At 67.2% G+C, this 111785-nt stretch carries 103 protein-coding genes, 3 pseudogenes and 1 riboswitch (1 of these 107 running past the window's edge); of the genes and pseudogenes, 47 read left to right on the top strand and 59 right to left on the bottom strand.

Going from position 1 to position 111785, the window contains the following annotated elements; genetic code table 11:
* Positions 1-1467: the final stretch of a multidrug efflux RND transporter permease subunit gene (locus ACFZCE_RS20460; RefSeq protein ID WP_390942349.1), read on the top strand. 1647 nt of this gene lie to the left of the window's left edge; only the last 1467 of its 3114 coding nucleotides appear in the window; its start codon lies off the left edge, out of view; its stop codon occupies positions 1465-1467.
* A gap of 80 nt (positions 1468-1547) precedes the next feature.
* Entirely contained in the window at positions 1548-1979 is a 432-nt protein-coding gene (locus tag ACFZCE_RS20455) for a hypothetical protein (RefSeq protein WP_390942348.1), read from the top strand.
* 246 nt (positions 1980-2225) lie between these two features.
* Here the strand turns inward: ACFZCE_RS20455 and ACFZCE_RS20450 are convergent, their stop codons facing one another.
* The 3 genes from ACFZCE_RS20450 to ACFZCE_RS20440 are packed head-to-tail and all read right to left on the bottom strand — an operon-like array spanning position 2226 to position 4992.
* Positions 2226-2987, bottom strand: a complete 762-nt coding sequence (locus ACFZCE_RS20450; protein WP_390942347.1) for an ATP-binding cassette domain-containing protein — start codon at positions 2985-2987, stop codon at positions 2226-2228.
* The gene (locus tag ACFZCE_RS20445; RefSeq protein ID WP_390942346.1) at positions 2984-3997 is read right to left on the bottom strand and encodes an iron chelate uptake ABC transporter family permease subunit; all 1014 of its coding nucleotides are present in this window, start codon (positions 3995-3997) and stop codon (positions 2984-2986) included. The genes ACFZCE_RS20450 and ACFZCE_RS20445 overlap by 4 nt, the downstream gene beginning before the upstream one ends.
* The gene (locus ACFZCE_RS20440) at positions 3994-4992 is read right to left on the bottom strand and encodes an ABC transporter substrate-binding protein (protein ID WP_390942345.1); all 999 of its coding nucleotides are present in this window, start codon (positions 4990-4992) and stop codon (positions 3994-3996) included. The genes ACFZCE_RS20445 and ACFZCE_RS20440 overlap by 4 nt, the downstream gene beginning before the upstream one ends.
* Positions 4993-5044: 52 nt before the next feature.
* Positions 5045-5117, bottom strand: a riboswitch (cobalamin riboswitch).
* A 180-nt stretch (positions 5118-5297) separates the two neighbouring features.
* On the opposite strand from ACFZCE_RS20440, the gene ACFZCE_RS20435 reads away from it, so the two are divergent.
* Both ACFZCE_RS20435 and ACFZCE_RS20430 read left to right on the top strand, forming a co-directional pair.
* Positions 5298-6458, top strand: coding sequence for an MFS transporter (locus ACFZCE_RS20435; protein ID WP_390942344.1), 1161 nt, complete (start codon positions 5298-5300; stop codon positions 6456-6458).
* A 184-nt stretch (positions 6459-6642) separates the two neighbouring features.
* Positions 6643-7125, top strand: a complete 483-nt coding sequence (locus ACFZCE_RS20430; protein WP_390942343.1) for a GFA family protein — start codon at positions 6643-6645, stop codon at positions 7123-7125.
* A gap of 60 nt (positions 7126-7185) precedes the next feature.
* Here the strand turns inward: ACFZCE_RS20430 and ACFZCE_RS20425 are convergent, their stop codons facing one another.
* Both ACFZCE_RS20425 and ACFZCE_RS20420 read right to left on the bottom strand, forming a co-directional pair.
* Positions 7186-8568 carry an MFS transporter gene (locus ACFZCE_RS20425; RefSeq protein ID WP_390942342.1) on the bottom strand — a complete coding sequence of 461 codons (1383 nt, stop codon included), beginning with the start codon at positions 8566-8568 and terminating at the stop codon, positions 7186-7188.
* Positions 8569-8718: 150 nt separating this feature from the next.
* Positions 8719-9051, bottom strand: a complete 333-nt coding sequence (locus ACFZCE_RS20420) for a Rho termination factor N-terminal domain-containing protein (protein ID WP_390942341.1) — start codon at positions 9049-9051, stop codon at positions 8719-8721.
* Between the two features lie 153 nt (positions 9052-9204).
* On the opposite strand from ACFZCE_RS20420, the gene ACFZCE_RS20415 reads away from it, so the two are divergent.
* Positions 9205-9480 (top strand): hypothetical protein, encoded by a 276-nt coding sequence (locus ACFZCE_RS20415; RefSeq protein WP_390942340.1) that lies wholly within the window; start codon positions 9205-9207, stop codon positions 9478-9480.
* Here ACFZCE_RS20415 and ACFZCE_RS20410 read toward each other — a convergent pair.
* Positions 9474-10892, bottom strand: a complete 1419-nt coding sequence (locus tag ACFZCE_RS20410; protein WP_390942339.1) for a sugar porter family MFS transporter — start codon at positions 10890-10892, stop codon at positions 9474-9476. The genes ACFZCE_RS20415 and ACFZCE_RS20410 overlap by 7 nt on opposite strands.
* Positions 10893-11021: 129 nt before the next feature.
* On the opposite strand from ACFZCE_RS20410, the gene ACFZCE_RS20405 reads away from it, so the two are divergent.
* Together ACFZCE_RS20405 and ACFZCE_RS20400 are read left to right on the top strand one after the other, a co-directional pair.
* A complete protein-coding gene (locus ACFZCE_RS20405; protein ID WP_390942338.1) occupies positions 11022-11669 on the top strand; it encodes a nucleoside/nucleotide kinase family protein in 648 nt (215 codons plus the stop codon).
* A gap of 128 nt (positions 11670-11797) precedes the next feature.
* Positions 11798-12028 carry a hypothetical protein gene (locus ACFZCE_RS20400; RefSeq protein WP_390942337.1) on the top strand — a complete coding sequence of 77 codons (231 nt, stop codon included), beginning with the start codon at positions 11798-11800 and terminating at the stop codon, positions 12026-12028.
* 211 nt (positions 12029-12239) lie between these two features.
* On the opposite strand, the gene ACFZCE_RS20395 is transcribed toward ACFZCE_RS20400, so the two are convergent.
* Entirely contained in the window at positions 12240-13097 is an 858-nt protein-coding gene (locus ACFZCE_RS20395) for a LysR substrate-binding domain-containing protein (protein ID WP_390942336.1), read from the bottom strand.
* 156 nt (positions 13098-13253) lie between these two features.
* Between ACFZCE_RS20395 and ACFZCE_RS20390 the strand changes: the two genes are divergently transcribed.
* Together ACFZCE_RS20390 and ACFZCE_RS20385 are read left to right on the top strand one after the other, a co-directional pair.
* Complete coding sequence (locus ACFZCE_RS20390; RefSeq protein WP_390942335.1) at positions 13254-18131, top strand: dermonecrotic toxin domain-containing protein; 4878 nt, start codon at positions 13254-13256, stop codon at positions 18129-18131.
* A gap of 80 nt (positions 18132-18211) precedes the next feature.
* A complete protein-coding gene (locus ACFZCE_RS20385) occupies positions 18212-23035 on the top strand; it encodes a dermonecrotic toxin domain-containing protein (protein WP_390942334.1) in 4824 nt (1607 codons plus the stop codon).
* Positions 23036-23086: 51 nt separating this feature from the next.
* On the opposite strand, the gene ACFZCE_RS20380 is transcribed toward ACFZCE_RS20385, so the two are convergent.
* The 4 genes from ACFZCE_RS20380 to ACFZCE_RS20365 form a co-directional block, all read right to left on the bottom strand.
* Positions 23087-23389 (bottom strand): hypothetical protein, encoded by a 303-nt coding sequence (locus ACFZCE_RS20380; RefSeq protein ID WP_390942333.1) that lies wholly within the window; start codon positions 23387-23389, stop codon positions 23087-23089.
* Positions 23390-23465: 76 nt separating this feature from the next.
* Positions 23466-24866, bottom strand: a complete 1401-nt coding sequence (locus ACFZCE_RS20375; RefSeq protein WP_390942331.1) for an efflux transporter outer membrane subunit — start codon at positions 24864-24866, stop codon at positions 23466-23468.
* A gap of 1 nt (position 24867) precedes the next feature.
* Entirely contained in the window at positions 24868-25896 is a 1029-nt protein-coding gene (locus tag ACFZCE_RS20370) for an efflux RND transporter periplasmic adaptor subunit (protein WP_390942329.1), read from the bottom strand.
* A complete protein-coding gene (locus ACFZCE_RS20365; protein WP_390942327.1) occupies positions 25893-27407 on the bottom strand; it encodes an MFS transporter in 1515 nt (504 codons plus the stop codon). Before ACFZCE_RS20365 ends, ACFZCE_RS20370 begins: the two co-directional genes overlap by 4 nt.
* 79 nt (positions 27408-27486) lie before the next feature.
* Between ACFZCE_RS20365 and ACFZCE_RS20360 the strand changes: the two genes are divergently transcribed.
* Positions 27487-28242, top strand: coding sequence for an IclR family transcriptional regulator C-terminal domain-containing protein (locus tag ACFZCE_RS20360; protein WP_390942325.1), 756 nt, complete (start codon positions 27487-27489; stop codon positions 28240-28242).
* Here the strand turns inward: ACFZCE_RS20360 and ACFZCE_RS20355 are convergent.
* The 4 genes from ACFZCE_RS20355 to ACFZCE_RS20340 all read right to left on the bottom strand — a co-directional run bounded on the left by ACFZCE_RS20355 (position 28224) and on the right by ACFZCE_RS20340 (position 32060).
* Positions 28224-29033 (bottom strand): TIM barrel protein, encoded by an 810-nt coding sequence (locus tag ACFZCE_RS20355; protein WP_390942323.1) that lies wholly within the window; start codon positions 29031-29033, stop codon positions 28224-28226. The two genes, ACFZCE_RS20360 and ACFZCE_RS20355, sit on opposite strands and share 19 nt — an antisense overlap.
* Positions 29034-29092: 59 nt before the next feature.
* On the bottom strand, positions 29093-29317 hold the full coding sequence (locus ACFZCE_RS20350) for a DUF6555 family protein (RefSeq protein ID WP_390942321.1): 225 nt from the start codon (positions 29315-29317) through the stop codon (positions 29093-29095).
* 61 nt (positions 29318-29378) lie between these two features.
* Complete coding sequence (egtB, locus tag ACFZCE_RS20345; protein WP_390942319.1) at positions 29379-31574, bottom strand: ergothioneine biosynthesis protein EgtB; 2196 nt, start codon at positions 31572-31574, stop codon at positions 29379-29381.
* Between the two features lie 60 nt (positions 31575-31634).
* A complete protein-coding gene (locus ACFZCE_RS20340) occupies positions 31635-32060 on the bottom strand; it encodes a DUF1810 family protein (RefSeq protein ID WP_390942317.1) in 426 nt (141 codons plus the stop codon).
* 202 nt (positions 32061-32262) lie between these two features.
* Here ACFZCE_RS20340 and ACFZCE_RS20335 point away from each other — a divergent pair, with 202 nt between their 5' ends.
* Positions 32263-32832, top strand: coding sequence for a cytochrome b/b6 domain-containing protein (locus ACFZCE_RS20335; protein WP_390942315.1), 570 nt, complete (start codon positions 32263-32265; stop codon positions 32830-32832).
* On the opposite strand, the gene ACFZCE_RS20330 is transcribed toward ACFZCE_RS20335, so the two are convergent.
* A complete protein-coding gene (locus ACFZCE_RS20330) occupies positions 32829-33191 on the bottom strand; it encodes a cupin domain-containing protein (protein WP_390942313.1) in 363 nt (120 codons plus the stop codon). The two genes, ACFZCE_RS20335 and ACFZCE_RS20330, sit on opposite strands and share 4 nt — an antisense overlap.
* Positions 33192-33269: 78 nt before the next feature.
* Positions 33270-34070 carry an AraC family ligand binding domain-containing protein gene (locus ACFZCE_RS20325; RefSeq protein ID WP_390942311.1) on the bottom strand — a complete coding sequence of 267 codons (801 nt, stop codon included), beginning with the start codon at positions 34068-34070 and terminating at the stop codon, positions 33270-33272.
* A gap of 217 nt (positions 34071-34287) precedes the next feature.
* On the opposite strand from ACFZCE_RS20325, the gene ACFZCE_RS20320 reads away from it, so the two are divergent.
* From ACFZCE_RS20320 to ACFZCE_RS20290, 7 genes are all read left to right on the top strand, one after another.
* Positions 34288-35529, top strand: a complete 1242-nt coding sequence (locus tag ACFZCE_RS20320; protein ID WP_390942309.1) for a DUF1835 domain-containing protein — start codon at positions 34288-34290, stop codon at positions 35527-35529.
* A 109-nt stretch (positions 35530-35638) separates the two neighbouring features.
* Entirely contained in the window at positions 35639-36658 is a 1020-nt protein-coding gene (locus ACFZCE_RS20315) for a substrate-binding domain-containing protein (protein ID WP_390942307.1), read from the top strand.
* Positions 36655-37674, top strand: coding sequence for an extracellular solute-binding protein (locus tag ACFZCE_RS20310; protein WP_390942305.1), 1020 nt, complete (start codon positions 36655-36657; stop codon positions 37672-37674). The genes ACFZCE_RS20315 and ACFZCE_RS20310 overlap by 4 nt, the downstream gene beginning before the upstream one ends.
* On the top strand, positions 37674-38516 hold the full coding sequence (locus ACFZCE_RS20305; RefSeq protein ID WP_390942303.1) for an ABC transporter permease subunit: 843 nt from the start codon (positions 37674-37676) through the stop codon (positions 38514-38516). The genes ACFZCE_RS20310 and ACFZCE_RS20305 overlap by 1 nt, the downstream gene beginning before the upstream one ends.
* Entirely contained in the window at positions 38513-39325 is an 813-nt protein-coding gene (locus ACFZCE_RS20300) for an ABC transporter permease subunit (RefSeq protein ID WP_390942301.1), read from the top strand. Before ACFZCE_RS20305 ends, ACFZCE_RS20300 begins: the two co-directional genes overlap by 4 nt.
* Positions 39322-40311, top strand: coding sequence for an ATP-binding cassette domain-containing protein (locus ACFZCE_RS20295; protein WP_390942299.1), 990 nt, complete (start codon positions 39322-39324; stop codon positions 40309-40311). Before ACFZCE_RS20300 ends, ACFZCE_RS20295 begins: the two co-directional genes overlap by 4 nt.
* Before the next feature lie 23 nt (positions 40312-40334).
* Positions 40335-41153 (top strand): metallophosphoesterase, encoded by an 819-nt coding sequence (locus tag ACFZCE_RS20290; RefSeq protein ID WP_390942381.1) that lies wholly within the window; start codon positions 40335-40337, stop codon positions 41151-41153.
* Here the strand turns inward: ACFZCE_RS20290 and ACFZCE_RS20285 are convergent.
* Positions 41150-42040, bottom strand: coding sequence for an NAD-dependent epimerase/dehydratase family protein (locus tag ACFZCE_RS20285; protein WP_390942297.1), 891 nt, complete (start codon positions 42038-42040; stop codon positions 41150-41152). The genes ACFZCE_RS20290 and ACFZCE_RS20285 overlap by 4 nt on opposite strands.
* Before the next feature lie 93 nt (positions 42041-42133).
* Here ACFZCE_RS20285 and ACFZCE_RS20280 point away from each other — a divergent pair, with 93 nt between their 5' ends.
* The 3 genes and pseudogenes from ACFZCE_RS20280 to ACFZCE_RS20270 all read left to right on the top strand — a co-directional run bounded on the left by ACFZCE_RS20280 (position 42134) and on the right by ACFZCE_RS20270 (position 44753).
* On the top strand, positions 42134-42958 hold the full coding sequence (locus tag ACFZCE_RS20280) for a helix-turn-helix domain-containing protein (RefSeq protein ID WP_390942296.1): 825 nt from the start codon (positions 42134-42136) through the stop codon (positions 42956-42958).
* A gap of 52 nt (positions 42959-43010) precedes the next feature.
* Positions 43011-43785 (top strand): annotated as a pseudogene (locus ACFZCE_RS20275) (LysR substrate-binding domain-containing protein).
* A 128-nt stretch (positions 43786-43913) separates the two neighbouring features.
* Entirely contained in the window at positions 43914-44753 is an 840-nt protein-coding gene (locus ACFZCE_RS20270) for a transglycosylase SLT domain-containing protein (protein ID WP_390942294.1), read from the top strand.
* Between the two features lie 162 nt (positions 44754-44915).
* On the opposite strand, the gene ACFZCE_RS20265 is transcribed toward ACFZCE_RS20270, so the two are convergent.
* Positions 44916-45827: a LysR substrate-binding domain-containing protein gene (locus ACFZCE_RS20265; protein WP_390942292.1), complete on the bottom strand. Its 912-nt coding sequence runs from the start codon at positions 45825-45827 to the stop codon at positions 44916-44918.
* 91 nt (positions 45828-45918) lie between these two features.
* Here ACFZCE_RS20265 and ACFZCE_RS20260 point away from each other — a divergent pair, with 91 nt between their 5' ends.
* On the top strand, positions 45919-46359 hold the full coding sequence (locus tag ACFZCE_RS20260; RefSeq protein ID WP_390942290.1) for an ester cyclase: 441 nt from the start codon (positions 45919-45921) through the stop codon (positions 46357-46359).
* 94 nt (positions 46360-46453) lie between these two features.
* On the opposite strand, the gene ACFZCE_RS20255 is transcribed toward ACFZCE_RS20260, so the two are convergent.
* The 3 genes from ACFZCE_RS20255 to ACFZCE_RS20245 form a co-directional block, all read right to left on the bottom strand.
* The gene (locus ACFZCE_RS20255) at positions 46454-46792 is read right to left on the bottom strand and encodes a hypothetical protein (protein ID WP_390942288.1); all 339 of its coding nucleotides are present in this window, start codon (positions 46790-46792) and stop codon (positions 46454-46456) included.
* Positions 46793-46824: 32 nt separating this feature from the next.
* A complete protein-coding gene (locus ACFZCE_RS20250; RefSeq protein WP_390942286.1) occupies positions 46825-47892 on the bottom strand; it encodes a hypothetical protein in 1068 nt (355 codons plus the stop codon).
* A gap of 227 nt (positions 47893-48119) precedes the next feature.
* Positions 48120-49235 (bottom strand): metallophosphoesterase, encoded by a 1116-nt coding sequence (locus tag ACFZCE_RS20245; protein ID WP_390942284.1) that lies wholly within the window; start codon positions 49233-49235, stop codon positions 48120-48122.
* A gap of 287 nt (positions 49236-49522) precedes the next feature.
* Between ACFZCE_RS20245 and ACFZCE_RS20240 the strand changes: the two genes are divergently transcribed.
* A complete protein-coding gene (locus tag ACFZCE_RS20240) occupies positions 49523-50575 on the top strand; it encodes an alpha/beta fold hydrolase (RefSeq protein WP_390942282.1) in 1053 nt (350 codons plus the stop codon).
* 95 nt (positions 50576-50670) lie between these two features.
* On the opposite strand, the gene ACFZCE_RS20235 is transcribed toward ACFZCE_RS20240, so the two are convergent.
* The 3 genes from ACFZCE_RS20235 to ACFZCE_RS20225 form a co-directional block, all read right to left on the bottom strand.
* Complete coding sequence (locus ACFZCE_RS20235) at positions 50671-51246, bottom strand: hypothetical protein (RefSeq protein WP_390942280.1); 576 nt, start codon at positions 51244-51246, stop codon at positions 50671-50673.
* A 68-nt stretch (positions 51247-51314) separates the two neighbouring features.
* Positions 51315-52028, bottom strand: a complete 714-nt coding sequence (locus tag ACFZCE_RS20230; protein ID WP_390942278.1) for a hypothetical protein — start codon at positions 52026-52028, stop codon at positions 51315-51317.
* 42 nt (positions 52029-52070) lie between these two features.
* Positions 52071-52844, bottom strand: coding sequence for an NAD-dependent protein deacylase (locus tag ACFZCE_RS20225; RefSeq protein WP_390942380.1), 774 nt, complete (start codon positions 52842-52844; stop codon positions 52071-52073).
* A gap of 304 nt (positions 52845-53148) precedes the next feature.
* Between ACFZCE_RS20225 and ACFZCE_RS20220 the strand changes: the two genes are divergently transcribed.
* Positions 53149-53793, top strand: coding sequence for a hypothetical protein (locus ACFZCE_RS20220; RefSeq protein WP_390942276.1), 645 nt, complete (start codon positions 53149-53151; stop codon positions 53791-53793).
* A 127-nt stretch (positions 53794-53920) separates the two neighbouring features.
* Here the strand turns inward: ACFZCE_RS20220 and ACFZCE_RS20215 are convergent, their stop codons facing one another.
* A complete protein-coding gene (locus ACFZCE_RS20215; RefSeq protein ID WP_390942275.1) occupies positions 53921-54931 on the bottom strand; it encodes a zinc-binding alcohol dehydrogenase family protein in 1011 nt (336 codons plus the stop codon).
* Between the two features lie 110 nt (positions 54932-55041).
* On the opposite strand from ACFZCE_RS20215, the gene ACFZCE_RS20210 reads away from it, so the two are divergent.
* The 3 genes from ACFZCE_RS20210 to ACFZCE_RS20200 all read left to right on the top strand — a co-directional run bounded on the left by ACFZCE_RS20210 (position 55042) and on the right by ACFZCE_RS20200 (position 57522).
* The gene (locus ACFZCE_RS20210) at positions 55042-55989 is read left to right on the top strand and encodes a LysR substrate-binding domain-containing protein (RefSeq protein ID WP_390942273.1); all 948 of its coding nucleotides are present in this window, start codon (positions 55042-55044) and stop codon (positions 55987-55989) included.
* A 29-nt stretch (positions 55990-56018) separates the two neighbouring features.
* A complete protein-coding gene (locus ACFZCE_RS20205; protein ID WP_390942272.1) occupies positions 56019-56561 on the top strand; it encodes a hypothetical protein in 543 nt (180 codons plus the stop codon).
* Between the two features lie 148 nt (positions 56562-56709).
* Positions 56710-57522, top strand: a complete 813-nt coding sequence (locus ACFZCE_RS20200) for an alpha/beta fold hydrolase (RefSeq protein WP_390942270.1) — start codon at positions 56710-56712, stop codon at positions 57520-57522.
* 26 nt (positions 57523-57548) lie between these two features.
* Here the strand turns inward: ACFZCE_RS20200 and msrA are convergent, their stop codons facing one another.
* Both msrA and ACFZCE_RS20190 read right to left on the bottom strand, forming a co-directional pair.
* Positions 57549-58055, bottom strand: a complete 507-nt coding sequence (gene msrA, locus ACFZCE_RS20195) for a peptide-methionine (S)-S-oxide reductase MsrA (RefSeq protein ID WP_390942268.1) — start codon at positions 58053-58055, stop codon at positions 57549-57551.
* Between the two features lie 172 nt (positions 58056-58227).
* Positions 58228-58413, bottom strand: a pseudogene (locus ACFZCE_RS20190) (TetR/AcrR family transcriptional regulator); the annotation flags it as partial.
* A gap of 450 nt (positions 58414-58863) precedes the next feature.
* Here ACFZCE_RS20190 and ACFZCE_RS20185 point away from each other — a divergent pair.
* The 6 genes and pseudogenes from ACFZCE_RS20185 (at position 58864) to ACFZCE_RS20160 (ending at position 64801) form a co-directional block, all read left to right on the top strand.
* A complete protein-coding gene (locus tag ACFZCE_RS20185) occupies positions 58864-59904 on the top strand; it encodes a putative 2-aminoethylphosphonate ABC transporter ATP-binding protein (RefSeq protein WP_390942267.1) in 1041 nt (346 codons plus the stop codon).
* Positions 59901-60932 (top strand): annotated as a pseudogene (locus ACFZCE_RS20180) (ABC transporter permease subunit); the annotation flags it as partial. The gene ACFZCE_RS20185 and the pseudogene ACFZCE_RS20180, both read left to right, overlap by 4 nt.
* Before the next feature lie 22 nt (positions 60933-60954).
* Positions 60955-61758 carry a phosphonoacetaldehyde hydrolase gene (phnX, locus tag ACFZCE_RS20175; RefSeq protein ID WP_390942379.1) on the top strand — a complete coding sequence of 268 codons (804 nt, stop codon included), beginning with the start codon at positions 60955-60957 and terminating at the stop codon, positions 61756-61758.
* A gap of 28 nt (positions 61759-61786) precedes the next feature.
* The gene (locus tag ACFZCE_RS20170) at positions 61787-62806 is read left to right on the top strand and encodes a putative 2-aminoethylphosphonate ABC transporter substrate-binding protein (protein WP_390942265.1); all 1020 of its coding nucleotides are present in this window, start codon (positions 61787-61789) and stop codon (positions 62804-62806) included.
* Positions 62807-62834: 28 nt separating this feature from the next.
* Positions 62835-63956: a TIGR03364 family FAD-dependent oxidoreductase gene (locus ACFZCE_RS20165; protein WP_390942263.1), complete on the top strand. Its 1122-nt coding sequence runs from the start codon at positions 62835-62837 to the stop codon at positions 63954-63956.
* 308 nt (positions 63957-64264) lie between these two features.
* The gene (locus tag ACFZCE_RS20160) at positions 64265-64801 is read left to right on the top strand and encodes a GNAT family N-acetyltransferase (RefSeq protein ID WP_390942261.1); all 537 of its coding nucleotides are present in this window, start codon (positions 64265-64267) and stop codon (positions 64799-64801) included.
* Positions 64802-64814: 13 nt separating this feature from the next.
* Here ACFZCE_RS20160 and ACFZCE_RS20155 read toward each other — a convergent pair whose 3' ends face one another.
* The gene (locus ACFZCE_RS20155) at positions 64815-65687 is read right to left on the bottom strand and encodes a LysR family transcriptional regulator (protein WP_390942259.1); all 873 of its coding nucleotides are present in this window, start codon (positions 65685-65687) and stop codon (positions 64815-64817) included.
* A 145-nt stretch (positions 65688-65832) separates the two neighbouring features.
* Between ACFZCE_RS20155 and ACFZCE_RS20150 the strand changes: the two genes are divergently transcribed.
* On the top strand, positions 65833-67002 hold the full coding sequence (locus ACFZCE_RS20150) for an enolase C-terminal domain-like protein (protein WP_390942257.1): 1170 nt from the start codon (positions 65833-65835) through the stop codon (positions 67000-67002).
* An 85-nt stretch (positions 67003-67087) separates the two neighbouring features.
* A complete protein-coding gene (gene dctA, locus ACFZCE_RS20145) occupies positions 67088-68413 on the top strand; it encodes a C4-dicarboxylate transporter DctA (RefSeq protein WP_390942255.1) in 1326 nt (441 codons plus the stop codon).
* Here the strand turns inward: dctA and ACFZCE_RS20140 are convergent.
* Both ACFZCE_RS20140 and ACFZCE_RS20135 read right to left on the bottom strand, forming a co-directional pair.
* The gene (locus ACFZCE_RS20140) at positions 68410-69786 is read right to left on the bottom strand and encodes an NtaA/DmoA family FMN-dependent monooxygenase (RefSeq protein ID WP_390942253.1); all 1377 of its coding nucleotides are present in this window, start codon (positions 69784-69786) and stop codon (positions 68410-68412) included. The two genes, dctA and ACFZCE_RS20140, sit on opposite strands and share 4 nt — an antisense overlap.
* 216 nt (positions 69787-70002) lie before the next feature.
* Entirely contained in the window at positions 70003-70887 is an 885-nt protein-coding gene (locus ACFZCE_RS20135) for a LysR substrate-binding domain-containing protein (RefSeq protein WP_390942251.1), read from the bottom strand.
* A gap of 77 nt (positions 70888-70964) precedes the next feature.
* On the opposite strand from ACFZCE_RS20135, the gene ACFZCE_RS20130 reads away from it, so the two are divergent.
* Together ACFZCE_RS20130 and ACFZCE_RS20125 are read left to right on the top strand one after the other, a co-directional pair.
* Entirely contained in the window at positions 70965-72266 is a 1302-nt protein-coding gene (locus tag ACFZCE_RS20130) for an aminotransferase class III-fold pyridoxal phosphate-dependent enzyme (protein WP_390942249.1), read from the top strand.
* Between the two features lie 117 nt (positions 72267-72383).
* Positions 72384-73223: a class II aldolase/adducin family protein gene (locus ACFZCE_RS20125; protein ID WP_390942247.1), complete on the top strand. Its 840-nt coding sequence runs from the start codon at positions 72384-72386 to the stop codon at positions 73221-73223.
* Positions 73224-73403: 180 nt separating this feature from the next.
* Here the strand turns inward: ACFZCE_RS20125 and ACFZCE_RS20120 are convergent, their stop codons facing one another.
* The gene (locus ACFZCE_RS20120; protein ID WP_390942245.1) at positions 73404-74297 is read right to left on the bottom strand and encodes a LysR substrate-binding domain-containing protein; all 894 of its coding nucleotides are present in this window, start codon (positions 74295-74297) and stop codon (positions 73404-73406) included.
* Positions 74298-74425: 128 nt separating this feature from the next.
* On the opposite strand from ACFZCE_RS20120, the gene ACFZCE_RS20115 reads away from it, so the two are divergent.
* Together ACFZCE_RS20115 and ACFZCE_RS20110 are read left to right on the top strand one after the other, a co-directional pair.
* Positions 74426-75265 (top strand): class II aldolase/adducin family protein, encoded by an 840-nt coding sequence (locus ACFZCE_RS20115; protein WP_390942243.1) that lies wholly within the window; start codon positions 74426-74428, stop codon positions 75263-75265.
* A 75-nt stretch (positions 75266-75340) separates the two neighbouring features.
* Positions 75341-76648, top strand: a complete 1308-nt coding sequence (locus ACFZCE_RS20110; RefSeq protein ID WP_390942241.1) for an MFS transporter — start codon at positions 75341-75343, stop codon at positions 76646-76648.
* 22 nt (positions 76649-76670) lie between these two features.
* On the opposite strand, the gene ACFZCE_RS20105 is transcribed toward ACFZCE_RS20110, so the two are convergent.
* Positions 76671-77381, bottom strand: a complete 711-nt coding sequence (locus ACFZCE_RS20105) for an FCD domain-containing protein (RefSeq protein ID WP_390942239.1) — start codon at positions 77379-77381, stop codon at positions 76671-76673.
* Positions 77382-77585: 204 nt separating this feature from the next.
* Here ACFZCE_RS20105 and ACFZCE_RS20100 point away from each other — a divergent pair, with 204 nt between their 5' ends.
* The 3 genes from ACFZCE_RS20100 to ACFZCE_RS20090 all read left to right on the top strand — a co-directional run bounded on the left by ACFZCE_RS20100 (position 77586) and on the right by ACFZCE_RS20090 (position 81289).
* Positions 77586-79133: a Rieske 2Fe-2S domain-containing protein gene (locus tag ACFZCE_RS20100; protein WP_390942237.1), complete on the top strand. Its 1548-nt coding sequence runs from the start codon at positions 77586-77588 to the stop codon at positions 79131-79133.
* Positions 79134-79184: 51 nt separating this feature from the next.
* Positions 79185-80165 (top strand): 2Fe-2S iron-sulfur cluster-binding protein, encoded by a 981-nt coding sequence (locus tag ACFZCE_RS20095; protein ID WP_390942235.1) that lies wholly within the window; start codon positions 79185-79187, stop codon positions 80163-80165.
* Between the two features lie 218 nt (positions 80166-80383).
* The gene (locus ACFZCE_RS20090; protein ID WP_390942233.1) at positions 80384-81289 is read left to right on the top strand and encodes a LysR substrate-binding domain-containing protein; all 906 of its coding nucleotides are present in this window, start codon (positions 80384-80386) and stop codon (positions 81287-81289) included.
* 24 nt (positions 81290-81313) lie between these two features.
* On the opposite strand, the gene ACFZCE_RS20085 is transcribed toward ACFZCE_RS20090, so the two are convergent.
* From ACFZCE_RS20085 to ACFZCE_RS19975, 23 genes are all read right to left on the bottom strand, one after another.
* Positions 81314-81556 (bottom strand): DUF1272 domain-containing protein, encoded by a 243-nt coding sequence (locus ACFZCE_RS20085; protein WP_390942231.1) that lies wholly within the window; start codon positions 81554-81556, stop codon positions 81314-81316.
* A gap of 421 nt (positions 81557-81977) precedes the next feature.
* On the bottom strand, positions 81978-82259 hold the full coding sequence (locus ACFZCE_RS20080) for a bacteriocin immunity protein (protein WP_390942229.1): 282 nt from the start codon (positions 82257-82259) through the stop codon (positions 81978-81980).
* Between the two features lie 255 nt (positions 82260-82514).
* Complete coding sequence (locus tag ACFZCE_RS20075) at positions 82515-82769, bottom strand: bacteriocin immunity protein (protein WP_390942227.1); 255 nt, start codon at positions 82767-82769, stop codon at positions 82515-82517.
* A 216-nt stretch (positions 82770-82985) separates the two neighbouring features.
* Positions 82986-84008, bottom strand: a complete 1023-nt coding sequence (locus tag ACFZCE_RS20070) for an alpha/beta fold hydrolase (RefSeq protein ID WP_390942225.1) — start codon at positions 84006-84008, stop codon at positions 82986-82988.
* A gap of 2 nt (positions 84009-84010) precedes the next feature.
* Positions 84011-85474, bottom strand: coding sequence for an amidase family protein (locus ACFZCE_RS20065; RefSeq protein WP_390942223.1), 1464 nt, complete (start codon positions 85472-85474; stop codon positions 84011-84013).
* The gene (locus tag ACFZCE_RS20060) at positions 85474-85677 is read right to left on the bottom strand and encodes a hypothetical protein (protein ID WP_390942221.1); all 204 of its coding nucleotides are present in this window, start codon (positions 85675-85677) and stop codon (positions 85474-85476) included. The genes ACFZCE_RS20065 and ACFZCE_RS20060 overlap by 1 nt, the downstream gene beginning before the upstream one ends.
* Positions 85670-87304 (bottom strand): GMC family oxidoreductase N-terminal domain-containing protein, encoded by a 1635-nt coding sequence (locus tag ACFZCE_RS20055; protein WP_390942220.1) that lies wholly within the window; start codon positions 87302-87304, stop codon positions 85670-85672. The genes ACFZCE_RS20060 and ACFZCE_RS20055 overlap by 8 nt, the downstream gene beginning before the upstream one ends.
* Before the next feature lie 45 nt (positions 87305-87349).
* Complete coding sequence (locus ACFZCE_RS20050; protein ID WP_390942218.1) at positions 87350-88996, bottom strand: dipeptide ABC transporter ATP-binding protein; 1647 nt, start codon at positions 88994-88996, stop codon at positions 87350-87352.
* Between the two features lie 2 nt (positions 88997-88998).
* Positions 88999-89838, bottom strand: a complete 840-nt coding sequence (locus ACFZCE_RS20045) for an ABC transporter permease subunit (RefSeq protein WP_390942216.1) — start codon at positions 89836-89838, stop codon at positions 88999-89001.
* The gene (locus tag ACFZCE_RS20040; protein WP_390942214.1) at positions 89835-90833 is read right to left on the bottom strand and encodes an ABC transporter permease subunit; all 999 of its coding nucleotides are present in this window, start codon (positions 90831-90833) and stop codon (positions 89835-89837) included. Before ACFZCE_RS20040 ends, ACFZCE_RS20045 begins: the two co-directional genes overlap by 4 nt.
* Before the next feature lie 58 nt (positions 90834-90891).
* Positions 90892-92460 carry an ABC transporter substrate-binding protein gene (locus ACFZCE_RS20035; RefSeq protein WP_390942213.1) on the bottom strand — a complete coding sequence of 523 codons (1569 nt, stop codon included), beginning with the start codon at positions 92458-92460 and terminating at the stop codon, positions 90892-90894.
* 162 nt (positions 92461-92622) lie between these two features.
* Positions 92623-93369, bottom strand: a complete 747-nt coding sequence (locus ACFZCE_RS20030; RefSeq protein WP_390942211.1) for a GntR family transcriptional regulator — start codon at positions 93367-93369, stop codon at positions 92623-92625.
* Positions 93370-93679: 310 nt separating this feature from the next.
* Entirely contained in the window at positions 93680-94951 is a 1272-nt protein-coding gene (locus tag ACFZCE_RS20025; RefSeq protein ID WP_390942209.1) for an FAD-dependent oxidoreductase, read from the bottom strand.
* Positions 94952-94977: 26 nt separating this feature from the next.
* Positions 94978-95649 carry an FCD domain-containing protein gene (locus ACFZCE_RS20020; protein ID WP_390942207.1) on the bottom strand — a complete coding sequence of 224 codons (672 nt, stop codon included), beginning with the start codon at positions 95647-95649 and terminating at the stop codon, positions 94978-94980.
* Between the two features lie 71 nt (positions 95650-95720).
* A complete protein-coding gene (locus tag ACFZCE_RS20015) occupies positions 95721-96665 on the bottom strand; it encodes a dihydrodipicolinate synthase family protein (RefSeq protein ID WP_390942206.1) in 945 nt (314 codons plus the stop codon).
* 32 nt (positions 96666-96697) lie between these two features.
* A complete protein-coding gene (locus ACFZCE_RS20010; protein ID WP_390942204.1) occupies positions 96698-97633 on the bottom strand; it encodes a 4-hydroxyproline epimerase in 936 nt (311 codons plus the stop codon).
* Between the two features lie 168 nt (positions 97634-97801).
* Positions 97802-98494, bottom strand: coding sequence for an RraA family protein (locus ACFZCE_RS20005; RefSeq protein WP_390942202.1), 693 nt, complete (start codon positions 98492-98494; stop codon positions 97802-97804).
* Positions 98491-99558 carry an amidohydrolase family protein gene (locus tag ACFZCE_RS20000; protein WP_390942200.1) on the bottom strand — a complete coding sequence of 356 codons (1068 nt, stop codon included), beginning with the start codon at positions 99556-99558 and terminating at the stop codon, positions 98491-98493. The genes ACFZCE_RS20005 and ACFZCE_RS20000 overlap by 4 nt, the downstream gene beginning before the upstream one ends.
* Complete coding sequence (locus ACFZCE_RS19995; RefSeq protein WP_390942198.1) at positions 99558-100286, bottom strand: ATP-binding cassette domain-containing protein; 729 nt, start codon at positions 100284-100286, stop codon at positions 99558-99560. Before ACFZCE_RS19995 ends, ACFZCE_RS20000 begins: the two co-directional genes overlap by 1 nt.
* Positions 100283-101029: an ABC transporter permease subunit gene (locus ACFZCE_RS19990; RefSeq protein ID WP_390942196.1), complete on the bottom strand. Its 747-nt coding sequence runs from the start codon at positions 101027-101029 to the stop codon at positions 100283-100285. The genes ACFZCE_RS19995 and ACFZCE_RS19990 overlap by 4 nt, the downstream gene beginning before the upstream one ends.
* Before the next feature lie 3 nt (positions 101030-101032).
* A complete protein-coding gene (locus tag ACFZCE_RS19985) occupies positions 101033-101734 on the bottom strand; it encodes an ABC transporter permease subunit (protein WP_390942194.1) in 702 nt (233 codons plus the stop codon).
* 43 nt (positions 101735-101777) lie between these two features.
* On the bottom strand, positions 101778-102578 hold the full coding sequence (locus ACFZCE_RS19980) for a transporter substrate-binding domain-containing protein (RefSeq protein ID WP_390942192.1): 801 nt from the start codon (positions 102576-102578) through the stop codon (positions 101778-101780).
* Between the two features lie 72 nt (positions 102579-102650).
* A complete protein-coding gene (locus tag ACFZCE_RS19975; RefSeq protein ID WP_390942190.1) occupies positions 102651-103856 on the bottom strand; it encodes an aminotransferase class I/II-fold pyridoxal phosphate-dependent enzyme in 1206 nt (401 codons plus the stop codon).
* 112 nt (positions 103857-103968) lie between these two features.
* Between ACFZCE_RS19975 and ACFZCE_RS19970 the strand changes: the two genes are divergently transcribed.
* Positions 103969-104868: a LysR substrate-binding domain-containing protein gene (locus ACFZCE_RS19970; RefSeq protein ID WP_390942188.1), complete on the top strand. Its 900-nt coding sequence runs from the start codon at positions 103969-103971 to the stop codon at positions 104866-104868.
* Positions 104869-104978: 110 nt separating this feature from the next.
* On the top strand, positions 104979-105743 hold the full coding sequence (locus ACFZCE_RS19965) for a phosphatase PAP2 family protein (RefSeq protein ID WP_390942186.1): 765 nt from the start codon (positions 104979-104981) through the stop codon (positions 105741-105743).
* Between the two features lie 52 nt (positions 105744-105795).
* On the opposite strand, the gene ACFZCE_RS19960 is transcribed toward ACFZCE_RS19965, so the two are convergent.
* From ACFZCE_RS19960 to ACFZCE_RS19950, 3 genes are all read right to left on the bottom strand, one after another.
* A complete protein-coding gene (locus ACFZCE_RS19960; protein WP_390942184.1) occupies positions 105796-106569 on the bottom strand; it encodes an SDR family NAD(P)-dependent oxidoreductase in 774 nt (257 codons plus the stop codon).
* A gap of 160 nt (positions 106570-106729) precedes the next feature.
* Positions 106730-108124 carry an MFS transporter gene (locus ACFZCE_RS19955; RefSeq protein ID WP_390942182.1) on the bottom strand — a complete coding sequence of 465 codons (1395 nt, stop codon included), beginning with the start codon at positions 108122-108124 and terminating at the stop codon, positions 106730-106732.
* A gap of 142 nt (positions 108125-108266) precedes the next feature.
* Positions 108267-108521: a hypothetical protein gene (locus ACFZCE_RS19950; protein WP_390942180.1), complete on the bottom strand. Its 255-nt coding sequence runs from the start codon at positions 108519-108521 to the stop codon at positions 108267-108269.
* Positions 108522-108695: 174 nt separating this feature from the next.
* On the opposite strand from ACFZCE_RS19950, the gene ACFZCE_RS19945 reads away from it, so the two are divergent.
* From ACFZCE_RS19945 to ACFZCE_RS19935, 3 genes are read left to right on the top strand one after another with little or no spacing between them, the layout of a single operon-like run.
* A complete protein-coding gene (locus ACFZCE_RS19945) occupies positions 108696-109427 on the top strand; it encodes a UTRA domain-containing protein (protein WP_390942178.1) in 732 nt (243 codons plus the stop codon).
* 41 nt (positions 109428-109468) lie between these two features.
* Positions 109469-110755, top strand: a complete 1287-nt coding sequence (locus ACFZCE_RS19940) for an MFS transporter (protein ID WP_390942177.1) — start codon at positions 109469-109471, stop codon at positions 110753-110755.
* Positions 110756-110786: 31 nt separating this feature from the next.
* The gene (locus ACFZCE_RS19935) at positions 110787-111614 is read left to right on the top strand and encodes an amidohydrolase family protein (protein WP_390942175.1); all 828 of its coding nucleotides are present in this window, start codon (positions 110787-110789) and stop codon (positions 111612-111614) included.
* The last annotated feature ends 171 nt before the right edge of the window (positions 111615-111785 follow it).

Genomic DNA, 111785 nt, shown 5'->3' with positions numbered 1-111785 from the left:
CTGGTGGTGCTGCTGGGCTGGGGCTACCTGCGCCTGCCTGAATCCTTCGTGCCGGTCGAAGACCAAGGCTACCTGATCGTCGACGTGCAACTGCCGGCCAACGCCACCCAGGCGCGCACTTCGGCCACTGGCGAAGCCCTGGAGCAGTACCTGGGGCAGAACCCGGCGGTGCGGGCGACGTTCTTCATCCTGGGCTTCAGTTTTTCCGGCATGGGCGAGAACGCCGCGCTGGCCTTTCCCACCTTGACCGACTGGGGCCAGCGCGATGCCAACAGCTCGGCGCAAGCGATCAGCGCCCAGGTGAACGCCCGCTTTGCCCAGTCGATGGACGGCAACCTGCTGGCGGTCACCCCGCCGCCGATCGACGGCCTGGGCAACTCCGGCGGCTTCGCCTTGCGCCTGCAAGACCGCGCCGGCCTGGGCCGCGAGGCATTGCTGGCGGCCCGTGACCAACTGCTCGGCGCGGCCGCGAAAAGCCCGACCTTCCTCTACGCGATGATGGAAGGCCTGGCCGACGCACCGCAACTGCGGTTGAGCATCGACCGGGAAAAGGCCCAAGCCCTGGGGGTGGCCTTCGACACCCTGAGCGCGGCGCTGTCCAGCGCCTTCGGCTCGGCGGTGGTCAACGACTTCACCAATGCCGGGCGCCAGCAGCGGGTGGTGATCCAGGCCGAAACCCGCACCCGCATGGCCCCCGACCAGGTGCTGCAGTTGCAGGTGCCGGGGGCGAGCGGGGCGCTGGTGCCGCTGCGCGCGTTCATCACCGCCAGTTGGGAAAACGGCCCGGTACAGATCGCCCGCTATAACGGCTACCCGAGCATCCGCATCAGCGGTGACGTGGCTCCCGGGGTGAGCACCGGCCAGGCGATGGCCGAGCTGCAGGGCATGCTCGCCGCGCTGCCCAAGGGCATCGGCTACGAATGGACGGGGTTGTCTTACCAGCAGCGGATCGCCAGCGGCCAGGCCGGGCAATTGTTTGCCCTGGCCATTGTGGTGGTGTTCCTGCTGTTGGTGGCGCTGTACGAAAGCTGGGCGGTGCCGCTGGCGGTGATGCTGATTGTACCGGTCGGCGCCCTCGGCGCGGTGGCGGCGGTGAGCGCCGCCGGCATGCCCAACGATGTGTACTTCAAGGTGGGGCTGGTGACCATCATCGGCCTGGCGGCGAAGAACGCGATCCTGATCGTCGAGTTCGCCCGCGCCCTGCAGCAGGGCGGCGCCAGCCTGCGCGACGCGGCCATGACCGCCGCGCGGCTGCGGCTGCGGCCGATCGTGATGACCTCGCTGGCGTTCATGCTCGGGGTGCTGCCGCTGGTGGTGGCCCATGGCGCGGGTGCCGCCAGCCAGCGGGCGATCGGTACCGGGGTGCTGGGCGGGATGCTCAGTGCCACGCTGCTGGGGGTGCTGCTGGTGCCGGTGTTCTTCGTTTGGGTGCTCGGCGGGCGGGGCAAGCGCGGCGGCGACGCCTGACCATTGGTAAAACGAGTTCGCGGCCGCGCGGCAGGGCTTCTAGGCTTAGGCGTTAACCCTAAGCGTAGTGAGAACCGCAGATGAACGATGACCCTCCGCTGACCCTGGCACTCCCGCGCACCCGGACCCTCGACGGGCTGTTGCAGCAATTGGACGAGGCCCTGCAGGCTGACCACCACCCCCTGGGGGGGCCGCGCATGAGCCAACTGGTGCGCGAGGTGGTCGCGGCCGACGGGCCGGACTCGTTCTCCCCGCACCTGGGCTTTGCCCTCGATCACCCCGGCGAGCCGGTGCACCCGTTCCGCATGCTGGCCCTGTATGAAGACTTCCTCCCTCGAGTGGGCCGCGAGATGGGCCTGGTCACCGGCCACGGCCTGCCGCCGGAGCGCTGGCTGCCCAGCGACATGCCCCGCACCCGGCAGATCGCCGCCGGCTGGCAGCGTTATGCCCACGTGGTACTGGGCGAGCTCGACCGCGCCATGCGCGTGCGCAGCACGCATTTTTCCCATTGACCGCGGCGCACAGGGGCTATGGCGAAAGGCTTACATCACGGCGCAGCGAACGCCTATTTCCACGCACCCAGCCAGGCCCTAATCTACACACATCCAAACGGTGCCACGGAACAGGCACCGGTGATCAAGGACGATCGACCATAGGCCTCGGAGGCCGCCGGCAGGACGCTGGATGGTCTGGAACGAAGAACCCGCCTCGGCGGGTTTTTTATTGGGCGTTGGCAAAGTGCCAGGCCAGCAAGCCCGTCAGCCCAGGCACTCTACCCGCAACCGGCCAGTCAACGCCGAGCGTTCCACCTGGGCCTGCACCCCGAACGCCTGGGCAATCAGGCTCGGCGTGAGCACCCCTTCGGGCGTGCCTTCAGCCAGTACCCTGCCTTGATGCAACAACACCAGCCGGTCGCAAAAACGCGCGGCCAGGTTCAGGTCGTGCAGGGCCACCACGCAGGTCACCGGTAGCTGCTGCAGCAGGGCAAGCAGCTCGAGCTGGTGCTGGATGTCAAGGTGGTTGGTCGGCTCGTCGAGCAGCAGTTCGCGCGGTTGCTGGGCCAGCGCGCGGGCGATCTGCACGCGCTGGCGTTCGCCGCCGGAGAGGCTGTGCCAGGCGCGCCGGTGCTGCTGGCCAAGGCCCACCTGGCGCAGCGCTGCGCTAACGGCGGCATCGCACTCGGCGCCGGCGCCGCCGAGCAGCCCCAGGTGCGGCGTGCGGCCCAGGCGCACCACCTCCTGCACGGTAACGTCGGCCTCGGTGTGGGCGTGTTGCTCCACCACTGCCAGGCGCCGTGCCAGCGCGCGGCGGCGCCACTGCGCCAGCGGCGTGCCGGCCAGCAGCACTTCGCCGTGGTCTGGCCAGGCCAGCCCGGCAAGCAGTTTGAGCAGGGAGGATTTGCCCGAGCCGTTCGGCCCGATCAGCCCCAGCACGCCGCCGTCGGGCACCCGCAGGCTGACCCCGGCCAGCAGCGGGTGGCCGCGCAGGCGCCAGCTCAGGTCACGGCCGTGCAGGCTCACCGGCGTTGCCCGCTGCGGTAGAGGATCCAGGCGAACGCTGGCGCGCCGACCAGCGCGGTGACCACGCCGATTGGCAGCACCTGCTGCGGCACCAGCAGGCGCGAGGCGATGTCGGCCAGTACCACGAAGTGCGCGCCGATCAGCGCCGCCGCCGGCAACAGCCGGGCGTGCCCGGGGCCGACGATAAAGCGCGCGGCGTGGGGGATCACCAACCCGACGAAGCCCACCGCGCCGACGATGCTCACCAGCGTGGCGGTGAGCAGGGCGGTCAGCCCCAGCAGCGCCAGGCGCAGCGCCGGTACCGGCACGCCAAGGCTGGCCGCGGCGTTGTCGCCAAAGGTGAAGGCGTCGAGCAAGCGCGCGCACAGGGCACTGGCCAACAGCCCGGGCAACACCACCGCGGCGGCCAGCCCGGCGTCGCCCCAGCGCACCCCGGCCAGGCTGCCGAGCAGCCAGAACATCACGCTGCGGGCCTGTTCGGCGTTGGCCGAGGTGGAAACGATGTAGGCGGTCAAGGCATTGAACAACTGCGAGCCGGCCACCCCGGCCAGCAGCATGCGCGTGGGGCCGCCGTCGAGGCGGGCGGCCAGTGCCAGCACCAGCACGAAGGCCAGGCTGGCGCCGAGGAAGGCCCCCAGCGGCAGCCCCAAGGCCGCGCCGCCAACCCCCAGCAACATCACCAGCACCGCGCCGGTCGAGGCGCCGGCGCTGATGCCCAGTACGTAGGGTTCGGCCAGGGCATTGCGCAGCAACGCTTGCAACAACGTGCCGCACACCGCCAGGCCGGCGCCGCAGCAGGCCGCCACCACCGCGCGGCTGGCGCGGTAGTCCCAGACGATGCCTTGCTGGATCGGCGCCACCGGCCACTGGCCCAGGCCCAGGCCGTTGAGCACCGCGTGCAGGGTGGTCAGCCAGGGCAGGCGCACTTCGCCGATCGACGCCGCCAGCAACATCGACACCGGCAGCGCCAACAGCCCGAGCAGCAACAGGCTGCCACGGCGGCGCCTCATGGGTGTGCGGGCCCCAGGCCGGCGGCGACGTCTTCAAGAGCGTCGATCACCCGCAACGATGGGTTCAGCGCTTGCGCCTGGACCACGATCACCCGGTTATTGCGCACCGCGCTCAGTTGCGAGGCGACCGGGTCGCTGCGCAGGAATGCGAGTTTTTTGTCGACGTCGTCGGCCGGGTAGCGGCGCCGGTCCATGCGGGTGATCACCAGGTAATCCGGGTCTTGCTTGGCGATCTGTTCCCAGCTCACATTGGGCCACTCATCGTGGCTGTCGATCACGTTGCGCAGGCCCAGGGTGCGCGCCACCCAGGCCGGCACGCCGGTGTTCCCGGCGACCCAGGCGTCGCCCTCGAGGCGGGCGCTGGAAAACCAGAACACGACCGACGCCGGCTGGCGTTGCGCCTGCGCCTTGGCCACTGCCCGTGCAAGCCGCGCGTGCTGTTCGGCGATCAACGCCTGGCTGCGCGCCGGCACATCGAACACCTGGCCCAGCTCGGTGATTTCGCGGTCGATCAGCGCCAGGCTGAACGGCACCTCGCGGGCGCCATCGCCATTGCTGGTGGCGGTCAGCGCCTTGCCCTCGCAATCGCTGGGCGACACATAGGCCGGGATGCCCAAGCCTTGGAACTGCTCGAAGGTGCCGACATCGCCCTGGGGGCCGATGTCGTAGGTGTACTGGGCGGTGACCAGTTGCGGCAGTTGGCCGGCCACGGCTTCCAGGCTAGGGGCGTTGTCGGCCAGCCGGGGAATGCCCGCGGCCGCGGCCTGCAGCGGTGCCGGCAGCGGCCCGAACCACAGCGCGGTGCCCTTTATCTTCTCGGCCAGGCCCAGGCTCAGGAGGATTTCGGTACTGGCCTGGCCGATGCTCACCACCCGTTCGGGGGCGGCGCTGAAGGTCAGGCGGTGGCCGCAGTTGTTCAGGCTGACCGGGTAATTCGCCGCCAGGGCGGGCAGGGCCAGGCCGAACAAGGCCGTGGCGCAGATAACGCTACGCATGCAACACACTCCGGAGGATCACGCGCCTCCAAGGGGGGATGGGCCTGGCGGGGGTCTGGCTTACAGGGGTTGAGACAACGCCTGCATACAGTGGCGCGACCGCGCCGGTTTCTCACCGGCTTCCCGCGCCAGGCGGTGGAGCGCGGAGGGTAGGGGAGTTGCGCCAGCGCGTCAAACGCTGGCCAGCTCAGCGTGCTGGCCTTGCGGCTCGGCACTGGAACCGAACGCCTTCGCGCCGGTCGGCTTGATTTTTCCCCTGGCAAGGCCGAGGGTATGCGCTTTCTGCCTGATGGACCCGGCCTGCCATGACCGCCCCCGAACCCTTCCAGCACCCGCCCGTGGGCGCCGCCGAGCGTTTTTCCACCCGTGTTGCCTTCTTTATTGCCGGCTTGTGCATGGCCGCCTGGGCGCCGCTGGTGCCGCTGGCGAAAAGCCGCGCGGCCCTGGACGACGGCACCCTCGGGCTGTTGCTGCTGGGCCTGGGCGCCGGTTCGATCGCCAGCATGCCGCTGGCCGGGCACCTGGCCAGTGTGCGCGGCTGCCGCTGGGTGATGGTGCTGGGCGCGCTGGGCATTTGCCTGACCTTGCCGTTGCTGGCCACGCTCTCCAGCCTCGCCGCGCTGGTGCCGGCGATCCTGCTGTTCGGCGCCGCCATGGGCCTGCTCGATTGCGCAATGAACATCCAGTCGGTGTTGGTCGAAAAAGCCAGTGACCGGCCGCTGATGTCGGGCTTTCACGGCTTGTTCAGCGTCGGCGGCATTGCCGGCGCGGCGGGCATGACCGGGCTGCTCAGCCTGGGGCTGGAGGCGTTGCCGGCCACCCTCTGCGTGGTCGCGCTGACGGTGGCCTTGCTGCTGTGGGCGGGGCGGCACTTCCTGCCCTATGGCAGCGAGCGCGATGGCCCGGCCTTCGCGGTGCCCCACGGGGTGGTGCTGTTTCTCGGCGCGCTGTGCTTCATCGTGTTCATGACCGAAGGCGCCATGCTCGACTGGAGCGCGGTGTTCCTGGTGGGCGAGCGGGCGATGCCGCCGAGCTGGGCAGGGCTGGGCTATGCCGCCTTCGCGGCGATGATGACCGCCGGGCGCTTGACCGGCGATGGTATCGTCAGCCGCCTGGGTGGGCCCAAGGTGGTGCTGTTCGGCGGCCTGCTGGCGGCGCTGGGGCTGGGAATTTCGTTGCTGCCACTGGGCTGGCCGGTGGCGCTGCTGGGCTACGGGCTGGTGGGCGCGGGCTGCGCCAATATCGTGCCAGTGCTGTTCACCGCAGTCGGCCGGCAAACCCGCATGCCACAGCGGGTGGCGATCCCGGCGGTGATTTCCATGGGGTATGCGGGCATCCTGCTGGGCCCGGCGCTGATCGGGTTTCTTGCCCACCTGAGCAACCTGCTGTGGGCCCTGGGCGTGCTGATCGTGCTGTTGGCCGCGGTGGCGGCCAGCGGGCGATATTTAGGCTGTGTACGAAATTGATTGAAACGCGGGTTAGGCAAGGCGAAAACCGGCGAGGAAGCGGAGTTGACTGGTTGTCAATGAGCATTCCGAGCTGGTTTTCAACGCCGCATAACCAAGTTTCAAGCGATTTCGTACATAGCCTAAGAAACTGAATGGGCGCCGGGCGGGTCTCCCCTTGACCACCACGCCAAGGAGAACCGCCATGCACCTCGAAGGCTCCTGCCATTGCCGCGCCGTTACCTTCAGCCTGAACAGCGCCCACCCGTACCCTTACCAACGCTGCTATTGCTCGATCTGCCGTAAAACCCAGGGCGGTGGCGGCTACGCCATCAACCTCGGCGGCGATGCCAGCAGCCTGACGGTCAAGGGCAAGCAGCACATCAGCGTGTACCACGCGAAAATGCGCGGCGGCGGCGAAGAAACCACCAGCAGCGCCGAGCGACACTTTTGCAACCAGTGCGGCAGCGGCTTGTGGCTGTTCAGCCCAGAGTGGCCGGAGCTGATCCACCCCTTTGCCAGCGCCATAGATACCGACCTGCCGGTGCCGCCGGAGCATACCCACTTGCTGATCGATTCGAAGGCAACCTGGGTCGAGGTGCAGGGTGGGGCGGATGACAAGCGCTTCGACGGGTACCCGCAGGAGTCGATCGCAGATTGGCACCAGCGCCTGGGGCTGGAACGCTAGCGATACCGCAAAAAAAGAACCCCCGCACACAGGCGGGGGTTCTTCATCACCTTCAACCGATCAGTGGCGAACCTCGGCCGCCTGCATGCGCTGGGCGTCGTAGTCCTGCTTTTGCATCGGCTGGGCGTCGCGCAGGCCCAGTTCATTCATCGGGATGCGGTAGGTTTCGCGGGCCTTGTAGGCCGCCGCGGCGCAGATCACGGTGATGGCGAAGGCCAGGCTGCCCACGGTCATCGGGATGTTGTCCGAGCCGGGCGGGGCCACGGCGGCGAACAGGGCCGGCAGCAGCGCGGTGAACATGGTGCCGACGTTCTGCGAGATGGCCATGGCGGTCACCCGGTAGCGGGCCTGGAACAGCTCAGGGTAGAAGCTTGGGAACACCGCGTTGTAGCCCTGGTAGACCACGCCCCACATCAGCAGCGACATGGCGAAGGCCAGCGGTACGTTGTGGATGCTGATCGCATAGAGGTAACCGAACGACAGCAGCCCCGAACCCAGCGCGCCACCGATGATCATCGGCCGGCGGCCGACTTTGTCGGACCAGTTGCCTACGAACGGGATCACCAGCACGGCGACGATGTTGCCCACCACCGGGATCCACAGGTACACGCTTTTCGAGAAGCCGATGCCGTAGGCCGGTTGCACCGCGTAGGCGGCGCCGAAGATGGTCGCGACCACCGGGATCACGTTCATCAGCGCCATGCACATCACCAGGCCCATGTTCCGCCAGTTGTAGCGGAAGGCTTCGGCGATCGGCGATTTCGGGGTTTTCGCGGCCGCGGTTTCCTCGGTGAACACCGGGGTTTCGTGCACTTCCTTGCGGATGATCAAACCGGCGATCAGCACGATGGCGCTGAGCAGGAACGGGATCCGCCAGCCCCAGCTGTTGAAGGCGTCGTCAGGCATGAAGTAAGCCAGCGGCAGGAAGATCGCCGCGGCGAAGATTTGCCCGGCCTGAACGCCCTGCAGGGTGTAGCTGGCGTAATAGCCTCGCCGGCCGAAGGGCGCGTGCTCGAGGATCATCGAGCTGGCCCCGGAGATTTCCCCGGCCACCGCAAAGCCCTGGATCAGGCGCAGCACCACCAGCAGCACCGGCGCCAACACGCCGACCTGGTTGTAGGTGGGCAGCAGGCCGACGGCCATGGTGGCCAGGCCCATGAGGAACATGCACATCAGCAGGACGTTCTTGCGGCCGCGGGTATCACCCAGGTGGCCCAGCACGAAGGCACCGATTGGGCGGGCAACGTAACCCACGCCGTAAGTGGCCAACGAGGCCACGATCGCGATTTTCGGATCGGTCGAAGGGAAGAAGATTTGCGGGAAAATCAGTGCCGCCGCCTGGGCGTAGATGAAGAAGTCGTAGTATTCGAGCGCCGAGCCGACCCATCCGCTGGCGGTCGCTTTTTTCGTTTGGTTGGAACCGTGGGTGTCATGGCTAGCCATGGCGATCTCCGTTGTTTTTATTATCGAGCTTTTTATGTTGGCCGTTGGTATTGCGCCGGGAGGGGCAAAAACTAACTGGGTGGTACATAGATACCTCCCGGCTTGACGAGTGTCAATATTACCGCAAGCTGGCGATCCGATAGCGTTCGATCAGCGAACAGTCGCGGTATTTTTTTCCAGCGCCTCGATCAATTCCACCTTGTTCATTCGCGAACGGCCACGAATGCGCAGCGCGCTGGCCTTCTCCAGCAACGCCGGTTTGCTCAGCTTGCTCAGGCGCTCTTGCTCGGCCCATTCGCGCAGGCCGTTGTCGGCGCGTTTCGGCCCCTCATAGCCGCCGCCTTCGCGCTGGTAGTCCTGGGTGGCCAGTTGCGCCTTGCGCGCGCTCCATTGCCCCGGGCGGCCGCCCTTGTCGCTGTCGGTTACGCGCTGCTTGATCCGGTCCCAGAGCTTGGGTTTGGTCTTTTTCGCGGTGCTGCTCATGTTCGCTTCCTCGCGCACGGGCCTTTGCCAATGGACGCCTTCCCGGGGCAACGGTTCGCCGCGGCAGACTCGCGGCGCCGCTTGCTACATGAAAAGAAACAAATCAACCTGAGCCCCGGTCGACATCAATAGGCATACGGGAGGCCCAGCCACATGGACAAACAACAATTGCTGGCCAAGTTCGACGAACTGGTGGCAGACCTGGAGTACAGCGACGACCAACCGGCGCTGATGCTCAGCACCGGCATCGCCCTGGGCTGGATCAACGCGCTGTACTACCAAGGGTTGCTCGACGGCTTCGCCGAATGGGAGCGCCTGCACGGGCTGATCACCGAAGCCGCTGAACGCTGGGCGCCACCGCCGGCCCATGGGCCGGCGCGGGAATGGTCGCGCATCGACGTGCGCGCGCTGATGAAAGGCCGCTACTGAGCGCCGGCCTTGGCCTGGGTAGCCTTCTCTTTATAGGGGTAGAAGTGATCAGCGCGCAGCGCGTGCTCGATCGACTCCAGGCTGCGCCCGCGGGTTTCCGGCACACAGCGGTAGATGAACACCAGCGACACCAGCGAGATCGCCGTGTACAGCCACAGGGTGTGGGCAATGCCCAGCCAGGTGACCAGGCTGAGGGTGGTCAGGGTCACCAGCAGGTCGAAGAACCAATGGCTGAAGGCCCCCACGCTGGCGCCCTTGCCGCGCACGAACAACGGGTACACCTCGGCGTTGATCAGCCAGATGCACACGCCGAAGCCGCCGCAGTTGAGCATCAGGTAGGCCGCCAGGCAGGCCACGGTGAGGTAGCGCTCGGTGTCGGTGGTCGGCCCGGCGCCCTGGAACAGGTAGCCCATCAGCGCCAGCGCGACGATCGAGCCCGGGATCATCCACAGCAGGTAGCGGCGCCGCCCGTAGCGGTCGACCAACACGCTGCCGATCACCGTCATGATCACCACCAGCAGGGTGCTGGCGCCGGTGGCGAGCACGGCCATTTCATCGGAGAACCCGGCCTGGGTGAGGATGGTCGGCGCGTAGTAGATCAGCGCGTTGTTGCCGGTGATCTGCGAGAACATCGAGATGCTCGCGCCGACCACCAGCGCCGGGCGCACCCAGGGGGCGAAGAGGTCTTTCCAGGTGCCTTCGGCTTGCTTCAGCGCCACGGTCTTGATTTCTTCGATCTCCGCCTGCGCCGCGTTGCGGTCGCCGCGGACCTTCTCCAGCACCGCCTGGGCATCCGCCTCGCGCTGCTTGATCAACAGCCAGCGTGGGCTTTCCGGCAGCACCGCCATGCCGGCCAGGAGGATCACCGCCGGCACCACGCCGAGGGCGAACATCCAGCGCCAGTGCTCGCCCAGGGCGAAGCCGGTGAAGTAGGCCACGGTAATGCCGAACACCACCATGAACTGGAACAGCACCACCAGCTTGCCGCGGTGCTCTGGCGGCGCCACCTCGGCGATGTACACCGGGATGATCTGTGTCGAGCTACCCGCCGACAGGCCGAGCAGAAACCGCGACGCCACCAGCATCGTCACGTTGCTGGAGCCGGCCGAGAGCAGCGAGCCGAGGGCAAACACCACCCCCACCAGGATGATCGAGCGGCGCCGCCCGAAATGGTCGGACAACGGCCCGGTACCCAGGCAGCCAAACAGCGCGCCGAAGATAATGCCGCCGGTGACCAGTTGCTTGAGGGTGTCGTTCAGGGCAAATTCCCGGCCAAGGCCGAGCAGGGCGACGCCGATGATGCCGGTGTCGTAGCCAAACAGCAGGCCGCCGAGGGCGGCGATCACCGCGATCAGGATCACCAGCCCGGGCTGGCGCCGGGCCGCGGCGAGAGGGGTGTGTGTCGCGTGCATGTGGGTCTCCATCCCGCTGCCCAGCCGCTGGGCAGATGAACCAAGAGACGTGCGCGATAACGATTAGTGCAATTATTTGTAATTTTTTGTGTCCTTTTGAAACGATTCAGCCACCGGAGCCACGCCCCCATGCAGTTACCCGCCGCCCTCGTTCAACGCGCCCAGGCGCTGATCGCGCAACGCCCGCGCAGCCTGCTGGGCATCGCCGGCGCCCCTGGCGCGGGCAAGTCCACCGTGGCCCGGCTACTGGCTGAAGCCTTGGGCGAGCAGGCGGTGGTGGTGCCGATGGACGGCTTCCACCTGGCCAACCAGGAGCTGGCCCGGCTTGGCCGCGCTGGGCGCAAGGGCGCCGCCGACACCTTCGACGCCGCCGGCTACCGCGCGCTGTTGCAGCGCCTGCGCGAGCAGCCCGGCGATGAACTGGTGTATGCCCCGTACTTCGACCGCGCGCTGGAGGAGGGCATCGCCGGCGCCATCGCGGTACCGGCCGATGCCCGCTTGGTGATCAGCGAGGGCAACTACCTGCTGTTGCCCGAAGGCCCCTGGGCGCCGCTGGCGGGGTTGTTCCACGAGTGCTGGTACGTTGACGTGCCGGCTGACGAACGCCGCGCGCGGCTGGTGGCGCGGCACATGCGCTACGGGCGCAGCCGCGAGCAGGCCGAGCACTGGGTGCGGGTGACCGATGAGCCTAACGCGCGGGCCATCGAGGCCCACCGTGGCCGCGCCGCCGTGCAGGTGCCCTGGAGCGACCAGGCCGATGCCGCGCAGGCATTGTGATTGGCGTCACACACCGCTCGCCGCCTCGGGCTAGGTAAAAAGAGTGTCATCCTGTACCCTCGCGCAGGTGTGGCCACCGCCCCACCCAAGATTTAAGACGCTGCAGTTCGCGAGGAGGGCGCGGTCAGTTGATCAACGACGATAACCGGGCGCGCCGCCTGAAGATGGGCGAGCAGATGGCCGAGTGGGGGCGCCAGTGGGCGCTGGAAGCCGACATGGTCCGTTGCCCGTTCTGCCACAGCGTGCAAACCGCGCTGCACGCTGACCGCTCCTTTGTGCATGACCCAGGCTGCCGCGGCACCGCCCTCGGCGAGCAGTACCCGTGGCGGGCGCTGGCGTGGATCCTGCGCGACCTTTGACGGCCCCGGCTGTGCCGTAATGCTGTTCACTTAAGCTATTTCAGGGCTTCATGGAGGGATCAATCTGTGAGCTCTGCGGATTTTGTGCATGAGCTTCAGGGCCCTTCGCCCGGCACAGCCGGCCTCCCACCAGATTTGTGTAAGCCATTGATTTACAACGAAACATACAACCAGTGGGAGGCCGGCTGTGTCGGGCGAAGGGCCCTGAACCTCAGGCCGGCTGCCCAGCCTTGAGATAATCCAGCAACACCGCCACCGCCGGCTGCGCCCCCTCACGCGCCACCAGGCTCAAGCGCTGGGCCAGCGCCGGCGCCAGGCCAAACAGCGCCACCCCCTCGCGCCGCGCGGGCAAGCAGCTAGCCGGCAGCAAGCTGACCCCATAGCCTTCGCGCACACAACTCACCGCCGCGGCCCAGTCAGCGGGCTGGCGGCTGACGTTCTCCAGCGCCAGCCCGGCGCGGGCAAACAGCGGTTGCACCTGCTCGGGGTGGGCCAGCACAAAGGGCAAGCTGGCCAACTCACCCAAGCGCAAGCGGCTGCCACGGTCGCGGCGCGCCAGCGGGTGCGCTGCGGGTACCGCTACCCACCAATCGTCCTTGCCCAGTGCCAAGCCCTGGCCGCTGTCCAGCGTCAGCGCCAGGTCCACGCTGCCGCGGGCCAGCCAAGCCGGCATGTCGGCCGGCTGGCCGTGCACGGTCTGGATCTGCACCTGCGGGTGCAGCGCGCGAAATTCCGCCAGCGGCCCGGCCAGGGCGTCGAACAGTGGGTGCTCGAAGGCGCCCAGGTGAATGCAGCCGTGGTGCAGGCCCAAGCGCTTGGCCACGCGCTGGCGCAGGCTGTGGTAGAGCGCGAGCATCTGCCGGGCGTCGCCGATCACTTCTTCACCCAAGGCGGTAAGCCGCGCTTGGCGCCCTTCGCGTAGCACCAGCGGCGCGCCCAGTTGCTGTTCCAACTCGCTCAAGGCCTGGCTGGCGGCCGCGCTGCTGAGGGCGCACTGCTCGGCCGCCTGGGCCAGGCTGCCGGTGTCGGCCACGGCGACCAGTACGCGCCAGTGCAACAGGTTCATCATCGGCTGGGTTCTCTCGGCGGGGAGGCGCCTGTGCGCCACTAAACGTTGGACCGCCGCCACTGCCAAGGGTGCCCTGGCGAAGGTGCGGTAAGCCACTATTGCGGTACCGCGTGGCAGGCCCGCTAGGGTGGCGCTCCCTTGAAACAGGAGCATCCCATGCCTACACATCCCGTAACCCCCGCGCTGGCTCACATCGACCGCACCCTGCCAGGCTGGCTGCGCCAGGCCAGCGAAGAAGACCGCAAGGCGTTGTTGCGCCTACTGATCGCCAACGACACGGCCTACCGGGCGGTGCGCAGCGTGCTCGGCCTGCTGCAACCGCTGGATGAATTCGCCCAGCCGTTGCTGCAAGCCCAGCTCAGCCGTTGGTACCCCGATCAGCCGTATTACCCCGACGTCAACGCGGCTGAGCTGACCTTCACCCGTGCCGGGACCTCGCAACGCACCACCTGGCTGGAAGCCGCGCTGCAGAACTTCAACGCCGACGAGGTTGACTCGGTCACGCTCTACAGCGATCAAGAGGGTGCCGCCTTCCTACCCGGCGAGGGCGGAACGTTCGCCCGTGGCTGCCGCAACCTCGACCTGGGCCAGTTGTACCGCGACCACCTGGGCGATGCCATCGACACCGACGCCTACCGCGCGCGCCTGCGCGCCCACGACATCGCGACGCTGGCGGTTGCGGTGAAAACCGCCAAGATCAAGCGGCAGTTCCTTCAGTTCCGCAGCGAGCAGGTGCTCGACGCTGTGCTGGCGGGCACGGCCACGGTGGAGGGCGGCGCCGAGGTCGAGTGCGCCTACCTCACGCTGTTCGAGGTCCCGCTGAGCGGCTTGCTGGTGATGCGTGAAGCCCCCCAGCCTGGCCAGCTTGCGCCCTGCGTGCTGTACACCCCCGGGGGCGGTGAGGCTGAATTGGTCGAGTACGCCTCGGCCGAGGCGCTGACCGCCGGGCTGCGGCAAAAGCTCTATGACCCAGGCTATCGGGCCTTCTTCAGCCGGTTCGTCGGCCAGGCCGACCAGGCGCGCTTCTTTACCCAATTGCGAGAGGCGTTGTACCTGCAGCCGGCGGCGCCGATCCCCGACGGGCCGCTGCCAGGCTTCGGCGATGAAGGCGGTGACTGGCTGGCGCGGTTGTTTTACGGCCAACCCAGCGAGCCGAGCGAGGAGGTGATCAACCCGCAAGGGCGCGTGCTCCTTGAGGCCACCCCATGGCGCGGCGAATGCTTCGCCCGGCGCGCCGAGGTGCAGGTGGAGCGCCAGTTGCAGAGTGCCGCCGCCATTGCTGTGCCCACCGCGCAACTGGATGCCGCCGCGCAGCAGGCGCGCCTCCAGTGGTGGCTGGGCGCGGGGCTGAACGTGCTCAACGTGGCCGGGCTGTTCGTGCCCGGCCTGGGTGAAGTGATGCTGGGTGTGTGGGGCGCGCAGGTGGTCGGCGAAATCGTCGAGGCCGTGCATGCCGCCAACGAAGGTGAAACCGAGCAGGCGCTGGTGCACCTGTTCAACCTGATCGACACGGCGATCCAGGCCGCCGCGCTGGGTGGGCTGGGCGAGGCCGAAGCGCCCGCGGGCGCCCTGGATCAATGGCACCCCGTGCAAACGCCCCAGGGCGAGCGCCTGTGGCATGGCCACCTGGGCACCTTCGCCAAACCGGTGGCCTGGCCGGAGGGCACCCACGCCGCCGCCGACGGTTTTTACACCTGGGAGGGGCGGCGCTGGTGGCAAACCGACGGCAAGGCCTACGCCGTGGCCCGGGACGGCGAAGGCCATTGGCGCCTGGCCGGTGGCGAGGGTTACCGGCCGCGGTTGCTCGGCAATGGTCGCGGCGGCTGGCAATTGGCCCACGAGCAGCCGCTGGCCTGGGAAGGTACCGCCCTCCATCGGCGGCTGGGCCCGGCGGCCCAAGGGCTGAGCGATGAAGACCTGGCACGGGCGCTGAAAGCCTGTGGTTATGACGACGCCGCCGTACGCGCCTTGCTCACCGACCGCCAGCCACTGCCGCCGCGGGTACTGGATTCGCTGGAGCGCTTCGCCCCCCTGGGGCAGGCCGAGCCAGCCGCCAGTGCCGACACCGCTTGGCTCAAACGTGACTTCCCTGGCCTGAGCGAGCGCGCCGCCGAACAGATTGTTGCGCAGGCCAGCGAAGCCGAGCGGGTAGCCATGCGCAGCAGCGGCAAGGTGCCCCTGCCAATGGCTGAGCAGGCCCGTGGGTACCTGCGCGAAGGGCGCATCGACCGAGCGCTGGCCAGCTTCTACCGCGAGGGTGAACAGCTCGCCGACCGCGACCTGGTGCTGTTCGCTGAACTCGACCGGCTGCCTGGGTGGAGCAACACGGTCGCGGTCGAGTTACGTGCCGAGCACCGGGGCGGCACACTGCTGGCGAGCACCGCGGTGGCTGAAGGGGTGCCGGTGAAAGTGGTGGTGCGCATCGGTAACCGCTACGAAGCCTTCGATGAGCAAGGGCTGGACCTCGCAACGGCTGGCAATGTTTATGAAGCCGTGCTCAACGCGCTGCCCGACGCCGAACGCGACGCCCTCGGCCTGGCCATCCACGACGGCGACCGCCTGCGTGACCTGCTGTTCGAGCAGGCCCGCCAGCGCCGTGACGGCGCCAGCCTGGCGCTGGGCATGGTGCCGCGGCGGCCGTTCTATCGCTTGCCCAAGCGCCTGCCCGATGGCCGCCTGGGCTATCCGCTCAGTGGGCGGGGCCAAGGGCCGTTCAGCGACGAAGCGTTGCTCGACATGCTTTATCTGCCGCGCACGCCCAGCGTGCGCGAGCGCCTGCTGGCCGAACTGCGCGAGCAAGCTGGCGACGCCCCAGGAGCATTGCACAACGTGCTCACGCGTTTGGGGCGCGAGTACCAGCAACTGGACCAAAGCTTGGTGAGCTGGGTTAACCTCGAAACCGACTTGGGCCGCTCGCTGCACCGCTCCAACCTGGCCCAGTTGCTACGCATGGCCTGGCGGCGCCAGGCATTCGGTGACGCGGTCGATCAGATCGACCAGTTGCACCTCGACCTGGATCGCTGGCCTGGCGACAGTTTCCCCCGGCTGGAGGGAGCATTCGATCATGTTACCAGCATCGACTTGAGCAGCTCCGGCATCAGTGACTCGGCAGCGCTGGGCGAATTTCTCATGGTTTTCCCTAACCTCACCCACCTGGCTCTGAATTTCAACAGCCTGCGCAGCCTACCCGCGAGCCTGGCCGAGCTGCCCTTGCAGCAACTGGATCTATCGGAGAACGACCTTGAGCTGGCCCCCGCCGACAACATCCAGATACTGGTCAGGCTGCGTGCGCTGCGCAACCTGACCCTCAATGCCGCTGCCGACGGCATTCCAGTACCGATGTTGGAGGCCCTGGCCGGGCTTGACCACCTGCACACCTTCGAAGCCACTGGCCTGGGCACGTTCACCTGGACCGCCGAGCACTTTCAGGCGCTGGCGCAGTGGCCCAGCCTGCGCGAACTGCACTTGGGCATCGGTGGCGCGCCGCTGGCCGCCGAAACAGTGCAGGCACTCAGTGGCCTCAATCGCTTGCAGCGTTTGGCCATCACCGACCTCCAACTGGCCGCGGCGCCCGATGTGACTGGCTGGGACTCGCTGGAATCGCTGGTGCTGAGCAACACCGGCCTGGAAGCCTGGCCCACCGGCATCGAGGCGTTGCTGCAACGCCGGCCGATCGTGCTGCGGCAACTATTGCTCGACCGCAACCGCTTGCAGGATGCCCCGGACCTAGCCGGGAGCGAGCTGCTGGGCATCATGCAACAGCAGCGGGTCGGCGGCTGGCACGGTGAAGTGTTGGACCTGGACAATAACGAATTCACCGCCGAGGTGCGCCAGCGGCTGACCGAACAGGGCGTGTTGGGCCATCGCGAAGCGGGCTCGCTGAGCAGTGGCGATGAGATGGAACTGGGCGAAGAAGCCGACGGCTGGGCCCGCCACGCTGATGCACCGGCCTGGCTGGCCGAGGCGCTGGCCCAGGCCCGCGGCGACAACAGCCCGTGGCAACCGTTGCTTGAGCTGTATGGCCGCTTGCAGGACACCGTCGAGTACGAAGCCAGCCCGCTGGGCATGCGCGAGCGCATGTACCACGTGCTTGAAGACCTCGGTTTTGCGGGCCACCCCGAAGGCCCTGAGCAGGGCGCCAACGAAGTGTTCGGCACGATCACGGAACAGTTGCAGGCGCAGCAGGCCTCCTGCGATGACCAAGCGCTCTACCTGTTCCAGCAGATCGAGCAGGAAGTGCTGGTGTGGCGAGAGGCATTGGGCGCCGAAGCGGCCGGCCTGGAAGACGGCGAGGTGGCGACCTTGACCGCGCTCGGGCGCCTGCGCCAGCTTGAACTGGACGATGTCGTCAAGCGCATCGCCGTGGCCCGCCAGGCGCGCCGCGCCGCGCTGGCCGCGGGTACCGAGCCGGCGCCAGCGCTGCACCCGCTCGACGAAATCACCGATGCCGAGCTCACCGACCCGAACCGCTTGGTCAGCGACGACGTGGAACTGATGCTCTATGCCCGCCTGCACCTGCGCCGCCGCTTGGGCTTGCCTCGCCAGCCAGCGGGCATGCGCTACACCGATACTGGGTGGATGCCAGAAACGATGCTCACCCACCTGGGCAACCACGTTGCCAGCGAGATCACTGCCGAGCGCCTGCTTGGCTGGTCACTGGAGCAACCCTTCTGGGAACGCTGGATACGCCGGCTGAACCCTGCGCCGTTTGCCGAAGTGGTAGAGCGTTGGGAGGGCGCCAGTGAGTACCTGACCACCCTGCTCGATGAAGCGGTGGCCCGCGGCACGGCCTACAACGGCCCGGCGGTGCCGCCGCGCTTCGTGACTGACCTGGAAGCCGCGTTCCCCAACCTGCGCTGGCGCGAAGGTGAACAGTTGGAGGTGCCGGAAATCGACAGCGGTTCGGCGTACGGCGCGTCCAATTTGATGGTGCGTGGCCGCGACGCCGAGGCCCAGGCGGTGCTGGCGCGCCTCAGCCGCCAGTTGATCTTCGACTACGCCCGCGTCCCCGGGGCGGTGGACATCATCGAGTAGCGCCACGGCGGTAGCCGGTTAGGCCCCGCGCCCGGCGCGCCTTCCTAGAGTAGCGGCTCTTTTACCCAAGGAGCCGCACCATGACCACCTTGCACGCTTCCCACCTGGCGCTGATCCAGCGCCAGGCACCCGCCTGGCTACTGCAAGCCAGCACCGCCGAGCGCGCCGTGCTTGCCGAACGCCTGCGCCACAGCCACCGGGCCCAGCGCGAACTGGCCAAGGCCCTCGGCGCCATCCAGCCGGTGCACAGTTACTGCCAGCCATTGCTCGAAACCGCCCTGGCCGATTGGTTCAGCGGCGAAGCCCTGCCGCCAGTGGCGCAAGCCCAGGTGGTGGTGCATTCGCCGCGGCAGTACCTGAGCTGGCTGGAGGCAGCGCTGCAGAACGTCGACGCCGGCGCGGCGCTGACCCTCTATGCCTCGGAAAGGGCCAGCGCGCCGCTGAGCTTGGATGCTGCCCGCTTCGCCAGTGGCCTGCGCAACCTCGACCTTGGCCAGCGTTACCAAGACCACCTGGCTGACCACCTTGATACCGACCACTTCCACAGCGTGCTCAGCGCCAGCGACCGCGCCAGCTTCGCCGCCGAACTGAGCCTGGCGCGCCTCAGTGGGCGCATCGACGCCGCCGCCGAGGCCCTCGGCGAGGCCGCGCTACTGGGCGCGAGCGAGGTGCCGACCCTGGGCGGCGAGCCGCAGGCGCTGCAGTGCCAGTTCCTCAGCCTGTTTGGCATCGCCCTGGATGGCCCGCTGCTGTTACGCCTGGCGCCGCGCGGGGCCACCGAGCCCTGCCTGTTGTACGTCCCCGGCGACCCGCACGGCGCGATGAGCGCTTTCGAGTCGCTGCAGGCGGCCGGCGCCGAGCTTACCCGGCGCTTGTGGCAGGAGCCGTACCGGGTGTTTTTCTGCCGGTTCGTTGGCCATACCGAGCAGGCGGCCTTTGCCGCGCGCTTGCGCAGCACCTTGTACCCGCGTTACCCCTACGCGGCACTGCACCGGGTGCCGCCGGTGCTGCGCAAAGGCGACCGCTTCAGTTGGATCAAACGGGCCTTCCCCAGCCCGCGGGACCTCTGGCAAGAAACCCTCGACCAAAACGCCCGGCTGCTCTGGGAGGCTACCCCGTGGCCGGGTGACTGTTTTGCCGCCCGCGCCCGCGCCGGGGTGGCCCGGCGCCGGGTAGACGCCGCGGCCATCGCCGTGCCGGTGGCGCAGCGCGATGCCGCCGCGCAACGGCAGCGGCTAGAGGGCTGGCTGGGGCTGGGCCTGTCGGTGCTGAACGTGGCCGGGTTGTTCGTGCCGGCGCTGGGCGAGGTGATGTTGGTGATTGGCGGCGCGCAGTTGGTGGGTGAATTTCTCGAGGGCGTGCACGCCGCCAACGAAGGCGACGCCGACGCCGCCATCGCCCACCTGTTCGAGGTGCTGGAAAACCTCGCCCAGGTGGCCGTGCTCGGCGCCGCGCATGCCGCTGCCGCGCCGCTAGGTGTGCTGGACGCCTGGGCGGCGGTGCCCGCCAGCGCCGGCGAGCGGCTGTGGCATGGCCGCCTGGCGCCGTTCAGCCGCCCGCTACCGTGGCCGGAGGGCACCGTGGCCGGCGCTGATGGTTTGCTCGATTGGCAGGGCGAGCGCTGGTTGGCCCAAGGTAGCGAAGCCTACCCCTTGGAACGTGCCGGGCCGGGCCGTTGGCAGGCGCGCGCGGCCAGCGGCCATGGCCACCGGCCGACGCTGCAGGGCAACGGCAGTGGCGCCTGGTGGTTTGGCCACGAACGGCCCATGAGCTGGGGTATGCCCGAACTGCTGCAGCGCCTTGGCCCGGCCAGTGCCGGGCTGAGCGAGGCGGCCTTGCAGCAGGCCTTGGCCTGCAGCAGCTATGACGCCGCCGCCCTGCGCCGGCTGCTGGCCAACCAGGAGGCTACCCCGGCGCTGTTGCTCGACACCCTGGAGGCCTTTACCGGCACCGCGCCCGCCGCGCCCGCAGTGCTGCCCCAGGCCACGGCGCTGGCGCGGGACTTCCCTAGGCTCAGCCCCCGTGCGGTGAACGAAATCGCCAGCCGTGCCGCCGCCGCGGACCAGCATGCGCTGTGGGCCCGCGGCCGGGTGCCGCTGCGCATGGCCGAGAGCGCCCGCCTGTACCTGCGTGAAGGGCGTATCAACCGCGCCTTGGCGCGCTTCTACCAAACCGCCGGGGCCAGCCAGGACCGCGACGCCCTGGCCATCGGCTGGCTAGGCCGGCTGCCGGGGGCCAGCGGCGAGGTCCGGGTGGTACTACGCGAAGGCAGCCTGAGCGGTGACGTGCTCGCCAGCAGCGGGCCCGAGGCCGCCGCCGGCAAGGCCGTGGTGCGCACTGAAGAGGGCTACGTGCCCTACGATGAGAGCGGCCAGGCCCTGGCCAGCCCGCTCGACCTCTACCAGGCCGTGCTCAACGCCCTGCCCGACAGCGAGCGGGTCGCCCTGGGGCTGGAGATTCACGCCCCCGATGGCCTACGCGATGCGCTGTTCAGCCTGGCCAGCGGTGACCGTGAAGCCAGCGCGGTGCTGCTTGGCATGGCCCCGCTGCGGCCGTTGTACCGCCTGCCCACGCGGGTGCTCGGCGAACGCCGCTGGGGGTACCGACTCAGCGGCCGTGGGCGCGGCTGGTTGAGCGAAGACGAACTGTTCGACGAGCTGTTCCCCAGCAGTGAAGGCCGGCCGCGCCAAGCCTTGCGCCAGCGCTTGCGGGCCCAGGCCGGGCAGGAGCCGGCGGCGTTTGGCCGGTTGCTTGAAGGGCTGCGCCAGGAGTACCGCCAGCTCAATGAAGCGCTGGACCGTTGGGCCGCGGACAGCCACCGGGTCCCGGCCGGCGACCTCGAATCGGTGCGCCTGGCGCGCCGCCACGCGGCGGTGCAACTGCGCATGGCCTGGCGCCGCGAGAGCCTGGGCGAGCCGAACGGCACCGACGATTTTGTCGTGCTGCGGCTCGACGCCAGCCACCTCGGCGCGTTGCCCACGCTGCCGGTGCCCTTGCCCCATGTGCGGCAGTTGATACTCAGCGGCTCGCGGGCCGGCGAAGCCAGCAACCTGGGTGGTTTTCTAAGCCGCTTCCCCGGCGTGCGCCAGTTGGATATCAGCAACAACCTGTTGCGCTGGCTCCCCGAAGAAGTCGCCAGCATGGCCGAATTGCACAGCCTGGACCTGGCCGATAATTACCTGCCGCTGGACCACGAACGCAACCTCGCGGTGTTGGCGCGCCTGCCCGGGCTGCAACGGCTGAACCTCAGCGGCGCCGTGGAAAACCTGCCGGTGGCGGCCCTGCAGCGGCTGGGCGGCTTGCCGCAACTGCGCACCCTCAGCCTCGACCTTAACGGCCTGGAGCTGAGCGCCGAGCACTTCGAGGCGCTGCGGCAGTGGCCGGCGCTGCTGGAACTGAGCGCCAGCGGTAACGGCATCACCCTGACCGAGGCCTCACGCACCGCGCTGGCCGGGCTGAACCGCCTGGAAGTGCTGCTGCTGGAAGAAAACTCCCTTGAGCTCGCCCCCGACGTGACCGGCTGGTTGGGCTTGCGGGTGCTCGACCTCGGCCAAGCTGAAATCAGCGAATGGCCAGCCGGGCTGCTTGAGCTGCTGCAGCAACGGCCCTTGCGCCTGCAAGCCCTGGACCTCAGCGGCAACAGCCTGAGCAGCGCGCCAGCACTGCGTGATACAGCGTTCGCCGAGGGCGTATTGGCAGGGGAGGCCAGCTACGACTTTGACGGCAACCTCTTCGACGAGGCGAGCCTGCGCCAACTGGCCGCCGCTGGCCTGCCGGCCATCCCCCGGGAATACGACGTAGCGCCCTGGTACGCCGACCTGCCAGAGGCTGTGCAATTGCACCGCGCCGCCACCCTCGATGACCCCGCCTGGCAGCCGATCTATGCGTTGTTCGAGCGCATGGTCGACACGCCGGACTACCTGCAGCACACGCGCGCTGTGCAAGCGCGCATGGCGCACATCCTCGAAACGCTGAGCGCCGCTGAAACCGACGCGGTGCCTGGCTGGGGGCGCGCGCAGTTGCATGAAGGCATTATTGAAGAGCTCAACGACGCCGCCCAGGGCTGCGTGGACCAAGCCGCCTTGCTGTTCCAGCGTATCGACACCGAAGTGCTGGTGTGGCGCAGCGTCGCCGAGGCCGCGCCGGGCGCCAGCAGCGACCAGGTGGCGGTCGACGTGGCCACCGCCTTGCTGCGCCAAGGCCGCCTGGACGAGCGCGTGGGCCAGTTGTACAACGCCCGCGTGGCGCGCCGCCGCGCCCTGGCCGCGGCCGAAGACGACGCTGCCCGCGAAGCCGCCCCGCCGCTGCACGGCGACGACGACATGAACGACACGCAACTGACCGAGCCAGACTACCTGATCGACGAGATCGAAATGGCCCTGGCCGCCCGCCAGCAGTTGCGCCAAGCGTTGCACCTGCCGGCCCAGCCGGAGCAGATCCTCTTCGGCGACCTGGCGCGCCTGAGCGATGCCACGTTGCATCGGCTGGGCGAGGCGGTACTGGCCGAAGTCAATGCGCACAGCGTGGCGATCTGGGCCGTGGACCAACGCTTCTGGCGGGCCTGGATGCGCCGTTTGCGGCCGCAGGCGTTCAGCGACCTGGCGCTGGAGTGGGAGGGCGCTTCGGCGTACTTCACCGACCTCAGCGAGGCCGCAGAAGCCGGGCCCTATGCAGGCGCGGCGGTGCCGCTGGGGTATGTGCAAGCGTTGGAAGGGGAGTTGGCGCAAGTGGCCTGGCGTATCGACGGGGTGTTGCAAAGAGTCGACCTAGTCTCAGGCCGCTATGAAGGCGAAAGCGCCCTGTACGAGCGGGCGGCCCAGTTACTGCTTAGCAGCCGCGAAGATGCCGAAAACGTGCTGTTGCGCGATTTGACGATTGCGTTGGCACAGGCGCACTGGCGTTAGCCCCAGCGTTGCCCGCGGTGCGGCCCGCCAGCCGCACCGTATGCCGCACCGTTATTGCTGCTTATCGGTCCCTTTGCTCTGGCTATTGCCCCCCACCGCGCCACTGCCGCTGGTGCTGTGGGTCTTACCGTGCTCGGCCTTGCTTTTACCGGCCGGGGTTTGCTGCGGGTCGGGGATCGACGAACCGCCCTGGCCACCGGTGCTGGCCGAACTCGGGTTGGCCTGGGTGCTTGGGTTGCCGGTGTTGTGCTCCGGGGTGTTCGACGCGCCAGCTTGCGGCTGGGCGGCCATCGCGCCCAGCGACAGCGCGGCCAATACGCCGGTGAAGGTCAGGCTGATCAGTTGCTTTTTCATGGTGTACCTCTGCGTTTGCGGGGTGTATTGCTTGGGCCCCAGCGCGCTGCCGCAGTGCCACCATGGCGACGAACGGTCAGCTCGCCGCCGGCCAACCGCCAGCCAATGCCTTGTACAAACGCACCCTCGCCAGCGCCGCCTGGGTGGCGCTGGCCACCTGCGCGCTCTGGGTGTCGAGCAGCGCCCGCTGCACGTTCAGCACGTTGAGAAAATCAATCGCGCCTTCGCGGTAACGCTGCCCGGCGGCGTCCAGTGCCTGCTGGTTTTGCCCCACCGCTTCGGCCAAGGCCTGGGCGTGGCGCTGCTCGGCGGCGTAGTCGCTCAAGGCATCGGCCACTTCGTGCCAGGCCGCCAGCACGGTGCGGCGGTAGTCGATCGCCGCCGCCTGCTGTTGCTGTTCGCGCAGTGCCAGGGTGCCGGTTAGGCGCCCGCCCTGGAACACCGGCAGGTACAGGCTCGGCCCGTAGGCCCAGTCGCGCGCGCCCCAATCACCGAGGTTCGAGCCTTCCAAGGCCTGGTAGCCGAAGCTGGCGCCGAGGGTCAGGCGCGGGTAGAAGTCCGCCTCGGCCATGCCCACCGCGGCGGTGGCGCGGCGCAGCGCCGCCTCGCTACGGAGGATGTCCGGGCGCCGGTGGGCGAGCTCCGAGGGCACCCCCAGGGGCACCTCGGCGCGCGGCTGTGGTACGGGCTTGGGCGTGTTCAGTTCGCCGGCGAGGCTGCCGGGCGCCTGGCCGAGCATAAAGCTCAGGGCGTTGCCCAGCCGTGCCTGCTGGGCCTGCAGCGGTGCCAGGCGGGCCTCGACCGTGGCCACCTGGGCGGCGGCGTTGGCCACGTCGAGGTGGGTGGTCACGCCGTTGTCGAAGCGGCTGCGGGTCAGCGCCAGGCTTTGCCGGGCGATCGCCAGGTTTTGTTCGGTCACTGCCTGCTGGGCTTGCACGCCGCGCAGTTGCACGTAGTCGCTGGCGGTCTCGGCGGCCACTGCCAGCAGCACGCCGTCACGCTCGGCCTGGGTCAACGCCAGTTGCGCCTGGGCCGCGTCCAGCGAGTGGCGCACGCGGCCCCAGAGGTCGACTTCCCAACTGGTGTCGAGGCTGGCGCTCCACAGCTCGAAGGGCGCCCGGCCCTGGTAACCGGAGGGGTCGTTGAGGCCTTCGGCGCTGTTGCGTTGGCGCTGGTAGGCGCCGTGGGCGGCCACCCCGGGCAGTTGCTCGGCGCCGGCCACCCGCAGCAGCGCGCGGCTTTGCGCCAGGCGGTTGGCGGCGCTGGCGGCGTCGAGGTTGGCGCTGGCGGCGCGTTCCACCAGGCTCGCCAACTGGGCGTCGCCCAACTCGCGCCACCAGGCAGGGTTCAGCGCCTGGCCGCTGGGCGCGGCGGCAGCCCACTGGGCCGGCAGTTCGGCGCTGGGGGCGCTGTAGCGCGGGCCAACGCTGCAGGCGGCAAGGCTGATGGCGGCGGCGAGCAGGGCAAGGGTGCGCATCTCAGGGTTGCTCCGCCAGGTTCACGTCGACCACCACCGACATGCCCATGCGCAGCGCTTGCAGGCGCTCCGGGGCTTCGTCGAAGCGCACCTTCACCGGGATGCGCTGCACCACCTTGGTGAAGTTACCGGTGGCGTTGTCCGGGGTGATCACTGAATAGCTCAGGCCGGTGCCGGGGGCGAGGCTGTCGAGGTGGCCCTTGAACACCTCGTCGGGGTGGCTGTCGACCCGCAGTTGCACCGCTTGCCCGGCGCGCATATGCGCCAGTTGGGTTTCGCGGAAGTTGGCGACCACGTACAGCGCCTGCACCGGCACCACCGCCATCAGCGTGGCGCCGGGCTGCACGTAGGCGCCCACCCGTGCCGAGCGCTGGCCGATCATGCCGTCGAACGGCGCTTCGATGCGGGTGTAGCGCAGGTTCAGCTCGGCCTGGCGCTGGGCGGCTTCGGCGCGCGCCACGGTGGCCTGGGCGACGTCGTGTTGGGCCTTGAGCACGTCGAGCGCGCGGCTGGCGGCCACCTGGGCGGCGGCGTCGCGTTCGCGCGCGGCTTGCGCGCCGAGCAACTCGGCCTCCGAGCGCTGGCGGTCTTGCTGGGTGCCGGCGCCGCTGCTGGAGAGGTTGCGGTAGCGCTGCGCGTTGGCCTGGGCGAAGGTCAGGTTGGCCTCGGTGGCCTTGAGCGTGGCGCCGGCCTGGTTGATCAACGCCCCCTGGCGGGCGATGCTCGCCTCGAGGTTTTTCAGCTCTGCCTGGGCGCCGGCCACATTGGCCTGGGCCGCGGCCAGGGCGACTTCGAAATCGGCACCGTCCAGGCGCGCCAGCAGCTCACCGCGTTTCACCCGCTGGTTGTCTTCTACGGCCACCTCGGCCACTTGCCCGGCGATGCGTGGCGCCACCTGTACCGCGTCGGCGCGGATGTAGGCGTCGTCGGTGCGCTCATGGCCATCGCTGGCCAGCAGGTGCCAGGCGGCGTAGCCGGCGCCGGCGAGCACGGCCAGGCTGAACAGGGAAACGGCGGTTCTGTGTTTCATGCGGGTACCGGCGGTTGAGGTGGGTAGGGGCGTTTGGGCAGGGTGATCAGCACCAACAGCATCAGCGCGAGCACCCCCAGCAGCGCCAGGAAGCCATCGGCGTAGGTGAGCACGAAGGCCTGTTCGCGCACCCGCGCGGCCAGGCCCGCGGTGGCGGCCGGCGGCAGGTAGGCGCTGTTCTGCAGGGCTTGGTCGAGCAGTACGTTGGCGTGAAAGTGCTGGCGCGCGGTGACGAAGTTTTCCAGCGCCACCCCGGCCAGGGTGGCGGCCAGGCCGCGCAGGCTGTTGACCATCGCCGAGGCGAACGGCCCCTCCATGGGCGCGATCACCCCGGTGGCGGTCATCAGCAGCGGCACCACCACCATCGGCTGGCCGAGCATCTGCAGCACCTGGTAGAGGTAGAAGTCATCGCGGATCCACGCGCCGGTGAGCTGGGCGTTGCCCAGGCAGGCCAGTGCCACCAGCGCCAGCCCGGCGGCGATCACGTAGCGCGAGTCGACCCAGTTGCGGTTGATCACCCAGGCCACCAGCGGCGCCAGCAACAGTTGCGGCAGGGCGATGGTCAGCGCCAGCGGCATGCTTTGCAGCGGCCGGTAGCCTTGCACGTGGCCCAGGTAGCCCGCCGGCAGGGCGCTGCCGGCCAACGCGATGAACACGAACAGCATCAGCGTGAGGATGCCGTAGCTGAAGTTGCGCCGGGCCAACAGCTGCACTTTGAACAGCGGCAACGGGTGGTACCACTCGTTGACCACGAACAACGGCAGGCACACCGCGGCGCCGAGCAGGCAACCCACCACTACCGGCGAGGCCAGCCAATCGAGGCGCTCGCCCTGGGTCAGGCCGACCACCAGCAGCGACAGCCCAGCCACGCCCAGCAGCGCGCCGCGCCAGTCGAGCTGCTTGAAGCGCTCCAGGCGCAGTGGGTCTTGCGGCAGGCCGTAGGCAATCAGCGCGGCGCCGAGCAAGCAGGCCGGCACGATCTGCCAGAACAACAACCGCCAGTCGGCACCTTCGCCCCACAGCGCCGCCAACGGCAGCGCCAGGTTCGGCCCGAAGGTGGCGGTCATGGCATAGGCCGACAGGCCATACAGCTTGATGTGCCAAGGCAGGAAGCGCAGCGCCACGGTCATCAGCAGCGGCGGCAAAAAGCCCCCGGCCAGGCCTTGCAGCACCCGTAACAGCAGCAATGTGGCAACATTCGGCGCCAGCGGGCAGAGCACCCCGAACAGCGCGAAGGCAAAGGTGGCGACGATGGCGAAGCGGCGCAGCGACAAGGTCACCGCCAGCCACGGCGCGATCAGCATCGCCGACACTTCGGCGGCGGCGTAGGCCGAGCTGATCCAGCTGCCTTCGTCATGGCCCAGGCCGAAGTTGCCGAGCAGGTCGGCCAGGGCGATGTCGGTCACCCGGTCATTGATGCCCGACACCAGCGCGGCGATCAGCACGCCCACCAGGCCCAGTGCCAGGCGGCCGGTGAAGGGGGTAGGGGCGGGGGGCGGTGGAGGGCTCACGGGGTGGCTCGGCTAAAAGGTAGGCAGTGGTGGGCGTATTTCGGTACAGTGTATTGACCTGCGGTACAGAGAGCAAGCGATGAGCGAACAGGAACGGGGCGGTATACAGGTGATTTCCCGGGCGGCGGCGATTTTGCGCTGCCTGCAAGATGAGCCCGACGGCTTGAGCCTTGGCGCGATCGCCAAGCGCATCGAATTGCCACGCTCGACCGTGCAGCGGCTGGTCGATGCGTTGGCGCTGGAGCAGTTGCTCGAAGTGCAGGGCGCCGCTGGGGTGCGCCTGGGCCCGGCGCTGATGCGCCTGGCCAGCCACAGCCACATGGACGTGCTCAGCGTGGCGCGGCCGCAGCTGCAGCTGTTGGCGCGGCTGACCGGCGAAACCGTGGTGCTGGCCCAGCCGGCCGGGTTGGATATTCTGATCCTGCAATCAGAGGTGTCGACGCAAACCCTGCGGGTGGCCCCAGGCGACGGCAGCTACCTGGCCAGCTACGCCACCTCCGCCGGCAAGGTGTTGCTGTCGCGGATGAGCAACGAGGCGGTAGTGGCCCTGCTCGACGGCAAGATGCGCGCGCTCACCGCCAACACCCGCAGCCTGGCGCAGCTGTTGGCGGAGTTGGAGACCATTCGCGCGGAGAATTTTTCCTGTGACCTCGAAGAGCAACTGGCCGGCGTGGGCGCCATGGCCGTGGGCCTCGACACCCGCCAGGGCCATTACGCGCTGAGCGTGGTCGGCCCGGCTTGGCGTATCGACGCCCAGCGCGCCAGCCTGCGCCAGGCGCTGGAGGCCAGCGCCGCGAACATTCGCGCCCAGTGCGCTCAGGCCGGCCCGGCGTAGCCCTGCCAGCGCTCGGCGCTGCGGCGGATTTCTTCATCCAGCCAGGCACGCTCGCCATCGCTGCCGGGGGCGCTGCTCGGGGCCAGGTGCGGCAGCACCGCTTCGATCGCCACCGCGCCCTCGTAGCCGGCCTGGCGCAGCGCCCGGTACTGGGCCACGAAGTCGATGTGGCCGCTGCCGATGCCGCCGCGCCCGGAGTCGGCAATGTGGTACACCGCCAGCAGCGCGGCGTGCTCGCGCAGGGTGGCGACCGGGTCGGCTTCGTTGATGTTCATGTGGTAGGCGTCGAGCACCATGCCCATGTTGCCGGCGCCAACGTGGCCGATCAGCTCATGGCACTGGGCGGCGGTGTTGATCAGCGGCAACTCGTAGTGGTTGCACACCTCATACAGGGTGCGCACGCCACTGGCCTTGGCGTGCTCGTTGACCGCCGCGCAGCAACTGAGCAGGCGTTCGTAGGCGCTGAGTTTATCGGCGCAATCGGTGGTCCAGCGCGCCAGCCCGTGCAGGGTGACCGGCACTTGCCCGGCCTCGGCGGCGAAATCCACCACGGCGCGGTAATAGTCGATCGCGCCCTGGGCGCTGGGGCGGCCCTCGGGGCCGCAGTCGAACGGGTCGATGGCGATCAGGCCGATGCCGCTGCCAGCGGCGTGCTCACGCAGTTCGCGGGCCTTGTAGTGGCGCTGGTCACTGGCAAACTGCAGCGCGCCCAGGCCCAACTGGCCGACCTTTTCGAACAGCGCGCCCAGCTCACGCTGGGGCAGGGTCCAACTGACGATACCCAAGGCCATGGGGTGAGCTCCTTTTCATGTAAAACGCTCAAGCTTAGGCGTTGTGTGGCGGCGAGGGTTCAAGCCGGGCGCCAGGCCACCGCTTCGATGCCGTATTGCTCGGCCACCGGGCGGGTGGTTTTTTGCACGCGCTCGCGGCCGAAGCGGGCGATGCGGCCCACCCCAGCATCGCAGCTCGCCCAATGCCAGGCCTCGGCGTTATTCATGGTGTCGGCGCGGATGATGAAAGACTTCTCATCGCCATGCAGCCGGTAGTCGATTACGTAGAGCTTATTGCTGATCACCGCGGGCGGCCTCCTGTTCCGGTTACCCAATAACAGAAAGCCGCTGCGCTGAATAATTCCGCTAGCGCAGGCAGAACATCCCCACCTGCGGGGTTTCGCTCAGCCATTGCCCGGCAACCTTCCAGCCGGCCTGCGCCGCCAACGCGGTGACCCGCGCCACGCTGAACTTGTGCGAGTTCTCGCTGTGCAGGCTTTCGCCGGCGGCAAAGCTGAAGCGTTGGCCGTCTAGGGTCACGGTTTGCGCGCTGCGCGCCACCAGGTGCATTTCCACCCGCTCGTGCTCGGGGTTCCAGCGCGCCTGGTGGTCGAAGGCGTCAAGGTCGAAGTCCGCGCCCAGTTCGCGGTTGATCCGCGCCAGCAGGTTTTTGTTGAACGCCGCGGTCACCCCGGCGGCGTCGTTGTAGGCGGCCAACAGCGGCGGGATCGGCTTGAGCATGTCTACGCCAAGGATGAAACACGCCTGGCGGCCGAGAGACTGGCGCGCGCTGCGCAAGAACGCCACGGCCTCATCGTGGTTGAAGTTGCCCAGGGTCGAGCCGGGGAAGAACCCCACCCGTGGGCGTTGGGCCAGGGCCGCGGGCAGTTGCAGCGGGCGGGTGAAGTCTTCGACCAGGGCCAGCAGTTCCAGCCGCGGGTAGCGCTCACGCAGGGCCTGGCAGGCGCCTTGCACGGCGCTGGCGCTGATGTCGATCGGCACATAGGCGCCCACCTGGGGCGCGGCATCGAGCAGCAGCTGGGTTTTTTCGCTGGCGCCGCTGCCGAATTCCACCAGCGCCGCGCCGTCGGGGATCAACCCCGCCAGTTCCGGGGCGATGCGCTGCAGCAGGGCGGTCTCGGCGCGGGTCGGGTAGTACTCCGGCAGCCGGCAGATCGCCTCGAACAGCTTCGAGCCGTTGGCATCGTAGAAGTACTTCGGCGAAAGGGTTCTCGGCGTGGCGGCCAAGCCCGCCAGCACGTCGCGGCGGAAGTGGTCGGCTGGCGCGCGGGTGGTTTTCTCGCCTACCGGGTGCAGGCTGGCTGGGCGCAGGTCGCGGGCCAGGCGCAGGCCGCTGCGGGCCCAGCGCGCCGATGCCGGGAAGAAATTGCGGTAGCTGGGCCGGGCGTGCTCGGCCGGGGTGAACTGGCAGCCGCCGCGCAGCACGTATTGGTTGCACATGAACTTGCCGTTGTACTCGCCCACCGCGCTGGGCAAGGCCTTGAAGCCGGGGTAGGCGGCGAACGCGCTTTGCGTCCATTGCCAGGCCACCTCGGCCTGTTGCTCCAGGGCCCCGGCGCTGGCGGCCACCTCCCATTCCGCCTCGGTGGGCAGGCGTGCGCCGGCCCATTGGGCGAAGGCGTTGGCTTCGAAGTAACTCAGGTGGGTCACCGGTGCTTCCAGCACCAGCGGCTGGGCGCCGCGCAGGGTCATCTCCTGCCAGCCCTCGGCGCGCTCGGCGGGGTGCTCGGGCAGCCGCTGCCAGTACAGCGGTGCCTGCCACTGCTGGGCCTGCACCGTCGCCCAGCCTTCGGACAACCACAGCCCGGCCTCGGCGTAGCCGCCCGCGGCGATGAATTCGAGCCACTGGCCGTTGGTCACCAGGCGGTCGCTGATCTCGAACGGCGCCACGTAGGTTTTGTGCCGCGGGCTTTCGTGGTCGAAGGCAAAGCCCTCGCCGGCGTGGTGGCCGATCTCCACCAAGCCGCCGGCCTGCTGGCGCCAGCGGCCGCGGCGGCCGGGGGCGTCGTGGGGCCAGCTGGGGTCGAAGGCCGGCTTGAGCGCCGACAGGCTGAACAGGTGGAGGATGTCCATCAGGATCAGCTCCTGGTGCTGTTGCTCGTGCTGCAGGCCCAGCTCGATCAGCTCCAGGGTGGGCTCGTCCAGGCCTTGGTCGAACAGCGCGGCCATGTGCAGGTCAACGTATTGCCGGTAGGCCATCACCCGGTCCAGCCCGGGGCGGGTCATCAGCCCGCGTTGGGGCCGTGGCTGGCGTGGGCCCACCGCCTCGTAGTAGGAATTGAACAGGTAGCCGAAGGCCTCGTCGAACGGCGCGTAGTTCGCCAGCTTCGGCACCAGCAGAAAGGTTTCGAAAAACCAGCTGGTGTGGCCCAGGTGCCATTTGGTCGGGCTGGCGTCGGCCATCGACTGGGCACACATGTCTTCGGCGCTCAGCCGTTCGGCCAGGCGCTCACTGTGCTGGCGGATGCGGCGAAAGCGCGGGGCCGGGTCAGGGCGCGGGGTGGGGGTGAGCCTGAGGGCCTGGTGCGAAGGGCTGATCATCGGCAAGCTCCAGCAACGCCGCCGTCCGGCGGCCGTGGTTGGGAAAATAAAAGCAGCGGCTCATGCGCGCAGCGCGAACAGCGTGCGCGGGTCTTCCGCGCCGGCGTAGAACGCCACCAGCACCTGGTCGAAGGGCGAGCCAGGTGCGGCGCAGCGGGCGAACAGGGTCATCGACGAATGCAGTTTCAGCGCGTCGACGTCGCCCAGTATCTGTTTCGGGTGGTGCTCCCGGTGGGCCAGCAAGGCCTCGGCACAGGCCCGCAGGCGCGGGCCGAGCACAGGGTGTTCGAGGTACGCCTCGGCCTCGGCCGCGCCACTGATGGCGTAGCGCTCGGCCATTTCACTGCGGCCCAGGCCATGCAGTTGCGGGAACACGAACCACATCCAGTGGCTGCGCTTGTGGCCCGCGTGCAGTTCGGCCAGGGCCGTATCGTAGGCGCCCTGTTGGGCCTCGACGAAGCGCTGCAGGTTGAACGGGTCCGCCATGGAGGGCACCTTGCTGCCGGTTATGAGCTTATAAGCATCGGTCAGCAGGCCGCGCGGCAAGTTCCAAACGGTTTGAACCGTACGGCTGAGTGGTCACGAAGGGGAAGGCCAGTGGCCGGTTAATACAGCGTTAACCCATCTACGGCAGGCCTCGGGTAAGCTTGGGCGCATAACGATCCCAAACCTACCCGTGAGCCTGACCATGACCACCATTCCCCTCAGCGCTGCGGCGCCGGCCCGGCGTTACGCCACGTTGTCGATCACCTTGCACTGGTTAACGGTGCTGTTGTTCATCGCCCTCTACGCCTGTATCGAGCTCAAGGGCTACGTGCCCCGGGGTACGCCGCTGCGCGCGGCGCTGGTGGGCGGCCACGGTATTTTCGGGGTGAGCATTTTCCTGCTGGTATGGCTGCGTTTGCTGGCGCGCAAGCTATACGCCGCGCCGCCCATCGAGCCGCGCCCGCCACGCTGGCAAACCGGCCTCGCCCATGCCACCCACAGCCTGCTGTACCTGCTGATGATCGTGCCGCCGGTGCTCGCCTGGCTGATGCTCGCCCTTGCCGGCAAACCGTTCCCGTGGCTGGGCTTCGAACTCCCCTCGCCAATGGCGCAAGACCCAGACCTGGCGAAAACCCTCAAGGCCGTGCACGAGTGGATCGGCAACGCCGGCTATTGGCTGATCGGCCTGCACGCGCTGGCGGGGTTGTTTCACCACTACGTGGTGCGCGACAACACCCTCAAGCGCATGCTGCCCGGCCGCCGCGAAGGCTAAACCCACACATCGTTCGGCGCGCTGCGCTCACCGCCTTGCTCGCCGGTGTTGAGCACCCCGCGCGGTTCGATCAGCAGCAGTTGCACCTCGCCCAACGCGCAGGGCCGGTGCTCCACCCCACGTGGCACCACGTACAGCTCGCCCGGGCCCAGCAGCACCGGGCCTTCGGGCAGGTCGATGCGCAGGCTGCCGCTGATCACGATAAACGCCTCGTCGGTGCTGGCATGCTGGTGCCAGATGAACTCACCGTCGAGGCGCGCCAGCTTGAACTGGTAGTCGTTCATCTCGGCGATCACCCGCGGCTGCCAGCACTCGGGGATGTGGCTGAATTTTTCGGCAAAATTGATGGCGTTCGGCATGTTGCGCTCCTGGTAGGAAGGGAGCGCCCAGCATGCAGGAGGGCGGCGGTGGCGGTATTGAAGGATCGTGCCACGCGCTTACGTTTGCATCGCCAGCCAACGCCCCGGCGTTTGCCCCCAGTTGGCCGCGAACTGGCGGGTCATGTGGCTTTGGTCGGCGAAGCCGGCGCTGGCCGCGGCATCGGCCAGGCTCAGGCCCAGGCGCAGCAACCGCCGGCAACAGGCCAGCCGGCGCAGGGTGACGTAGCGATAGGGGCTGGTGCCGTAGAGCAGGCGAAAATCGCGGGTCAGCCGCCAGCGGTCAAGGCCGCTGGCCAGCGCCAGGTCATCCAGGCTAATGGCCTGGGCAAAGCAGTCGTTGATGTAGGCCCGGGCGCGTTCGGCGGCGGGGTAGTTGGCCACGCGCCGGCCGCGGTGTGGCGCGGCCACCGCCTGCAGCGCGTGGGCGAGGTCGAACAGCGCGTCGTCTTCCTCCAGGGGCTCGAAGCCCTGTTCCATCGCCCGCACGAACGGCGACGTGGCGGCGAACAGGCGCGGGTCATCGCTCAGGCCGCCGGCAATGAAGGGCAGCGGTTGGCCGCCGAGCACCTGCTGGATCAACGCCGGCTCGACGTAGATCATCCGGTAGCGAAAGCCCTCATCGGTGCCGGCGTGGCCGTCGTGCAGTTCATCGGGGTGCAGCACCAGGGTGCCGCCGGGCACGCTGTGGCGCAGTGCCTGGCGGTAGCGAAAGCTTTGCACGCCGCTGAGGGTGCGGCCGATGGCGTAGGTGTCGTGGCGGTGCGGGTCGAAGCCGTGGCCGCAGAAGTACGCCTCGATGCGTTCAACCTGGGTGGGGTGTTGGCTGCGCAACAGCCAGTCGCGAGCGGGCGCGGGCATTCAACTCACCAAAAAGCGTAAACAGGGCGCCAGCATAGCCCGCCGGCCGGTGGCGCAACAGCCCGGCATTTGCCTGGCACCCTCAGGGGCGCTATGCTCGCAGCCCGGCGCTTGCCACGCCCGCGGTCCGCGCGAAGGGGTTGCCCATGGCCTGTGTACACCCCATTCAATCACCAGCTCCCGGCTTGTGGCGGACCTAGCCCTCAAAGGAGTTGGCATGCCCGCCATTACCCCCTCGCGCCAGCACGGGCGCGTTGATCTACCCGCCCTGCGCAAACGCGCCAAGCACCTGCTCAAGGCCCTGCGCCTGGGGCAGGCCGAGCCTGAACGCGCGCAACTGCTCAGCCTCGGCCGCCCCGGCCCGGCCTACCAACTGGCCGACAGCCAATGGCTGGTGGCCCGCGAGGCCGGCTTCAGCAGTTGGCCCAAGCTCAAGGCCCACGCCGACGCCCTCGACTTCGCCGCCCGCCACCCAGGCTTTGCCCATGCCGACGAGGCCCAGGTGCAGCACTGGCGCTGCGGCAACGACATCGAGCACAGCCTGCGCACCGCCGGCCTGCGCGGCGCCTTTCATATGCTGGTAGACCCGCTGGCCATGGGCCCGGTGCCTGCCCTCGAAGCCCCGGCCTACCACCGCGTGCGCTGTGCCTACATCCAGCAGGCCTTTGGCCTTGGCGAAGCCGCCGTGCAGCAGCGCCAGGCCCAGGAGTACGCCGCCCTGGCGCGCATCGACGGCGACAGCGAGGTGGTGCTGTGGTGCGAGGCCGACGCCTACGACCAACTGTTCCTGGTGCGCCTGCTGGCCGGCCTGCCCGCGTTGCCCAAGCGCCTGGAACTGATCGAAACCGCCCGGGTGCCCGGGGTTGAACGTTTTATCGGCATCGGCCAGTTGGCCCCGGACGTGCTCGCCTGGCTGTGGCCGCAGCGCCGGCCACTGGGGGAGGGCGCGCTGGCTTTGGCCCGCGAGGTGTGGGCGGCCTACACCGCCGCCGACCCCGGGCGCTGGGCGCAACTGGCCCGGGTGCAGCACCTGCCACTGCCCCTGCTGGGCCCGGCATTGGCCCGGCAACTGCAAGAGTTGCCGGGCGTGCAAGACGGCCTTGGGCTGACCGAGCGCCTTACCCTGAGGGTGCTCGCCCAGCGCGGCGAATGCCCGGCCGGCAAGGTGTTTGGCCAACTGATGCTGCGCGATGACCCGCTGCCTTACCTCGGTGACCTGATGTTCCACGCCTTGATTCGGCCGTTGATCGACGGCCCGCAGCCGCTGCTCATCGAAGGCCAGGCCGAATACTGGGGGCAACGCCCATTGCAACTCACCCGCCTGGGCGAGCAGGTGCTGGCCGGGCAAGCCTATTGGCTCGACCACCAGGCCCCGCTGCGCTGGGTGGGCGGGGTACGCCTGGCCAGCGGCGAGGGGCATTGGGCGGTGGAGGCCGATGGCACGCTGCACTGGCGCTAGCCGGGGCGGCTGTAATCATTTTGCCATCTTTGTGCGATGTCGCTGTCACAGTGTGCCGCTACCTTGAGCGCCGATGAGATCGATCTCAAACGCGTTCAACGGGGCAAGCATGGCCGATTTAATCAGTGTGGCAAAGGTGGCGGGGGTGTCTCGCGCCACGGCCGCGCGGGCGTTTTCCGACCCGCACCTGCTCCGCGCAGACACCCTGCGCAAGGTGCTCACGGCGGCCGAGCAGTTGGGTTTTCGGCCCAACCACATTGCCCGCCAGCTGCGCACGCAGAGTTCGACCACGGTCGGCGTGCTGCTGCCATCGCTGCTCAACCCGGTGTTCGCGCGCCAGTTACAGGCCATGGAGCAGCAGGCGCGCTTGGCCGGGTATGGCTTGCTGGTCGCCACCAGTGACTACAAGCCCGAGCGTGAGGCGGCGATCGTCGAGCACATGCTCAACCAGCGCGTGGCGGGGTTGGTACTGACGGTGGCCGACGCCGATAACAGCGCGATCCTGCAGACCCTGCACCAGGCTGGCATGCCTTTCGTGCTGGCGCACAACGTACCGCAAACGGCGCAGTGGCCGGCGATCTGCGTCGACAACCGCCGGGCGATGCAGCAGGCCACCGAACACTTGCTCGGCCTCGGCCACCGGCAGATCGGCATGATCGCCGGGCCGATGCTGCAATCGGACCGCGCGCGCCTGCGCTACCAAGGCTATTGCGACGCCATGCAGGCGGCCGGGCTGTGCGCGCGGCCCGTGCTTGAAATGGCCAGCCATACCCACGCCGACTTCGCCCTGTTGCAGCCCCACCTGCGCGGCGGCAGCGCCCTCAGCGCGGTGATCTGCAGCAACGACCTGCTCGCCATCAGCCTGATCGGCGGCGCCGCCCGCGCCGGCGTGCGCGTACCGCGGCAGCTGTCGGTGATGGGCTTCGATGGCATCGACATCGGCGAGCAGATGGCCCCTTCGCTGGCCAGCGTGGTGCAGCCGGCCGCCAGCCTCGGCGCGGCGGCCATTGACCTGTTGCTCGACCACGCCCCACGCGGCACCCGCGTGCTGGCCCACCAGTTGCGTGGCGGCGAAAGCATTGCCGCGCGGGCGTTTTCTTCCATTGCCAACATCGGGGAACCCTCATGAAGCTAAGTCACGCCAAAGTGGTTGCCGGGGCGCTCGCGCTGGCCGCCGGTTCGCTGTTCAGCACGCTGGCGCAGGCCGCCGACACGGCGATCTGCTACAACTGCCCGCCCGAATGGGCCGATTGGGGCACCCAGCTCAACGCCATCGCCGCCGACACGGGCATCCAGGTGCCGCAAGACAACAAGAACTCCGGCCAGGCCCTGGCGCAGATGGTCGCCGAGCAGGGCAACCCGGTGGCCGACGTGGTGTACTACGGCGTCAGCTTTGGCATCCAGGCCGACAGCGCCGGGGTGATCACCGGCTACAAGCCCGCCCACTGGGACGACGTGCCCGCCGGCATGAAAGACCCCAACGGCAAGTGGGTAGCGCTGCACTCCGGGACCATGGGCTTTATGGTCAACGTCGATGCCCTGGGTGGCGCGCCGGTCCCGCAAACCTGGGACGACCTGCTCAAGCCCGAATACAAAGGCATGGTCGGCTACCTCGACCCGGCCAGTGCATTTGTTGGCTATGTCGCCGCGGTGGCGGTGAACCAGGCCAAGGGCGGCACCCTGCAGAATTTCGCGCCGGGCCTCGAGTGGTTCAAGAAGCTCCAGGCGAACCAGCCGATCGTGCCGAAGCAAACCGCTTACGCGCGGTTGTTGTCTGGGGAGATCCCGATCCTGCTCGACTACGACTTCAACGCTTACCGCGCCAAGTACAAAGACCACGCCAACGTGGCGTTCGTGATCCCGCAAGAGGGTACGGTCACGGTGCCCTATGTGATCAGCCTGGTGAAGAACGCCCCGCATGAGGCCAACGGCAAGAAGGTCATCGACTATGTGCTGTCGGATAAAGGCCAGGCGATCTGGGCCAATGCCTACCTGCGCCCGGTCCGCACCGCGGCGATGAGCGCCCAGGCCAAGCAGTTCTTCCTGCCGGACAGCGACTATGCCCGCGCGCGCACCGTGGACTACCAGCAGATGGCCGATGCGCAGAAAGCCTTCTCGGCGAAGTACCTGAGCGAGGTTCACTGATGCCGCTGCCCGCCACTCCGGCAGCCTTGCGCCGGCCGGGCGGCCTCTGGCTCTGGCTGGCGCTGCCGGCGCTGCTGTTCTTCTGCGCCTTTTGGCTGCTGCCGTTCGTGCGCTTGCTGAACATGGGCCTGCAGAATGATCGCAACACCCAGCACAGCGGTTACTGGACGGTGCTCAGCGCGCCGCATTACCTGGTGAGCGTGGCCAATACCGTGCTGCTGTCGTTGGCGGTCACCCTGGTGACCCTGGCCATCGCCGCCACGGTGGGCTGCTTTCTGGCGCGCCAGCGTTTTGCCGGGCGCGGCACTTTGCTGGCCTTGCTGACCTTCCCGCTGGCGTTCCCGGGCGTGGTGGTGGGCTTTCTGGTGGTGATGCTGGCCGGGCGCCAGGGCTTGCTCGCGCAAGTCAGCATGGGCCTGCTGCAGCAGCGCTGGACCTTAGCCTATTCGCTGGCCGGGTTGTTCATCGGCTACCTGTATTTCTCGCTGCCGCGGGCCATCGTCACGCTGGTGGCGGCCAGTGAAAAACTCGACCGCTCGCTGGAGGAAGCCGCGCGCTCGCTGGGCGCCAGCCAATGGCGGATCACCTGGGATGTGATCGTGCCCGGCTTGCAACCGGCGCTGTTGTCGACCGGCGCGCTGTGCTTCGCCACCAGCATGGGCGCCTTTGGTACCGCCTTTACCCTGGGCACCGACCTGGCGGTGCTGCCGCTGACCATCTACGGCGAATTCACCAACTACGCCAACTTCGCCACCGCCGCGGCGCTGTCGGTGGTGATGGGCGGCGTCGCCTGGTTGGCCCTGATGCTGGCGCGCCGCCTGGCGCAACGGGAGGCCCGATGAAGCGCCGTGGCGTGTTTTACCTGCAACTGTTGATCACCACCCTGACCGCGCTGTTCATGATCGTGCCGGTGGTGCTGTCGATGCTGGCGGGGGTGACCAACAATTATTTCATCGGCCTGCGCAGCGGCCTGACGCTGAAGTGGCTGGCGCAGGTGTGGGCGATGTACGCCGGTACCTTCTGGTTGTCGCTGCTGATCGCCCTGGCGTGCCTGCTGCTGACCTTGCTGCTGGGCGTGCCCGCCGCCTGGGGCTTGCTCAAGGCGCCGGGGCGTTGGGCCGCGCGCATCGAAGAATGCCTGATGCTGCCGGTGGCGCTGCCCGGCCTGGCCACCGCGCTGGGCCTGATCCTGCTGTACGGGCAGTTCTCCGGGCTGCGCGACAGCTGGCTGTTCATCCTCATCGGCCATGTGCTGTTCACCTTGCCGTTCATGATGCGCCCGGTGCTGGCGGTGATGCAGGCGGTGGACATGCCGCGCCAGGAAGAAGCCGCGGCCAGCCTCGGCGCCAGCCTGTGGCAGCGCTTCTTCAGCGTGGTGGTGCCGAACTGCCGCAACGGCATTCTCGCCGGTGCCTTCATGGTGATCACGCTGTCGGTGGGTGAATTCAACATCACCTGGATGCTGCACACGCCGTTGACCAAAACCCTGCCGGTGGGCCTGGCCGACAGCTACGCCTCGATGCGCCTGGAAGTGGGCTCGGCCTACACGTTGATTTTCATCCTGATGATCCTGCCGCTGTTGCTGATGCTCAACGCGGCCAATCACTGGCTTAACCGCGCGGTCTCGCGCCAGAACGAGGAGGCGGCATGAACCCTTCAGCCGTGACCGTGACGTTGCGCGGCTGCGCGCGGCGCTTCAACCACCATCAGGCCCTGCACCCGCTCGACCTGACCGTCCAGCCCGGCGAAACCCTGGTGCTGCTCGGCCCCTCCGGCTGCGGCAAAACCACCACCTTGCGCATCATCAGCGGGCTGGAGCGCTGTGACCCGGGCGGGGAGGTGTGGTTTGGCGAGCGGAACGTCACCGCGTTGCCGATCGAAAAACGCAATGTCGGCATGGTGTTCCAGAACTACGCGCTGTTCCCCAACCTCAACGTGGCCGGCAACGTTGCCTATGGCCTGAAAGTGCAGGGCGTGGCCCGGGCCGAGCGTGAAGCGCGGGTGCGCGAGATGCTCGAACTGGTCGACCTCGGCGCGCTGGCCCAGCGCGGCATCGACAAACTCTCCGGCGGGCAAAAGCAGCGCGTGGCGCTGGCCCGCGCCCTGGCCGCGCGGCCCAAGGTGCTGCTGTTCGATGAGCCGCTGGCGGCGCTGGACGCGCGCCTGCGCGACCGTTTGCGCCATGAGATCGGCGCCTTGCTGAAGAAGCTCGCCATCACCGCTGTGTACGTCACCCACGACCAGCAGGAGGCCATGGCGCTGGGCGACCGCATCGCGGTGATGGAGCAGGGCCGCTTGGTGCAGGTCGATACGCCGCAGCGCATCTATCAGCACCCGGCCTCGAAGTTCGTGGCCGATTTTGTCGGCGCGATCAACTGCGTGGCGGTGGATGCCCAGGGCACCCCGCAGCGCTTCTGCCGCCCGGAAGACGTATTGCTGGCGGACGACCATCGTTATAACGGCCAGGGCCGGGTGGTGGCCAGCACCTTCCTGGGCGCCTCGCAGCGGCTGCTGATCGACATCGGCCTGGCCGCGCCGATCCAGGTTGACCGCCACGCCCGTGAAGCCTGGCATGCCGGGCAACCGGTCAGTTGGGCGCTGGCCGACGCCGACGCACTGCAATTTTCCGCCGTTTGAGGAGCCCTGTTGTGTCTGATGCCATGACGCTGATCGCGCAGATCAGCGATTTACATATCAAGGCCAATGGCCGCCTGACGTATAAAAAAGTCGATACCCACGCCGCGCTGCTGCGGGTGATCGCCACCCTCAACGCCTTGCTGCCGCGCCCGGACGCGGTGGTGATCACCGGCGACCTGGTCGACTTCGGCGCGCCGGAAGAGTACCAAACCCTGCGCCAGGCGTTGCGCGGCCTGCAACTGCCGTACCTGCTGCTGCCGGGCAACCATGACGAGCGCCAGGCGCTGCGCGTGGCGTTCCCGGAACATCAGTACCTGCAAGGCGCGCACACCCTGCACTGGCAGATGCGCATCAAAGGCCTGCAACTGCTGGCGCTGGACTCCAGCGTGCCGGGGCAGCCGTGGGGCCATGTGGATGCCGCGCAGTTGCAATGGTTGGACGAACACTTGGCCCGCGAGCCGCAGCTGCCGGCCGTGGTGATGCTGCACCACCCGCCGTTTTTGTGCGGCATCGAACACATGGACAAACAACCGCTGCGTAACGCCGAGGCGCTGGCGGCAGTGATCGGCAAGCACCCGCAGGTGGAGCGGGTGCTCAGCGGCCACCTGCACCGGTCGGTGCAAGCCCGCTTTGCCGGGACCCTCGCCTGTGTGGCCCCGGGGGTGTCGCATCAGGTGGCGTTCGACCTGGCCGAAGGCGCCCCGGCCAACTTCGTGCTGGAGCCGCCGGGCTTTTTGCTGCACCGCTGGCACCCCCAGCAAGGCATGAGCACCCACCTCTGCGCCATCGGTGAGCACCCAGGCCCTTGGCCGTTCTACGATGCCAACGGGTTGATCGACTAGGCGCCGGTGAGGTAGCCGGCCTCGGCGATGTCTGCCAGCAGCCCCGGCCCCTCGGCTTGCCAGCCGGTGAGCTGGCGGCTGAGGGCGCTGCTGGCGGGGTTGTCCATGGCGGCGAAGTGCGCCATCCAGCCAAAGTGCCCCTCGGCCTCGGCGGCGCTCAGGCTGCGCACCGGCACCCCCAGGCCCTGGCCGATGGCCTCGGCGATGGCCTTGAAGGCGATACCGGGCTCGGCCACCGCGTGGTAGCAGCGCGCCTCGCCGCGCTCGATGGCCAAGCGGTAGAGCCGCGCGGCGGCGTGGCGGTGCACTGCCGGCCAGCGGTTGTCGCCGTTGCCGATGTAAGCGGCCAGCCCGCGCTCACGGGCCAGGCCGATCAGCATCGGCACAAAGCCATGGTCGCCTTCGCCATGCACTGAGGGTGGTAGGCGCATGATCGAGGCCTTCACCCCTTGTTCGCGCAGGGCCAACACTGCCTGTTCCGAGGCAATCCGCGGGATGCCTCGGGCCGGCGCCGGCATCCCCTCGGTGGCCTCGCCCAGCCCCGCCAGCAGGCCGGTGCCGGAGGTGACGATCAACGGCTTAGTGCTGCCGGCCAGCGCGGCGCCGAGAGCAAGCACGGCCTGGCGGTCGATTTCGCAGTTTTCCGCGAAGCGGGTGAAATCATGGATGAACGCGCAGTGGATCACCGCGTCGGCCTCGGTCGCGCCCTCGGCCAGGCTGGGCAGCGCTTGCAGGTGCCCGCGCAGCACGCTGGCACCCTGTTGCGCCAATGCCTGGGCGGCGGCCTCGGAACGGGCCAGGCCAAGCACCTGGTGGCCATGGCGCAGTAGCTCTTGCACAACCGCGCTGCCAACGAAGCCGCTGGCGCCGGTCAGGAAAATCTTCATGGTGGTGTTCCTCTGCGTGGGTGTAGGCTCACTCTCAGCGCCTTCACTATCCGGGTAAAGTAGTGGCGTTATCCCGGTATAACCGCTAACAGGATGCCCATGGCCCGCGAAAACCCCCTCGGCAGTTACCTGCGCGACCGCCGCGCCCGGCTCGACCCGCAAGCCCTCGGCTACCCCATGGGCCGGCGCCGCACGCCGGGCCTGCGCCGCGAAGAAGTGGCCCAGCGGGCCAACGTCAGCCCTACCTGGTACACCTGGCTCGAACAGGGCCGTGGCGGCGCGCCCAGCGCCGAGGTGCTCGAGCGCATCGCCCAGGCGTTGCTGCTCACCGAGGTCGAGCGCGAGCACCTGTTCCTGCTTGGCCTCGGCCGCCTGCCGGCCAGCCGCGCGCTGCCCGAGGAGGGTGTGAGCCCACGCCTGCAGCGCCTGCTCGACGGCATGCCGTTGAGCCCGGCGCTGGTGCGTAACGCCTGTTGGGACGTGCTCGCCTGGAACACCGCGGCGCGCGCGGTGCTCACGGATTACGCCGCGTTGCCGCCGGCGCAGCGCAACATCCTGCGGATGATGTTCCTCGAGGGCCGGGTGCGCGCCGCCCAGCCCGACTGGCCGAAGGTCGCCCGCTTCGTGGTGGCGGCGTTTCGCGCCGACGTGGCCCGGGCCCGCGCCGAAGGCCGGGTGCAGGCACTGGTCGACGAGCTGTGCGCGGCCAGCCCGGAGTTCGCCCAACTGTGGGGCGCCCACGAAGTGGGCGGCTACGGCGAGGGCACCAAGGTGCTGCGCCACGCCAGCGCCGGGCTGCTGACCCTGGAGTACTCCTCGTTCGGCGTCGACGGCCGCCCCGACCTGGCGCTGGTGGTGTACAACCCCGCCAGCAGCGAGGACGCCGCCCGCGTGCAGGCGCTGATCGCCGCCATCTAGCTGTCATCAAAGCTGCGTATAACCGTCACATTTCTCCACGAGCGCCACCGCCATGCTCAGCGCCGATTTGAAAGCCTTCTACAGGGTCGCGCGCCTGGGCAGCATCACCCAGGCGGCGAAAAAGCTCGGCCTCAGCCAGCCCACCGTGACCACCCAGGTGCGCAACCTCGAAGCCCAGTACGGGGTGGAGCTGCTCTACCGCGGCGGCCGGCGCATGACCGTGAGCGAGGAGGGCGCGCGGCTGCTGCCGATAGTGCAGCGATTGCTGCAGCAAGAGGCTGACATCGAATTCTTCCTGCGCAACAGCGGCCAACTGCAGGGCACCCTGCGCCTGGCCGCCACCGCGCCGTATTACGTGCTCGACCTGGTCAAACGCTTTCGCCAGCAACTGCCGCAGATCCAGGTCACTCTCGAGATCGGCAACTCCCAGCAGGTGATCGAAGCCTTGGAGGAGTACCGGGTAGACCTCGCCGCCTCCTCGCAACTGGAGCAAGACGCGCGCTTCACCCGCCTGGTGCTGGGTGAAGACCCGCTGGTGCTGGCCGTGCACCGGCGCCACCCGCTGGCCCAGCACAAAAGCCTGCCGGTGGCGGCGCTGGCCGGGCAATGCCTGCTGATGCGCGAAGCCGGCTCGACCACCCGCGTGCCGCGAGGCGGTGCTGCGCGACCTTGGCATCAGCGTGATCGCCCGCCACGAAGTGCCCGACAACCCGGAACTGCGCGTGATCGCCCTGGACGGCGCGCCGGTGATCCCGGAGTACCTGTATTGCCTGAAGGAGCGCCGCGGGGCGCGGCTGCCGGCGGCGTTCCTCGGCTTGGCGCGCTGAGCGTTGAGGCCGGCGCCCGGCGCCGTGAAACGTTGTGAAACCTTGCGAAACCCCGCCGCGCTGCCTTCTGCCTGCCCCCGCCCGTTGCTATAAACCCCCCACCAGTCTCTCACCGCGGGTGGCCCAGCATGGACGTTCAACCGATAACCCAAACCCCTGGCGAAGGCGCCGGCAGCTCCGCCGGCAACCGCTTCGACCAGGCCGTGGAACGCAGCCGCGACACCCTCGCCAGCGGCTGGGAGGGCGAGTGGCAACGGCGGGTCGAGGCCCGCGACGCGGCCAAGGCCGAGGGCAACGAAGCCCTGGCCCAGCATTACCAGGCGGAACTCGACGCCATGCGCCCGGTGATGGAACAGCTCGGCCTGGCCACCGACAGCGCTGGCCAGCCGCCTGTGAGCGTGCCGCCCGGCGAGCAGCCACCGGCGCAGCAAAAGGTGGTCGAAACGCCCGCCACGCCCGCCGCCAACACCCCGGTTACGGGCCCGGGCGGCGAGGGCCTGAACCTGCCGCCGGCGCTGGAGCCGTTCCGCGAGGCAATCCAGGGCGCCGCCGAGGCCTCGGGCATTCCCGCCAACGTGATCGCCGGGATGATCTGGGACGAGTCGCGTGGCGACATCAGCGCGCTGACCACCAACGGCGGCAACGGCCTGGGCGACACCGGGCTGATGCAGGTCAACCCGAACACCTTCGCCGACCTGCAAGGCAAATACCCAGAGTTGCTGGGCGGTAAAACCCTGAGCGACCCAGCCACCAACATCATGGCCGGCGCCCTGTACCTGAAAGAGCAGATGAACAGCTTCGGCAGCCTCGACCTGGCCCTGCGCGCCTACAACTCCGGGCCGCTCAACGTGAACCCCAATGACGCCGGCGACATCTCCAAATACGGCACCGGCGATGCCGCTTATGTCGACAAGGTGAACAGCTACGCGGCGATCATCGGCAGCGGCGAAGGGCAGTTGCCGGCTTGAGCCAGGGGCAATCCATCGCCCGGCACAGCCGGCCTCCCACACAGATTTGTGTAAGTACTTGATTTACGAGGCAACATAGAACCCGTGGGAGGCCGGCTGTGCCGGGCGATGGGCCCTGAAGCGCATGCACAAAATCAGCAGAGCTCACAGCTTGATCCGCCCCTAAACCCCCAGCGCCACCGCCTTGATCACCCCCCTGAACCACCGCTGCGCCGGGTGCTCGTTGGCCCGGCGATGCCAGAGCAGATGGCTGGTGATCTTTGGCAGCGCCACCGGCGGCGGCAACATCGCCAACCGCGGCCTGGCCGCGGAGTGCAACGCCACGCGCTTCATCACCGTGGCAACCATGTGCGAGGCGGCGACCACCGCCGGCACCGCGAACATGTGCGGCAAGGTCAGTGCAAGGGTGCGCTGCTGGCCCAGTTGCGCCAGGGCCTGGTCCACCAGCCCGTGGCGCTCGCCCTCGGGGGAGGCGAGCACGTGGCGCTGTTGCAGGTACGTGGCCAGGTCCATTCCATGGTCAGCGGCGGGGTGGTCGCGGGCGACGATGGTGACAAAGCTGTCGCTGAAGATCGGCCGGGTGAGGATGCGCCCGTCGAGGTGGGTGGGCAGCACCCCGATCGCCGCGTCGATCACCCCGGCGTCGAGCAAGTCCACGGCATGGTCGCGGTCGTTGAAGGCGTGCACGTTCACCGTCACCCCCGGGGCCTGTTGGTCAAGGGCGCGCAGCAACCCCGGCAGTAGCACGAAGGCCGGGTAGTCAGACATCCCCAGGGTGAAGGCGAGGCGGCTGCTGGCGGCATCGAAGCCCGGCCGGGTCACCAGCACGGCTTCGATCTGCCGCAACGCCTGGGCAATCGGTTCGGCCAGTTCCCGCGCCCGCGGCGTGGGCAACAGCCCCTCGGCGCTGCGCAGAAACAGCGGGTCTCCCACCACCTTGCGCAGGCGCGCCAGCGCCGCGCTCATGGCCGGCTGGCTTACCCCCACCTGGGTGGCCGCGCGGGTCACGTTGCGTTCGGTCATCAGCGCGTTGAAGGCCGCCAGCAGGTTGAGGTCGATGCCGTTAAAATCCATAAATCAGATAATCATATATACCGTTCATTTGTTTTACGGATGGTAACGCCCACGGCAGACTCTTTCCACACCCCCCACCCAGAGCCTTGCCATGACCCCTGACACCCTCGACACTCGCCTGCAAACCGAACGCCAGGCGGTAGAAACCCTCTACCGCGCCTTCAGTGAAAAAGCCCCCGACCTGGTCGACAGCGTATTGGCCGCCCACTGGGACGACATTCCCCTGGCACCCGGGCAGGTCCCCGGCCCGGAGGGCATCAAGCCGATCATCCGCAGCCTCGGCGAAGCCTTCCCAGACGTGCGCATCGTCGTCCACGAGCTGCTGCAAGCCCCCGGCAAGATCGCCGTGCGCGCGGAAATCACCGGCACCCACTTGGGCGAACTGTTCGGCATCGCCCCCACCGGCAAGGCAGTGAGCCTGCGCCTACAGGAGTTTCACCACCTCGAAGAGGGGCGCATTACCCACACCTGGCATTTGGAAGACTGGTTTGGGTTGTTTTTGCAGTTGGGGCAGTTTCCGCCGCAGGGGTGAGGGGCTGTGTTTGGGGTGGCTGGGCCGGGCGAAGGGCCAGCCACCCCATACTATTAGGCCACTGCTTCGCTACGCGCTGAACCGCAAATAATATTTATAACTCAGTAGCCAAAAAGAATACCGACCCAACGCCTACGGCAACCATCAGGGACGTGATCATCAAACACCACCATCTCTTTAGCGTGGCCTCTAGGTTCGTGGGGAACTGGTCGGACACTTCCTTTTCCATCATTCCTTTTCGCGCGCTACGCTCTTTAGTAAAGAGCATGGCAACTATTTGTGTGGCTACAATGACCTTTGCTCGTACTCCCCCCTGTGCAAAAAGCATCAGGCTCTGTAAATGTACGCTTTTCTCCAATGCCTTCTCGACTTCCTTGAAACACCTATTGACCACGATCACATTGGCCAATGTGAAGATCATAGAAACCAGCATGAACGTGACCGTAGCCCACCCGAGGACCTCTCTCATTCATACACACTTTCATAAATAAGCTCCCCGGCATTTTCACCTAACACGTCTCCAGCTTTGCCTCCGCCCCAAGCGCCTAATGCACTCATGGCTACACCACAGACTGCTGTTCCTACGCCGGCCGTAGGTGCACCTACAACGACACAGATCACAGGCATGACAGCGGCAAACCCCGCGCCCAAAATCAGATTCCCACCCAGCTTACTCGTTTGCACTATCTTCGCCCGCCTGCAGTGCTCCTCTCGGCCTAACGCGCATGCCTTGCGAATATCCAATACCGTGTTGCCGGACGTAATGACCATCCCAAGATAACCACCATGCTTCATTATTTTTGCGGCGCGATTGACGCTATTCAGTTTCTCCGCATACCCTTTGATGTAGCCTTTCTTTTGAAAGCTTTTTGTGGAGATTTCCAGCACGTCCTTGATATACCTTTCTTTTCGCAGCTTGGTCATCAGCCGGCCGATACCCTGAAGCTGGCTATCAAGCTTTTTGAAAAGGCGTGCGCGCTTCTCATGAAACAGGTCTAAATTCCCATCTCCCCTCGGCTTGAGGTGCAAGTGATGTATCGCTTCAATTTCCTTCATAGTCTGCGCGATTTGCTTGAGGTACGCACTCCATGAATCAGCGATCAGGCCAGGATAAAGTGCAGCGTAGCCCAATATTTGGCTGAGTAGCGCATGGTTGCGAATCAGGAAATCATCCGTGGGCGCATCGTTCTCTGAAAGCGTTCGCCGTACATCCCGAAGAATCTTGATCTGCTCATCCAATTCATGGCGGCATCCCCCCTCTGGGTTCCCGACCAGCAACAGTTCCCCAGGATAAATCATCGCCATTGGCCAATTCAACAATTGAGGGTTCAACCTGTCGAACGCCAGTGATTGCTCGGGCGTTAGTGCCAGAGCCTCCTTTAACTGAGCAACGCTTTGCCAGCGATCGTTCATCACTACTTTAGGGTGGGGGCTGCTGCTGTTCCCATACGGGTAACATATCGGGCAGGTCCCTTCTTCCTGTTCATGCCAGGGGTAGCGAGCAGGTGCAATGCGCGGGGGCTGTTCAGCCATGAATTTATCTTCCTGGTCAATAGTGATTCATTTGAATAGGAAGGATTATCTCTAAGAGCAGCCTGGGCAGAACCTCAAAGATGTTTCAATATATTTTTATAATGATCCGAACAGGACTTTTTAAAATAGATGTAAACAGTTTTGGACCCTTAAGCGCTCAATGACGCCTGAGGGGTTTCTCCGCCTCTTAACGGCCCTTCGCCCGGCTGTGCCGGGCGAGGCGCCGTTCAGCCCCGGCGCAAGGTAATCCGCGTCAACTCCGACGGCACCCCCAGGCGTACGGCAAAGCCGGGCCAGAGGGCGGTGCCGTTGTTCACGTACAACTGCATGCCCTCCACCGGGTAAAAGCCCGACACAAACCCCTCGTTCGAACGCGCCACCACGTAGTCGAGCAGGCGGATCATGCCGCCGTGGGTGTGCCCCGACAGCTGCAACGCCACCCCCAGGCGCGCGGCCTTGCGGGCATTGCGCGGCTGGTGGTCGAGGAGGATCACCGGGGCGCCGGCCGGGGCACCGGCCAGGGCCTGTGGCAGGTCTGGCCCGGGTAGGCCGGCGCGCGGCGCGCTGAGGTCGTTGACCCCGGCCAGCACCCACTGCGCGCCGCCACGCTCGATCAGCGCATGGCTGTTGTTCAGCCGGCGCATGCCCAGCCCGACGAAGTACTGCATCCAGGCTTCGTTGTCGAAAAAGTACTCATGGTTGCCCGGGATCACGTACACCCCATCCGCCGCGCGCAGGGCCCGCAGCGGCTCGACATCGGCCCGGCGGGCGCTGATCGGGCCGTCGACCAGGTCGCCGCTGATCACGATCAGGTCCACCCCGAGCGCGTTGGCGCGCTCCACCACCGCCTGCGCCCAGTGTTGATCGAACAGCCGGCTGATGTGCAGGTCGGTCAGTTGCAGCAGGGTGTAGCCGTCGAACTGCGGCGGCAGGTTGGGGATCGCCACTTCGATGTCTTTCAGCGGCGGCACCCGGGTGGCCTGCTGTACGCCCAGCGCGGCGAGCAACAGCGCCGCGGTGCCCAGGCCGTAGCGCAGCGGCGGCGGGATCACCAGCCATTGCCGGCGGGCCAGCATCACCAGCAGGCTGCCGACGTCAACCAGCAGTTGCAGCACCGCCAGCAGCAGGATCGCGCCAAACGCCCAGTTGAAGAACAACAACAGCGGCCGGGCGAACTCCGGTGAGAACACGCTGCCGGACGACCAGCGCGCGTACAGGTGATACTGCGAGGCAAGCAGCAACAGCAGTGCCGCCAGCAGGCGGGCGGGCAGTGGCCAGGGCAGCGGCCAGATAAACCGCACGATCACATACAGGCACGGGGTGCTGAACATCAGGTGGAACATCGGGTCGCTCCTCTGGCCATCTCGGTGAAAGCGCAACGCTAGGCTGTGTACGAAATTGATTGAAACGCAGGTTAGGCAAGGCGAAAACCGGCGAGGAAGCGGAGTTGACTGGTTGTCAATGAGCATTCCGAGCCGGTTTTCAACGCCGCATAAGCAAGTTTCAAGCGGTTTCGTACATAGCCTAGCGAGGTTCAGAGCCTTGGCCGCGGCCTAGGGTTCAACGGGCCGTGTTCAGTGCGGCGCGCGCAACTACACTGCCAGCGAACAAACACAAGAGCCCAACGCCCATGCCCCTGTATCGCCTCGCCTTGCTGCCCCTGTTGATCACCGGCGCCAACGCCAGCGCCGCGGCCTTGCCCAGCACCCAGGGTGACTGGGTGATCCCCAGCTTCACCTTTCACAGCGGCGAAACACTGGCCAACCTGAACATGCACTACGTGACCGTCGGCGACCCGAAAAACCCGGCGGTGCTCTACCTGCATGGCACCAACCGCCCCGGCAGCGACGTGCTGAAGCCCGAATTCGCCGGCGTGCTGTTCGGCCCCGGCCAGCCGCTGGACGCCAGCCGCTACTACATCATCGCCCCCGACGGCATCGGTGTGGGGCAGTCGAGCAAGCCCTCCGATGGCTTGCGCGCGCAGTACCCCGCCTACAACTACAGCGACCTGGTCAACGCGCAGTACCGCCTGCTGACCGAAGGCCTCAAGGTCAAGCATCTGCGCCTGGTGATCGGCAACTCCATGGGCGGCATGCAAACCTGGCTGTGGGGCACCGAGTACCCGGCGATGATGGACGGCCTGGTGCCAATGGCCTCCCAGCCCAGCGAAATGGCGTCGCGCAACTGGGTGATGCGGCGCCTGCTGATCGAAGCGATCAAGCAAGACCCGGCCTGGAACAACGGCAACTACACCACCCAGCCGCCGTCGCTGCGCCTGGCCAATGCGCTGTTCAGCGCCGGCACCAGCGGCGGCGACCTCGGCTGGTACGCCCAGGCGCCCACCCATGCGCTGGCCGAGCAACAGGCCCAGGCGCGCCTGGCGCAACCGCTCGCGGATGACGCCAATGATTTCATCTACCAGTGGCAAGCCTCCGCCGACTACAACCCGGCGCCGCGCCTGGGCAACATCCAGGCACCGCTGCTGGCGATCAACAGCGCCGACGACGAACGCAACCCCCCGCAAACCGGCACCCTCGAAGCCGCGCTCAAGGCCCTGCCCAACGCCCGGCTGCTGTTGATTCCGGAAAGTGAAGCCACCCGCGGGCACGGCACCACCGGCTATGCGAAGTTCTATGCCGAGCCGTTGCGGGCGTTTGTCGAGGGGTTGCCGGCGCGGCGGTAGGGTTGCGGGGCCCGTCGCCCGGCTGTGCCGGGCGAGGGGCCAGCAAGCCCTGCGCCTCACAGCCAGGGTTCACCCCCCTGGCTGTTCTCCTGCGGCTACCCAGCTCGGTAATAGTCTGGCATTTCAGCAACAGCGCTATAAGTGACAACGCCCTCCAAGGCACCAAGCGCGGCCTCGCCTGCATCCACATCCGCCAGCAACTGGCTGATCGGGGCGCAGATCATGCGCCGTACATCGTCCGGGCTGTTGATTTCGGCCAGGCGCAGGGCGAAGGTCCAGCGGTCAGCCTTGCCGTTTGCGGCCTTCCAGCGAAACAGCCGGGCGTCGCCCGCTTTCAGGCGCGCCAGGGTTTGCGGGCACAGGCTATACATCGGGAAGCCCATGTATTCGCCACGCTTTACCTCGGTCGGTTCATCCCACAGGTTTACATAGAGGATGGGCTCGTCACTCCAGCCTCCGGCGGGGTTGTTGCCCATAAAGCTGATTTGAACAGCCAGGTGGGCAGTTGGCTCGGGTTCACCTGCCAGGGCCAAAGGCAGACACCAGGCCACCTCAGAGTACACCCAGCCCTGGTCGCGATAGCTGCTGGCCCAAGTGCCGGGCTGGTACAGCGCGCCAAACGGCGGGTGTTGCAACAGGTTGCTGAGCTCGCCCTTGATCAACGTGGCCAAGGCCTCGCATTCCTCGCCAGCCTTGGCGACAAAAGCGAAGGCCTGGGTGACGGCTTTACCGATCTCAGTCATTTTGCATCATGCTCCATCAGGGTATCGGGATCAGGCAGCCTGAAGAACAGCGCCGCCTCGGGGGTGGGCAGTACTGGCGCGGCGAGCTTATCGAAGCCACTAAACTCCTTCACTGCGAGCAGCTCGAAGCACTCGCGCACCTGCTCGCTCCAGCGATGCAATTCAAGCCCAGCACCCTCCTTGATTGTCGACAGAGCCGTCAGCACATCGAACCATGAGCGCAGGATCAGCTTGCCGTGCCAGTCGTCCTGGCGGTTCTGTGCATTGAGGCCCTCGCTGGTATCCAGCCCAATAAACAGATGCAGGGCATTGGCCCGCTCTTGTTCATCGAGGTAGATAGTCCACTGGTCGTGCAGTTGGTTCTGGCTGCTCAGAGGGGCCCGCCATTTGAACTCCACCAGGAGGGTGCGGGTGACCGCGCCCCACGCCAGATCGACACGCAGGTCCGGTTCGACGTTGTGGTTGCGTGGCCAGAACTGCACCGTGGCCCGGCTCGGTGCCCCGGCGGGGAAGGCGACCTGAGGATTGCGCAGGCGCACCAGCGCTTCCCAGAACGCCGCGATCGCGCCAGGCGAGAGGAAGGCCAGTGGGCCCATGATCAGTGAGATGATTTCGTCTTCTTCGGCCACGCGCTTTTCGTCAGGGTCATCCCGGTGGCCGAGGTAGCGCAGATAAAGCCGAGACTTTTTCTGGTTGAAGGCATGCAGCACGGGGCGTCCTTGTAGGTTGCGAATGCAGGGCTTGGCTGTGCTTCAGCGCGTTGGGCCGGCGCCGAAGGTGGCGCTGAGCAGTTTGGGTAACCACTCACCCGCACGCCCGACGAGCGTTGGGCTATCCGCGTTATCGGCCGGCTCCGTGTTCACCTGAATCACTCGCGCGCCGTGTTTCAGAGCCACTTCAGGCAGTTGTGCCGCCGGGTACACCACCCCGGAGGTACCGACCACCATGATCAGGTCGCATTGCTGGGCGGCGTTGAGCGCCGTGCGTAATTCCCGCTTGGGCAACTGTTCGCCAAACCAGACCACGCCGGGGCGAACCCTGCCGCCGCAGTGGCTGCAGCGCGGCGGCTCAAGGCAGGCTGGAGTGGCTTCCGGCAACGGCGGCTCACCCAAGGCATGGGGCCGCGCGCAGGCGAAGCAGCGCGCACCTTGCAGCGTTCCGTGAAGATGGACCACTGCTTCACTGCCCGCGCACTCATGCAGGGCATCGACGTTCTGGGTCACCACCAGCAGTTTGCGCACGTGCTGTTGCAGCGCCGCGATGGCCACATGTGCGGCATTGGGGCGCGCCTGGGCAGCGCAAGCCCTGCGCCACTCATACCACCCCCACACCCGGGCTGGGTCTCGGCGAAAGGCGGCAGGCGTTGCCAACCGCGCCGGATCAAAGGCGTTCCACCTACCCCCTGCTTGATCGCGGAAGGTCGCGATGCCGCTTTCAGCCGACACCCCAGCGCCGGTGAACACCACAACGTTGTGGGCATTGCCTAGGCTGCTTACGGCCTGGGCGAAGGCCTGTTCATTCGTCATCGTACAGCTCGCTATCGGGCAAATGGCTGCTGCATTTTCCACGAGGCCAAGACGTAATGCGTCGCGACGGATTTTGACGCGCCTGGCGGGGATGATGGTGGCTTTTGAGGCCAAGCGCCCAACAGGCCGCGGAGGTATTCGAGCGCATGAGTGACAACTGGAACGAGGGTATCGCTGGGCTGAATGGCCAACGAATATGCGCAGCTTTCCATGATTTGCATGATCACCACGGCCTCAGTTGGCACCCAGTGCTCAGCCTTGAAACGCTGTGGGTCGATGTTCGCGTGGCTTATGAGGTGCTCGCATGCCTAGGCCAGTAGCTCAACCGCCCGCCGTTTACCTTGCGGTCGCCGTAACGGATTTCGCCCAGGGCGTTCGATCCGTCGAGATGGGTTTGGCGGATGCATTCGAACCGCTCTCGCTTGCGCGCTGCGCCATCCACGTGGTGATCGATGCGCCGGCGGCGTACGAAGCCGAGGGCCAGTACGTATTCTTCGTTGAGCCGTTCGATAAGGGCAGGGTGCTGGCGGCCAACCAATTTAAGCTGATGTATGAAGGTGAGCCGGGTGATCGGTGCGGCTTCCTGCAGTGGGCGGCGCGGTGTGCGACGTTTTTCCAGCGGATGCTGTTTCATATCGGCATGGTCTGTGTCGACTATGCCGATTTCCGTACAGCCCTCGATGCGTGCCGCACGAAAACCCTGAGGTTTGAATACCTGGCCTACGACCGCTACGACGTGGTGCCCTACCTGAAGCATCAGGGGCCGCCTTACCGGGTGATCTACGGCTGCCTGTGCGGGGAGGTGGATACTTCACTGCAGCAGTGGCTGGCATTCTCCGCGGCGGTGCACGCGCACAACCCCGCGCTGGTGATGGATAAGCTCGCCTTGACGGTCGGCAGCTACGCCCCACCCGTCATGATGTTGCTGGGCGAAGCGGTGGTCGATTGAGTAGGGCCCCTCGCCCGGCTGTGCCGGCCTCCCACCAGATTTGTGTAAGTAATTGATTTACGGGGCAACATAGAACCCGTGGGAGGCCGGCTGTGCCGGGCGAAGGGCCCTCAACCCCCGCCACACCTCAACGCACCAACACCACCTTGCCCATCATGCTGCCCGCCTCAACCAGGGCATGGGCCTTGAGCAACGCCGCCGCATCGATGCCGTCGATACGCTGGGTGAGGGTGTGCGCCAGGTCGCCGCGGTCGACCAGTTGTGCCACCCGCCGCAGCAGCGCGTGCTGGCGGGCGAGGGTGGGGGTGTTGAAGATCGCGCGGGTGAACATCAGCTCCCAGTGCAGCGAAATCGATTTGGCCTTGAACGGCGCGATGTCCAGGCTTTGCGGGTCGTCGATCAGGGCGAAGCGGCCTTCGGCGCGCAGCACCGCCGCCACCTGCGGCACATAGGTGGCGCTGTGGGTGAGGCCGATCACGTCATCCACTTCGGTAATGCCCAGCGCGGCCAGTTGTGGCACCCAGGGCTGGTGGTGGTCGATCACATGGTGGGCGCCGTGGGCCAGTACCCAGTCGCGGGTTTGCGGGCGCGAGGCGGTGCCGATCACCGTCAGGCCGGTCAGGCGCCGGGCCAATTGGGTGAGGATCGAGCCCACCCCACCGGCGGCGCCGACCACCAGCAGCACGCGGGCCTCGGTAGGGTCTGCTTCGTGGGCGCGCAGGCGGTCGAACAGCAACTCCCAGGCCGTGATGGCGGTCAACGGCATGGCCGCCGCTTCGGCAAAATCCAGGCGCTCGGGCATCGGGCCGACGATGCGCTCGTCTACCGCCTGCAGTTCGGCATTGCTGCCTGGGCGGGTGATGTCGCCGGCGTACCACACGCGGTCGCCGGGCTTGAACAGCGAGACCCGCGCGCCCACTTCGCGCACCACCCCGGCGGCATCCCAGCCGAGCACCCGCGGGGCGCCCTCGGGCACGTCGCCCTTGGCGCGGACCTTGGTGTCGACTGGGTTCACCGACACCGCTTTAACCTCCACCAGCAGGTCATGCTCGCCGAGGCTGGGGGTGGGCAGTTCGACGTCTTGCAGGGCCTCGGGGTGGCCGACGGGGTGGTTGTGGTAAAAACCAACGGCTTTCATGGGGGCAATCCTTGTGGGCAGGGTAGGGTTTGAACGTTGGCCATTGTGGCTTTCTTGTGGTTCAGGAAAAATAAGCGCTCGGCCATAACACTTTCCGGAAAAACCAGAAAATGATCCGCCTCGATGACGTGGAAATCTTCGTGCGCGCGGCGCAGGCGGTGAGCTTCTCCGAGGCCGCGCGGCAGTTGAACATCTCTCCGGGCTTGGCCAGTGCCGCCGTGCAGCGGCTGGAAAAAACCCTCAATGCCCGCTTGTTCATCCGTTCCACCCGCAGCCTGCAACTGGCCGAAGACGGCGAACGCTATCTGCCCCACGCCCTGGCGCTGCTCGAGGCGCAGCGCCAGGGCCAGGCGGCGCTGGCCGACGCCCAGTGCGAGCTGGCCGGGCCGCTGCGCTTGTCGCTGCCGTCGGACCTGGGCCGTAACCTGCTGCTGCCCTGGCTGGATGCCTTTCAGCACCTGCACCCGCGGATCACCGTGCACCTGCGCCTCAGCGACCGCGCCGCCGACCTGCTGCGCCAGCCGCTGGACGCGGTGGTGCGCTACGGCCCGTTGGCCGATTCGTCGCTGCTGGCGCTGCCGCTGATCGAGCACAACCGCCGCGCCCTGTGCGCGGCGCCCGCGTACCTGGCGCGCCACGGCCGCCCGCAGCGGCCCGAGGACCTGCGCCAGCACAACTGCCTGCGGTTTGTCTGGAGCGAACAACTGCACGAGCGCTGGCGCTTCACCTTGCCTGACGGCGAGCGCACCGTGGCCGTGACTGGCAACCGCATCAGCGACGATGCCGACGTGGTGCGCCGCTGGGCCCTGGCCGGGGAGGGGCTGATCTACAAATCGCGCCTCGACCTGATTCCCGACCTGCTCGCCGGGCGCCTGCTCGAGGTGTTCCCCAGCCCGTGGTGCGAGCCGTTGCCTCTGCACTTGATGTGCGCGCACCGGTCGCGGCTGACGCCGGTGATCACGCAGTTGAGGGGCTTTTTGCAGGGGCGCTGCGAGGAACTGGTGGCCGGTTACAACGCCCTTCGCCCGGGCCGTGGGCCGGAAAACCGGTTACCCTGACACCCCACCACCTCCAGGAGGCCGCCACCGTGAACCTGCCCGAACTCACCCTCTGCGTCGACGCCTGGATCATCCAGGACGGCAACTACGGTGAATTCCACCGGGGCGACAGCCTCACCTGCGCCATCGAGTTCTATGGCGAGCTGCGCGCCTCGGCCCAGCGCCGCGCCGCGATCACGCACCTCAAGGAGAACCTCTACCGGGTGTGCGCGCAGGTGGTGTTCAGCGCCCCACACGCCTGGGCCATCGACTTCGGCTTGGGCGCTTTCCAGGAATGCCCGCCGCCCGCTGGCGCGGCCAATGGCGCCTGGTTCGAAGGGGAGCTGGAGCTCGCCATCGACCCGTTCTTCTATAGGGAATACCTGTACAAAGCGCCGGGCATGCCCGACCTGTTCAACACCTGGCAGATCGGCGCCGTGGCGCGCAACGACACACCGTGGGTCAAGGCGCCGAATGGCAATGTCTATGTGCGCGACGTTGCCCGCAGCCAATGGACGCCGGTGGAGCACACCGACGCCTGGCATGACGACGACGGGCGCAGTGCTTACCTGTTGCAGCTGCGCCGGGCGTGAGCCAGCGATACTATCGGCTGAAGCCGAGCCCCGGGTGGCGCCGCCGTGCTAGCGCTTTACCGCGGCCTACGCTTTGGGCAACCCCGGCACTATGATGATCAGCACGCGGTACCGCTTCCAAGCGCACTGACATAAAGGGAACCCCGCCATGCTCGACTTACCCCACACCACGCTCATCGACGGCAATGCCGTGCGCTGGGGTACCCTGGGCAGCGGCCCGGCCCTGGTGGCGATCCACGGCACGCCGTTTTCATCTCAGGTGTGGCGCCGGGTAGTGCCCCACTTGGCGGCCCGGCGCACGGTGTACTACTTCGACCTGGTCGGTTATGGGCAGTCGGAACAGCGCGCCGGCCAAGACGTTTCACTGGCGGTGCAGAACCGGGTGTTGCACGCGTTGTTTCAGGCATGGGGGCTCGAGCGCCCAGACGTGCTCGCCCATGACTTCGGCGGTGCCACTGCGTTGCGTGGCTATTACCTGAACGGGCTGCGCTATGCCTCCTTGACGATTTTCGACGCGGTGGCCCTGGCCCCCTGGGGCTCGCCGTTCGTCCAGCATGTGCGCCAGCACGAAGCCGCCTTCGCCGGCATGCCGGCCTACATGCACCGCGCGTTGCTACGCGCCTACCTGCAAAGCGCGGCGCACCAGCCGCTGGCTGAACAGGCGCTGGACATCTACAGCGCCCCTTGGCTGGGGCCGGTGGGCCAGCCAGCGTTCTACCGGCAGATCGCGCAGATGGACCAGGCTTACACCGACGAGGTGCAGGGCCTCTATGGCCGCCTGGACTGCCCGGTCAGCGTGCTCTGGGGGCGGCAGGACCAGTGGCTTCCCTACGCCCAGGGTGAAGCCCTGGCGGCGTTGATCTCCGCCAAGCCCTGCATGCCCGTTGAAAACGCCGGCCACTTGCTTCAGGAGGATTGCCCCGAGGCGATTGTGGCTAGCGTGTTGAACACGTTGGTGTAACGGTGGCGGGCAAAGCCCGCCCAAGGCTACCCGCGCTTGGGCAGCTTCCACTGCGGCCGAATGAAATGGCAGGTGTAGCCGTTGGGGATCCGCTCGAGGTAATCCTGGTGCTCCGGCTCCGCCTCCCAGAACGGCCCGGCCGGTTCGATCTCGGTGACCACGCGGCCGGGCCAGAGGCCAGAGGCGTCGACGTCTGCCGCGGTGTCTTCGGCGGTGTCGCGCTGCTGCTCGCTCAGGTAGTAAATCGCCGAGCGGTAGCTGGGGCCGCGGTCGTTGCCTTGGCGGTTTGGTGTGGTCGGGTCGTGGATCTGGAAAAAGAACTCGAGGAGCTGCCGGTAGCTGATCAGCGCCGGGTCGAAGACGATTTCGATCGCTTCGGCGTGGTTGCCGTGGTTGCGGTAGGTGGCATTGGCCACCTCGCCGCCGCTGTAGCCGACCCGAGTGCGCAGCACTCCGGGGTAGCGCCGCAGCAGGTCTTGCATGCCCCAGAAGCAGCCGCCGGCGAGCAGCGCGGTTTCAGTGTGGCTGGCCATGGTGTGAGGTGTCCTGTGGGGTGGTGGAGGTAGCTGGGTTATTTGGGCGCGTGGGCCGATTGCAAGGGGGGGCTTGATCCCCGCGCGGCACAACCGCCGGCTGAACACCACCCGCGGCCAACCTCAGCCCGCCACTGCCAGGTTGTCCCATACCCTCATCAGTTGAGTCACCGCGGCGTAGTGCCTGCTCGATGGCTTGGCGCGGCGGCAGGGTGGGGTCGAACAGGCTCTCGGTGACCCGCCCGTGGGTGTTCAGGTAGTGCGCCATCACCTCGCCGAACAACGCCTGCTTGGAGCCAAACGCGGCGTAAAAGCTCGGCGCGCTGATGCCGCCGCCGATCTGCGCCCTGAGCTGGCTGAACAACCCGTGGGCCGGCTGTGCCGTAACGCTGTTCACTTAAGCCACTTCACGGCCTCGCGGAGGGCATGAACGGGTGAGCTCTGCTGATTTTGTGCATGAGTTTCAGGGCCTACCGCCCGGCACAGCCGGAGTGCCGGACCACGGCCTCCCATCAGATGTGTGTAAGTCATTGATTTACAGAGCACTACACAACCCGTGGGAGGCCGGCTGTGCCGGGCGATGGGCCCTGAAGCTCATGCACACAATTAGCAGAGTTCACAGATTGATCCCCTCCCTGAATCCCTGAAATGGCTTAGCTGAACAGCATTACGGCTGTGCCGTGCGAGCGGCCCGCCAAGCCACCCCCAAAATCCGCCAATACCACTATCGCGACCTTTTGCCCTAACGCCATCAATCCGTCTCACGCCGCGCCCAGCATAAGCCTCGTCCCCACACGAGGCCCGCCCCATGCCCAGCGCCGACCTGCACCTGCGCGCCATCCACAAACAGTACGCCCGCCACACCGCCCTCGACGGCGTGTCGCTGGCGGTCAACGCCGGTGAGCTGGTGTGCCTGCTCGGCCCCTCCGGCTGCGGCAAAACCACCTTGCTGCGCTGCATCGCCGGCCTCGAGCAACAGGACCGCGGCGCCATCTTCCTGGGCGGGCGCGATGTGTCCGCGCTGCCGCCGCAGGCCCGTGACTACGGCATTCTGTTCCAGAGCTACGCGCTGTTCCCCAACCTCACGGTGGCGCAGAACATTGCCTATGGCCTGAACCGCCAGCCGCGGGCGGCGCAGCGTGAGCGGGTAGGGCAGATGCTCGAGCTGGTCAACCTCAGTGGCAGCGAGCACAAGTACCCCGGGCAGCTCTCTGGTGGCCAGCAGCAGCGCGTGGCCTTGGCCCGGGCGCTGGCGCCGAGCCCGTCGCTGCTGTTGCTCGACGAGCCGATGTCGGCCCTCGATGCCCAGGTCCGCGAGCACCTCTGCGGCGAGCTGCGCGCGTTGCAGCAGGCACTGGGCATCACCACCCTGATGGTCACCCACAACCAGGACGAGGCCATGCTGATGGCCGACCGCATCGCCCTGATGAACGCCGGCCGCGTCGAGCAGTACGGCACCGCCCGCGAGTTGTACGGCGCGCCGGCCACGCCGTTCGTGGCCGGGTTCATCGGCCAGGGCAATTGGCTGGCCTACGAACGCCACGGTGAACACGCCCGGGTCGGCGCCCTCGACCTGCGCCTGGCCAGCGCCGCCCCGGCCGCCCGCGGCCGGCTGTTCTGCCGGCCGGAGGCGCTGCAGGTCAACCCGCCGGTGCATGAAGACAACCTGTTCCCCGCCCAACTGCGCCAGGTGACCTACCTGGGCAACCGCTGCCGCCTGAGCCTGGAGCTGCACGCGCTGCCCGGCCAGGCGCTGCTGGCGGAAGTCGCTGCCCACCAAGTGCCGCGCGATGGCACTGGGCAACTCTGGGTGGCGCTGCCACCGCGCAGCCTGCAGGTGTTCCCATGATCGAACAACTGAGCACACTCAAGCCCGTGGCCGCCCCCCGGCAGCGCCCGGCAGACCTCGCCGACCGCTTGTTCGTGGGCGGCGGCAAGCTGCTGTTGCTGGGCTTTTTATCACTGGCGGTGGTGCTGCCGCTGCTGGCCATCCTCTGGCGCGGCCTGGCCGGCAGCCCGGAGCAGGGCGGTGGCCTGGTGGCGGCCGCGCAGTTGCTGGGCAGCGAAAACTTCCGCTGGCTGCTGGGCAACAGCCTGAAAACCGCAGCGGCGGTGGTGGCCATTGTGCTGCCGCTGGCGTTTGGTTTTGCCTACGCGCTGCAGCGCAGCTGCATCACCGGCAAGCCGCTGTGGCGGGGCATCTCGTTGCTGCCGCTGCTGGCGCCGTCGATGCTGCCGGGCATCGCCTTGGTCTACCTGTTCGGCAACCAGGGCGTGCTGCGTGACTGGCTGCCGGGCAATGTCTACGGCTTCTGGGGCATTGTGCTGGGCCAGGCGCTGTACACCTTTCCGCACGCGCTGATGGTGTTGATGAGTGCCTTGGCGCTGGCCGATGCGCGCCTGTTCGACGCCGCCGCGAGCATGGGGGCCTCGCCCTGGCGGGCGTTCGCCAGCATCACCTGGCCGGCCAGCCGCCACGCGCTGTTCGCCGCCGGCTGCCTGGTGTTCACCCTCTGCGTGACCGACTTCGGCGTGCCGGTGGTGGTGGGTGGGGATTACCAGGTGCTGGCGCTGGAGGCCTACAAGGCGGTGGTCGGCCAGCAGCAGTTTGGCCGTGGCGCGCTGATCGGCCTGGTGCTGTTGCTGCCGGCGCTGTTCAGCTTTGCCGTCGACCTGTGGCTGCGCCGCCGCCAGGGCGCCGGGCTCAGTGGCCGCGCCCAGGTGTACCAGCCGCGGCCGCGGCGTGGGCGGGACTGTGCCTTGCTGCTGCTGGTGGTGCTGGTGTGCACGGCGCTGCTGGCGGTGTTCGGCATGGCGGTGTACGCCTCGCTGGTGAAGTTCTGGCCGTACAACCTGTCGCTGGGGTTGAACAACTACGCGTTATTCACCCCCTGGCCGCCTGCAGGCGGCCATCCTCGACTGGGCGGGCACCGTGGTCGATTTCGGCTCGTTCGCGCCCACCCGCATCTTCGTTGAAGCCTTCGCCGAGTTCGGCGTGGCCATCAGCCTGGAAGAAGCCCGCGGCCCGATGGGCATGGGCAAGTGGGACCACATTCGCACCCTATGTAACCAGCCGGCGGTGGCGGCGCGCTTCGCCCAGCGCTTCGACCGCGTGCCCAGCGATGCCGACGTCACTGCGATCTACGAGCGCTTCATGCCGCTGCAGATCGCCAAGGTCGCTGAGCACTCGGCGTTGATCCCCGGCGCGCTGGAGGCGATCGCCGCGTTGCGCGCCGAGGGCTTGAAGATCGGCACCTGCTCCGGTTACCCACGGGCGGTGATGAGCAAGGTACAAGCGCTGGCCGCCGCCGCCGGCTACCACCCTGACCACGTGGTCGCCACCGATGAAGTGCCGCGCGGCCGCCCCGGCCCGGCCCAGGCCCTGGCCAACGTGATCGCCCTGGGGCTGGACGACGTGGCCGCCTGTGTGAAGGTCGACGACACCTTGCCGGGCATCCTCGAGGGCCGCCGCGCCGGCATGTGGACCGTGGCCCTGCGTTGCTCGGGCAATTTCCTCGGCCTGGACTGGGCGCAGTACCAGGCGCTGCCGGCCGCGCGCCTGGCCGAGGAGCGCGAGCGCATCAGCGCGCTGTTCGCCCCCAGCCGCCCGCATTACCTGATCGACACCCTGGCCGAGCTGCCGGCGGTGGTCAACGCGATCAACGCGCGCCTGGCCCGGGGCGAATGCCCCCAGGCGCAGTAACCCCCCTCAACCCACCAGGAAGCGCACCATGTTCAAACACACCGCCTTGACCGTTGCCCTGTTGCTGGCCGGCGCCGCCCAGGCCCAGGCCGCCACTGAACTGACTGTGTACACCGCGCTGGAAACCGAACAGCTCAAGCCTTACCAGCAAGCCTTCGAACAACAGAACCCCGACATCAAGATCAAGTGGGTGCGCGACTCCACGGGTATCGTCACCGCCAAGCTGCTGGCCGAGAAAGACCGCCCCCAGGCCGACGCGGTGTGGGGCCTGGCGGCCTCCAGCCTGGCCATCCTCAAGCAGCAAGGCATGCTCGACCCGTACGCCCCGGCCGACCTCGCGCAGATCGGCGCCAGCTACCGCGACAGCGCCAACCCGCCGGCCTGGGTCGGCATGGACGTGTGGGCGGCGAGCGTTTGCTTCAACACCGTGGAGGCCGAGAAGCAGGGCCTGCCGATGCCCACCCGTTGGCAAGACCTGACCAAGCCGGTGTACCAGGGCAAGATCGTGATGCCCAACCCGGCCTCCAGCGGCACCGGTTACCTGGATGTGAGCGCCTGGCTGCAGACCTTCGGCCAGGCCCAGGGCTGGGCGTACATGGACCAACTGCACCAGAACATCGGCCAGTACACCCACTCCGGCTCCAAACCGTGCAAGTTGGCCGCCTCGGGTGAGTTCCCGATCGGTATCTCGTTCGAATACCCGGCCGTGCAGCTCAAGCGCAAGGGCGCGCCGCTGGCCATCGTGCTGCCGCAAGAGGGCCTGGGCTGGGAGATCGAAGCCACGGCGATCATCAAGGGCACCGAGCACCTGGCCGCGGCGAAAAAACTCGCCGACTTCTCCGCCAGCCGCCAGGCCATGGACCTCTACAAAGCCAACTTCGCCGTGCTCGCCCGGCCCGGCATCGCCGAGCGCTTCGACGAGCTGCCGGCAGACTACGAGCAACGCCTGGTGAAGAACGATTTCGACTGGGCCTCGAGCCAGCGTGACGCCGTATTGGCCGAGTGGCGCAAGCGCTACGACGGCAAGACCGAACCCAAGGCCCAGTGAGCCCGTACCCGTTTCAAGGTGATTTGCCATGACTGAACAACATTCTGACCTGCTGGTGGTAGGCGCCGGCATCCTTGGCCTGGCCCATGCCTGGGCCGGTATCAAGCGCGGCCTTAGCGTGTGCGTGTTCGAGCGCAGCCACACGCCATTGGGCGCCTCGGTGCGCAACTTTGGCCAGGCCTTGGTGACCGGCCAGGCGCCCGGGCCGATGCTCGAGCTGGCGCGCCAGGCCCGTGGGCTGTGGGCCGAGCTGGGCCAGGCGGCAGGGTTGTCGCTGCGCCAGCAAGGCTCGCTGCTGTTTGCCCGCAGCGAAGCCGAAGAACACGTGCTCGAGGCCTTCCAGCGCGGCCGCGCGCGGGAACTGGGTTACCGCACCGAGCTGCTGCGCGGCGCGGCCCTGGCGGAGCTGTACGGCGGCCGCTTTGGCCACCACCGCGCGGCCTTGCACGGGCTGGACGACCAACAGCTGTATTCGCGCGAGGCGCTGCCGCAGATCGTTGAGTACCTGCGTGGGCTGGGCGTGCAGTTCCACTTCAGCACTCTGGTGCGCGATGTCGAGCCGGGCCGCGCGCTGACCACCGCCGGGCGTTTTCGCGCCGGGCAGATCGTGGTGTGTTCCGGCCACGATTACCAGACCCTGCTGGCCGAGCAGATGGCCGCGCTCAAGCCTCAGGTGACCCGCCTGCAAATGCTCCGGGTGCGCCTGGAGCAGCCGCTGGCGCTGCAGCACGCGGTGCTCACCGGGCTCAGTTGCGTGCACTACGGCGCCTTCAGCGACCTGCCCGAGGCCGACGCGGTGCGCGCGGAAATCCGCCGCGACTGCCCGGCGCTGGAAACCCATGGCATCCACCTGCTGGCCAGCCCCACGCCGAACGGCGAGCTGATCATCGGCGACTCCCACGACTACGGCAGCGATGCCGCGCCGTTCAACGACGAAGGCGTCGACCGCTTGATGCTCGAACTGGCCGAGCACACTTTCGCCGGCCGGGTGCGGGTGCTCGAACGCTGGCAAGGCGTGTACGGCGCCCGCGGCCCAGGGCCGTTCAGCGTGCTGCCGGTGGCCGAGGGGGTGACCGCGGTGCTGATGCACACTGGCCTGGGCATGAGCGTCGGCTTGGCGTTGGGCGAGCGCACGGTGGCGGGTTTTTAGGGCCCATCGCAACCGCTCAACGGGTGGGGGGGTAGCCGGGCTGCCCGGCCTATCGCCCGGCACAGCCGGCCTCCCACGGGGTCTGTGTTGCCTTGTAAATCAAGCACTAGCACACATCTGGTGGGAGGCCGGCTGTGCCGGGCGATAGGCCCTGAAGCTCATGCACAAATTCTGCAGAGCTCACAGATTGATCCCCTCCATGAAGCCCTGAAATCGCTTAAGTGAACAACATCCCGGCTGTGCCGGGCGAGGGCCCCTGCTTGCAGGCACGCCCGCGTGTTAGGTAGCGTTCACCGAACCCCGGCCACATGATATTCACCCTGCCCATGACCCACCCACGCCTGATCTGCCGCCCACCCCTGGCCAGCGATGCCCCGCGCCTGTTCAACATTTACAGCGACCCACGCACCCAGCAGTTCAACCCGGCCGGCCCGATGGCCAGCCGGAGGGAGGCCGACGCGCTGCTGGCCAGTTGGCTGGAACACTGGCAACGGCTCGGCTACGGCTGGTGGGCGGTGGCGCTGGCGGCGGCGCCCGATGAGCTGATCGGGTTCGGCGGCGTGGCCTACCACGACTACCTGGATGAAGCGCGGCTGAACCTCGGCTACCGCTTCGCCCCTGAAGCCTGGGGGCAGGGCTATGCCACCGAACTCGGCCAATTGGCGCTGCGCAGCGCCTTCGCCACGCCGGGCATCGAACGGGTTTGGGCACTGGTCCGGCCCGGGCACGCGGCGTCTATCCGCGTGCTGGAGAAACTCGGCCTGCGGCGCTGCGGCAGCCTCGACGATGTGCCCGGCCAACCGCAAAGCCTGGTCTATGCCATCGACAAAGGCGAGAGGCCCTGAAACCCGGCACAAGCTACCCAAGCCCCGCCCAAAACGCCTCGGCAAACGGCGTGAGGGGCGCCACCGGGCGGGTCAAATGCACCTGCAGCGGTATATCCCAGCCCTCATCCAGCGCGCGCACCAGCCGCTGGTCGGCGCATTCCTGTTCGGTCAGGCTTTGCGGTAGCCAGGCCACGCCTTTGTTTTCCAGCGCGATGGAGGTCAGCACGGCGGCCAGGTGGCTGCTGAAGCTGGGCTGCAGCGCGTTGAACTGCGGGTTGCCCTTCAGGTGGTGGGCGACGATCCGGCCCAGGCCGGACGCCTTGGTGTAGGCCAGGTAGGGCAGGGTGCTGAGCTCGCCGGTAAACGCCAGCCCGGCGCCCATCAGCGGGATCAGCGTGTCGCTGCCCACGGCTTTGCTGATGTAGTGCCCGGCGGGCAGTAGCGGCGGCACCTGCGGGTGGCGGTGGCACAGCAGGAACTGCACCTTGCCGTGGCTGAGCATGCGCTCGCATTCGGCCATGCTGTCGGACTGCAACTGCACCGCCTGGATCGGCGCGCCCTTGCCCGCCTCGCGGATCCACCGCGGGAAGAACGTGAACGACAACGAGTGGGTAGCGGCGAAGCGCAGGCTCTTGGCCGCTGCGCCGGCCACCTCGCGGGCCTCGTCGCGGATGCGGTAAAGCCGCGTGGCGGCGTCCTGGATGCTCAGCAATACGTGGGCCCCGGCCGGGGTCAGGGTAGCGCCCTGGGCGGTGCGCACGAACAACGCCACGCCCATCCACTGCTCCAGCGCGCGGATTCGCCGGCTGAATGCCGGCTGCGTCACATGCCGGGCTTGCGCCGCGCGGATGAACCCGCCGTGTTCGGCCAGCGCCACGAAGTCTTCGAGCCACACCAGTTCCATTCGCGTTCTCCTCAACGGCCCCCAGAGTATCGGGCCTGGCGGGCCATCTGTAATGCCGTTTCGGCATTGCCCGCGCCGATAACAGCATTATGCGCCAGTGCCGCCGCGGCCTACCGTGAAGCCCTCACAACAAGAGGAAGCTGCCATGCGCATCGTCGACATCCGCGAGAAAACCGTCTCCATCGCCTCGCCCATCGCCAACGCCTACATCGACTTTTCCAAGATGACCTGCTCGGTGGTCGCGGTGGTCACCGACGTGATCCGCGACGGCAAACCCGTGGTGGGGTATGGCTTCAACTCCAACGGCCGCTATGGCCAAGGCGCGCTGATGCGAGACCGGTTTCTGGCGCGGGTCAGCGAAGCCAAGCCCGAGTCGCTGATCGACCACGCCCACGACAACCTCGACCCGTTCGCCATCTGGAAAACCCTGATGACCAACGAGAAGCCTGGCGGCCACGGTGAACGCTCGGTGGCCGTGGGCACGATCGACATGGCGGTGTGGGATGCCGTGGCGAAGATCGAAGGCAAGCCGCTGTATCGCCTGCTGGCCGACCGCTACCGCGATGGCGTGGCCGATGACAAGGTCTGGGTGTACGCCGCGGGCGGCTACTACTACCCAGGCAAGGACCACTCCCAGCTCAAGGCCGAGATGCAAGGCTACCTCGACCGCGGCTATGAGGTGGTGAAGATGAAGATCGGCGCGGTGCCCCTGGCCGAAGACCTGTCGCGGATCGAGGCGGTGCTGGAGGTGGTGGGCAGCGGCAAGCGCCTGGCGGTCGATGCCAACGGCCGCTTCGACCTGAAAACCGCCATCGCCTACGCCGAAGCGCTCAAGCCCTATGACCTGTTCTGGTACGAAGAAGCCGGCGACCCCCTCGACTACGCGTTGCAGGCGGAGTTGGCCAACCACTACGACCGGCCCATGGCCACCGGCGAAAACCTGTTCTCCCACCAGGACGCGCGCAACCTGCTGCGCCACGGCGGCATGCGCCCGGACCGCGATTTCCTGCAGTTCGACTGCGCGTTGTCCTACGGGCTGGTGGAGTATCTGCGCACGCTCGAGGTGATGCAGGAACTGGGCTGGTCTTCGCGCCGCGTGGTGCCCCATGGCGGCCACCAGATGTCGCTGAACATCGCCGCCGGCCTGCACCTGGGCGGCAATGAATCCTACCCGGATGTGTTCCAGCCGTTTGGCGGCTTCGCCGATGGCATCCGGGTGGAAAACGGCTACGTCGGCCTGCCCGACATCCCCGGCGTCGGCTTCGAGGCCAAGGCCGCGCTGTACCGCGTGATGCGTGAACTCGGCGAAGGTTAAGGCCCCGGCGGCCGTGCCTTGAGCGCGGCCGCCCGCGCCCTGTTTTGCCAAGCCCTCCCTACAAGAACAACATGAGGTGCGACAGATGCAACAGTCCCGTTCCCGCTGGTACGGCCAGCTCTATGTGCAGGTGCTGATCGGCATCCTGCTCGGTGCGATCCTCGGTTACCTGCAACCGGCCTTCGCCGCCCAGTTGCAGCCACTGGCCGATGGCTTCATCAAACTGATCAAGATGCTGCTGGCGCCGATCATTTTCGGCACCGTGGTGGTGGGCATCGCCAAGATGGGCAACATCAAGGAGGTCGGGCGGATTGGCGTCAAGGCGCTGCTGTACTTCGAGGTGCTGTCGACCATTGCCCTGGTGATCGGGCTGGTGGTGGTCAACCTGATGAAGCCTGGCGTGGGCATGAACATCAATTCCGCCAGCCTCGATGGCAGCGCGATCAGCAAGTACAGCCAGGTGGCCCAGGAGCAGGGCGGTACCGTCGAGTTCTTCCTGAACATCATCCCCAACACTTTCGTCGATGCGTTCGCCAAGGGCTCGATGCTGCAGGTGATCCTGCTCTCGGTCTTGATGGGGGTCGCGCTGGTGCAGATGGGCAGCGTCAGCAAGCCGTTGATCAACGTGATCGACCTGCTGCTGCAGGGGCTGTTCCGGATCGTCGCGATGGTCATGCGCCTGGCCCCACTGGGCGCGGGCGCCGGCATGGCGTTCACCATCGGCAAGTACGGCATTGGCACGTTGCTGTCGCTGGGGCATTTGCTGGTGGCGCTGTACGTGACCACGCTGCTGTTCATCCTGGTGGTGCTGGGGGCGGTGGCGAGGTGGTCGGGGTTGCCGTTGTTGCAGTTCTTGCGCTATTTCAAGGATGAAATCCTCATCACCCTGGGCACCTGTTCGACCGAGGCGGTGCTGCCGCGGATGATGGCCAAGCTGGAGAAGCTCGGCTGCGAGAAGTCCGTGGTCGGCATGGTGTTGCCCACCGGCTACACCTTCAACGCCGACGGCACCTGCATCTACCTGACCATGGCCGCGGTGTTCGTGGCGCAGGCGACCAATACCCCGTTGGCGCTGATGGACCAATGCGTGCTGCTCGGGGTGCTGCTGCTCACCTCCAAAGGCTCCGCCGGGGTCGCCGGGGCGGGTTTCGTGACCCTCGCCGCCACCTTGACCACGATTCACAGCATCCCGCTGGTGGGCCTGGTGTTGCTGTTGGGCATTGATCGTTTCCTCAACGAGGCGCGGGCCGTCACCAACCTGATTGGCAATGGCATCGGCACCATCGCCATCGCCAAGTGGGACAACGCCTTCGACCTGCAGCAGGCGCGGCGCGAACTGCACGCCGCCAGCCAGCCCCAGGGCGCGCCGGCAGAGGCCGCGGCGCCCACCAGCGCCGGGAAAATCACCTAGCCGCGAGCTTGCCCAGGCCGCGGGCCTGGGCGAAGCGCCTCCCCGCCCCTCGCGCGGTGTTCGGGCACGCTCAAGCCCAGGTGTTCGCGCAAGGTCGCGCCTTCATAGTCCTCGCTGAGCAACCCGCGCGCGCGCAGCAGCGGCACTACCTGCTGACGAAAACGCAGCCAGTCCTGTGGGTGGTGCACGAACAGGTTGAAGCCGTCGGCGGCGCCGCTGGCGTGCCATTGGCTGATCTGCTCGGCCACGTATTCAGGCGTGCCCACCAGCCGTAGCCACGGGGTTTGCAATGAGTACAACACCTGCCGCAGGGTCTGCCCGCGCTGGCGGCCGTGTTCGATCTCGTCGCGGAACTGGCTGAGCCCCGCCGCCGCGTCGGCCGCATCGACCTGCGGGAAGGGTTCGTCCAGCGGGTAGTGGCGAAAATCATGGCCGTTGTATTGGCGCGACAGCGCCTGGTGCATTTTCTCCAGGCTGAGCTTGGCCGCGCGCTGCGCCTCGATCTGCTCGGCTTCTGCCTGGGTGTTGGCCAGCACCACGTTCAGTGCCGGCATGAACAGCAACTCATCGAGGTTACGCCCGTAGGCTTGGGCGCGGCGGCGCACGTCGGCGGCCAGTTCGAGAGATTCGGCGGGGGTCCTGGCGAAGCTGAAGACGATGTCGGCCACACGCGCGCTCAAGTCGCGGCCCTCGGGCGAGGTGCCGGCCTGCACCAGCGGCGGCTGGCCCTGGCGCGAGCGGAAGATGTTCAGCGGGCCTTTGACGCGGTAGAACTCGCCCTCGTGGTCGAGGCTGTGCAGCTTGGTTTTGTCGAGGAATTCCGGCGCCTGCCGGCTGCTGGCGAAGGCGCCGGTTTCGTAGGAGTTCCACAGGCCGGTGACCACCTCGACGGCCTCGGCGGCGCGGCGGTAACGGGTTTGATAGTCGCCATGCTCGGCGCGGCTGAAGTTGCCGGCGGTGCCAGCGTCCTGGCTGGTGACGATGTTCCAGCCGGCCCGGCCATCGCTGAGCAGGTCGAGCGACGCCAGCCGCCGCGCGGTGTCGAAGGGTTCGCCGTAGGTGGTGCTGACGGTGGCGATCAGGCCGATGCGCGCGGTGCTGGTGGCCAGCGCCGAGAGCAGCGTGAGGGGTTCGAAGCGGTTCAGGTGATGGTGCGGGTAGGCGCTGGTGATGTACTGGCTATCGACGATGAAGAGAAAGTCGAAGCGCGCGGCCTCGGCCTCGCGGGCCTGCTGCACGTACCACTTGAGGTTCACGCTGGCGTCTAGCGGCACGCCTTCATCGCGCCACAGTTCACTGGCCGAGGCATCGCCGACGCCGACCAGCACGGCGCCGAGTTTGAGGGTTTTGCGGGGTTGTGCTGGGGTGGGCATAAGCGCGGTACACGGTGGTGGGTGGTGGGCGAGGGTAGGCAGATTGGAGGGGGTTGGGGTGCTGGTAAATTGGCATAAGGGGCTGCCTGGGGGTTATGTGCAGGGGTTGAGGGCCTCTCGCCCGGCACAGCCGGCCTCCCACCAGAATTATGTAAGTCACTGATTTACTGGGAGAAATAGAACCCGTGGGAGGCCGGCTGTGCCGGGCGATGGGCCCTAGAGGTCAGGCAAGGCCAGGCAAATGTGCTCACTCAGCGCGCTCACCAGCGCCGAGGGCTTGCGCGGGGCGGTTTTCACGCCGATCGCCACCCGTGGCAAGGCGGGCAGGCCGCTGCCGCTGGGCAGCACCTGGAGGTCGTCGGGCACCGCGGTGTGGGTGAGCACGGCGATGGCCTGGCCCGACCTCACCACCGCGATCAACCCGGCCAGGCTGTGGCTGGCGTAGGCCAGCCGGTAGGGCCGGCCGGCGGCGTTCAGGCTGGCCACGGCGGCCTGGTGGTCGAGGGTGTCGGCGGCGGCCAGCGCCAGTTGCAGCGGCTGCATCGCCGCCGCATCGCTGCCGCGCGCGCCCACCCACACCAGCGGCTCATAGCGAATCACCTCGTCCTGGACGGCGGTTTCGGCCAGCGAGATGATCGCCAGGTCCAGCGCATGGCTGCCCATGCGCTCCAGCAGCCGCGGCGTGGGCGCGCAGTACACCTCCACCAGCACCTGCGGGTGGCGCGCGGCAAAGCCACGCAGCAGCGGCGGCAGGAACACCGTGGCGTAATCGTCTGGGCAGCCAAGCCGCAGGGTGCCGGCCAGGCCTTGCCCGGAGAGGTCGGCCAGGGCCTCGTCGTGGGCACGGAGAATCTTCTGCGCATGCAGCAACAGCCGCTCGCCATGGGCGGTCAGCGCCACGCCACGGCCCCCGCGCAGCAACAACGGCTGGCGGGTGGTTTGTTCCAGGCGCTTGACCTGCATGCTGATGGCCGCCTGGGTGCGCCCCACGCGCTCGGCGGCGCGGCTTAGCGCGCCGGTTTCGGCGATGATCACGAAGGTGCGCAGCAACTCGAAGTCGAGGTAAGTGCTCAAGGTATAAGCCAGGCCAGGGTTTGCCATAAGAAGTATTAGTTTTTCTTGGGGGCGTCAACTTTCTACACTCAAGCCCATCGCAACCCACGCCTTGGAGAACCGCCGTGTCGAATAACCAGGAACCGATGTTCTGGCAAAACGCCCAGCAGCACTTGATCCGCTACGGCGGCAGCTTCGAGCCGCGGATCATCGAGCGGGCCAAGGGCAGCTTCGTCTATGACGCCGACCAGCAGCCGATCCTCGACTTCACCTCCGGGCAGATGAGCGCCTTGCTCGGCCATGGCCACCCGGAAATCTGCGAAGTGGTGCAGCAGCACATCCAGCACCTCGACCACTTGTTCAGCGGCATGCTCACCCGCCCGGTGGTGGGCCTGGCCAGTGCCCTGGCGCAGACCTTACCGCCGGGCCTGTCGCGCAGCATGTTCCTCAGCACCGGCGGCGAGGCCAACGAAGCGGCGATCAAGATGGCCAAACTGGCCACTGGCAAATACGAGGTGGTCAGTTTCGCCCAGTCCTGGCACGGCATGACCGGTGGCGCCGCGTCGGCCACCTACAGCGCCGGGCGCAAGGGCTATGGCCCGGCGGCAGTGGGCTCGTTCGCGATCCCGGCGCCGTACCCGTACCGCCCACGCTTCGAAAAAAACGGCGAAATAGACTGGCAGGGCGAACTCGACTACGCCTTCGACCTGCTCGACCGGCAGTCCAGCGGCAGCCTGGCGGCGTTCATCGCCGAGCCGATCCTGAGCTCTGGCGGGTTGATCGAGTTGCCGTTGGGCTACCTGGCCGCGCTCAAGCGCAAGTGCGAAGAACGCGGCATGCTGTTGATTCTCGACGAGGCGCAAACCGGCGTGGGCCGCACCGGCCTGATGTACGCCTTCGAGCGCGACGGCGTGGTGCCCGACATCCTCACCCTGTCGAAAACCCTCGGCGCCGGGCTGCCGCTGTCGGCGGTGATCACCAGCACGGCGATCGAGCAGCTGTGCCATGAGCGTGGCTTCCTGTTCTACACCACCCACGTGTCTGACCCGCTGCCCGCCGCGGTGGGCCTGAAGGTGCTTGAGGTGGTACAGCGCGACGGCCTGGTGGCCCGCGCGCACACCGCCGGCGCGCGCCTCGAGGCCGGCCTGCGCGCGCTGCAGGGGCGCTTCGAGTGCATTGGCGATGTGCGTGGCCGCGGCCTGCTGCTGGGCATGGAAATCGTTGCCGACCGGCACAGCAAGCAGCCGGCTTCGGAGCTGGGCGCGAGCATCACCCGTGAGTGCATGAACCTTGGCCTGAGCATGAACATCGTGCAGTTGCCCGGCATGGGCGGGGTGTTCCGCATCGCGCCGCCGCTGACGGTCAGCGACAGTGAAATCGACCTGGGCCTGGAGTTGCTCGGCAAGGCGATCGCGCGGGCGGTGTAGGCCAACCCTGGCGAAGGCTGAATTTTCTTGAGCCTGGGTTGAAAACCCTTCGTTTGTAAGGCCTGCGCCTCAGGGCAACCATAACGCTACCCCTCACAATCCTGAAAAGGTGGCGTTATGGAAACGGTCCTGAAGCTGCAACCCTCCAGCACGGGCAAGCCGCGTGTGTCGATTTACCAGCCTGAGCAGGACGGCTTGATCTTCCCGGAAATACCCGCGTTCAGCAGCTTCGAAGAAGAGCGCCAGTACCGCAAGAAGCACCTGGTGGCGGCCTGCCGGGCCTTTGCCGAGCACCAGTTGGACTACGGCTTTGCCGGCCACCTCACCGTGCGCGACCCGGAGTTTCCCGAGCTGTACTGGACCAACCCGATGTGCGTGCACTTCTCCCAGGTGAAGCTCTCGAACCTGATCCTCGCCGACCACGCCGGCAAGGTGGTCGAAGGCGACTACGCGATCAACCGCGCGGGTTTCGTGCTGCACGCGGCGGTGCATGAAGCCCACCCCGACATCCTCGCCATGTGCCATGCGCACACCGTGTACGGCGGCGCCTGGGCGGCCACCGGCCGGCCGCTGCCACCGATCAGCCAGGATGCCGCGGTGTTTTTCGAGGACCACGTGGTGATCACCGCCGAGGCCGGCGCGGTGGCGGTGGAGACCCAAGCGGGCAACTCCGTGTGTGGCTCGTTCAAGAACGTGCGCGCAGCCATCCACCAGAACCACGGGCTGCTCACCGCCAGCCGCCACAGCATCGATGAAGCGGCGTTCTGGTTCATCGCGCTGGAGCGCTGCTGCCAGCAGCAGTTGATGATCGAGGCCAGTGGCATCACGCCGAAACTGGTCACCCCGGAGCGCGCCCGGTATAGCCGCGAGAACGTGGGCAGCCCGTTTATTGGCTGGCTGCATTTTCAGGCGCTGTACGACAAGATCGCCAAGGAGCAGCCTGAGATGTTTGCCTGAAGGTCCGGGGACTGATCTGTTCAGGTGGTTTTACTGAGTGCATGAACTGACTGGCCCTTCGCCCGGCACAGCCGGCCTCCCACGGGTTCTGTGTTGCCTAGTAAATCAAGCACTTACACCTCATCGGGTGGGAGGCCGTGGTCCGGCACTCCGGCTGTGCCGGGCGATGGGCCCTCCCATTCAACCACTGGCAATCTGTTTCATGATCCACTCCCTGAACCGCTCGATCCGCCGGCTGCCCTTCATCGCGGTGCGGTAACAGAGAAAATGCATCTCCCGCCGCAGCGGCGGCTTGTGGCCCGGCAGCACGATCAAGCTGCCGTTGCGCAGCTCGGTTTCGGCCAGGCGGGTCGACTCCAGGGCAATCCCCAAGCCATCGGCGGCCGCCGACAGCACCAGCGCCGCGCGGTCGAACGACAACCCATGCAGCCCCGGCGCCTCCACCAAGCCTTCGTGCTGGAACCACGCCTGCCAGCCGGCCGGGCTCAACTGCGAGTCGATCAGCGCGCCGGCCTTGAGGGTCTCCACCGCCTGCATCTGCCCTTCGTCGAAAGCATGCGGGCTGGCCATCGGCGCGATGGTTTCCAGGCCCAGGGCATCTACGCTTACGCCAACCCGGTCGATCGGCGCGCCGTAGGTGATCGCCACGTCGATTTCCTCATGGCGGGTGAGTTCCGGGGGTTGGGCGCTGGAGGTCAGGCGGATGTGCAGCGGGTTGGGTTCGCTGATCAGCCGGGCCAGCCGTGGAGACAACCATTTGGCGGCGAAACTCGGCGCGCAGTGCACCGCCAGGGTCAGTTGTTCAGCGCTGGGCATCCACGGCGAAAACGCCGCTTCCAGGCCATCGAGCGCCGTGCTCAGGGCAGGGGCGAGCATCCGCCCTTGGGCGGTCAGCTCTACCGAACGCGGGTGGCGGATGAACAACTCCACGCCCAGGGCCATTTCAAGGTTGCGAATTTGATGGCTGATCGCCGACGCCGACAGGTGAAGTTCATCGGCGGCGCTGGCAAAACTTTCCAGCCGGGCGGCGGCTTCGAAGGCTTTGACCGAAGCAAAGTTGGGAAGCTTTCTCATTGTTGTATTCCCAAAGCCCGCGGCTGAGGCTGAGTTAAATTCAACCTTGGGTTAATTCCCTGCGTTTGTCAACGCAGCGCCCGGGGCGGAGTATCCCAAACGCTAATAACAACAACGAGGTCAATACCATGGACCCACTCTTGCGTGTCGAGCCTGCTGCAAACGGCAAACGCCGTATCTCCCTCTATCAACCGGAACAACCCGGTTTGATATTTCCGGAAATCCCTGACTTCAAAAGTTTCGACGAGGAACGCGACTATCGGAAAAAACACCTGGTCGCCGCCTGCCGCGCGTTCGCCGCGCACAGCCTGGACTACGGCTTTGCCGGGCACCTGACGGTGCGCGACCCGGAATTCCCCGAGCTGTACTGGACCAACCCGATGGCCGTGCATTTTTCCCAGGTGAAGGTCTCCAACCTGATCCTGGCGGACCACAACGGCCAGGTGGTGGAGGGCGACTACGCGATCAACCGCGCCGGCTTTGTGCTGCACGCGGCGGTGCATGAAGAGCACCCGGACATCGTCGCCATGTGCCACGCCCACACCGTTTACGGTGGCGCCTGGGCCGCCACCGGCCGGGAACTGCCGCCGATCAGCCAGGATGCCGCGGTGTTCTTCGAAGACCACGTGGTGATCACCGCCGAGGCCGGCGCTGTGGCGGTGGAAACCAAGGCCGGCAACTCGGTGGCCAGCCACTTCAAGCACGTGCGCGCGGCGATCCACCAGAACCACGGGTTGCTCACCGCCAGCCGCCACAGCATCGACGAGGCGGCGTTCTGGTTCATCGCGCTGGAGCGCTGCTGCCAGCAACAGTTGCTGATCGAGGCCGCCGGCATCACGCCCCAGTTGGTCACCCCCGAGCGGGCCCGCTACAGCCGGGAAAACGTCGGCAGCCCGTTTATCGGCTGGCTGCACTTCCAACCGCTCTACAACAAGATCGTGGCTGAACAGCCGGACCTGTTTGGCTAATACCACGGCTGTGCCAGCCGTGTGCGCTGGCGTTCGACGACGTGACAATAACAATACGCGTGCGGAGATGAGCTCATGGCCAATGTACTCGATGCAACCTATACCGCGGGTAAAACCAGCGCGGATGCCCACCTGTATGCCCGGGTGACACTTCGGCTGATCCCGTTTTTATTCATGTGCTATGTATTCGCTTACCTCGACCGGGTAAACGTGGGCTTTGCCAAGTTGCAGATGCTCGATGAACTGGGGTTCAGTGAAACGGTGTACGGCCTCGGCGCCGGGGTGTTCTTTTTCGGTTACTTTCTGTTTGAAGTGCCGAGTAATGTGATCCTCCACAAGGTCGGCGCGCGGCGCTGGATCGCCCGCATCATGATCACCTGGGGGATCCTCTCGGCGTGCATGATGTTCGTGCAAACGCCGATGATGTTCTACCTGATCCGGTTTTTCCTCGGCGTGGCCGAGGCGGGCTTCTTCCCCGGGATCATCCTGTACCTCACCTACTGGTTCCCGCCATCCCGGCGCGGCAAGATCACCGCGATGTTCATGACCGGCATCCCCATGGCCGGGGTGATCGGCGGGCCGTTGTCGGGCTGGATCATGGCCACCACCCACGGCTGGCATGGGTATTCCGCCTGGCAGTGGTTGTTCCTGCTCGAGGCGCTGCCGTCGATCATCGCCGGCGTCGCGGTGCTGTTCTACCTGCAGGACAAGATCGACGACGCGCGCTGGCTGAGCGAGGCGGACAAAGACACCCTCAAGCAGAACCTCGCCCGGGAAACCAACCAGGCCGAGGTGCATTCGGTGTTCGGCGCGTTCCGCAACCGCCGGGTGTGGGTGATGAGCGCGGGCTATTTCGGCTTCATGATGGGGCTGTACGGCATCAGCTTCTGGTTGCCGTCGTTGATCAAAAGCTCAGGCATCCAGAGCACGCCCACCGTCGCCCTGCTGACCACCATCCCCTACGCCTGCGCCACCCTGGCGATGGTGCTGACCGGGCGCAGCGCCGACAAGCACCGCGAGCGCCGCTGGCACGCGGCGGTGCCGGCGCTGCTCGGTGGCCTGGGCCTGGTGTTGAGCACGCTCACCGTGGGCAACCCGATGGTGGCGTTGGTGTTCCTGTCGCTGGCGACCATGGGCATCATCACCGGGCTGTGCCAGTTCTGGTGCCTGCCGCCGGCGTTTCTCAGCGGCGTGGCGGCCGCGGCGGGGATCGCCATGATCAACTCGATCGGCAACCTGGCGGGGTTCATCAGCCCGTACATGATCGGCTGGATCAAAGACGCCACCGCGTCGACCAACCTCGCGCTGTACGTGATCGCCGGCTCGCTGGTGTTTGCCGCGTGCATTTGCCTGTCGTTGCCCAAGGCGGTGGTCAACCGCTGAGGGCAGGGCGCTTGCGCCGTGCTCAGGCCTCGAGCAACTGGCGCAGGCGCTCGGTGAGGTTTTGCCGGGCGTGGGTGGTGTGCACGTCGGTCAGTTCGCCGGCGGCGGCCACGTCACCGGCGGCGATGGCCTGGGCGATCGCCTCGTGTTCGTCCCAGATCGCCTGGCGCTGCCGCGCGCTTTGCAGCACCGCGCCCATCGCCCGGCGCAGGTGCACCCAGTACACCTGGGCACTCTGGCTGATCAGCGGGTTGCCGGAGGCGTCGTAGATCGCCGTGTGGAAGGCCATGTCGGCGTCGATCATCGCCTTGATGTTCTTGCCGCCGGCCAACGCCCGGCCCCGGCTCAGCAACGCGGGGTCAAGGGTGACCCGCTGCGCGGCGGCCAGCTTCGCGGCGAGGTTGTCGAGCGCGCCACGGATCAGGTACAGGTTGTTGATCGACTCGACCGTCAACGGCGTGACCAGCACGCCGCGGCCGGGTGCGTCCTGCACCAGGCCATCTTTCTTCAACAAGCGCAGCGCCTGCAGCACCGGCGAGCGCGACACCTGCATCTGCTCGGCGATGTCTTCCTGGGTCAGGCGCGTGCCCGGCGCGATCGAGCCATCGCTGATCGCATCGAGCAGCGCCCCGTACACCTCGTCGACGTAGTCGATGCGTGACTGCACACGTTTGAGCTTGACCGTCATCGCTTGCCCTTGCCGCCCCGCGGCTTCTTCAGTGGTGAGGCGCATTGTCCACGTTCTCCTCGAGGGTTCAAGGTTTTCCCTTGACAGGCCCTCAGTGTAGGTCAAGACTCAGAACTCTGTATACAGAGACCAAAATACAGAAAGCCGTGAGCAGCAGTCCCGGCGGGCAACACCATTGCATTCAAACAATAGGGCCACAGCGTTCGCACCCTGAGCGCCTGTGCCGAACAAAAAGCGAGGCAATGCACCATGACCGAGAAACTCGACAAGCTTGATGAGCAGCGTGGCGCCGGCGGCGGTGCCCCCGCGCAGAAAAAACTGATCGCCTACGGTGGCTACTACACCAGCAAAATCCCAGGGCATGACCCTGAGCTCACCGAAACCGGCCCCGGCACCCCCAACGGCGAGTACATGCGGCGCTTCTGGCAGCCGGTGTGCATGGCCCTGGAGCTCACCGACACGCCGCGCTTCTTGAAGATCATGGGCGAGGAGCTGGTGGCGTTTCGCGACGGCAGCGGCCGGGTTGGCCTGTTGCATGCCCACTGCGTGCACCGTGGCGCGTCGCTGGAGTACGGCGCCATCCAGGAGCGCGGCATCAAGTGCTGCTACCACGGCATGGTTTTCGACGTCGATGGCGCCTGCCTGCACGTGCCGTTCCCGGCCGGTGAAGAGAAGGACGGCGAGAAATACGCCTGCTCCATCCGCCAGGGCGCCTACAAGGCCTTCGAGCGCCATGGCCTGGTGTTCGCCTACATGGGCCCGCCCGAAGAAGAACCGCCGTTCCCCGAGTGGGAGCAGGACTTCACCGTGATGGACGGCGATGAGTTGGTGCCTTACAGCAACTTCCAGCACTGCAACTGGCTGCAAGTGCAAGACAACGCCGCCGACAACTTCCACCCCACGGCGTTGCACGCCGCGCGCAACGTAGTGGGCGGTAACTTCCAGGGCACCACCTTCGACGAGGTCGGCGCGGCATCGATGGAAGTCGCCCCCGACATGCAGTTCATTCCCGTGCACCAGGGCCGCAGCCTGGCCTGCGCCGGGGCGCGGCGGGTCAACGATGAGCGGATGTTCCTGCGCATCCAGCACCAGGTACTGCCCAACCTCAGCCTGCACGCCTACACCTCTGAAGACGGCGAGCAGAAAAAACTCTTCAGCCGCTTTCATATCATCCGCTGGACGGTGCCGGTAGACGACGAAAACAGCAAGATGATCGGCTGGCGAGTGATGGGCCCGGGCATCGACACCCGCGGCGTGGGCGACAAGGGCAAGGTCGGTTACGAGACCATCGATTTTCTCGAAGGCCAGGTGGCCATGCGCCGGCCGGAGCGCTTCGGCAAGTACACGCTCGAAGACCTACCGCCGATCCCCAGCCACCACCGCGAACGCCACGACTACAAAGACGCCCAGTACGCCCCCGGCGACTACGAGGCGATCATCAGCCAGCGGCCGATCGCCGTGCACGCGCTGGAAAACCCGACCAAGTTCGACGCCGGCCTGTATGCCTTTCGCAAGATGCTGCGCGATGCCGTGCGCGGCGCCAACCCCAACGCCAGCGCCCAGGGTTTTGCCCAATGGCTGCGCGAGCTCAACGGCGAGCCGAACAGCTACTGCACCGGCAACGTGTTCGAGATGCCCATCGCCGCGACCACCGAGCAGGAGGTGGCCAACCGCCGGCGCCTGGCCCGTGAAGCGGTGGCGATCCTCACCCAGGCCGACGGCTTGAAGGGGGCGGCCCGCGCGGCGTTCGTGCGCGAGCGCTTCGAGGCCCTGGAGCAGAGCTTCAAACCACAATGAGCCGCGGTTGCCCCGCCTTGCGGGGCGCCTGCCGGGTGCGAGGTATTGATGATGACAGCGTTGCAACAGCCCGCGGTGGCCACCCTCGAACTGGTGGTGCGCCGGGTGACCCTGGAAGCCCAGGGCATTCATTCCTACGAACTGGTCGACCCCGAGCGGCGTGAGCTGCCGCCCTTCAGCGCTGGTGCACACATCGACGTGCACCTGCCTGGTGGGCAGGTGCGGCAGTATTCCCTGAGCAACTCGCCGCTGGAAACCCACCGCTATGTGATCGGCGTGCTGCGCGACCCGAACAGCAGCGGCGGCTCGGCGGCGATGCACCGGCTGCAGGTGGGTGAGGTGCTGCGCGTGAGCCTGCCGCGCAACCACTTCGAACTGCACCCGCAGGCGCGGCGGTCGCTGCTGCTGGCTGGCGGCATCGGGGTCACGCCGATGAAGGCGATGATGCACGCGCTGCACGCCCAAGGCGCGGATTTCGAACTGCATTACTGCTGCAAGGGGCCGCAGTTCGCGGCCTTCAGCGAAGAGATGGCGGCGCTGGTGGCGCAGGGCAGGGTGCACCTGCATTTTGATGGCGGCGACCCGGCCAACAGCTTCGACCTCAAAGGCTTTTTGCAAGAGGCCCCAGAGGGCAGCCATGTGTACTACTGCGGGCCGGCCGGCTTTATGCAGGCGTGCCAGCAGGCCGCCGCGCACTGGCCCGCGGGCACCGTGCACTTCGAGCACTTCAAGGCCCCCAGCGCGCCGACCGCCCCGGCGCCGGCCAGCGGCGAAGGCTTTATCGCCAGGGTCGCGAGCAGCGGCGAGGAACTGCCGGTGGCGCAGGGCGAAAGCCTGGCGCAGGTGCTGCAAGACGCCGGCTACCCGGTGGAAACCTCCTGCCAGAGTGGCCTGTGCGGTACCTGCAAGGTGCGCTACCTGCAGGGCGAGGTGGAGCACCTGGACTACATACTCGATGACCAGGAAAAGGGCGAGTACCTGACCACCTGTGTGTCGCGGGCGAAGTCGGCGGTGTTATTGCTGGATTTGTAGGGGGTTGAGGGCCTATCGCCCGGCACAGCCGGCCTCCCACAGGTTCTGTGTTGCCCCGTAAATCAAGAACTTACACAAAACCGTGGGAGGCCGGCTGTGCCGGATGATGGGCCTGTAACTATTGAGATAGGCTCAATCATTCGCTGAGCATTACTCATCAATTAGCCAGCGCAAAGCGCGCTACACTCGGCCAGCCCCCACCTCGGCAAAGGCCCCCCATGCAACTCAGCCGCGCCAACCTCGCTGACTTCGTCTACTTCCTCGCCATCGCCCGGCACCAGAGCTTCAGCCGCGCCGGCCAGGAGGTGGGCATCAGTGCCTCGGCGCTGAGCCACGCGATCAAGGGCCTGGAAACCCGCATCGGGGTGCGCCTGCTCAACCGCACCACCCGCAGCGTGACCCTCACCGCCGCTGGCGAAGAGCTGCACAAGGTCATCAGCGCGCCGATGCAGGAGATGGACCGCGCGGTCGAGGTGCTCAACCGGTTTCGCGACGAGCCCACCGGGCGTATTCGCCTGAACACCCCCGGCGATGCCGCCGCCTTGCTGCTGGGGCCGGTGTTGCCCGTGTTCAACGACCGTTACCCGGACATCCAGGTCGACCTGACGGTGACTAACCTGATCGTCGATGTGATCGGCGGCGGCCATGACGCTGGCATCCGTTACGGCGGCACGGTGCCCGAAGACATGATCGCCCAGCGGCTGACCCCAGACATCCGCTGGGTGGTGGCCGGCGCGCCTGGCTACCTGGCGCGCTATGGCGTGCCGGTGCACCCCAATGACCTGCATGCACACCGCTGCCTGCGCATTCGCCTGGGCAGCGGCGCGATGTACGACTGGGAGTTCGACCGGGGCGAGCAGGCCGTGGCGGTCGCCGTGCCGGGGGCGATCACCATCGACGAAACCCGGGTGGGCCTGGAGTTGCTGCGCCACGGCGCTGGGTTGATGTACGCGCCGGAGCCGACGATCACGCCGCTGGTGGCGGCGGGCGAGGTGGTCACGGTGCTGGACGATTGGGCCAGCGTGGCGCCGGGGTTTCATCTCTATTATTCCAGCCACCGCCAATTGCCGATGGGGTTGCGGCTGTTGATCGAGTTGATCCGCGAGCTCAAGCCGCTGGGCTGAGCCCGCGGCCGCCGGCGCGCGGGCTCAGGCGCTGCAGCCCTGCGGCTTGAACACCCGCTGGGTGGAGGCGGGGTTGTTCAGCAGCTTGGCCGCCGGGCGCACCGGCCGCGGCACCAGTTCACCACCGCAGTTCGGGCAGATGCCGTGCAGCACCTGCTCGGCGCAGGGCGCGCAGAAGGTGCACTCGAACGAACAGATGCGCGCCAGCGGCGAGGCCGGCGGCAGGTCGCAGTCACAGCATTCACAGCCGGGGCGGAGTTCTAGCATGGCGGCTCATCCTTAAGGGGGGTGGGGCAAGCGTACTATGGAAACTCGCGCCAGGGCTAATGGCCCTTCGCCCGGCACCGCCGGCTGTGCCGTAATGCTGTTCACTTAAGCCATTTCACGGCTTTACGGAAGAGATCAATCTGTGAGCTCTGCTGATTTTGTGCATGAGCTTCAGGGCCCATCGCCCGGCACAGCCGGCCTCCCACGGGCTCTGTGTTGCCTTGTAAATCAAGCACTAACACAAGTCTGGTGGGAGGCCGGCTGTGCCGGGCGAAGGGCCAGTCAGGTCATGCGCTCAGTAAAACCATTTGAAGAAATCAGGGCTTTTTAACCCCGATTTATCGCTCTGATTGCTTAAGTGAACAGCATTACGGCTGTGCCGGGCGAGGGGTCCTGCGACCCAACAAATGCCCAGCCTGAATCAACCCACCTTGAAGCCCGGAAGGCCATTCGCCGCCCGCCACTGTTTAACCTCTTCCAGCACCCCTTGCGGGCTGTCATCCACGCCGTCGGCAGGGTAGAAGATCAAGTCTGAACCGCTGGGGTGACCCGTGATGGCTTCGAAGTGGTCCACTAACTGGCTGAGGTACTTTTCCAGAGCAGCCCCTCTCAGATCATTGGTGTCCTCGAAGAACTCCTTGAGTAAGTTCAGGAATTCGGCTTCGGTATACTCAGCGATCTGTGTTTTCACTTGCAAGCTCATGACGTTTCCTGGCGACTCACCCCTCACCCGGCTGTGCCGTAATGCTGTTCACTTAAGCCATTTCACGGCTTTACGGAAGAGATCAATCTGTGAGCTCTGCTGATTTTGTGCATGAGCTTCAGGGCCCATCGCCCGGCACAGCCGGCCTCCCACGGGCTCTGTGTTGCCTTGTAAATCAAGCACTAACACAAGTCTGGTGGGAGGCCGGCTGTGCCGGGCGAGGGGGCCTGCGACCCAACAAATGCCCAGCCTGAATCAACCCGCCTTGAAGCCCGGAAGGCCATTCGCCGCCCGCCACGCTTTCACGGTTTGAGTGATGCCCTCAGGCGAATCATCGGCACCTGCGCTGGGGTAGTAGAGCAGGTCCGTGCCCGCCGGATGCTGAGCCAGCCGCAGCCATTGATCCAGCCGTTCATCCCGTTCGTGTTCAGATGTGCAGCGGCCGATGGCGCGTACCAACTCAATGAATTCTGCTTCGGTGTATTCCGAGATACCGGCCTGCTGTGCCATTGCCTTCTCCCTTCGGGGGATTTCTCCCCCGTTGCAAACATTGAGGCGCAAGCGTATTCACCCAGCCGCGTGAGGTATGTAGGACGAATCCGAAGCTAGGCGCTGAAAAGTCTGCAAATGGCGGCCCTCAACACAAAAAAAACCGCCCCGGGGGGCGGCATAAGGCGCGCAGCCTGCGCAAGACAAACCAGGCTGCGCGGGGCTTGCTCTTGGCGCTCAGCGCGCCAGCAGTGCCTTGACCTCTTGCTCGATCAGGGCGTGGTCCTGGGGTTGCAGGCTGGCCACCGGGTTACCGGCGCGGTGGCCCCAGATCGACGGGATCGGTTGCAGGCGGGCGTGGCGCAGGTGGGGCAGTTCGAGGGCGTTGTCCTGCACCTGGAAGTACAGGTCGTGGTCGCCGGGCATCAGCAATACCTGCGCCGTGATCGCCCCCAGCGCGGCGGCCAGGTCGCCGTGGTACAGGGTGTTGGCGCTGATGTCGGCGTGGCGCCAGGTCCAGAACATCGCCAGCAGGTCGTGGGCGTCGCGCTTGGAGAAGTGCCCCTCCCAGTTCGTCACCATGAAGTCTTCCAGCGAGCTGGCGCCCAGTTCGCGCCAGCGCTCTTCGCGGTAGAAGGTTTGCGACAGCGCCCAGCCGGCGTAGATGCGCCCCATCGCGCGCAGGCCGCGCACCGGGGTGGCGTTGAAGGCGCCGTCCTGCCAGTGCGGGTCGGCCTTCAGCGCGGCTTCTACGCCCTGGATGAACACGCTGTTGTGCGGCGCGCAGCGGGCGGCGCCGCAGAGCACGGCGACCCGCGCCACCGCGCTGGGGAACAGCGCTGCCCAGTGGTAGGCCTGCATCGCGCCCATCGAATAGCCGTACACCAGCGCCACCTGGTCGATCCCCCACAGCTCGGCGAGCATGCGTTTTTGCACCTGCACCGCGTCATAGCAGGTGATGTGCGGGTAGCGGTCGCCGGTGTACGGCCACGGCGTGTTCGACGGTGAGCTCGACAGGCCGTTGCCGAACAGGTTGGGGATGACGATGAAGTACCGCTCGGGGTCGAGCGCGCCGCCGGGCTGGATGCGGTGCTCCAGGTCGCTGTGCTGGGCGCCGTAGGAGGTGGGGTAGACGATCACGTTGTCGCGCTGCGGGTTCAGCCTGCCGTAGGTTTTGTAGGCCAGCTTGAGGTCGCGAAAGGTCAAGCCAGACTGCAATACAACGTTGCCCGCGGCGAAGGTACCGGTGCTGGTGTGCATGTTTAGCCTCCTGTGTGGCCTGCGCTGGCCAGCAGCGCGGCGGTGGGGGAATGCCGGTGCCAGCCGGTGCGGGCCTGGTAGGCGGCGCCGACGCGGTACAGCAGCCGTTCGGAAAACGGCCGGCCCATCAGTTGCAAACCCACCGGCATGCCCGCCGGGGTGAAGCCGCAGGGCAGGGCCAGGGCGGGAATGCCGAGCATGTTGGCCGGGCGCGTGAGCCGGGTGATTTCATCGAGGGTGCGCATCATCGCCGGGCCGCCGCTGACGTCGACCTCGCTGAGCGCCGGGGTGTGCATGGCCAGCACCGGCGCCAGCAGCAGGTCGCAGCGGCCGAACACTTCGGCGGCGAAGCGTTGCACGGCCAGGCCGCGGTAGCGCAGGGCATCGGTGTAGTCCTGGGCGCTGGCGCCCAGCGCCACTTCCATGCGCCCGCGAGTTTGCGCACTCAGCGGCGCGCTCGGGTCTTGCAGGTGGCGCCCGTGCAGGCTGAGCACATCGCCCCAGTTCAGCAGCACCGCGGCGGCGTTGAGGCCGTCGAGGCTGTTGGGCATTTTCACCGTGACCAACTGCGCGCCGGCCGCCTCCAGTTGCGCGGCGGCCTGTTCGATCAAGCGCTCGATGACAGGTGCCAGGCCACGGTCGAAGTAGCCCCGCGGCAGGCCGATGCGCAGCCCGGCCAGGCTGCCGCCCTCGGCGCCGGCGCGGGCCGCGGCCAGGTAACCGCCGCGTGGCAGGCTGGCGAACGGCAGGCAGGCCGGGTCGCTGTTGTCGTTGCCGGCGATCAGGTCGAGCAGGTGGGCGTTGTCGAGCACGCTGCGGGTCAGCGGGCCCACGGTATCGAGGTTGGCCGACAGCGGCATGCAGCCGGAGCGCGGCACCAGCCCGTAGGTGGTTTTCAGCCCGGTGATGCCGCACAGCGCCGCCGGCATGCGCACCGAGCCGGCGGTGTCTGAGCCGAGGGTGGCGAAGGCGCTGCGGGTGGCCACCGCGATCGCCGCGCCCGACGACGACCCGCCGCTGATGCACTGCGGGTTCCACGGGTTGCGCGCATCGCCATAGAAGGCGTTCTGCCCGGTGGGGCCGTAGGCGAACTCGGTCATGTTGAGGGTGCCCAGGCACACCGCGCCGGCGGCGTCGAGGCGCTGCACCACGGTGGCGGTGCTGCTCGCCCGCCACTGTTGGCGCAGCGCCGAGCCGCAGGTGCTGACCTGGCCACGGCGGTAGAACATGTCTTTCAGGGCAATCGGGATGCCGCTGAGCGCGCCAGCGCTCGGCTCGCGGTCGGCCTGGCGCGCCGCCGCCAGCGCGGCCTCGCGCTGCAGGTCGATAAAGGCGTTGCACAGCGGCTGCACGGCTTCGGCGCGCTGCAACGCGGCGGCGGCGAGGTCATGGCTTGACAGGGTGCCGGCCTGCAGCAGCGGGCGCACCTGCAGCAGGTCGAGGTCCAGCGCTTGGGTGGCGTCCATCACGGGTACTCCACGTAACGGCAGGCCCACAGGGCAGCCTCAAAGGTGGCCGGGGTGTCCAGCTCCAGCTCCGCCCGCAGCGGCGCGAAGGCTTCCAGGCGCGCCGCGACGGCCTCGGCGATCTGCGCCGGGCGTTCGGCGGCCAGGGGGATGCCGGCGCGCTCGGCGGCGCGGCGGATGTCGTCGGTCAAGCGGTCAGGCATGGCGGTGGTGCTCCGTCAAAGGTGCCTTGCCGAGGATCAGGTCGGCGGCTTTTTCGCCGATCATCATGCTGGCGGCACAGGTATTGGCCGAGGGCGTACGCGGGATCACCGAGGCATCGGCGATGCGCAGGCCGCGCAGGCCATGCACGCGCAGCTCGGCATCGACCACCGCCATCGGGTCACTGGCAGGGCCCATTTTAGAAGTCCCGACCAGGTGCTGCGCGGAACCGCCATAACGGCTGGCGAAGGCCAGCAGCTCGGCGTCGCTCTGGGCCTGGTCGCCCGGCAGCACCTCGCCGTCGAAGAACCCCGCCAGCGCCGGGGTGCGCAGCAGTGCGCGGGCCTGGCGGATGCCGGCGAGCAGCACGCGGCGGTCTTCGCTGTCGCGCAGGTAATCGCCGACGATCCGCGGCGGCTGGGCCGGGTCGAGGCTTTGCGCGTGCACGCTGCCGCGGCCGTTGGGGCGGTGCTGCCACACGCCCACGGTCATCCCGGGGAAGCTGTCGAGCTGGCCGATGGCGCCTTCACGGTAGCTGGCCGGGGTGAACACCCCTTGCAGGTCAGGGCGCGCCTGGGCCGGGTCAGTGGAGGCGAACCAGTGCACGATCGACGGGCTTACCGCCAGCAGGCTAGGGCGGTTGAACAGCCAGCGCAGCACCTCGCGCCACAGCCGCGGCCCACGGGCAATCTCGTTGATGGTGGCGCAGCCCTTGACCTTCGCCACCACCCGTACCGAGTAGTGGTCGCCGAGGTTCTCGCCCACCCCGGGCAGGGCATGCTGCAATGGCACGCCGAGGCTGGCCAGGTGCTGCGGCGCGCCGATGCCAGACAACTCGAGCAGCTTCGGGGTGTTCAGGGTGCCGCTGCTGAGGATCACCTCGCGCCGCGCCAGCACGCTGTGGCGCTGGCCCTTGCACAGGTACTCAACGCCGGTGGCCTGGCCGCGGTCGAGCAGCACCCGGCAGGCCTGGGCCTGGGTGCGCACCACCAGGTTGGCGCGTTGGCGCGCCGGGCGCAGGTAGGCGCGGGCGGTGCTGGAGCGCCAGCGTTTGCCGATGGTGCGCTGGAAGTAACCCACCCCGGCCTGGCGCTCGCCGTTGTAGTCGTGGTTGCGCGGCACGCCGCTGTGGCTGGCGCCTTCGATAAAGGCCTCGCACACCGGGTGCCGCCATTGCAGCGGCGACACCGCCAGCGGCCCGTCGCTGCCGTGGTAGCGCGGGTCGACGGCGCCGAGGTTGCCTTCGCTGCGGCGAAAATACGGCAGCACCTCTGCGTAGCTCCAGCCGGGGTTGCCGGCGGCGGCCCAGTCGTCGTAGTCCTCGGCCTGGCCACGGTTGTAGATCAAGCCGTTGATCGAGGTGGTGCCGCCGAGGGTGCGGCCCTGGGGCAGGTTGATGCGCCGGCCCTGGGTGTGTTCGCTCGGTTCGGCGCTGAACTGCCAGGTCCAGCGTGGGTTGTTGATCACCTTGATGAAGCCGGCCGGGATGTGCAGCCAGGGCGAGCGGTCTGGCTCGCCGGCTTCGAGCAGGCACACCGTGACCGAAGGGTTTTCGCTCAGGCGGCTGGCGAGGATGGCGCCGGCCGCGCCGGCCCCCACCACTACGTAGTCATAGATATCGGTTGGCACTTGGGTGTACTCGAAAAGGGCCCGGCCGCGCGGCCGGACCTGCGGTTAGTCAGCGGCGTTCGCCAGGGCTTCGCGGCGCGCATCCCAGGCCTTGCCTGGCATGGCGGCGAGCAGTTCGCGGGTGTAGGCCTGTTGCGGGTGCTCAAGGATTTGCCCCGGCTCGCCGTACTCCACCAGCCGGCCGCGGTGCATCACGCCGATGCGGTGGCAGATCTTCGCCGCCACGCGCAGGTCGTGGGTGATGAACACCATGGCCACGCCGAGCCGTTGCTGGATGCCCTGCAACAGTTGCAGCACCTGCGCCTGCACCGAAACATCCAGCGCCGACACCGACTCGTCGGCAACGATCAGCTCCGGCTCCAGCGCCAGGGCGCGGGCGATCCCCACGCGCTGGCGCTGGCCGCCGGAAAACTCGTTCGGGTAGCGCTCCATGGCCGCCTCGGGCAGCTCCACCAGGCGCAACAGTTCACGCGCCTTGCGCTGTGCCTCGGCCGGCGCCACGCCGGCGGCGATCGGCCCGTCGGTGAGGATGCGGCCTACGGTGTGGCGCGGGTTCAGCGAGGCGAACGGGTCCTGGAAGATCATCTGGATCTTCGGCCGCAGCGGGCGGAACTCGGCCTGGCTCAACGGCGCGATGTCCTGGCCGTTGAACAGCATCTGCCCGCCGTCGATGCCCTGCAGCTTGAGCAGGCAACGGCCGATCGAGCTTTTGCCCGAGCCCGACTCACCGACGATGCCCAGGGTTTCGCCACGGCCAAGGCTGAAGCTAACGCCATCGACCGCATGCACCACCCGCGCCTGGCGTTTGAACCAGCCGCTGGCGCTGGCGTAGGTTTTACGCAGGTCGCGCACCTCCAGCAGCGGCTGCGGGCTGGCCAGCGCGGCGGCTTCGGCGCGGCCCTGGGGCACCGCCGCAATCAACCGCTGGGTGTAGGGGTGGCGCGGCGCATCGAGCACTTGCTCGGCGCTGCCTTGCTCCACCAGCAGGCCCTTTTCCATCACCGCGATGCGGTCGGCGATGTCGGCGACCACGCCGAAGTCATGGGTGATGAACATCACGCCCATGCCCATGCGCGCCTGCAAGGATTTGATCAGGGCAAGGATCTGCGCCTGGGTGGTGACGTCGAGCGCGGTGGTCGGCTCGTCGGCGATCAGGATGTCGGGCTCCAGCGCCAGCGCCATGGCGATCATCACCCGCTGGCGTTGCCCGCCAGACAACCGGAACGGGTAGGCGTGCTGCAGGCTGGGTGGGTCGGGCAGGCCCACCCGCTCCAGCAACTCGAGCACCCGCTGTTGGCGCTGTTCGCCGGGGTAGAGCTTGTGGGTGTCCATCACTTCGGCGATTTGCGCGCCGACCTTCATGGTCGGGTTCAGCGCCGACATCGGCTCCTGGAAGATCATCCCGATGCGCCGCCCGCGCAGGGCCAGCAGGCTGCTTTCGCTGGCCTGCAGCAGGTCTTGGCCAGCGAAGAGGATGCTGCCCTGTTCGGGCTTCAGGTAGTCGGGCAACAGGCCCATGATCGCGTTGGCGCTGATCGACTTGCCTGAGCCGGATTCGCCGACGATGCAGAGGATTTCGCCACGCTGCAGGTCGAACGAGACGTTCTGCACCGCATAGGCGCGGTCGGCCTTGCCGGGCAGGCGCACGCTGAGGTTACGCACGCTCAGCAGGGGGGAGGGTTGCTCGCTCATGCTTATTCTCCGCGGCGGCGCAGTTGGGGGTTGAGGGCATCGGACAGCCCCTCGCCGATCAGGTTGATGGCCAGCACCGTGAGCAGGATGGCCAGCCCCGGCAGGATGCTCATCCACGGGGCTTCGCGCAGCAGGGTGCGCGCGGCGCCGATCATGAAGCCCCAGCTCATCATGTTGCGGTCGCCCAGGCCGAGGAACGACAGCGCCGACTCGGTGAGGATCGCTGTGGCCACCATCAGCGAGGCGGTGATGATGATCGAGCCCATGGCGTTGGGCAGGATCTGGGTGAAGATGATCCGCAGCGGGCGCAGGCCGATCACCACCGCCGCCTGCACGAATTCACGTTGGCGCAGGGACAGAAACTCGCTGCGCACCAGCCGCGCCACCGGCGGCCACGAGACCAGCGCGATGGCGCCGACGATGGAGTAGATCGACGGCGTGAAGATCGCCACCAGCACCACCGCCATGGCCAGTTGTGGGATGGTCTGGAAGAACTCGGTCACGCGCATCAGCAGGTCGTCGAGCCAGCCGCCGTGGTAACCGGCCAGCGCGCCGATGGCCACGCCCAGCAGCACCGCCACGGCGGTGGAGACCAGGCTCACCAGCAGCGACACCTGGGCGCCATAGGCCATGCCGGCGGCAACGTCGCGGCCGAGCATGTCGGTGCCGAGCGGGAAGGCTGGGTCTTCGAAGGGCGTGAGCAGCGGTTGGCCGGCCATCATCCACGGCGAGGTGTCGAACAGCAGCGGCGCGGTGGCGGCCACCAGCACCACCAGCAGGAACATCAGCAGGCCCGCGACGGCACCGCGGTTCTTGAGAAAACGCAGGCAAAAAGCTTTCATTGGCCGGCCCCCTGGAACTGGATACGCGGGTCGACCAGGCGGTAGGCCAGGTCGGTGAGCAGGTTGAACACCACCACCATCGCGGAGGTGACCAGGAATACCCCGAGCAGCAACTGGTAGTCACGCTGCATGAGGGCGTCGAACATCAGCCGGCCGATGCCCGGCCAGCCGAACACGGTTTCGGTCAGCACCGCGCCGCCGGCCATCTGCCCGAGCTGGATGCCCGAGAAGGTCACCACCGGCAGCAGCGCGTTGCGCAGCACGTGCCGGCGGATCACCCGCGAGGCCGGCACGCCCTTGGCGCGGGCGGTCTTGACGAAGTCCATGCCCATCACGTCGAGCATAGAGCCGCGGGTCAGGCGCACGTACATGGCCATGTAGAAGGTGCCCAGGGTCAGCGCCGGCAGCACCAGGTGCAGGCCCACGTCGCGCAGGTAGGCCCAGCCGTGCAGGTCGAGCCCCACGGTTTGCATGCCGAACGCCGGCAGCCAGTCGAGGTACACCGAGAACAGAATGATCGCCAGCAGCGACAACCAGAACAGCGGTGTGGCGTAGAGCACCAGCGCGCCGGCCACGATCAGGCTGTCGAGCCAGCGGCGGCGCCCGGTGTAACGGGTTTTGGCGGCCAGCACGCCGAGCAGCACGCCAGCCAGCACCGAGAAGACGAAGGCCGCGCCCATCAGCAGCAGGGTCGCCGGCAGGCGGTCGAGAATCAGCTCCAGCACCGGCACTTTCATCCGGTAGGAGAACCCCCAGTCGAACTGCACCACGCCCTTGATGTACGTGTACAGCTGCAGCAGCAGGGGTTGGTCGAGGCCGAACTGCTCACGCAGCCGCGCCACGTAGGTCGGGTCGCTGGCGCCGGCTTCGCCGGCCATGATCGAGGCCGGGTCGCCGGGGGCCAGGCGGATCAGAAAGAAGTTCACCACCACCACCGCCAGGACCACGCCCAGCGCCTTGGCGAGTTTTGCCAATACATCGATAAAGGTTTTCAACGTTGCTTACCTTCAAGGCTGCAGCCCCGGCCTATCGCGCCGGGGCTGGCACGGGTACTCAGGGCTCGACGGTGACCGACTCGAAGTTCGAGTTGGTGCCCACGCCCGAGGTGATCAGGTTCTTCACGCTGTGCTTGTACAGCGTGACGTTCTGGTTCTCGAACAGGTAACCGTTGGCCACCTCATCGACCAGCACCTTCTGCACTTGGCTGTACAACGCCTGGCGCTGGGCCGGGTCGATGCTGGAGGCGGCGCGGGCGAACAGGTCGTCAACCGTGGGGTTGTTGTAGCCCTCGTTGTTGACGAACGGCGAACCCTTGACGATGTTGCTGCTGACGAACAGGCGCGACACGCCGATGGCCGGGTCGCCGAACTGGTCGGTGAAGTGGAAGGTCAGGTCGAAGTCGAAGTTGGCCACGCGCTGGGCCCAGCCGCCGGCGTCGGTGGCCTCGATGTCGACCTTGAAGCCCAACTGCTGCAGCGACTGGCGGGTGTATTCGGCCAGGCGGCTCCAGGCCGAGCCATAGGGGTAGTCGAGGATCTTCACCGGGTACTGGCTGACGTCCACCCCGGATTCGGCGATCAGCGCCTTGGCCTTTTTCAGGTCGAAGGCATAGGCCGGCACATTCGGGTCGTAGAACTGGGTGGTCGAGGAAATCGGCCCGGTGGCGACCTTGCCGATGCCGAAGAAGATGTTCTTGACGATGAAGTCGCGGTTCAGCGCGTGCATCACCGCCTGGCGCACCTTCACGTTATCGAACGGTGGCTTGCGCTCGTTCATCACCAGCGAGGTGAGGGTCGAGTACATCTCGGTGCCCTGGGTGGTTTTTTCCACGCCGTCGATCTTCTCCAGGCGTTTCACGTCGACGTAGTCGACGTCGCCGCCGCGCAGCACCTGCACGTCGCCCTTCTCGAAGGCCACCGCGCGCGAGGCGGAGTCCGGGATCACGTTGAACACGATCTTGTCGAGCTTGGGCAGCCCGGCTTTCCAGTAGTGCGGGTTCTTCACCAGGATGATGCTCGAGCCACGGTCCCACTTCTCGAACATGAACGGCCCGGTGCCGACCGGGTGCTGGTTGGCCGGGGCGCTGGCGAAGTCGGTGCCTTCGTAGAGGTGCTTGGGCACGATCACGATGTTGTCGGTGCCAAACAGCGAAATGAACGGCGCGAAGGGTTCCTTCAGGGTGAACACCACGGTGTTCGGCGCGCTGGCGCTGACCGAGGCCAGGTACTTGTTGAGGATCGGCCGCACCCGTGGGTGCACCTTGCGCAGGAACTGGTCGACGCTGAACACCACGTCGTCGGCGCTGAACGGCTTGCCGTCATGCCATTGCACGTTGTCTTGCAGGGTGAAGGTGTAGGTCAGGCCGTCGGGCGAAATGCTCCAGGCCTTGGCCAGGCCCGGTTGTGGCTTGAGGTCTGCACCATAGGTGAGCAGGCCTTCGTAGATTTTGCTGGCCACGTACTGCACCGGTGCCTGGCCGTTGAGGCCCAGCACCAGGATCGGCGGCTCGGGTTGCACGATGGCGTTCAGCGTGCCGGCGGCGTGGGCCGTGCCCAGCAGCGCGCCAGACAGCGCCAGGGCCGCTCCCCAGCGGCGGGCGTGGATCGAAAAACGTTGCGTCATACAGGCTCCTGACACTGGGCCACGAAGGTTGGCTCAGCGATTGCTAGTGGCAAAGGGCAGGGGATGAAGCAAAGGTCCAGTGGCTGGACCACTGGAGCGTTAAAAAAACGCCGGTGACGGCCAGCGTTCTTAACGTAGGGCGTGCCTATGGTGGCACTTTTTTTACAGTCCTTCGTTTTGAAAATCCTGGCGCAGCCTGCGCCGGGTTTCAACGATGTGTTCACGCATGGCCCGTTTGGCCTCGCTGGGGTCGCGCGAGAGAATCGCCTCGACCACATCGCTGTGTTCATGCTCGGCGTGTTCCCACGCCGTGCGGGTGACGATGTGCTGTTCGAGCTTGTTGAACATCACGCTTTCGTCGTGGATGTCCCACAGGTGCCGCACGGTCAGGGCCATCGCCGCGTTGCCGGTGGCCTCGCCGATGGCCAGGTGAAACAGCCGGTTGTGCAGCCGCGGCGTGGGCGAGCCTTCCATGGCCCGGGCGGCGGCCTCGATGGCGCGCATTTGTTCTTCGCTGGCGTTGCTGGCGGCCATCGCCGCGGCTTCCGGCTCGACCATCAACTGCACCTGCAGCAGCTCGAAGGCGCCGACGTCCTTGTGCGCCGGGTGAGTGCCGGAGGCCTGGATGTCTGCCGTGGGCGACAACTGGCCCGACTGCGGCGCGCCCCCTGGGGGAATGTCGCGCACATAGACGCCGATGCCAACCCGCACTTCGACCCGGCCTTCCATCTCCAGCGCGATCAGCGCCTCGCGCACCGAGGTACGGCTGACCGCCAACTGCTCGGCCAGCTCACGCTCCGACGGCAGCCGGGTGCCGGGCGGAAAATCACCGGCGGCGATGCGTTCGCTGATCTGGTTGGCGATCACCCGGTACAGGCGCGACACGGTGACAGGTTCGAAAGTGCTCATGGGGGTAGGGCAACTAGATGTCCAGTGGTTGGACCAGATGGTACGGGTTATGTGGGGGAAGTCAAGGGCTCATCGCCCGGCACAGCCGGAGTGTTGTTCACTTAAGCAATCAGAGCGCTAAATTGAGGGTGTAAGGCCCTTATTTCTTCAAAGGGTTTTACTTAGCGCATGACCTGACTGGCCCATCGCCCGGCGCAGCCGGCCTCCCACCAGATTAGTGCAAGCACTTGATTTACGAGGCCACACAGAACCCGTGGGAGGCCGTGGTCCGGCACTCCGGCTGTGCCGGGCGATGGGCCCTCAAACCCGGCTAAAACCGCCCCAGCCGATACCGCGCCAGCTCAGGCCCGGGCCCGTTCGCCTCGATGCTGGCGATGATCTCCGCGGTTGCCGCCGCCTGGGTCAGCCCCAGGTGCTGGTGCCCGAAGGCCAGCAATACCTTGCCGCCACAGGCCTGGTCGAGCACCGGCAGCGAGTCGGGCAGCGACGGCCGAAAACCCATCCACGGCGTTGCGCCCTCGCTGTTGAGCTCGCGGGTGAACAGCCCCTGGCTGAGCCGCTGCAGGTTCCACGCCCGTTGCAGGTTGGGTGGCCGCCGCAGCCCGGCGAACTCCACGGTGCCGGCCAGGCGCAGGCCGCCCTGCAGCGGGGTCATGATGAACTTGCGCTCGAACGACGTGGCGGCGAACGGCAGGCGCCCGGCCTCGTGGGGCAGCATCAGGTGGTAGCCGCGCTCGGTGTCCAGCGGCACGCGCACGCCGGTCAGTTGCTCGGTGAGGGCACGGGAATGCGCGCCGCAGGCCAGCAGCAGCTTGCGTGCCTGCAGCGTGGCGCCTTCGGCGGTGCTCAGCAGCACCCCGCTGGGGTTCAACTGCGCGCCGCTCACCTTGGCCTGCGCGAAGCGCGCGCCGCCGCGCTCGGCCGCTTGCCACAGCGCCTGCACCACCTGGTGTGGGTCAATGAAGTGCCCGGTGGCGGGAAAGAACAACCCGCCCAGCAGGTGCTCCGCCAGCGCCGGCGCCGCCTCGCGCAACTGCGCCGCGCTCCACGGCTCGACCGCCACTTGCTGCGCCTGCAGCCGCGCCATCAGGGCATGCAGGGCGGGCAGCGATGCCGCGCGCTCGTACATCAATACCGACCCTTGCTGGCGCAACAGCGGCGCCTGGCCGATGCTCGCCAGCAGGCGCTGCCAGGCGCCGAGGCTGCGCTCGTTGAGCGCGCGGATGCCGGCCACGCTATTGGCGTAAGGGCCTGGGCGCAGGTTCAGCAGCAGCCGGGCGAACCACGGCAGCGCCTGCGGCAGGTAGCGCCAGTCAAGGCGCAGCGGCCCGAGCGGGTCGAGCAGCATGGCCGGCACGCGCTTGAGGATCGACGCTTCGGCAATCGGCAACACCTGTTCGGTGGCCAGGTGGCTGGCGTTGCCGTAGGAGGCGCCCATGCCCGGCGGCTGCGGGTCGAACACCTGCACGCGCAGGCCGCGCTGGGTGAACAGGGTGGCGCAGGCCACGCCGATCACCCCGGCGCCGACGATGGCGACATCGATCGGTTGCGCCGGGCTGCCCGGCGGCTGAATGCTCGGCATCGATCACCTCTTGCAGAGTGGGGGGCTTAGGCCTGTGCGCCTTGCAGCAGGCTGCGCTCGAACACCGCGAGGATGCTCTCGCAGGCCTCGCGGATGTGCTGCTCAAGCAACTGGCAGGCCTGTTCACTGTGGCCGGCCCGGGCCAGCTCCAGCAGTTGCTGGTGCTCGCGCTCGGCTTTTTTGATTTCCTGGGAATACAGCAACTGCATGCGCACGTAGCGGTCGCACTTGGTGTTCAGGTGGCTGATCAGCGCCAGGGTTTCTGGCATCTCTGCCGCCTGGTACAGCGCCGTGTGGAACGCCGCGTTGAACTCGCTCCAGCCATCGACCTGGCGCCCGGCGTCCAGCGCCGCGTCGTACTCGCGCAGCAGTTGGCTGGCCTGCTCCAGGTGCGCGGCGCTCAGCCGTGGGATCGACTGCGCGAGCGCCTTGCCCTCGAGCAGCACGCGCAACTCGAACAACTCGCGGATGGTCGCGCTCGACAGCTCGGTGATGAACGCGCCACGGTGCGGGTGGAACTGCACCAGGCCTTCGGCCTCCAGGGCCAGCAGCGCCTCGCGCACCGGGATGCGGCTGACGCCGTAGTCCTGGGCGAGGGCGTCCTGGCGCAATTGCGCGCCGCCCTTGAACTCGCCACCGAGGATGCGTTTGCGCAGGTCGTCGGCCACATGCCCGGCGCGTGTCTTGATGATGCCCATGGTGTTCCCGACTCTACAAAGGTTGCGCAGTGTAGGCAGCCCGGCCGCTGGCGGCCAGGGCTGCGCTGGGCTCAGGCCGCGGCCAGGCGCCCCGGCCAGTTGCCGTACCATTCGCGGAACAGCGCGTACTGGCTGTGCGCGTAGTTGCGCTGGGCCTCGCTGAGGGCGTCGGTTTCATTGAAGTGCAGGCGGTAGGCAAGGTCACCATTGAGCACCATCAGGTACTTGTAATACAGCACCAGGTCGGTGCCTTCGTCGAACGACGACAACACCGCCAGCGCCTCGCTCAGTTCCAGCGCCTGCCGGCGCGCCAGTGCATCGCCCTTGGCTGCTTGCTTGCTCAGCGCCACCAGTTGCAGCACCTCGCGCGGCAGCGCATTGCCGATGCCGGTGATGGCGCCGCTGGCGCCGCAGTTGACGAAACCATGGAACACCTGGGTGTCTACCCCGGCCATGAGGATCACGCTGGCGCATTGCGAGGTGATGTGCTCGGCGGCGTAGCGCATGTCGGCGGCGCCGCCGAATTCCTTGAAGCCGACCAGGTTCGGGTACGCCGCGCGCAGGGCGAAGAACAGCTCGGCGCGGGTGGCGAAGCCATAATAGGGGCTGTTGTAGATCACCGCCGGCAGGCTGGGCGCGGCGCCGAGAATGGCCGAGAAATGATGCTTTTGCGCGGCCGGCGAGGAGCCGCGCGACAGCACCCGCGGGATCACCATCAAGCCCTGGGCGCCGACCTGTTGAGCGTGGGCGGCGTGGGCCACGGCCTCCTGGCTATTCACCGCGCCGGTGCCGACGATGGTCGGCACCCCGGCGGCCACCAGCCGCGCCACCCCTTCCTGGCGCTGCGCCTGGCTCAGCAGCGGCCAGTCGCCCATCGAACCGCAATACACCACCGCGCGCATGCCGGCGGCGATCAGCGCCTGGGCGGTGTTCACCAAGGCGTCGTAGTCCGGCGTGCGCTGGGCGGTGCAGGGGGTCATCAGGGCCGGGATGGTGCCGTTGAAAATATCGCTCATGGGGCTTCCTCGGGAGGGGGCGGGTAGGGGGCTCAGCGGGGTATGCCCCAGCCGAAGGCGTCGTTGGGGTCGATCAACAGGGTGCTGTCGGCGGTGACGAAGGCGCTGCCGGTGATGCTGGGGCGGATGCGTTGCTCGGGCAGTGGCGTGTAGCTGGCGCTGAACACACTGCCGGTGATACTTGCCTGCAGCCACTGTTCGCCCGGCGCCAGCTTGCCGTCGGCGGCCAGGCAGGCCAGCTTGGCGCTGGTGCCGGTGCCGCAGGGGGAGCGGTCGTAGGCCTTGCCGGGGCACATCACGAAATTGCGGCTGTCGGCGCCGGTGGTGGGGGCGAACAGCTCGATGTGGTCGATCGGCGCGCCGTGCTCACCGGTAATGCCTTGGGCCTGCAGCGCCTGGAGCAGGGCCCAGGTGTAGGCGCTGAGGGCATCGACGTGGGCCATTTCCAGTTGTTTGCCGTGGTCATTGACCAGGAAGAACCAGTTGCCGCCCCAAGCGATGTCGCCTTGCACCGCGCCGTAGCCGGGGACCTCGACGGTCACCTGTTGGCGATAACGGTAGGCGGGTACGTTTTGCACGGTCACGCTGAGGTCCGGGTGCAACACCGCGGTGACCGGGCCCACCGGGGTGTCGATGATGTGGCTGCCGGGTTGCAGGCGCCCCAGGTAATGCAACGAGGCGACCAGGCCGATGGTGCCGTGGCCGCACATGCCCAGGTAACCGGCATTGTTGAAGAAGATCACCCCGCAACTGGCGCCTTCGGAGGCCGGCTCGCACAGCAGCGCGCCCACCAGCACGTCGTTGCCGCGCGGCTCCAGCAGGCAGGCCTTGCGCCAGGCATCGTGGTCGCCGCGCAGGCTGTGCAGCTGCTCGGCCATGCTCTGGCCGGCCAGCGCCGGGAAGCCGGTGACCACCAGGCGGGTGGGTTCGCCGCCGGTGTGGGAGTCGATCACGTGGATGCGGTGCATGGCGGAGGGGCCTTGGCTGGGCCGGGATTGAAGATTTTATACAATCTACATTGGGTGACTGTAAAGGGTTGGCAGCGTATTGGCCCTACGCCCGTTGTGCCGTAATGGTGTTCACTTGTGAATGGTTTTACTGAGCGCATGGTCTGACCGGCCCTTCGCCCGGCAGCGTTACACCGCCACCGGCCCCTCCGGCAACAAGCACTGGCGCGCCCGCAACGCCTCGATCACCCAGCGGCGGTCACTGCGCCCGGCGGCGATCGCCGCCAGTTGGGCGTGCTCGGCGTCTGACTTGGCCTTGGCCTTGGCGTACACCGCCTCCAGCTCGGCAAAGGGCACGCAGAGCAGGCCGTCTTCGTCACCGATGATCAGGTCGCCCGGCTCGATCACCATGCCGTTGATCGCGACCGCCACGTTGACCTCGCCGGGGCCATCCTTGTAAGGGCCGCGATGGGTCACGCCGGCGGCGTACACCGGCAGCGAGTGTTCGGCGATTGCCCGTGAGTCGCGGATCGCGCCATTGATCACGAAGCCGCCCAGGCCCTTGTGCTCGGCGTAGGTGGTCATCAGTTCGCCGATCATGGCGTTGGTCAGGTCGCCGCCGGCGTCCACCACCAGCACGTCGCCAGGGGCGGCGATGTCCATCGCGTAGTGCAGCATCAGGTTATCGCCAGGGCGGCACTTGACCGTCAGCGCCGGGCCGGCGAGCACGCCGCCGCGGTGCATGGGCCGCAGCGCCGCGCCGGCGGCGGCCATGCGCGCCATCGAATCGCTGATATTGGCCACGGGCAGCGCGCGAAAGCGCTCGACTTGCTCCGCGCTGACCTGGCGGGTGCGTGGCAGAACTCTGAAACCTACAGTCATGGTGTGTGCTCTCGTTGGGGCGGCAGGCTGATGCGGTACAGCGCGGCGGCCGTTTGGCTGAACAGGTGGGCCCGCTCGAACGGGCTGAAGCCCTCGGTCAGGCGTTTGAAGGCGTTCCACAGCACGGCGTAGCCGTACATGCCCTTGTCGACCGGGAAGTTGCTCTCGAACAGGCAGCGTTGGGCGCCGAAGCAGTCGATGCCGTGGAGGATGTACGGGCGCCAGAGCGCGGCCAACTGCGCCGAGGTGGGCGGCAGCGGTTGCTGGTGCAGGTCGAAACCACTCACCTGCATGCCCAGCCCACCGAGCTTGAGGCTGACGTTGGCGCACCGCGCCAGGCGCCGCAGCTTGCCGGCCCAGTCGCTGAATACGGCATCACGCTGGCCCTGATAAGGGCCCGCGCCCAACGGCCCGCCCAGGTGGTTGAGGACGATGGGTTGCTCGGGCAGGCGCGTGGCCAGGGCGAGCACTTCATCGAGCTGGCTGTGGTAGGCCCACACCTCCAGCAGCAGGCCGTGCCGGGCCAGGCAACGCGCGCCCTGGAGGAAGGCGGTTTCGCTGAGCACGCCGGCCGGCGGCGGGTTGGGGTTGGTCAGCAGCCGTGGGTCGGCGTGCCAGGCGGTGGTGTTGCGCACGCCGCGCAGGCGCGGCCCGGCGCGCTCGAGCATTTCTTCGAGCACCGGCGCCACCCGCTCGCCCAGGCGCAGGTCGGCGCCGGCGATGATCGCCGCGTTCATCCGCGTGGGGCCATACAGGCCACTGGCGCTGCGCGCGGCCACGCCGGCGGCGAACTGCACCTCGCCGACGCTGCGAAAGGCCTCGGCGCGCTGCAAGTCGAACATCGAGCGGCACTGCACGTACACCGTGGCCAGCACGTGGTGGCCGCCCTGGTCGATGTCGGCCTGGTACTCGTCGAACAGGTAACGCTGGCCGGGGCGGTCCCACAGGTGGTGGTGGGCGTCGATGATCGGCAGCGCGGGCTCGCGCGCGGCTTCGGCGACCTGCGCCAGCCAGGCCGGGCGCACTGGCAGGTGAGGGGAGCGCGGTGCGGGTTCGCGGTGCATCAGTGCGCCCGGATGTCGGCGATGAACTTGGCCGCGCGCGGGTGCCGCGGGGCCGTGAAGAAGGCCTCGGGCGTGGCCCGCTCGAGCACCTGGCCGGCGTCCATGAACCAGATGCGGTCGGCCACTTCGCGGGCGAAGCCCATTTCATGGGTCACGCAGATCATGGTCATGCCTTCGGCGGCCAAGGCTTTCATCACCTGCAGCACTTCGCCGACCATCTCAGGGTCCAGCGCGCTGGTGGGCTCGTCGAACAGCATCACCGGTGGCTCCATCGCCAGCGCCCGGGCGATCGCCACCCGTTGCTGCTGGCCGCCGGAAAGCTGCGCCGGCATGGCATCGGCCTTGTGCGCCAGGCCCACCTTGGCCAGCAGCGCCTGGGCCTTTTGCGCGGTGCTGGGTTTGTCGCGCTTGAGCACCGTCAGCGGGCCGATCATCACGTTGTCGAGCACGCTCATGTGCGGGAACAGGTTGAAGTTCTGGAACACAAAACCAATGCGGCTGCGCAGTGCGTTGAGGTCCTTGCGCGCGGCGTGCACGTTTTGCCCGTTGACCTCGATGCTGCCGCCCTGGATGGCTTCGAGGCGGTTGACGGTGCGGATCAGCGTCGACTTGCCCGAGCCCGACGGCCCGCACACCACCACCACTTCGCCGGCGGCCACGGTTTCGTTCACCTCATGCAGGGCGCGGTAAGCGCCGTACCATTTGTTGACGCCTTTGAATTCGATCATTTGCGTTGCCCCACGAGTACGGGTTGGCCATCGCTGCCGCTGCCCGCCGCGCTGCGCACACCGCTGCGCTTGCGCGCCACGGCGCCCTCCAGCCACTTGGCCAGGCGGCTGAGCGAGAAGCACAGCACGAAGTAGAAGCCGGCCAGCAGCAGGTACACCTGAAACGGCTGGGTCAGCAGTTGGTTGTTCACCTGGTATGCCGCGAAGGTCACTTCCTGGGTACCGATCAGGTAGGCCAGCGAGGTGTTCTTGGTGATCAGGATGAACTGGTTGAGGATGCTCGGCAGCATGTTGAACAGCGCCTGCGGCAGCACCACTTTGCGCAGGGTCTGGGCATAGCTCAGGCCGATCGCCCGCGAGGCTTCGACCTGGCCCGTGGGCACCGCGTTGATGCCGGCGCGCACCACTTCACCAAGGAACGCGCCCTCGTACACCACCAGCGCGACGATCATCGTGACCGTGCCGGAGATGTTCACCCCGGTGACCAGCGGCACCACGAAGTACGCCCAGAAAATCAGCAGCACCAGCGGGATCGAGCGCACCAGGAAGGTGTAGCCGGTGGCCAGGTTGCGCACCGGCGCCAGGCTGGAGGTGCGCGCCACGCCGATCAGCACCGCCAGTGGAAACGACAGCAGCAGGCTGGCGATGGCCAGCAGCAGGGTAAGCGCCAGGCCGCCGAGCGGGCCGTTGGGGTATTGGCCGACCAGCAGCATCACCCCGTAGTTGTGCAGAATGTCCAGCATGGGTTACCTCGCCACGCGCACGGCGATGCGCCGTTGCCACAGGCCACCGAGGGTCATCAGGGTCCAGGAGCCGACCAGGTAGAAGAGGCTGGCGACGGCGAAGCTCTGGAAGGTCATGTAGGTTTCGCCTTCGATCTGGCGGGTGACGTACATCATTTCGCCGGTGCCGATGGCCATCGCCAGGGCGGTCGACTTGAACAGCGCCAGGGCCTGGTTCACCAAGGCCGGCGCGGCGGCCCGCACGGCCTGCGGGATCAGCACCTTGCGCAAGGTTTGCAGGCCGCTCATGCCCAGCGCCGTGGCCGCCTCGCGCTGGCCGGCGGGCAGGGCGCGAAAACCGCTGCGCAGGTCTTCGCTGGTGTAGGCGGCGGCGTTCAGGGTCAAGGCGATCACCGCGAAGACCATTTCCCCGCCTTGGGCGTTGACCCAGTCCTGGGCCGCCATCGGCAGCAGTTGCGGCACGCCGAAGTACCACACGAACAACTGCACCAGGCTCGGCACGTTACGGTGGTATTCAACGAAGCCATCGACCAGCCAGCCGGCCGCGCGCCAAGGCAGCAGGCGCAGGCTCATCAACACGCAGGCCAGGGCAAAGCCCAGCACCGCGCAGATCAAGAACAGCTGCAAGGTGACGGCGATGCCGCCGAGAAACAGCTGCAGGTAGCTGCCCTGCAAGAGGGAAGCGAAGCCATGGAATACAGACACGGGTACCTCCAACCGGGCCGCCGGGGCGGCGGCCCGAGGGCGATCATTCGAAGGCCGAGAGCGGGGTCAGTTTTTTCTCGCGCACCAGCTGGAATTCGGTGCTGGGGCCGTACCATTTGTCCCACAGCGCTTGCAGCTCGCCGCTGCTTTCCATGGTTTGCAGGGCGCTGTCCAAGGCCTGGGTGAGGGCTTCTTCGCCTTTCTTGATGCCCAGGCAGTTCGGCTCGAAATGCAGCGCCTGGTCAAGAAAGTGCATGTTCTGCGCGCGCGCATGGAAGCGGATCGCGGCCGGTTCGGTCATGGCCATGCCCTGGGTCTTGCCTTGTTGCAGGGCGAGAAACGCCGACGGCGCGTCTTCGAAGGCGACCACGCTGGACTCAGGCAATTGCTGGCGGGCGTACAGCTCTGGGGTGGAGCTTTTGATCGCGCTGACCCGCTTGCCCTTGAGGTCGTCGAAGGTGTTGATGGCTGGGTCTTTGACCAGAATCTTGATCGGCACCTGGTAGTACGCGGCGGAGAAGTTGATCTGCTCGGCGCGTTCCTTGGTGTAGCCGAGGGCGGCGGCCACCACGTCGGCGCGGCCGGAGACCAGCGCCGGGATCCGCGAGCTGACCGAAATCCCCTGCAGCTCAGGCTTGAGCCCCAGGTGCTGGGCCAGGGCCTTGCACACGTCAACGTCGAGGCCGACGATTTCCCGGGTGGTGGGGTCTTGGTAGCCCAGTGGCACGCTGTCGGTGAGGGTGGCGCAGCGCAGGGTGCCGCGCGCCTTGGCGTCGTCCAGGGCATCGGCCATGGCGGTGGTACAGGCCAACAGGCCCACTACAGCGAAAATTGCCCGTTTCATAGTCAGTTCTCTGTTTTACGGTGAGGGCAGAAGGGTAACGCGCAGCTGTTCTTGTTGTTCTGGTCGTTGCGCTCAGGCCAGCGCTTCGCAGGCCGCCTTGATGCGCTGGCAACCGTCTTCGATGACCTCGGTAGAGGTGGCGAACGACAGCCGCAGGTAGGGCGACAACCCGTAGGCGGCGCCATGCAGCACCGCCACATTGGCCGCTTCGAGCAAGTAGTTGCGCACGTCGAGGTCGCTGTTCAGCACCTGCCCACCGGGGGTGCGCTTGCCCAGCAGGCCGGCGCAGTTGGGGTAGGCATAGAAAGCGCCCTCGATCGGCCGGCAGTGCAGCCCGGGCACGCTGTTCAGGCGCTGCATGATGAGCTCGCGGCGGCTGGCGAACAGCCCGGCGGCGTGCGCCACGAAGCTTGCGCCGTCGTTTAGCGCGGCCGCCGCGGCCGCCTGGTTGATGCCCGCCGCGCCGCCCACGCTTTGCGACATCAGCTTGTCCATGGCGTTGATCAGCGGCGCCGGGCCGCCGGCAAAGCCGATGCGCCAGCCGGTCATCGCATAGGCCTTCGACACCCCGTTGATCACCAGCGTGCGGGCCTTCAATTCAGGGGCCAGGCGCGCCGGCGCGGCCAGCGCCTGGCCGAGGTAGTTGAAGTGTTCGTAGATCTCGTCGGTCATCAGCCACACCTGCGGGTGGCGGACCAGCACCTCGCACAAGCCCTGCAGTTCGGCCTGGCTGTAGATGGCGCCGCTGGGGTTGTTGGGGGTGTTGAGCACCAGCCACTTGGTCCGTGGGGTGATTGCCGCCTGCAACTGCGCGGGGGTGATCTTGAAGCCCTGCGCATCCGGGCAGGGCACGATCACCGGCACGCCGCCGTTGAGCTGCACTACATCCGGGTAAGACACCCAATACGGCGCCGGGATGATCACCTCGTCGCCTGCGTCCACGGTGCAACTGAAGGCGGTGTAGATCAACTGCTTGGCGCCAGCGCCGACGATGATTTCATTCAGCGCGTAGTCCAGGCCGTTGTCCCGTTGGAACTTGCGCTGTACCGCGCGCTTGAGCAGCGGTGTGCCGCTGGTTGCGGTATAGCGGGTGTGCCCGGCCAAGGCCGCGGCATGGGCCGCCTCGATGGCCAGCGCCGGGCTGTCGAGGTCGGGTTCGCCGGCGGTGAAGTCAAGCACGTCGCGGCCCTGGGCGAGCAGTTCGGTCACGCGGGCCTTGGCCGCGACACTGGCGGAGGGGCTGAAGCGATCGAGGCGGGCAGACAACGGATACGACATGGCGGGGCCTTTGCGAATGCGGCGGAAGATGCAGCGAGAGTAAAGCTGGGCGTTTTTTAAAAATAACGATATTTTGGCCGTTACTTTCATCGCATTAGGGCATGAGTGAGCCATGATCACCCTCAAGCAGGTCGAGGCGGTGTTCTGGGTGGCGCGGCTGGGCAGTTTCGACGCCGCGGCAGACCACCTCAACACTACCCAGTCGGCTATTTCCAAGCGCATCCAGGACCTCGAAGGCCGTTACGGCCAGGCGCTGTTCGACCGCAGCGGCCGCAAGGCCCTGCTCACTCCGCTGGGGGAGCAGATCGCACGGCTGGCCGAGCCGTTGCTGGAGCAGCGCGACGTGCTCCTGCAAACCCTCGAAAGCCCGGCCACGCTGCAACGCAAGCTGCGCCTGGGGGTCACCGAGCTGACCGCCCTGACCTGGCTGCCCGACCTGGTGCAGGGCATCCGCGCGCAGTACCCGCGGGTTGAGATCCTGCCGGAGGTGGACGTCAGCCCGGTGCTGTATGCGCGGCTCGAAAGCAACTCGATCGACCTGATCATCGTGCCGGATATTTTCACCGACAGCCGCTTCGCCAACCAGCCGCTGCACGCGGTGGAAAACGCCTGGATGTGCGCGCCCGGGCAAGTTGGCGGCGCCTCGGCGATGCCCCTGCAGCAACTCGCCGAGCGCACCCTGGCGCTGCAAAGCGGCCAGTCCGGGATGGGCCGCGCCTATGGCCAGTGGTTTCGCCAGCACGGGGTCGACGTGAGCCGAGCGATCTTCTGCAACAACTTGCTGGCGCAGATCGGCCTCGCGGTCAGCGGCCTGGCCACCTCCTACCTGCCGCGGCACTCGCTGCAGCGGATGATCGACCAAGGCCAGCTCACTGTGCTGGACGTGACCCCGGTGCTGCCGCCGTTGCCCTACAAGGCGATTTTCCGGGCCCATGAGGATGACCCGTTCATTGGCGCGATGGTGGCGATTGCGCGGCAGGTGTGTGACTTTCGCAAGCTGATCATGCACTGAGGCCCCTCCAGCCCCCGGCCTTACCGAAATTTCACATTTTCTTGGGCTGGCTTTGACCGCCAGCCCCCCACGCTAGGGGATGACAAGCAGGTGGGGCGGCGGGCGGCAGTATGATTTCCTTCACAGTGGTTTCCGTGGTGATATTGCCGGCCATCATGTTGCGCTTGCTGTTGCGCAGCTTCAGCACCGCGGCGCTGTTCGGCCCCGCTACCCACGGCGCTTCGGCGGCGCCGGTGGCGGTGCGCCAGCGGCGTATCCGCGGGGTGCAATACGGCATGGCCGGGACCGGCCTGCTGGCCGTTGTGCTCACTGTGCTGGTGATCGAGTGGGCCGGGCTGAGCAGCTTCGACACCTTCCTCAACCAGGCCTTCGTGGCGGTTCGCGCGCCGGCGGTGGTGCACCTGTTCTACGCCATCACCCTGTTCGGCACCCTCTACGGCATGGCCTTTATCGCCGCGCTGGTGTCTGGCCTGTGCTGGCTCACCGGCCGTGGCGTGGTGGTGCTGCCGCTGTGGGTGGCGTTCGCCGGCGCGGAGCTGACCACGTGGTCGATGAAGCTGCTGATCGACCGGCCACGGCCGCCGACCTTGCACGGCATTTTCGAACTGTCACCGTCGTTTCCCAGCAGCCACGCCACCGCCACCACCGCGGTGATCGGCTATATCGCACTGCTGCTGGCCAACGGTTTGCCCTCGCGCGGGCTCAGGCTCGAGGCGGTGTTCTGGGCCACCCTGGTGATCGTGATGATCTGCCTGAGCCGCTTGATCCTCAGCCTGCACTACGCCAGCGACGTGCTCGAAGGGGCCTTGGTCGGGGGCTTCTGGGCGTTTGCCGGGGCGTGGCTGTACCACCGCCGGCAGCTAAGCAACGGCTAGAGCAGCGCAAGGCCTGGCCGTTTAGCCTGATGGCGCACTGAGCGCGGGGTGGTCACACCACGCTGGTCAGGCCGCCGTCGACGATCAGCATTTGCCCATTGACGAAGTCTGAGGCCGCCGAGGCGAGGAACACCGCGGCGCCGCACAGCTCTTCGACCCGGCCCCAACGGCCGGCCGGGGTGCGCTTGCACAACCACTGGGAGAACTCCGGGTTCTCCACCAGCGCTTGGTTCATCTGGGTTTCGAAATAACCGGGGGCCAAGCCGTTGGCCTGGATGCCGTGCCGCGCCCAGTCGGCGCACATGCCTTTGGTGAGCATCTTCAGCGCGCCCTTGGAGGCGGCGTAGGGGGCGATGGTCGGGCGGCCCAGTTCACTCTGCACCGAACAGATGTTGATGATCTTGCCGCGCCCGCGGCCGATCATGTGCCGGGCCACGGCCTGGGAGGCATGGAACACGCCGTCGAGGTTGACCCGCATCAGCGCTTGCCAGTCTTCGGCGGCGAAGTCTTCCAGCGGCGCGCGGCGCTGGATGCCGGCATTGTTCACGAGGATGTCGATCGCGCCGGTGTCGGCTTCAAAGGCGTCGATGGCGCTGAACACTCGCTCGCGCTCGGTCACGTCGAACACCAGGGCCTGCGCCGCCAGGCCTTCTGCGCGCAACTGGCCGGCGGCGCGCTCGGCGCTGGCGCCGTCGCGGGCGTTGATCACCACGCTGGCGCCAGCGGCGCCCAGGCCACGGGCCAGCTCCAGGCCGATGCCTTTGCCGGAACCGGTGATCAAGGCCCTGCGGCCATGGAGTTGGAAGCTGCTGAGGTCGAAGGGCATGGAGGGCTCCGTGGGTCGTTGTTCACGGCCAGTGTAGGGCATGTGCGGCCCTTCGCCCGGCACAGCCGGCCTCCCACGAGGTTGGTGTAAGTACCTGATTTACTAGGCAACACAGAACCCGTGGGAGGCCGGCTGTGCCGGGCGAAGGGCCCTCGAACCCTTAGTGCGCGATCCGCTCCAACGCCAGGTTGCGCGTGCGCGGCCCGAACCCGCCGATGGTCAGGGTCACCACCAGCATGCTCGAGACGATGAACGCCAGCACCCCGGGGGTGCCCCAGTGTTCCAGGAAGAAGCCGATCATCAGGCTGCTGAACACCGTGCTCAAGCGGCTGAACGAGTAGCAGAAGCCCACCGCGCGGGCGCGGATGTGGGTGGGGAACATCTCGCTCTGGTAGGCGTGGTAGGCGAAGGTCAGCCAGGCGTTGCAGAAGGTGATCATCACCCCGCAGCACACCAGCCCCAGCGGCGTGCTCTGCACGGCGAACAGGGTGCCGAAGATCACCGTGCCGATCGCCGAGCCGACGATCTGCCATTTATTCTCGAAACGGTTGGCCCAGCGGGTGAACAACAGCGGGCCGAGCGGGTAGGCCAGGGTGATGATGAAGGCGTAGCCCAAGCTGTGGGTGGCCTCCATCCCCTTGCCGGCCAGCAGCGCCGGCAGCCAGTTGCCAAAGCCAAAGAAACCGATCGCCTGGAAGAAGTTGAAGGCGATCAGCATGAACGCGCGGCGGCGGTAGGGCGGCTTCCAGATGTCGGCGAAGCGGCCGTGCTTCTCGAGCAGCACGGTTTCCGGCTCAGGCTCGGCCAGCGGCGCGCCGTGTTCGCGCAGGCAGCGCGCCTCGAGCGCGCCCACCACCTCATCGGCGCGGGCGAAGTGGCCATGCTGGGCCAGCCAGCGCGGGGATTCCGGCAAGCGCTTGCGCAGCCACCAGATGAACAGCGCGAACACCGCGCTGGCCAGCACCACCCAGCGCCAGCCGGCCACGCCGAACGGCGCCTGCGGCACCAGCCACCAGCTCATCAGCGCCACCGCCGGCACCGACAGGAACTGCACGAAAAACGCAAAGGCGAACGCCGAGGTGCGCATGCGCTTGGGTACCAGCTCGGAGAGGTAGGTGTCGATGGTCACCAGTTCGATGCCCAAGCCAATGCCGACGAAGAACCGGCACACGATCAAGCCCATGGCCGTGGATTGCAGCCCCATCACCACGGTGGCGGCGGTGTACCAGATCAGCGCGAAGGTGAACACCGTGCGCCGGCCGAAGCGGTCGGCGATCGGGCTGAGCAGGCTGGCGCCGAAGAACAGGCCGAGAAAGGTCGCCGAGGCGAAGGCGGCTTGGTCCGACACGCCAAAGGCGCCTTCGGCACCGCTGGCGAAGATCCCGGCCTTGATCAGCCCAGGGCTGATATAAGCGGTTTGGAACAGGTCGTACAGCTCGAAAAAGCCGCCAATCGACAGCAGCGCAACGAGCTTCCACAGGCTGGCTACGGCAGGCAAACGGTCGATACGGGCAGAGATGGCGGCGACGCGGCTGGCGTCGGAAGGGGCGTGCATGGCGGGCGGGGCCTTGATGAAAAAGCTGAAGCGGCCACTATACCGAAATAGATGTAACTAAATTTTGCAAAAGCGGGCGGGGTGGCGGTTGCTGGCGCTATAGCGTTGCGCCAGCAGCCTGTTTGGCGCAATTAATCACTGATTAATGCGGTTGCAGCGCACGGCCGTGATCAAGGTGTTGGTCTACCAGCCAGCGGCCGTGGGCCAACGACGCCTGCTGCGCGCGCGGCAACTCGGCCAGGTATTGGGCCTGCACCGGCAGCGGCAGGCGCCGCGTGGTTTCCCCGTCCGGGGTGGTGATCCGGCAGCCGCCGGCCCAAGGGGTGGGGATGCCGGGGTGTTCTTCAACCTGAGCGACGATGGTGTGTTCGCGGTGGGTGCATTGGGCCAGGCTCATGGGGGGCTCTCCTGTGTGGGTCTTGTTCACAGGGGAACACCGGGCTGCGGCAAGGTTCACATCTTCCGACCGGCGTCGCGGGCCACGCCTTGACGCCTGTGCCATCACGGCCGATACTTTCGGCCAGTATTCATCTATATGACTATATAACTACAACAGTGAGTGAGGCCACGCATGAATGCCTTGTCCAGCGATGAACGTTTGCCCCTTTACCAGCGCCTGCGCGACCAGCTTGCCCGGCAGATCGCCGACAACCGCTGGAAAGCCGGCGAGGCCATCCCCACCGAGGCGGCCCTGGCCACTGAGTATGGCTTGTCGATCGGCACCGTGCGCAAGGCGGTAGACATGCTCGTCAGCGAGCGCATCCTCGAGCGCCAGCAGGGCCGCGGCACCTACATTCGCCGCGCGCAGTTTCGCGACTCGCTGTTTCGCTTCTTTCGTTTTCAGAACCTGCAGGGCGAACGCCTGGTACCGGAAAGCCGCATTCTCTCGGTCACCCCGCTGGCGGCGCCGGCGGTGGTCAGCTACGCCCTGCAACTGCCCGGCGATGCCCCGGTGATCCGCATTCAGCGGGTGCGCCTGCTTGAAGGCGAAGCGGTGCTGGCCGAGGAAATCTGGCTGCCGCGCGCGCCGTTCGAAGCCATCCTCAGCCTCGACCTGGCGGCCGAGGGCCCACTGCTGTACCCCATCTATGAAGAACTCTGCGGCCAGGTGATCGCCTCGGCCGACGAAACCCTCACCGCCGAGCCGGTCGATGCCGAGCATGCCCAGTGGCTGGGCATCGCCCCGCACAGCCCGGTGGTGGTGATCGAACGCCTGGCCCGCGGTTATGCCGGGCAACCGCTGGAGTGGCGGCGTTCGCGCGGGCACGCGCGGCACTTTCGCTACAGCGTCGAAATTCGCTAGCACCCTTGCCAACATACAACACGAATAAGGACTACAACCCGATGTTCTCTTGGTACCGCGACATTACCGCGCGCGAGCGCAAAACATTCTGGGCCTGCTTTGGCGGTTGGGCGCTGGACGCCCTGGAAACCCAGATGTTCGGCCTGGCGATCCCGGCCCTGCTGGCCGCCTTTGCCCTGAGCAAGGGCGACGCTGGCTTGATCAGCGGCGTGACCCTGGTCACCTCGGCCCTCGGTGGCTGGGTCGGCGGTACCTTGTCTGACCGTTACGGCCGGGTGCGCACCCTGCAATGGATGATCCTCTGGTTCTCGCTGTGCACGTTCCTCTCGGCGTTCGTTACCGGCTTCGAGCAACTGGTGGTGATCAAGGCCCTGCAAGGCTTTGGCATCGGCGGTGAATGGGCCGCCGGCGCGGTGTTGATGGCCGAGTCGATCAACCCGCGTTACCGCGGCAAGGTGATGGGCACCGTGCAAAGCGCCTGGGCCTGGGGTTGGGGCCTGGCGGTGGGGCTGTACACGCTGATCTACTCGTACCTGCCGCAGGATTACGCCTGGCGGGTGATGTTCATCGTTGGCCTGCTGCCGGCGCTGTTGATCATCTGGGTACGGCGCAATGTCGAGGAACCGGAAGCCGCCGTGCGCCAGCGCAAGCGCGCCGAAAACCGGCCGTTCTTCGCCTCGCTGGCGGGCATCTTCCGCCCTGAGCTGCTGCGCGTGACCCTGCTCGGCGGCATCCTCGGCTTGGGCGCCCACGGCGGTTACCACGCGGTGATGACCTGGCTGCCAACCTTCCTCAAGACCGAGCGCAACCTCACCGTGCTCAGCTCCGGCAGCTACCTGGCGGTGATCATCTTCGCCTTCTTCTGTGGCTGCGTGGCCAGTGGCGTGCTGATCGACAAACTCGGCCGGCGCAAGAACATCATCCTCTTCGCGCTGTGCTGCGTGATCACCGTGCAGTGCTATGTGTTCCTGCCGCTGAGCAACACCCAGATGCTCTTCCTGGGCTTCCCGCTGGGCTTCTTCGCCGCCGGGATTCCGGCCAGCCTGGGGGCGTTCTTCAACGAGCTGTACCCGGCCGACGTGCGCGGCGCCGGGGTGGGCTTTTGCTACAACTTCGGCCGAGTGCTGTCGGCGGTGTTCCCGTTCCTGGTCGGCCACATGAGCGAAAGCATGTCGCTGGGCTCGGCGATCGGCATCGACGCCGGCATCGCCTACGGCGTGGCCGTGCTGGCGGCGCTGCTGCTGCCGGAAACCCGCGGGCGCAACCTCGATACCGCCGAGCCGGCCGGGCATGGCGCGCCGTCCAGCGCCAGCCCGTCGCAAGCCTGACCGCTACTTTTACCCGACTGATGTGATGACGATGCAGACTGCTCCCCGCCTGGCCGTGACCGCTGTCGATGGCCACGCCCATGTGTTCGACCGCTCCCTGGCGCTGACCGAAGGCCGGCGCTACACCCCTGACTACGACGCCACCCTGGCGCAGTGGTTGGGCCACCTCGACGCCCACGGCCTGAGCCATGGCGTGTTGGTGCAGCCGAGCTTCCTCGGCACCGACAACAGCCACCTGCTCGCCGCGCTGGCGCAGCAGCCGCAGCGCCTGCGTGGGGTGGCGGTGGTCGAGCCGGGGATCGGCGCCGAGGCGCTGCAGGCGCTGCACGCCCAGGGCGTGGTGGGCATCCGCCTGAACCTGATGGGCCAGCCGATGCCCGACCTCGCCGCGCCGCACTGGCAACCGTTGCTGGGCGCGGTGGCGGAACTCGGTTGGCATGTCGAGCTGCACCGCCAGGTCGAAGACATCCCGGCGCTGTGCACGGTGCTGCGCGAGCGCGGCTGCAAGGTGGTGGTCGACCACTTTGGCCGCCCCCATGCCGGCTTCGGCGTGTTGCACCCGACCTTCCAGCGCTTGCTCGATTGGGGCCGCGACGGCGGGGTGTGGGTCAAGGTGTCGGCGATCTACCGCCTCGGCGGCACCCAGGCGGAAAACCTCGCCTTCGCCCGCGCCGCGTTGCCGCTGCTGCTCGAGCACTTCGGTGCCGAGCGGCTGGTGTGGGGCAGCGATTGGCCACACACCCAGCATGAGCAGTTGAGCTATGCCGACCAGTTGGCGCTGCTCGAGCAGGCGTTGCCTTGCCCCGAGCAGCGCCAGGCGCTGCGGGTGCGGGGTGCGCGGGCGTTGTTTGGGTTCTAGGGCCTGTCGCCAGATGTGTGTAAGCCACTGATTTTGGAAGCAACACAGACCCCGTGGGAGGCCGTGGTCCGGCACTCCGGCTGTGCCGTAATGCTGTTCACTTAAGCCATTTCACGGCTTTACGGAAGAGATCAATCTGTGAGCTCTGCTGATTTTGTGCATGAGCTTCAG

This window comes from Pseudomonas sp. NPDC007930 (assembly GCF_042958985.1).
Taxonomy (GTDB): domain Bacteria; phylum Pseudomonadota; class Gammaproteobacteria; order Pseudomonadales; family Pseudomonadaceae; genus Aquipseudomonas.
This window is presented reverse-complemented; position numbering and strand designations above follow the sequence as displayed.

Excerpts from the sequence above, each read along its gene's own strand:
- ACFZCE_RS20455 (WP_390942348.1), top strand. The coding sequence starts at position 1,548 with ATGAACGATGACCCTCCGCTGACCCTGGCACTCCCGCGCACCCGGACC.
- ACFZCE_RS20445 (WP_390942346.1), bottom strand. The coding sequence starts at position 3,997 with ATGAGGCGCCGCCGTGGCAGCCTGTTGCTGCTCGGGCTGTTGGCGCTG.
- ACFZCE_RS20440 (WP_390942345.1), bottom strand. The coding sequence starts at position 4,992 with ATGCGTAGCGTTATCTGCGCCACGGCCTTGTTCGGCCTGGCCCTGCCC.
- ACFZCE_RS20435 (WP_390942344.1), top strand. The coding sequence starts at position 5,298 with ATGACCGCCCCCGAACCCTTCCAGCACCCGCCCGTGGGCGCCGCCGAG.
- ACFZCE_RS20430 (WP_390942343.1), top strand. The coding sequence starts at position 6,643 with ATGCACCTCGAAGGCTCCTGCCATTGCCGCGCCGTTACCTTCAGCCTG.
- ACFZCE_RS20425 (WP_390942342.1), bottom strand. The coding sequence starts at position 8,568 with ATGGCTAGCCATGACACCCACGGTTCCAACCAAACGAAAAAAGCGACC.
- ACFZCE_RS20420 (WP_390942341.1), bottom strand. The coding sequence starts at position 9,051 with ATGAGCAGCACCGCGAAAAAGACCAAACCCAAGCTCTGGGACCGGATC.
- ACFZCE_RS20415 (WP_390942340.1), top strand. The coding sequence starts at position 9,205 with ATGGACAAACAACAATTGCTGGCCAAGTTCGACGAACTGGTGGCAGAC.
- ACFZCE_RS20410 (WP_390942339.1), bottom strand. The coding sequence starts at position 10,892 with ATGCACGCGACACACACCCCTCTCGCCGCGGCCCGGCGCCAGCCCGGG.
- ACFZCE_RS20405 (WP_390942338.1), top strand. The coding sequence starts at position 11,022 with ATGCAGTTACCCGCCGCCCTCGTTCAACGCGCCCAGGCGCTGATCGCG.
- ACFZCE_RS20395 (WP_390942336.1), bottom strand. The coding sequence starts at position 13,097 with ATGATGAACCTGTTGCACTGGCGCGTACTGGTCGCCGTGGCCGACACC.
- ACFZCE_RS20390 (WP_390942335.1), top strand. The coding sequence starts at position 13,254 with ATGCCTACACATCCCGTAACCCCCGCGCTGGCTCACATCGACCGCACC.
- ACFZCE_RS20385 (WP_390942334.1), top strand. The coding sequence starts at position 18,212 with ATGACCACCTTGCACGCTTCCCACCTGGCGCTGATCCAGCGCCAGGCA.
- ACFZCE_RS20380 (WP_390942333.1), bottom strand. The coding sequence starts at position 23,389 with ATGAAAAAGCAACTGATCAGCCTGACCTTCACCGGCGTATTGGCCGCG.
- ACFZCE_RS20375 (WP_390942331.1), bottom strand. The coding sequence starts at position 24,866 with ATGCGCACCCTTGCCCTGCTCGCCGCCGCCATCAGCCTTGCCGCCTGC.
- ACFZCE_RS20370 (WP_390942329.1), bottom strand. The coding sequence starts at position 25,896 with ATGAAACACAGAACCGCCGTTTCCCTGTTCAGCCTGGCCGTGCTCGCC.
- ACFZCE_RS20360 (WP_390942325.1), top strand. The coding sequence starts at position 27,487 with ATGAGCGAACAGGAACGGGGCGGTATACAGGTGATTTCCCGGGCGGCG.
- ACFZCE_RS20355 (WP_390942323.1), bottom strand. The coding sequence starts at position 29,033 with ATGGCCTTGGGTATCGTCAGTTGGACCCTGCCCCAGCGTGAGCTGGGC.
- egtB (WP_390942319.1), bottom strand. The coding sequence starts at position 31,574 with ATGATCAGCCCTTCGCACCAGGCCCTCAGGCTCACCCCCACCCCGCGC.
- ACFZCE_RS20340 (WP_390942317.1), bottom strand. The coding sequence starts at position 32,060 with ATGGCGGACCCGTTCAACCTGCAGCGCTTCGTCGAGGCCCAACAGGGC.
- ACFZCE_RS20335 (WP_390942315.1), top strand. The coding sequence starts at position 32,263 with ATGACCACCATTCCCCTCAGCGCTGCGGCGCCGGCCCGGCGTTACGCC.
- ACFZCE_RS20330 (WP_390942313.1), bottom strand. The coding sequence starts at position 33,191 with ATGCCGAACGCCATCAATTTTGCCGAAAAATTCAGCCACATCCCCGAG.
- ACFZCE_RS20325 (WP_390942311.1), bottom strand. The coding sequence starts at position 34,070 with ATGCCCGCGCCCGCTCGCGACTGGCTGTTGCGCAGCCAACACCCCACC.
- ACFZCE_RS20320 (WP_390942309.1), top strand. The coding sequence starts at position 34,288 with ATGCCCGCCATTACCCCCTCGCGCCAGCACGGGCGCGTTGATCTACCC.
- ACFZCE_RS20315 (WP_390942307.1), top strand. The coding sequence starts at position 35,639 with ATGGCCGATTTAATCAGTGTGGCAAAGGTGGCGGGGGTGTCTCGCGCC.
- ACFZCE_RS20310 (WP_390942305.1), top strand. The coding sequence starts at position 36,655 with ATGAAGCTAAGTCACGCCAAAGTGGTTGCCGGGGCGCTCGCGCTGGCC.
- ACFZCE_RS20305 (WP_390942303.1), top strand. The coding sequence starts at position 37,674 with ATGCCGCTGCCCGCCACTCCGGCAGCCTTGCGCCGGCCGGGCGGCCTC.
- ACFZCE_RS20300 (WP_390942301.1), top strand. The coding sequence starts at position 38,513 with ATGAAGCGCCGTGGCGTGTTTTACCTGCAACTGTTGATCACCACCCTG.
- ACFZCE_RS20295 (WP_390942299.1), top strand. The coding sequence starts at position 39,322 with ATGAACCCTTCAGCCGTGACCGTGACGTTGCGCGGCTGCGCGCGGCGC.
- ACFZCE_RS20290 (WP_390942381.1), top strand. The coding sequence starts at position 40,335 with ATGACGCTGATCGCGCAGATCAGCGATTTACATATCAAGGCCAATGGC.
- ACFZCE_RS20285 (WP_390942297.1), bottom strand. The coding sequence starts at position 42,040 with ATGAAGATTTTCCTGACCGGCGCCAGCGGCTTCGTTGGCAGCGCGGTT.
- ACFZCE_RS20280 (WP_390942296.1), top strand. The coding sequence starts at position 42,134 with ATGCCCATGGCCCGCGAAAACCCCCTCGGCAGTTACCTGCGCGACCGC.
- ACFZCE_RS20270 (WP_390942294.1), top strand. The coding sequence starts at position 43,914 with ATGGACGTTCAACCGATAACCCAAACCCCTGGCGAAGGCGCCGGCAGC.
- ACFZCE_RS20265 (WP_390942292.1), bottom strand. The coding sequence starts at position 45,827 with ATGGATTTTAACGGCATCGACCTCAACCTGCTGGCGGCCTTCAACGCG.
- ACFZCE_RS20260 (WP_390942290.1), top strand. The coding sequence starts at position 45,919 with ATGACCCCTGACACCCTCGACACTCGCCTGCAAACCGAACGCCAGGCG.
- ACFZCE_RS20255 (WP_390942288.1), bottom strand. The coding sequence starts at position 46,792 with ATGCTGGTTTCTATGATCTTCACATTGGCCAATGTGATCGTGGTCAAT.
- ACFZCE_RS20250 (WP_390942286.1), bottom strand. The coding sequence starts at position 47,892 with ATGGCTGAACAGCCCCCGCGCATTGCACCTGCTCGCTACCCCTGGCAT.
- ACFZCE_RS20245 (WP_390942284.1), bottom strand. The coding sequence starts at position 49,235 with ATGTTCCACCTGATGTTCAGCACCCCGTGCCTGTATGTGATCGTGCGG.
- ACFZCE_RS20240 (WP_390942282.1), top strand. The coding sequence starts at position 49,523 with ATGCCCCTGTATCGCCTCGCCTTGCTGCCCCTGTTGATCACCGGCGCC.
- ACFZCE_RS20225 (WP_390942380.1), bottom strand. The coding sequence starts at position 52,844 with ATGACGAATGAACAGGCCTTCGCCCAGGCCGTAAGCAGCCTAGGCAAT.
- ACFZCE_RS20220 (WP_390942276.1), top strand. The coding sequence starts at position 53,149 with ATGCCTAGGCCAGTAGCTCAACCGCCCGCCGTTTACCTTGCGGTCGCC.
- ACFZCE_RS20215 (WP_390942275.1), bottom strand. The coding sequence starts at position 54,931 with ATGAAAGCCGTTGGTTTTTACCACAACCACCCCGTCGGCCACCCCGAG.
- ACFZCE_RS20210 (WP_390942273.1), top strand. The coding sequence starts at position 55,042 with ATGATCCGCCTCGATGACGTGGAAATCTTCGTGCGCGCGGCGCAGGCG.
- ACFZCE_RS20200 (WP_390942270.1), top strand. The coding sequence starts at position 56,710 with ATGCTCGACTTACCCCACACCACGCTCATCGACGGCAATGCCGTGCGC.
- msrA (WP_390942268.1), bottom strand. The coding sequence starts at position 58,055 with ATGGCCAGCCACACTGAAACCGCGCTGCTCGCCGGCGGCTGCTTCTGG.
- ACFZCE_RS20185 (WP_390942267.1), top strand. The coding sequence starts at position 58,864 with ATGCCCAGCGCCGACCTGCACCTGCGCGCCATCCACAAACAGTACGCC.
- ACFZCE_RS20170 (WP_390942265.1), top strand. The coding sequence starts at position 61,787 with ATGTTCAAACACACCGCCTTGACCGTTGCCCTGTTGCTGGCCGGCGCC.
- ACFZCE_RS20165 (WP_390942263.1), top strand. The coding sequence starts at position 62,835 with ATGACTGAACAACATTCTGACCTGCTGGTGGTAGGCGCCGGCATCCTT.
- ACFZCE_RS20160 (WP_390942261.1), top strand. The coding sequence starts at position 64,265 with ATGATATTCACCCTGCCCATGACCCACCCACGCCTGATCTGCCGCCCA.
- ACFZCE_RS20155 (WP_390942259.1), bottom strand. The coding sequence starts at position 65,687 with ATGGAACTGGTGTGGCTCGAAGACTTCGTGGCGCTGGCCGAACACGGC.
- ACFZCE_RS20150 (WP_390942257.1), top strand. The coding sequence starts at position 65,833 with ATGCGCATCGTCGACATCCGCGAGAAAACCGTCTCCATCGCCTCGCCC.
- dctA (WP_390942255.1), top strand. The coding sequence starts at position 67,088 with ATGCAACAGTCCCGTTCCCGCTGGTACGGCCAGCTCTATGTGCAGGTG.
- ACFZCE_RS20140 (WP_390942253.1), bottom strand. The coding sequence starts at position 69,786 with ATGCCCACCCCAGCACAACCCCGCAAAACCCTCAAACTCGGCGCCGTG.
- ACFZCE_RS20135 (WP_390942251.1), bottom strand. The coding sequence starts at position 70,887 with ATGGCAAACCCTGGCCTGGCTTATACCTTGAGCACTTACCTCGACTTC.
- ACFZCE_RS20125 (WP_390942247.1), top strand. The coding sequence starts at position 72,384 with ATGGAAACGGTCCTGAAGCTGCAACCCTCCAGCACGGGCAAGCCGCGT.
- ACFZCE_RS20120 (WP_390942245.1), bottom strand. The coding sequence starts at position 74,297 with ATGAGAAAGCTTCCCAACTTTGCTTCGGTCAAAGCCTTCGAAGCCGCC.
- ACFZCE_RS20115 (WP_390942243.1), top strand. The coding sequence starts at position 74,426 with ATGGACCCACTCTTGCGTGTCGAGCCTGCTGCAAACGGCAAACGCCGT.
- ACFZCE_RS20110 (WP_390942241.1), top strand. The coding sequence starts at position 75,341 with ATGGCCAATGTACTCGATGCAACCTATACCGCGGGTAAAACCAGCGCG.
- ACFZCE_RS20105 (WP_390942239.1), bottom strand. The coding sequence starts at position 77,381 with ATGCGCCTCACCACTGAAGAAGCCGCGGGGCGGCAAGGGCAAGCGATG.
- ACFZCE_RS20100 (WP_390942237.1), top strand. The coding sequence starts at position 77,586 with ATGACCGAGAAACTCGACAAGCTTGATGAGCAGCGTGGCGCCGGCGGC.
- ACFZCE_RS20095 (WP_390942235.1), top strand. The coding sequence starts at position 79,185 with ATGACAGCGTTGCAACAGCCCGCGGTGGCCACCCTCGAACTGGTGGTG.
- ACFZCE_RS20090 (WP_390942233.1), top strand. The coding sequence starts at position 80,384 with ATGCAACTCAGCCGCGCCAACCTCGCTGACTTCGTCTACTTCCTCGCC.
- ACFZCE_RS20085 (WP_390942231.1), bottom strand. The coding sequence starts at position 81,556 with ATGCTAGAACTCCGCCCCGGCTGTGAATGCTGTGACTGCGACCTGCCG.
- ACFZCE_RS20080 (WP_390942229.1), bottom strand. The coding sequence starts at position 82,259 with ATGAGCTTGCAAGTGAAAACACAGATCGCTGAGTATACCGAAGCCGAA.
- ACFZCE_RS20075 (WP_390942227.1), bottom strand. The coding sequence starts at position 82,769 with ATGGCACAGCAGGCCGGTATCTCGGAATACACCGAAGCAGAATTCATT.
- ACFZCE_RS20070 (WP_390942225.1), bottom strand. The coding sequence starts at position 84,008 with ATGCACACCAGCACCGGTACCTTCGCCGCGGGCAACGTTGTATTGCAG.
- ACFZCE_RS20065 (WP_390942223.1), bottom strand. The coding sequence starts at position 85,474 with ATGGACGCCACCCAAGCGCTGGACCTCGACCTGCTGCAGGTGCGCCCG.
- ACFZCE_RS20060 (WP_390942221.1), bottom strand. The coding sequence starts at position 85,677 with ATGCCTGACCGCTTGACCGACGACATCCGCCGCGCCGCCGAGCGCGCC.
- ACFZCE_RS20050 (WP_390942218.1), bottom strand. The coding sequence starts at position 88,996 with ATGAGCGAGCAACCCTCCCCCCTGCTGAGCGTGCGTAACCTCAGCGTG.
- ACFZCE_RS20045 (WP_390942216.1), bottom strand. The coding sequence starts at position 89,838 with ATGAAAGCTTTTTGCCTGCGTTTTCTCAAGAACCGCGGTGCCGTCGCG.
- ACFZCE_RS20035 (WP_390942213.1), bottom strand. The coding sequence starts at position 92,460 with ATGACGCAACGTTTTTCGATCCACGCCCGCCGCTGGGGAGCGGCCCTG.
- ACFZCE_RS20030 (WP_390942211.1), bottom strand. The coding sequence starts at position 93,369 with ATGAGCACTTTCGAACCTGTCACCGTGTCGCGCCTGTACCGGGTGATC.
- ACFZCE_RS20025 (WP_390942209.1), bottom strand. The coding sequence starts at position 94,951 with ATGCCGAGCATTCAGCCGCCGGGCAGCCCGGCGCAACCGATCGATGTC.
- ACFZCE_RS20020 (WP_390942207.1), bottom strand. The coding sequence starts at position 95,649 with ATGGGCATCATCAAGACACGCGCCGGGCATGTGGCCGACGACCTGCGC.
- ACFZCE_RS20015 (WP_390942206.1), bottom strand. The coding sequence starts at position 96,665 with ATGAGCGATATTTTCAACGGCACCATCCCGGCCCTGATGACCCCCTGC.
- ACFZCE_RS20010 (WP_390942204.1), bottom strand. The coding sequence starts at position 97,633 with ATGCACCGCATCCACGTGATCGACTCCCACACCGGCGGCGAACCCACC.
- ACFZCE_RS20005 (WP_390942202.1), bottom strand. The coding sequence starts at position 98,494 with ATGACTGTAGGTTTCAGAGTTCTGCCACGCACCCGCCAGGTCAGCGCG.
- ACFZCE_RS20000 (WP_390942200.1), bottom strand. The coding sequence starts at position 99,558 with ATGCACCGCGAACCCGCACCGCGCTCCCCTCACCTGCCAGTGCGCCCG.
- ACFZCE_RS19995 (WP_390942198.1), bottom strand. The coding sequence starts at position 100,286 with ATGATCGAATTCAAAGGCGTCAACAAATGGTACGGCGCTTACCGCGCC.
- ACFZCE_RS19990 (WP_390942196.1), bottom strand. The coding sequence starts at position 101,029 with ATGCTGGACATTCTGCACAACTACGGGGTGATGCTGCTGGTCGGCCAA.
- ACFZCE_RS19980 (WP_390942192.1), bottom strand. The coding sequence starts at position 102,578 with ATGAAACGGGCAATTTTCGCTGTAGTGGGCCTGTTGGCCTGTACCACC.
- ACFZCE_RS19975 (WP_390942190.1), bottom strand. The coding sequence starts at position 103,856 with ATGTCGTATCCGTTGTCTGCCCGCCTCGATCGCTTCAGCCCCTCCGCC.
- ACFZCE_RS19970 (WP_390942188.1), top strand. The coding sequence starts at position 103,969 with ATGATCACCCTCAAGCAGGTCGAGGCGGTGTTCTGGGTGGCGCGGCTG.
- ACFZCE_RS19965 (WP_390942186.1), top strand. The coding sequence starts at position 104,979 with ATGATTTCCTTCACAGTGGTTTCCGTGGTGATATTGCCGGCCATCATG.
- ACFZCE_RS19960 (WP_390942184.1), bottom strand. The coding sequence starts at position 106,569 with ATGCCCTTCGACCTCAGCAGCTTCCAACTCCATGGCCGCAGGGCCTTG.
- ACFZCE_RS19955 (WP_390942182.1), bottom strand. The coding sequence starts at position 108,124 with ATGCACGCCCCTTCCGACGCCAGCCGCGTCGCCGCCATCTCTGCCCGT.
- ACFZCE_RS19950 (WP_390942180.1), bottom strand. The coding sequence starts at position 108,521 with ATGAGCCTGGCCCAATGCACCCACCGCGAACACACCATCGTCGCTCAG.
- ACFZCE_RS19945 (WP_390942178.1), top strand. The coding sequence starts at position 108,696 with ATGAATGCCTTGTCCAGCGATGAACGTTTGCCCCTTTACCAGCGCCTG.
- ACFZCE_RS19940 (WP_390942177.1), top strand. The coding sequence starts at position 109,469 with ATGTTCTCTTGGTACCGCGACATTACCGCGCGCGAGCGCAAAACATTC.
- ACFZCE_RS19935 (WP_390942175.1), top strand. The coding sequence starts at position 110,787 with ATGCAGACTGCTCCCCGCCTGGCCGTGACCGCTGTCGATGGCCACGCC.